This is a genomic window from Halomonas fontilapidosi (assembly GCF_014192285.1).
GTDB classification, from domain to species: domain Bacteria; phylum Pseudomonadota; class Gammaproteobacteria; order Pseudomonadales; family Halomonadaceae; genus Halomonas; species Halomonas fontilapidosi.
The window spans coordinates 1-96,584 of the sequence record NZ_JACHXQ010000012.1 but is presented as its reverse complement, the minus strand read 5'-3'; the positions used below and the strand labels follow the sequence as shown (position 1 = coordinate 96,584).

At 64.7% G+C, this 96,584-nt stretch carries 96 protein-coding genes, 5 tRNA genes and 1 rRNA gene; 22 read left to right on the top strand and 80 right to left on the bottom strand.

Features of this window, described 5'->3' with window-relative positions; all coding sequences use genetic code 11:
- Window positions 1-538: 538 nt before the first annotated feature.
- Together pssA and ilvC are read right to left on the bottom strand one after the other, a co-directional pair.
- Window positions 539-1,363 carry a CDP-diacylglycerol--serine O-phosphatidyltransferase gene (gene pssA / locus FHR95_RS15195; protein ID WP_183315035.1) on the bottom strand — a complete coding sequence of 275 codons (825 nt, stop codon included), beginning with the start codon at window positions 1,361-1,363 and terminating at the stop codon, window positions 539-541.
- A 142-nt stretch (window positions 1,364-1,505) separates the two neighbouring features.
- Window positions 1,506-2,522 (bottom strand): ketol-acid reductoisomerase, encoded by a 1,017-nt coding sequence (gene ilvC / locus FHR95_RS15190; protein WP_183315034.1) that lies wholly within the window; start codon window positions 2,520-2,522, stop codon window positions 1,506-1,508.
- A gap of 177 nt (window positions 2,523-2,699) precedes the next feature.
- Between ilvC and ilvY the strand changes: the two genes are divergently transcribed.
- On the top strand, window positions 2,700-3,587 hold the full coding sequence (gene ilvY, locus FHR95_RS15185; RefSeq protein ID WP_183315040.1) for an HTH-type transcriptional activator IlvY: 888 nt from the start codon (window positions 2,700-2,702) through the stop codon (window positions 3,585-3,587).
- A 105-nt stretch (window positions 3,588-3,692) separates the two neighbouring features.
- On the opposite strand, the gene ilvN is transcribed toward ilvY, so the two are convergent.
- The 5 genes from ilvN to rluD all read right to left on the bottom strand — a co-directional run bounded on the left by ilvN (window position 3,693) and on the right by rluD (window position 11,078).
- Window positions 3,693-4,184: an acetolactate synthase small subunit gene (gene ilvN, locus FHR95_RS15180; protein ID WP_040183026.1), complete on the bottom strand. Its 492-nt coding sequence runs from the start codon at window positions 4,182-4,184 to the stop codon at window positions 3,693-3,695.
- Window positions 4,184-5,908 carry an acetolactate synthase 3 large subunit gene (locus FHR95_RS15175; protein ID WP_040183027.1) on the bottom strand — a complete coding sequence of 575 codons (1,725 nt, stop codon included), beginning with the start codon at window positions 5,906-5,908 and terminating at the stop codon, window positions 4,184-4,186. The genes ilvN and FHR95_RS15175 overlap by 1 nt, the downstream gene beginning before the upstream one ends.
- Before the next feature lie 549 nt (window positions 5,909-6,457).
- Window positions 6,458-9,055: an ATP-dependent chaperone ClpB gene (clpB, locus tag FHR95_RS15170; RefSeq protein WP_040183028.1), complete on the bottom strand. Its 2,598-nt coding sequence runs from the start codon at window positions 9,053-9,055 to the stop codon at window positions 6,458-6,460.
- A 283-nt stretch (window positions 9,056-9,338) separates the two neighbouring features.
- A complete protein-coding gene (pgeF, locus tag FHR95_RS15165) occupies window positions 9,339-10,094 on the bottom strand; it encodes a peptidoglycan editing factor PgeF (RefSeq protein WP_183315033.1) in 756 nt (251 codons plus the stop codon).
- 24 nt (window positions 10,095-10,118) lie between these two features.
- Window positions 10,119-11,078, bottom strand: a complete 960-nt coding sequence (rluD, locus tag FHR95_RS15160; RefSeq protein WP_183315032.1) for a 23S rRNA pseudouridine(1911/1915/1917) synthase RluD — start codon at window positions 11,076-11,078, stop codon at window positions 10,119-10,121.
- 124 nt (window positions 11,079-11,202) lie between these two features.
- Between rluD and FHR95_RS15155 the strand changes: the two genes are divergently transcribed.
- Both FHR95_RS15155 and FHR95_RS15150 read left to right on the top strand, forming a co-directional pair.
- The gene (locus FHR95_RS15155; protein WP_183315031.1) at window positions 11,203-12,018 is read left to right on the top strand and encodes an outer membrane protein assembly factor BamD; all 816 of its coding nucleotides are present in this window, start codon (window positions 11,203-11,205) and stop codon (window positions 12,016-12,018) included.
- Window positions 12,019-12,087: 69 nt separating this feature from the next.
- A complete protein-coding gene (locus FHR95_RS15150) occupies window positions 12,088-13,926 on the top strand; it encodes a sensor domain-containing diguanylate cyclase (RefSeq protein WP_183315030.1) in 1,839 nt (612 codons plus the stop codon).
- A 104-nt stretch (window positions 13,927-14,030) separates the two neighbouring features.
- Here the strand turns inward: FHR95_RS15150 and FHR95_RS15145 are convergent, their stop codons facing one another.
- A complete protein-coding gene (locus FHR95_RS15145) occupies window positions 14,031-15,662 on the bottom strand; it encodes an NAD+ synthase (protein ID WP_183315029.1) in 1,632 nt (543 codons plus the stop codon).
- 101 nt (window positions 15,663-15,763) lie between these two features.
- Here FHR95_RS15145 and FHR95_RS15140 point away from each other — a divergent pair, with 101 nt between their 5' ends.
- Together FHR95_RS15140 and FHR95_RS15135 are read left to right on the top strand one after the other, a co-directional pair.
- Window positions 15,764-16,066: a PP0621 family protein gene (locus FHR95_RS15140; protein ID WP_183315028.1), complete on the top strand. Its 303-nt coding sequence runs from the start codon at window positions 15,764-15,766 to the stop codon at window positions 16,064-16,066.
- Between the two features lie 186 nt (window positions 16,067-16,252).
- Complete coding sequence (locus FHR95_RS15135; RefSeq protein WP_183315039.1) at window positions 16,253-16,795, top strand: GspH/FimT family pseudopilin; 543 nt, start codon at window positions 16,253-16,255, stop codon at window positions 16,793-16,795.
- 70 nt (window positions 16,796-16,865) lie between these two features.
- Here FHR95_RS15135 and FHR95_RS15130 read toward each other — a convergent pair whose 3' ends face one another.
- The 16 genes from FHR95_RS15130 to rplU all read right to left on the bottom strand — a co-directional run bounded on the left by FHR95_RS15130 (window position 16,866) and on the right by rplU (window position 32,652).
- Complete coding sequence (locus tag FHR95_RS15130) at window positions 16,866-18,194, bottom strand: pilus assembly PilX family protein (protein WP_183315027.1); 1,329 nt, start codon at window positions 18,192-18,194, stop codon at window positions 16,866-16,868.
- A 110-nt stretch (window positions 18,195-18,304) separates the two neighbouring features.
- On the bottom strand, window positions 18,305-18,874 hold the full coding sequence (locus tag FHR95_RS15125; protein ID WP_183315026.1) for a PilW family protein: 570 nt from the start codon (window positions 18,872-18,874) through the stop codon (window positions 18,305-18,307).
- Between the two features lie 24 nt (window positions 18,875-18,898).
- The gene (pilV, locus tag FHR95_RS15120) at window positions 18,899-19,375 is read right to left on the bottom strand and encodes a type IV pilus modification protein PilV (protein WP_183315025.1); all 477 of its coding nucleotides are present in this window, start codon (window positions 19,373-19,375) and stop codon (window positions 18,899-18,901) included.
- A gap of 1 nt (window position 19,376) precedes the next feature.
- Window positions 19,377-19,847, bottom strand: a complete 471-nt coding sequence (locus FHR95_RS15115; RefSeq protein WP_246378630.1) for a GspH/FimT family pseudopilin — start codon at window positions 19,845-19,847, stop codon at window positions 19,377-19,379.
- Window positions 19,847-20,332, bottom strand: a complete 486-nt coding sequence (locus tag FHR95_RS17315) for a type IV pilin protein (RefSeq protein WP_343065235.1) — start codon at window positions 20,330-20,332, stop codon at window positions 19,847-19,849. The genes FHR95_RS15115 and FHR95_RS17315 overlap by 1 nt, the downstream gene beginning before the upstream one ends.
- A 506-nt stretch (window positions 20,333-20,838) precedes the next feature.
- Window positions 20,839-21,807, bottom strand: coding sequence for a 4-hydroxy-3-methylbut-2-enyl diphosphate reductase (gene ispH / locus FHR95_RS15105; RefSeq protein WP_082042465.1), 969 nt, complete (start codon window positions 21,805-21,807; stop codon window positions 20,839-20,841).
- Window positions 21,808-22,006: 199 nt separating this feature from the next.
- Window positions 22,007-22,468: an FKBP-type peptidyl-prolyl cis-trans isomerase gene (gene fkpB, locus FHR95_RS15100; RefSeq protein WP_183315023.1), complete on the bottom strand. Its 462-nt coding sequence runs from the start codon at window positions 22,466-22,468 to the stop codon at window positions 22,007-22,009.
- 124 nt (window positions 22,469-22,592) lie between these two features.
- Window positions 22,593-23,141, bottom strand: coding sequence for a signal peptidase II (lspA, locus tag FHR95_RS15095; RefSeq protein ID WP_246378620.1), 549 nt, complete (start codon window positions 23,139-23,141; stop codon window positions 22,593-22,595).
- 22 nt (window positions 23,142-23,163) lie between these two features.
- Window positions 23,164-25,998 carry an isoleucine--tRNA ligase gene (gene ileS / locus FHR95_RS15090; protein WP_183315021.1) on the bottom strand — a complete coding sequence of 945 codons (2,835 nt, stop codon included), beginning with the start codon at window positions 25,996-25,998 and terminating at the stop codon, window positions 23,164-23,166.
- A 10-nt stretch (window positions 25,999-26,008) separates the two neighbouring features.
- Entirely contained in the window at window positions 26,009-27,055 is a 1,047-nt protein-coding gene (gene ribF / locus FHR95_RS15085) for a bifunctional riboflavin kinase/FAD synthetase (RefSeq protein ID WP_183315020.1), read from the bottom strand.
- A gap of 308 nt (window positions 27,056-27,363) precedes the next feature.
- Window positions 27,364-28,887, bottom strand: coding sequence for a murein biosynthesis integral membrane protein MurJ (gene murJ, locus FHR95_RS15080; protein ID WP_183315037.1), 1,524 nt, complete (start codon window positions 28,885-28,887; stop codon window positions 27,364-27,366).
- 220 nt (window positions 28,888-29,107) lie between these two features.
- Window positions 29,108-29,374 (bottom strand): 30S ribosomal protein S20, encoded by a 267-nt coding sequence (gene rpsT, locus FHR95_RS17180; protein WP_040183046.1) that lies wholly within the window; start codon window positions 29,372-29,374, stop codon window positions 29,108-29,110.
- A 205-nt stretch (window positions 29,375-29,579) separates the two neighbouring features.
- Window positions 29,580-30,719, bottom strand: coding sequence for a glutamate 5-kinase (gene proB / locus FHR95_RS15070; RefSeq protein WP_183315019.1), 1,140 nt, complete (start codon window positions 30,717-30,719; stop codon window positions 29,580-29,582).
- A 53-nt stretch (window positions 30,720-30,772) separates the two neighbouring features.
- On the bottom strand, window positions 30,773-31,963 hold the full coding sequence (cgtA, locus tag FHR95_RS15065) for an Obg family GTPase CgtA (protein WP_183315018.1): 1,191 nt from the start codon (window positions 31,961-31,963) through the stop codon (window positions 30,773-30,775).
- Window positions 31,964-32,048: 85 nt separating this feature from the next.
- Window positions 32,049-32,306 (bottom strand): 50S ribosomal protein L27, encoded by a 258-nt coding sequence (gene rpmA, locus FHR95_RS15060; RefSeq protein ID WP_040183062.1) that lies wholly within the window; start codon window positions 32,304-32,306, stop codon window positions 32,049-32,051.
- 34 nt (window positions 32,307-32,340) lie between these two features.
- Entirely contained in the window at window positions 32,341-32,652 is a 312-nt protein-coding gene (rplU, locus tag FHR95_RS15055) for a 50S ribosomal protein L21 (RefSeq protein ID WP_040183063.1), read from the bottom strand.
- A gap of 292 nt (window positions 32,653-32,944) precedes the next feature.
- On the opposite strand from rplU, the gene ispB reads away from it, so the two are divergent.
- From ispB to FHR95_RS15040, 3 genes are all read left to right on the top strand, one after another.
- Complete coding sequence (gene ispB / locus FHR95_RS15050; protein ID WP_040183065.1) at window positions 32,945-33,952, top strand: octaprenyl diphosphate synthase; 1,008 nt, start codon at window positions 32,945-32,947, stop codon at window positions 33,950-33,952.
- Between the two features lie 90 nt (window positions 33,953-34,042).
- Window positions 34,043-34,119, top strand: a tRNA-Pro gene (locus tag FHR95_RS15045).
- A gap of 223 nt (window positions 34,120-34,342) precedes the next feature.
- A complete protein-coding gene (locus FHR95_RS15040) occupies window positions 34,343-35,926 on the top strand; it encodes a BCCT family transporter (protein WP_183315017.1) in 1,584 nt (527 codons plus the stop codon).
- 69 nt (window positions 35,927-35,995) lie between these two features.
- On the opposite strand, the gene FHR95_RS15035 is transcribed toward FHR95_RS15040, so the two are convergent.
- Genes FHR95_RS15035 through FHR95_RS15025 form a run of 3 tightly spaced genes read right to left on the bottom strand, consistent with a single transcriptional unit; the run spans window position 35,996 to window position 38,339 of the window.
- The gene (locus FHR95_RS15035; protein ID WP_246378618.1) at window positions 35,996-36,532 is read right to left on the bottom strand and encodes a universal stress protein; all 537 of its coding nucleotides are present in this window, start codon (window positions 36,530-36,532) and stop codon (window positions 35,996-35,998) included.
- A 9-nt stretch (window positions 36,533-36,541) separates the two neighbouring features.
- The gene (locus FHR95_RS15030; protein ID WP_183315016.1) at window positions 36,542-38,038 is read right to left on the bottom strand and encodes an SLC13 family permease; all 1,497 of its coding nucleotides are present in this window, start codon (window positions 38,036-38,038) and stop codon (window positions 36,542-36,544) included.
- Between the two features lie 58 nt (window positions 38,039-38,096).
- Window positions 38,097-38,339 carry a hypothetical protein gene (locus FHR95_RS15025; RefSeq protein WP_040183070.1) on the bottom strand — a complete coding sequence of 81 codons (243 nt, stop codon included), beginning with the start codon at window positions 38,337-38,339 and terminating at the stop codon, window positions 38,097-38,099.
- 115 nt (window positions 38,340-38,454) lie between these two features.
- Here FHR95_RS15025 and FHR95_RS15020 point away from each other — a divergent pair, with 115 nt between their 5' ends.
- Together FHR95_RS15020 and rapA are read left to right on the top strand one after the other, a co-directional pair.
- The gene (locus tag FHR95_RS15020; RefSeq protein WP_183315015.1) at window positions 38,455-39,255 is read left to right on the top strand and encodes a TlpA disulfide reductase family protein; all 801 of its coding nucleotides are present in this window, start codon (window positions 38,455-38,457) and stop codon (window positions 39,253-39,255) included.
- A 114-nt stretch (window positions 39,256-39,369) separates the two neighbouring features.
- Entirely contained in the window at window positions 39,370-42,318 is a 2,949-nt protein-coding gene (rapA, locus tag FHR95_RS15015) for an RNA polymerase-associated protein RapA (protein ID WP_183315014.1), read from the top strand.
- Between the two features lie 132 nt (window positions 42,319-42,450).
- Here rapA and FHR95_RS15010 read toward each other — a convergent pair whose 3' ends face one another.
- Entirely contained in the window at window positions 42,451-43,356 is a 906-nt protein-coding gene (locus FHR95_RS15010; RefSeq protein ID WP_040183074.1) for a TIGR01777 family oxidoreductase, read from the bottom strand.
- 105 nt (window positions 43,357-43,461) lie between these two features.
- Here FHR95_RS15010 and FHR95_RS15005 point away from each other — a divergent pair, with 105 nt between their 5' ends.
- The 9 genes from FHR95_RS15005 (at window position 43,462) to FHR95_RS14965 (ending at window position 52,218) form a co-directional block, all read left to right on the top strand.
- Complete coding sequence (locus FHR95_RS15005) at window positions 43,462-44,520, top strand: NAD(P)/FAD-dependent oxidoreductase (RefSeq protein WP_183315013.1); 1,059 nt, start codon at window positions 43,462-43,464, stop codon at window positions 44,518-44,520.
- Window positions 44,521-44,644: 124 nt separating this feature from the next.
- Window positions 44,645-45,559, top strand: coding sequence for a MerR family transcriptional regulator (locus tag FHR95_RS15000; RefSeq protein WP_040183076.1), 915 nt, complete (start codon window positions 44,645-44,647; stop codon window positions 45,557-45,559).
- Between the two features lie 13 nt (window positions 45,560-45,572).
- A complete protein-coding gene (phrB, locus tag FHR95_RS14995) occupies window positions 45,573-46,991 on the top strand; it encodes a deoxyribodipyrimidine photo-lyase (protein ID WP_183315012.1) in 1,419 nt (472 codons plus the stop codon).
- Window positions 46,992-47,018: 27 nt separating this feature from the next.
- Window positions 47,019-47,453, top strand: coding sequence for a nuclear transport factor 2 family protein (locus FHR95_RS14990; protein WP_183315011.1), 435 nt, complete (start codon window positions 47,019-47,021; stop codon window positions 47,451-47,453).
- A gap of 26 nt (window positions 47,454-47,479) precedes the next feature.
- The gene (locus FHR95_RS14985; RefSeq protein ID WP_183315010.1) at window positions 47,480-48,274 is read left to right on the top strand and encodes an SDR family NAD(P)-dependent oxidoreductase; all 795 of its coding nucleotides are present in this window, start codon (window positions 47,480-47,482) and stop codon (window positions 48,272-48,274) included.
- A complete protein-coding gene (locus FHR95_RS14980; RefSeq protein ID WP_183315009.1) occupies window positions 48,271-49,644 on the top strand; it encodes an NAD(P)/FAD-dependent oxidoreductase in 1,374 nt (457 codons plus the stop codon). Before FHR95_RS14985 ends, FHR95_RS14980 begins: the two co-directional genes overlap by 4 nt.
- Window positions 49,641-50,420, top strand: a complete 780-nt coding sequence (locus FHR95_RS14975; RefSeq protein WP_183315008.1) for a DUF1365 domain-containing protein — start codon at window positions 49,641-49,643, stop codon at window positions 50,418-50,420. The genes FHR95_RS14980 and FHR95_RS14975 overlap by 4 nt, the downstream gene beginning before the upstream one ends.
- A complete protein-coding gene (locus FHR95_RS14970) occupies window positions 50,417-51,685 on the top strand; it encodes a class I SAM-dependent methyltransferase (protein ID WP_052448495.1) in 1,269 nt (422 codons plus the stop codon). The genes FHR95_RS14975 and FHR95_RS14970 overlap by 4 nt, the downstream gene beginning before the upstream one ends.
- Window positions 51,686-51,690: 5 nt before the next feature.
- Window positions 51,691-52,218, top strand: coding sequence for a DUF2878 domain-containing protein (locus FHR95_RS14965; protein WP_183315007.1), 528 nt, complete (start codon window positions 51,691-51,693; stop codon window positions 52,216-52,218).
- Here the strand turns inward: FHR95_RS14965 and FHR95_RS14960 are convergent.
- A complete protein-coding gene (locus tag FHR95_RS14960; RefSeq protein WP_183315006.1) occupies window positions 52,168-54,036 on the bottom strand; it encodes a putative bifunctional diguanylate cyclase/phosphodiesterase in 1,869 nt (622 codons plus the stop codon). The genes FHR95_RS14965 and FHR95_RS14960 overlap by 51 nt on opposite strands.
- 307 nt (window positions 54,037-54,343) lie before the next feature.
- On the opposite strand from FHR95_RS14960, the gene fabA reads away from it, so the two are divergent.
- Both fabA and fabB read left to right on the top strand, forming a co-directional pair.
- Window positions 54,344-54,859 carry a 3-hydroxyacyl-[acyl-carrier-protein] dehydratase FabA gene (gene fabA / locus FHR95_RS14955; RefSeq protein WP_040183089.1) on the top strand — a complete coding sequence of 172 codons (516 nt, stop codon included), beginning with the start codon at window positions 54,344-54,346 and terminating at the stop codon, window positions 54,857-54,859.
- Window positions 54,860-54,872: 13 nt separating this feature from the next.
- Window positions 54,873-56,090, top strand: coding sequence for a beta-ketoacyl-ACP synthase I (fabB, locus tag FHR95_RS14950; RefSeq protein WP_040183090.1), 1,218 nt, complete (start codon window positions 54,873-54,875; stop codon window positions 56,088-56,090).
- Between the two features lie 74 nt (window positions 56,091-56,164).
- Here fabB and FHR95_RS14945 read toward each other — a convergent pair whose 3' ends face one another.
- From FHR95_RS14945 to FHR95_RS14930, 4 genes are read right to left on the bottom strand one after another with little or no spacing between them, the layout of a single operon-like run.
- Window positions 56,165-56,929, bottom strand: a complete 765-nt coding sequence (locus FHR95_RS14945) for a lysophospholipid acyltransferase family protein (RefSeq protein ID WP_183315005.1) — start codon at window positions 56,927-56,929, stop codon at window positions 56,165-56,167.
- Window positions 56,926-57,816 (bottom strand): sugar nucleotide-binding protein, encoded by an 891-nt coding sequence (locus FHR95_RS14940; RefSeq protein WP_183315004.1) that lies wholly within the window; start codon window positions 57,814-57,816, stop codon window positions 56,926-56,928. Before FHR95_RS14940 ends, FHR95_RS14945 begins: the two co-directional genes overlap by 4 nt.
- 24 nt (window positions 57,817-57,840) lie before the next feature.
- Window positions 57,841-58,419: a single-stranded DNA-binding protein gene (ssb, locus tag FHR95_RS14935; protein ID WP_040183095.1), complete on the bottom strand. Its 579-nt coding sequence runs from the start codon at window positions 58,417-58,419 to the stop codon at window positions 57,841-57,843.
- 47 nt (window positions 58,420-58,466) lie between these two features.
- Window positions 58,467-59,861: an MFS transporter gene (locus FHR95_RS14930; RefSeq protein WP_183315003.1), complete on the bottom strand. Its 1,395-nt coding sequence runs from the start codon at window positions 59,859-59,861 to the stop codon at window positions 58,467-58,469.
- Between the two features lie 160 nt (window positions 59,862-60,021).
- Between FHR95_RS14930 and uvrA the strand changes: the two genes are divergently transcribed.
- Window positions 60,022-62,883 carry an excinuclease ABC subunit UvrA gene (gene uvrA, locus FHR95_RS14925; RefSeq protein ID WP_183315002.1) on the top strand — a complete coding sequence of 954 codons (2,862 nt, stop codon included), beginning with the start codon at window positions 60,022-60,024 and terminating at the stop codon, window positions 62,881-62,883.
- Between the two features lie 190 nt (window positions 62,884-63,073).
- Here the strand turns inward: uvrA and rplQ are convergent, their stop codons facing one another.
- The 47 genes from rplQ to rrf form a co-directional block, all read right to left on the bottom strand.
- Window positions 63,074-63,460: a 50S ribosomal protein L17 gene (gene rplQ / locus FHR95_RS14920; RefSeq protein WP_106232389.1), complete on the bottom strand. Its 387-nt coding sequence runs from the start codon at window positions 63,458-63,460 to the stop codon at window positions 63,074-63,076.
- Between the two features lie 39 nt (window positions 63,461-63,499).
- On the bottom strand, window positions 63,500-64,498 hold the full coding sequence (locus FHR95_RS14915) for a DNA-directed RNA polymerase subunit alpha (protein ID WP_040183102.1): 999 nt from the start codon (window positions 64,496-64,498) through the stop codon (window positions 63,500-63,502).
- Between the two features lie 86 nt (window positions 64,499-64,584).
- Window positions 64,585-65,205, bottom strand: a complete 621-nt coding sequence (gene rpsD / locus FHR95_RS14910; RefSeq protein ID WP_040183104.1) for a 30S ribosomal protein S4 — start codon at window positions 65,203-65,205, stop codon at window positions 64,585-64,587.
- A 12-nt stretch (window positions 65,206-65,217) separates the two neighbouring features.
- Window positions 65,218-65,604 carry a 30S ribosomal protein S11 gene (gene rpsK / locus FHR95_RS14905; RefSeq protein WP_040183105.1) on the bottom strand — a complete coding sequence of 129 codons (387 nt, stop codon included), beginning with the start codon at window positions 65,602-65,604 and terminating at the stop codon, window positions 65,218-65,220.
- A 39-nt stretch (window positions 65,605-65,643) separates the two neighbouring features.
- A complete protein-coding gene (gene rpsM / locus FHR95_RS14900; protein WP_040183107.1) occupies window positions 65,644-66,000 on the bottom strand; it encodes a 30S ribosomal protein S13 in 357 nt (118 codons plus the stop codon).
- A 123-nt stretch (window positions 66,001-66,123) separates the two neighbouring features.
- Window positions 66,124-66,237: a 50S ribosomal protein L36 gene (gene rpmJ, locus FHR95_RS14895; RefSeq protein ID WP_009099023.1), complete on the bottom strand. Its 114-nt coding sequence runs from the start codon at window positions 66,235-66,237 to the stop codon at window positions 66,124-66,126.
- Between the two features lie 74 nt (window positions 66,238-66,311).
- Window positions 66,312-67,643, bottom strand: a complete 1,332-nt coding sequence (gene secY, locus FHR95_RS14890; protein ID WP_040183112.1) for a preprotein translocase subunit SecY — start codon at window positions 67,641-67,643, stop codon at window positions 66,312-66,314.
- On the bottom strand, window positions 67,644-68,078 hold the full coding sequence (rplO, locus tag FHR95_RS14885; protein ID WP_040183114.1) for a 50S ribosomal protein L15: 435 nt from the start codon (window positions 68,076-68,078) through the stop codon (window positions 67,644-67,646).
- Between the two features lie 3 nt (window positions 68,079-68,081).
- A complete protein-coding gene (rpmD, locus tag FHR95_RS14880; RefSeq protein WP_040183116.1) occupies window positions 68,082-68,264 on the bottom strand; it encodes a 50S ribosomal protein L30 in 183 nt (60 codons plus the stop codon).
- Between the two features lie 5 nt (window positions 68,265-68,269).
- Window positions 68,270-68,770, bottom strand: a complete 501-nt coding sequence (rpsE, locus tag FHR95_RS14875; protein ID WP_040183118.1) for a 30S ribosomal protein S5 — start codon at window positions 68,768-68,770, stop codon at window positions 68,270-68,272.
- Window positions 68,771-68,781: 11 nt separating this feature from the next.
- On the bottom strand, window positions 68,782-69,132 hold the full coding sequence (rplR, locus tag FHR95_RS14870; protein ID WP_040183119.1) for a 50S ribosomal protein L18: 351 nt from the start codon (window positions 69,130-69,132) through the stop codon (window positions 68,782-68,784).
- 9 nt (window positions 69,133-69,141) lie between these two features.
- On the bottom strand, window positions 69,142-69,672 hold the full coding sequence (gene rplF / locus FHR95_RS14865) for a 50S ribosomal protein L6 (RefSeq protein WP_040183120.1): 531 nt from the start codon (window positions 69,670-69,672) through the stop codon (window positions 69,142-69,144).
- A gap of 9 nt (window positions 69,673-69,681) precedes the next feature.
- Window positions 69,682-70,074, bottom strand: a complete 393-nt coding sequence (gene rpsH / locus FHR95_RS14860; protein WP_040183121.1) for a 30S ribosomal protein S8 — start codon at window positions 70,072-70,074, stop codon at window positions 69,682-69,684.
- A gap of 32 nt (window positions 70,075-70,106) precedes the next feature.
- Window positions 70,107-70,412, bottom strand: coding sequence for a 30S ribosomal protein S14 (gene rpsN / locus FHR95_RS14855; RefSeq protein WP_040183123.1), 306 nt, complete (start codon window positions 70,410-70,412; stop codon window positions 70,107-70,109).
- Window positions 70,413-70,422: 10 nt separating this feature from the next.
- The gene (rplE, locus tag FHR95_RS14850; protein ID WP_040183124.1) at window positions 70,423-70,962 is read right to left on the bottom strand and encodes a 50S ribosomal protein L5; all 540 of its coding nucleotides are present in this window, start codon (window positions 70,960-70,962) and stop codon (window positions 70,423-70,425) included.
- A gap of 18 nt (window positions 70,963-70,980) precedes the next feature.
- A complete protein-coding gene (gene rplX / locus FHR95_RS14845; protein WP_040183125.1) occupies window positions 70,981-71,295 on the bottom strand; it encodes a 50S ribosomal protein L24 in 315 nt (104 codons plus the stop codon).
- Between the two features lie 14 nt (window positions 71,296-71,309).
- Window positions 71,310-71,681, bottom strand: a complete 372-nt coding sequence (rplN, locus tag FHR95_RS14840) for a 50S ribosomal protein L14 (RefSeq protein ID WP_040183127.1) — start codon at window positions 71,679-71,681, stop codon at window positions 71,310-71,312.
- 52 nt (window positions 71,682-71,733) lie between these two features.
- A complete protein-coding gene (rpsQ, locus tag FHR95_RS14835; protein ID WP_040183128.1) occupies window positions 71,734-71,994 on the bottom strand; it encodes a 30S ribosomal protein S17 in 261 nt (86 codons plus the stop codon).
- 1 nt (window position 71,995) lies between these two features.
- Window positions 71,996-72,187 carry a 50S ribosomal protein L29 gene (gene rpmC / locus FHR95_RS14830; RefSeq protein WP_040183129.1) on the bottom strand — a complete coding sequence of 64 codons (192 nt, stop codon included), beginning with the start codon at window positions 72,185-72,187 and terminating at the stop codon, window positions 71,996-71,998.
- Window positions 72,187-72,600: a 50S ribosomal protein L16 gene (gene rplP / locus FHR95_RS14825; protein ID WP_040183130.1), complete on the bottom strand. Its 414-nt coding sequence runs from the start codon at window positions 72,598-72,600 to the stop codon at window positions 72,187-72,189. The genes rpmC and rplP overlap by 1 nt, the downstream gene beginning before the upstream one ends.
- 15 nt (window positions 72,601-72,615) lie before the next feature.
- Complete coding sequence (gene rpsC / locus FHR95_RS14820) at window positions 72,616-73,314, bottom strand: 30S ribosomal protein S3 (protein WP_040183131.1); 699 nt, start codon at window positions 73,312-73,314, stop codon at window positions 72,616-72,618.
- An 11-nt stretch (window positions 73,315-73,325) separates the two neighbouring features.
- Window positions 73,326-73,658 (bottom strand): 50S ribosomal protein L22, encoded by a 333-nt coding sequence (rplV, locus tag FHR95_RS14815; protein ID WP_040183132.1) that lies wholly within the window; start codon window positions 73,656-73,658, stop codon window positions 73,326-73,328.
- Between the two features lie 18 nt (window positions 73,659-73,676).
- Complete coding sequence (gene rpsS / locus FHR95_RS14810) at window positions 73,677-73,952, bottom strand: 30S ribosomal protein S19 (protein WP_040183133.1); 276 nt, start codon at window positions 73,950-73,952, stop codon at window positions 73,677-73,679.
- Between the two features lie 33 nt (window positions 73,953-73,985).
- On the bottom strand, window positions 73,986-74,816 hold the full coding sequence (gene rplB / locus FHR95_RS14805; protein ID WP_040183134.1) for a 50S ribosomal protein L2: 831 nt from the start codon (window positions 74,814-74,816) through the stop codon (window positions 73,986-73,988).
- Between the two features lie 17 nt (window positions 74,817-74,833).
- A complete protein-coding gene (gene rplW, locus FHR95_RS14800) occupies window positions 74,834-75,130 on the bottom strand; it encodes a 50S ribosomal protein L23 (protein WP_040183135.1) in 297 nt (98 codons plus the stop codon).
- Window positions 75,127-75,735 carry a 50S ribosomal protein L4 gene (gene rplD, locus FHR95_RS14795; protein ID WP_106232376.1) on the bottom strand — a complete coding sequence of 203 codons (609 nt, stop codon included), beginning with the start codon at window positions 75,733-75,735 and terminating at the stop codon, window positions 75,127-75,129. The genes rplW and rplD overlap by 4 nt, the downstream gene beginning before the upstream one ends.
- 14 nt (window positions 75,736-75,749) lie before the next feature.
- Window positions 75,750-76,388, bottom strand: coding sequence for a 50S ribosomal protein L3 (gene rplC / locus FHR95_RS14790; RefSeq protein ID WP_040183137.1), 639 nt, complete (start codon window positions 76,386-76,388; stop codon window positions 75,750-75,752).
- Window positions 76,389-76,545: 157 nt separating this feature from the next.
- The gene (gene rpsJ / locus FHR95_RS14785; RefSeq protein WP_010626466.1) at window positions 76,546-76,857 is read right to left on the bottom strand and encodes a 30S ribosomal protein S10; all 312 of its coding nucleotides are present in this window, start codon (window positions 76,855-76,857) and stop codon (window positions 76,546-76,548) included.
- Window positions 76,858-77,020: 163 nt separating this feature from the next.
- A complete protein-coding gene (gene tuf / locus FHR95_RS14780; protein ID WP_040183140.1) occupies window positions 77,021-78,214 on the bottom strand; it encodes an elongation factor Tu in 1,194 nt (397 codons plus the stop codon).
- Between the two features lie 29 nt (window positions 78,215-78,243).
- Window positions 78,244-80,364 (bottom strand): elongation factor G, encoded by a 2,121-nt coding sequence (gene fusA, locus FHR95_RS14775; RefSeq protein WP_040183142.1) that lies wholly within the window; start codon window positions 80,362-80,364, stop codon window positions 78,244-78,246.
- Between the two features lie 60 nt (window positions 80,365-80,424).
- Window positions 80,425-80,895, bottom strand: coding sequence for a 30S ribosomal protein S7 (gene rpsG / locus FHR95_RS14770; RefSeq protein WP_040183143.1), 471 nt, complete (start codon window positions 80,893-80,895; stop codon window positions 80,425-80,427).
- 119 nt (window positions 80,896-81,014) lie between these two features.
- Window positions 81,015-81,389, bottom strand: coding sequence for a 30S ribosomal protein S12 (gene rpsL, locus FHR95_RS14765; RefSeq protein ID WP_040183144.1), 375 nt, complete (start codon window positions 81,387-81,389; stop codon window positions 81,015-81,017).
- A 152-nt stretch (window positions 81,390-81,541) separates the two neighbouring features.
- A complete protein-coding gene (gene rpoC, locus FHR95_RS14760; protein ID WP_183315001.1) occupies window positions 81,542-85,759 on the bottom strand; it encodes a DNA-directed RNA polymerase subunit beta' in 4,218 nt (1,405 codons plus the stop codon).
- A gap of 87 nt (window positions 85,760-85,846) precedes the next feature.
- Complete coding sequence (gene rpoB / locus FHR95_RS14755) at window positions 85,847-89,926, bottom strand: DNA-directed RNA polymerase subunit beta (RefSeq protein ID WP_183315000.1); 4,080 nt, start codon at window positions 89,924-89,926, stop codon at window positions 85,847-85,849.
- 232 nt (window positions 89,927-90,158) lie between these two features.
- Window positions 90,159-90,530: a 50S ribosomal protein L7/L12 gene (gene rplL / locus FHR95_RS14750; RefSeq protein WP_040183148.1), complete on the bottom strand. Its 372-nt coding sequence runs from the start codon at window positions 90,528-90,530 to the stop codon at window positions 90,159-90,161.
- 89 nt (window positions 90,531-90,619) lie between these two features.
- Window positions 90,620-91,123, bottom strand: a complete 504-nt coding sequence (gene rplJ, locus FHR95_RS14745) for a 50S ribosomal protein L10 (protein WP_040183149.1) — start codon at window positions 91,121-91,123, stop codon at window positions 90,620-90,622.
- A gap of 259 nt (window positions 91,124-91,382) precedes the next feature.
- Window positions 91,383-92,075 (bottom strand): 50S ribosomal protein L1, encoded by a 693-nt coding sequence (rplA, locus tag FHR95_RS14740; protein WP_040183150.1) that lies wholly within the window; start codon window positions 92,073-92,075, stop codon window positions 91,383-91,385.
- Window positions 92,076-92,077: 2 nt separating this feature from the next.
- Window positions 92,078-92,509, bottom strand: a complete 432-nt coding sequence (rplK, locus tag FHR95_RS14735; RefSeq protein ID WP_040183152.1) for a 50S ribosomal protein L11 — start codon at window positions 92,507-92,509, stop codon at window positions 92,078-92,080.
- 92 nt (window positions 92,510-92,601) lie between these two features.
- The gene (gene nusG, locus FHR95_RS14730; RefSeq protein ID WP_040183153.1) at window positions 92,602-93,135 is read right to left on the bottom strand and encodes a transcription termination/antitermination protein NusG; all 534 of its coding nucleotides are present in this window, start codon (window positions 93,133-93,135) and stop codon (window positions 92,602-92,604) included.
- A gap of 8 nt (window positions 93,136-93,143) precedes the next feature.
- The gene (gene secE, locus FHR95_RS14725) at window positions 93,144-93,512 is read right to left on the bottom strand and encodes a preprotein translocase subunit SecE (RefSeq protein WP_040183154.1); all 369 of its coding nucleotides are present in this window, start codon (window positions 93,510-93,512) and stop codon (window positions 93,144-93,146) included.
- Window positions 93,513-93,584: 72 nt separating this feature from the next.
- Window positions 93,585-93,660, bottom strand: a tRNA-Trp gene (locus tag FHR95_RS14720).
- Between the two features lie 149 nt (window positions 93,661-93,809).
- Window positions 93,810-93,884 (bottom strand) — tRNA-Thr (locus FHR95_RS14715).
- Window positions 93,885-93,914: 30 nt separating this feature from the next.
- Window positions 93,915-93,988, bottom strand: a tRNA-Gly gene (locus FHR95_RS14710).
- Window positions 93,989-94,037: 49 nt separating this feature from the next.
- Window positions 94,038-94,121, bottom strand: a tRNA-Tyr gene (locus tag FHR95_RS14705).
- Window positions 94,122-94,237: 116 nt separating this feature from the next.
- Window positions 94,238-95,077, bottom strand: coding sequence for a type III pantothenate kinase (locus FHR95_RS14700; protein WP_040183155.1), 840 nt, complete (start codon window positions 95,075-95,077; stop codon window positions 94,238-94,240).
- On the bottom strand, window positions 95,074-96,057 hold the full coding sequence (locus FHR95_RS14695) for a biotin--[acetyl-CoA-carboxylase] ligase (RefSeq protein WP_040183157.1): 984 nt from the start codon (window positions 96,055-96,057) through the stop codon (window positions 95,074-95,076). The genes FHR95_RS14700 and FHR95_RS14695 overlap by 4 nt, the downstream gene beginning before the upstream one ends.
- Before the next feature lie 438 nt (window positions 96,058-96,495).
- A 5S ribosomal RNA gene (gene rrf, locus FHR95_RS14690) occupies window positions 96,496-96,584 on the bottom strand; the annotation flags it as partial.

The following is a 96,584-nucleotide window of genomic DNA, read 5'->3' as shown; positions in this document are numbered from 1 at the left end:
CCTGCGAGGAAGGCGTATTCTACGTGATCGGCGCTCGATGTCAACCCTGTGTGGCGCTTTGAAGAAGCGAAGCGGGTGACCGAACTCTCAACTCGACGAAGCGATTTGAGTGCCGATTCAGAGCCCTCAGCTGATCCAGAAAAAGCCGTCAGCGGGTCTCTGTCACGAGTGGCGAGCATTCTACCGAATGCGGCGAGTTCGTCAAGCGAGAATTTTCAAAGCGTTTCAAAAAACCCAAATGGAAACAAGCACTTCTGCCACTATTACCGCCTGCAACGTTTGCCCGTCGCCGGCAGCGGATGCGTACTTTACGGATTCTCCCGGCAGGGCGCAAGCCCCTCCGCAGAGAAAATGTCACGCCGGTGATCACGGCGTGACGATCCCGTGACAGTTGGGCCGCGGGAGCCGGCCCGTCTCGACTTCCGTCCACACCCCTTAGCCGCCACCGCCTGTGGATGAATTGATGCTCGGGCAGAAACAACGACGCCCGCGCGAGGCGGGCGGCGTCGAGCATGGCCGATCAGGCTCAGTCCTTCGTCTATGAATGCTTAAGCTTGCGCATCAGCGCCATCGCCGGCCCGGAGATCACATAGGTACCGAACAGCAGCAGCAGCATCACCGAAGGCTCGATGGAGATCACCACGAAGCCCAGCACGATGGCCAGCAGAAAGACGAAGGGCACCGGCCCCTTAAGGTCCACGTCCTTGAAGCTGTAGTAGCGGATGTTGCTGACCATCAGAATGCCTGCGGCGCCCACCACGAAGAGCATCAGCAGCTTGAAGCCGAAGGCATCGGCATCGAAGCTGTGAAAGGTCCAGACACTGGCCGCGACCAGGGCCGCCGCCGAGGGGCTGGGCAGACCGATGAACCACTTCTTGTCGACGCTGCCAATCTGCACGTTGAAGCGCGCCAGCCGCAGCGCAGCGCAGGCCACGTAGAGAAATGCCACCACCCAGCCGGTCTTGCCGATGTCCTGCAGGATCCAGATGAAGGCCACCAGACCGGGCGCCACACCGAAGGAGAGCATGTCGGAAAGGCTGTCGTACTCGGCACCGAAGTCGCTCTGGGTGTTGGTCAGGCGCGCCACTCGGCCGTCCAGGCCATCCAGCACCATGGCAATGAAGATGGCGATGGATGCCGTGGTGAAATCGCCATTCACGGCAGCCACCATGGCGAAGAAACCGGAGAAGAGAGCGGAAGTGGTGAAGAGGTTCGGCAGCAGGTAGACGCCCTTGCGCCGCACCTTCCTGCCGCCCTCCTCGGCCTCCTCGATGACCTCTGATTCGCGCATGAAGGTGCTCGCCAGGTCCTCGTCGCTTGGTTGATCCGGCTCTTGCTCGCTGTGGTGCGAATCCCGATTCATCTGTCTCTTCCATCGGCTGGGTGTCGGCCCATTCTACACACAGAGCAGCCGAGGACTCACGGCGGCTAACATCAGGAAAGCCCCAGACGCAGCGAGGGCGCGGAAACCCGCGCCCTCGCGTCAGCCGGAACGGATCGGCAGATCAGTTCTTGGACTTGTCGACCAGCTGGTTGGCCGCGATCCACGGCATCATGCCGCGCAGCTTCTCGCCGACCTGCTCGATCGGATGCTCGGCGTTCAGGCGGCGACGCGCGGTCATCGAGGGATAGTTGCTGTTGCCCTCGTTGATGAACATCTTGGCGTACTCACCGGTCTGGATGCGCTTGAGCGCATTGCGCATGGCCGCGCGGGACTGCTCGTTGATCACCTCGGTGCCGGTCACGTACTCGCCATACTCCGCGTTGTTGGAGATGGAGTAGTTCATGTTGGCGATGCCGCCCTCGTACATCAGGTCGACGATCAGCTTGAGCTCGTGGAGGCACTCGAAGTAGGCCATCTCCGGCTCGTAGCCTGCCTCGGTGAGGGTCTCGAAGCCGGCCTTGACCAGTTCCACGGCGCCGCCGCACAGCACGGCCTGCTCGCCGAACAGGTCGGTTTCGGTCTCGTCCTTGAAGGTGGTCTCGATGATGCCGCTGCGACCGCCGCCGATGGCCGCCGCGTAGGAGAGCGAGAGCTCCTTGGCGTTGCCGGAGGCGTCCTGGTGGATGGCGATCAGGTCCGGGATGCCGCCGCCGCGCACGAACTCGGAGCGCACGGTGTGGCCCGGGGCCTTGGGCGCGATCATCACCACGTCCAGGTCCTGGCGCGGCTCGATCTGGTTGTAGTGGATGTTGAAGCCGTGGGCGAAGGCCAGGGTGGCACCCTGCGCCAGGTGGGGTGCCACCTGGGTCTCGTAGATCGCCTTCTGGTTCTCGTCCGGGGCCAGTATCATCACCACGTCGGCGTTCTTGCTGGCGTCCTCGACGGAGGCGACCTTGAGGCCGGCGGCCTCGGCCTTGGCCGCGGAGGAGGAGCCTTCGCGCAGGGCGACGGTGACGTCGACACCGGACTCCTTGAGGTTGTTGGCGTGGGCATGGCCCTGTGAACCGTAGCCCACGATGGCGACCTTCTTGCCCTGGATGAGGGAGAGATCGCAGTCCTTGTCGTAGTAGACGCGCATAAGGGGTGCTCCTGAACGTAGTCGCGTGGAATCGAGGTCAGCGTTGATGGCCACCCGCGCCGTCTATCGCGGCGCTGGGATGCGTTGCAGCCGATGGCGTCACCTTACGCCAGCCCTCGCGTTGCGTAAAACGCGATATTTGCAATGTCACATCCCGAAATATGCAATACTGCCGACATGGACATGCGCCCCCTCAAGCACTTCCTCGCCCTGGCCGAGACCCTGCACTTCGGCCGCGCCAGCGAGGCCTGCCACGTCAGCCCCTCAACACTCTCGCGCACCATCCGCCAGCTCGAGGAGAGCCTAGGCGTGCGCCTCTTCGAGCGTGACAACCGCCATGTGGTGCTGACCCGCCAGGGGCGCAGTTTCCAGGCCTATGCACGGGACACCCTGGAGGAGTGGGAACGGCTGCGCCAGTCGCTGATGCGCGAGGCGCGCACCCTCACCGGCGAGATCAGCATCTACTGCTCGGTGACCGCCAGCTACAGCTTCCTCTACGAACTGCTCAGCGAGTTCCGCACCCACCATCCCGGCATCGAGCTCAAGCTGCATACCGGGGATCCGGCCCAGTCCCTGCCGCGGGTGCTGGCCGGCAACGAGGACATGGCGATCACCCCGCGGCCCCGCCAGGCGCCCGATGCGCTGGCCTTCAAGTCGCTGACCCGCTCGCCGCTGGTGTTCATCGCGCCCCACGAGGCCCACGACTGGATTCCTGCCACTCCCGAGTCGCCCTCTGCCGAGCAGTGGCGTGAGGTACCGATGATCCTCTCCGAGGCCGGCCTGTCACGCCAGTTCAGCGACACCTGGTTTCGCGCGCTGGGGGTGGCGCCGCGGATCTACGCCCAGGTAGCGGGCCATGAGGCCATTGTCAGCATGGTGGGCCTGGGGTTCGGCGTCGGCGTGGTGCCACGCATCGTGCTCGACGCCAGCCCCCTGGCGGAGCGGGTCAGGGTCCTGCCGGTCAAGCCGGAGCTACCCCACTACGACGTCGGGCTCTGCGTGCTCGAGCGACGCCTGAAGAGCCCGCTGATCGCCGCCCTCTGGGACGAGGTCGCGGAGCGCTGAACCAGCATCTCAGAAGACACGAAGGCCGCCCCGAGGGGCGGCCTTAAGAGTGCAGCGTATACGGTTGGGGCGGTGATTTACGTCTCGAGCGAGCGCAGTCGTCAATCAGAGGGACAGCACCTTGTCGCCGCGTGCTATTCCCGACACCCCGGTGCGCGCCACCTCAAGAATGCCGACTGGCGCCATGGCCTGCAGGAAGGCGTCGAGCTTGCCGGCATCACCGGTGATCTGCACCGTGTAGAGGCTCGGCGTCACATCGACGATCTGCGCACGGAAGATATCCACGGTGCGCTTGACCTCGTCGCGGGCCGCGCCCAGCGCCTTGACCTTGACCAGCATCAGCTCACGCTCGATGTGGTTGCCCTCGGTGAGATCCACCAGCTTGACCACGTCTATCAGCTTGTTGAGATGCTTGGTGATCTGTTCGATTACTCGGTCGTCGCCCACGGTGGTCACGGTCAGCCGCGACAGGCTCGGATCCTCGGTAGGCGCCACGTTGAGCGTCTCGATGTTGAAGTTGCGCTGCGAGAACAGCCCCACCACGCGTGACAGGGCGCCCGGCTCGTTTTCCATCAGAATCGAAATGATATGGCGCATCAGGTCCGCTCCGTCTTGGAAAGCAGCATGTCACGCATGGAGCCAAGGGGCACCTGCATCGGATAGACGTGCTCGTTCGGGTCGACGAGAACATCGAGGAACACCAGCTCGTGCGTGTCGGCAAAGGCGCGCTCCAGTGCCGGCTCGAGATCTGCCAGTGTCTCCACCCGCAGCGCGGTGAAGCCATATGCTTCGATCAACTGCTGGAAGTCGGGCAGCGACTCCATGTAGGAGTGCGCATGGCGAGACTTGTAGTTGAGGTCCTGCCACTGACGCACCATGCCCAGCGAGGCGTTGTTGAGGTTGACGATCTTTACCCCGCCACCAAACTGCTTACAGGTCGACAGCTCCTGCATCATCATCTGGAAGCTGCCCTCGCCGGTGACGCAGATCACCTGCTCCTCCGGGAAGTTGTGCTTGATACCCATGGCGGCCGGGAAGCCGAAACCCATGGTGCCAAGCCCGCCCGAGGTGATGAAGCGATTGGGCTTGTCGAACTTGTAATACTGGGCCGCGAACATCTGGTGCTGACCCACGTCGGTGGTCACGTAGGCCTCGCCACGCGTCGTCCGGCACAGCGCCTCGATGACTTCCTGGGGCTTGATCGCCTCGCCGGGCTTCGAGGGCTCATAGAGCTTGTCGCGGCGCTCATCGCGCCAGCCATCGATCTGCTTCCACCAGTCGCCCAGCGCCTCGGGATTGGCGATCTCCTTGCCCTGCACCAGGCTGATCATCTCGTTGATCACGCTGCCGGCCGGACCGACGATGGGCACGTCGGCGCGCACCGTCTTGGAGACCGAGCTCGGATCGATATCCACATGGACAATCTTGGCGGTCGGGCAGAACTTCGAGGTGTTGTTGGTGACGCGGTCGTCGAAGCGCGCCCCGATGGCGATGATCAGGTCGGCATGGTGCATGGCCATGTTCGACTCATAGGAGCCGTGCATGCCCAGCCAGCCCAGGCACTGAGGGTCGCTCTGCGGATAGGAGCCGATGCCCATCAGGGTGGTGGTGATGGGAAAGCCCAGCCGCTTGACCAGATCGGTCAGCCCCTCGCTGGCGTTGCCGGTGACCACGCCCCCGCCGGTGTAGAAGACCGGGCGCCGGGCCTTGAGCATCAGTTCCACGGCCTTCTTGATCTGGCCGGTATGGCCGCGGGTCACCGGGTTGTACGAGCGCATCTTGACCTTCTTCGGGTAGACGTACTCGTAGCGTTCGGTGGGCGCGGTCATGTCCTTGGGAATATCCACCACCACCGGCCCCGGCCGGCCGGTCGCGGCCAGGTAGTAGGCCTTCTTGAGGACTTCCGGAATCTCGGTCGGGTGGCGGATCGAGAAGCTGTGCTTCACGATTGGCCGGGTCACGCCGACGATGTCGGTCTCCTGGAAGGCATCGTCGCCGATCAGATGACTCATCACCTGGCCACACAGCACCACCATGGGAATCGAGTCCATGTAGGCGGTGGCGATGCCGGTGACCGCGTTGGTTGCCCCGGGACCAGAGGTCACCAGCACCGTGCCCGGCTTGCCGGAAGCCCGCGCGTAGCCGTCAGCCGCGTGGGTGGCCGCCTGTTCGTGGCGCACCAGGATGTGCTTGACCTTGTCCTGACGGAACAGCGCGTCATAAATATGCAGCGCCGCCCCCCCGGGATACCCATAGATATATTCGACGCCCTCATCCTGGAGGAAGCGGGCAATCATGTCTGCGCCGGAAAGCAGTTCCACTGACGTATCTCCCCTGGAGGTCTCGAGTGCGATCCGTGTCCACCGCGTGGACACGTGGTCGAGTGCGGCGGTATGCCGCTGCCGGCCGTGCCGGCACCTGATGCCAAACCCTGGCAAATAGCCCTGTTGGGGCCTGCACTCTCATTCGGGAACGGTGGTGCACTGCAACGTGAACCAGCCGTTCCCTTCACGGCGGTTCACCGCGTCGGGGGCGTTGGCCGACCCGGGCGGTTGGCCCGGATTCGGAAGTCCTTCGGCGGGTAGAGGCGCTCGGCCCACCCTTCGCGCGGTAATGGGGGATTGCCCGCTGTCGTCCGCGCCCGTATCAGGAAGGGTCAAGATTCCATTAGCACTGTGGAAGTGTCAACCGCGGAAACAGCATGGGTAGCCCATGAAGGGCCATCCGGCAAGGCCGAAGGCGTTATCTGGGTCGCGAAAAAAAACCGTCCACTCGCAAGGAGGGACGGGCTATGGGGTTACGACAGGGCGCAACCTGAAACCAGTAGTATAGACCCTTGCCGCCCGGCAACCGGGCGGCAAGGGTCGTGCTCAGCTCTGGAACACCAGCTGGTCGCCTTCCGCCTCCACCTGGATGACGTCGCCCGGCGAGAATTTGCCGGCCAGCAGATCCTGAGCCAGCGGGTTCTCGATGCGGCTCTGGATCGCCCGCTTGAGCGGCCGAGCGCCATAGACCGGGTCGAAGCCCGCCTCGGCCAGCAGCGCCATGGCGGCCTCGCTGACCTCGAGGCGCAGGTCGTGCTCGGCGAGACGCCCGCGCAGGCGGTCGAGCTGGATTTCGGCAATGGCCTGGATCTGCGTCTGGCCGAGGGCATGGAAGACCACCACCTCATCGATGCGGTTGATCAGCTCGGGACGGAAGTGGTCGCCAACCACCGCCATCACCATCTCCTTCATCTGCGCATAGTCCTGGTCCACATCGCCACTGTCGCTACCGCCCATGCGCTGGATGATGTCCGAGCCCATGTTGGAGGTCATCACGATCACGGTGTTGCGGAAGTCCACGGTGCGACCCTGGCCGTCGGTCAGGCGGCCGTCCTCCAGCACCTGCAGCAGGATGTTGAAGACATCGGCATGGGCCTTCTCCACCTCGTCGAGCAGCAGCACCGAGTAGGGCTTGCGGCGCACCGCCTCGGTCAGGTAGCCGCCCTCCTCGTAGCCGACGTAGCCGGGAGGCGCGCCGATCAGTCGCGCCACGGAGTGCTTCTCCATGAACTCCGACATGTCGATGCGCACCATGGCCTCCTCGGTGTCGAAGAGGAAGCTGGCCAGCGACTTGCACAGCTCGGTCTTGCCCACACCGGTCGGGCCGAGGAACAGGAAGGAGCCGTTGGGCCGATGGGGATCGGCAAGACCGGCACGCGAGCGGCGCACGGCGTTGGCCACCGCGGTCACTGCCTCGTCCTGGCCGATCACCCGCTCATGCAGCGCTTCCTCCATGCGCAGCAGCTTGTCGCGCTCGCCCTCGAGCATCTTGGCCACCGGGATGCCGGTCCAGCGCGAAACCACCTCGGCGATCTCCTCCTCGGTGACGTTGGAGCGCAGCAGCTGGTGCTGGGAGGTATCGGCCTCGGCCTCGCTGGCCTCGGCAATCTTCTTCTCCAGATCGGGAATCACCCCGTACTGGATCTCGGACATGCGCGCCAGATCGCCCTGACGACGCGCCTGCTCCAGGTCGATGCGCGCCTTGTCGAGGGCATCCTTGAACTGCGCGGCGCCCTGGATGCTCGCCTTCTCGGCTTTCCAGATCTCGTCGAGGTCGGCGTACTCACGCTCCAGATCATCGATCTGTTCCTGCAAGCCCTCGAGCCGCTTCTTCGAGGCCTCGTCAGTCTCCTTCTTGAGGTGCTCGCGCTCCATCTTCAGCTGGATCAGCCGGCGGTCGAGGCGATCCATCTCCTCGGGCTTGGAGTCGAGCTCCATGCGGATGCGCGAGGAGGCCTCATCGATCAGGTCGATCGCCTTGTCGGGCAACTGGCGGTCGGTGATATAGCGGGTCGAGAGCTTGGCCGCGGCGATGATCGCGCCGTCGGTGATGTCGACGCCGTGGTGCACCTCGTAGCGCTCCTTGAGGCCCCGCAGGATCGCCACGGTATCCTCCTCGCTGGGCTCGTCGACCTGCACCTTCTGGAAGCGACGCTCCAGGGCAGCATCCTTCTCGATGTACTTGCGGTACTCGTCGAGGGTCGTGGCGCCCACGCAGTGCAGCTCGCCGCGGGCCAGCGCCGGCTTGAGCATGTTGCCGGCATCCATGGAGCCTTCGGCCTTGCCGGCGCCGACCATGGTATGCAGCTCATCGATGAACAGGATCACTCGGCCCTCTTCCTGGGCCAGCTCCTTGAGCACCGACTTGAGGCGTTCCTCGAACTCGCCGCGGAACTTGGCGCCGGCCAGCAGCGCGCCCATGTCCAGCGACAGCACGCGTTTTTCCTTGAGCCCTTCCGGTACCTCGCCGTCGACGATGCGCTGGGCCAGCCCCTCGACGATGGCGGTCTTGCCCACGCCCGGCTCGCCGATCAGCACCGGATTGTTCTTGGTGCGCCGCTGCAGCACCTGGATGGTACGGCGGATCTCGTCGTCGCGGCCGATCACCGGGTCGATCTTGCCGCTGGCGGCGCGCTCATTGAGATCCAGCGTGTACTTCTCCAGCGCCTCGCGCTGGTCCTCGGCATTGGGGTCGTCGACCTTCTCGCCGCCGCGCACGCTGTCGACGGCGGTTTCCAGCGCCTTGCGGGTCACACCGGCCTGAGTGAGAAGCTTGGTCACCGCATGGCCCATCTCCAGCGCGGCCAGCAGCACCAGTTCGCTGGCGATGTACTGATCATCGCGCTTCTGGGCCTCGCGGTCGGTAAGGTTGAACAGCTTGATCAGATCGCGGGAGGGCTGCACTTCGCCATCGAAGTTGGCGACCTTGGGCAGCTCGTCGAGGTGGCCCACCAGGCCATCGCGCAGGCGGGCAGCGTCGCCGCCCGCCTTCTGGATCAGCGCCTTGACGCCGGTATCGGTGGCATCCAGCAACGCCAGCAGCAGGTGGCCCGGCTCCAGCTGGTTATGGCCGCGGCCCACCGCCAGCGACTGGGCATCGGCCACGGCGTTCTGCAACTTGGCAGTAAACTTGTCGAATCGCATTTCTTTCCTCCATCGGGGTGACGGCGCGTTCGGACGCACCGTTTGGCCCTGTCAATGTGTCTTGACGATATCAATGGAGTCAGCGTGGCTGGCTTTCAAGTCGGCGGCCAGGGAAAGGGCGCGGGGAGTTGACGCTGATCAAGCAGGTAAGGGGCAAGGGGCAAGGGGCAAGGGGCAAGGGGCAAGGGGCAAGGGGCAAGGGGCACATCAGCAGGGTGCCCCGGGAGCCGGGACCAGAGAAAGGGTTTCCTTGTCACTTGCTCCTTGAACCTTGTAGCTCGCTTTAGCGCAACCAGATCACGCTGGCCATGCGCCCGGTGACGCCGTCATCGCGGCGGTAGGAGTAGAAGCGGGGTTCGCAGGCGGTACAGAAGTGGCCGCCACTGATATGCGAGACGCCCAGGCGCTCGAGGCGCAGGCGAGCCAGCTTGTAGAGGTCACCCATGTAGTGGCCAAGCCGGTAGGGGCTGGGGTCGAAGGCCGCCCCGGCCTCCGGGTGTACGCCGACGAAGGCCTGCTGCACCTCGGGACCGACCTCGAACTGGGCGTTGGAGATCGCCGGCCCCAGCCAGGCCATCAGCTCCTCCGGCGGCAGGCTCATCGCCCCCACGGTGGCCTCGATCACTCCGCCGGCCAGCCCGCGCCAGCCGGCATGGGCCACCGCGACCCGCTCGCCGCGCCGGTCGCAGAGAAACACCGGCAGGCAGTCGGCGGTGAGCACCACACAGGCATAGTCACGATTCATGGCCACGGCGGCGTCGGCCTTGGGGCGGTTGCGAGCGTACTCCTGCTGCACCCGGGCACCGTGCTCCTGGTCGAGCCACAGCAACGGGCGGCCGTCGCCGACCTCCTTCTCGAGCTGACGACGACACAGCGCCACATGGTCCGGGTTATCGCCCAGGCCATCGGCGGGGTTGAAGGCGGCGAAGGGCCCCTGACTGGGGCCGCTTTCGCGCGTGGTGACGAAGGCGCCCACGCTCTCCGGCGCCGGCCAGTCGGGCAGGATCGGAGTCGGGCGCAGGTCGAAGGTATCGCTCATCACAGGGTCCTTAGCACGGAGGCCTTAGCGCATGGTCTCGCGGTCTTCGCGCAGGAAGTCGAGCAGCATCAGCAGGTCATCCGGCAGCGGCGCGCGGAAGGTCATCCGTTCGCCGCCGGCAGGGTGCACGAAGGCTAGCTTGCGAGCATGCAGCGCCTGGCGCGGGAACTCGCGCAGGATCTCCTTGAGGGTCTCGCCGGCGCCGGCCGGCAGCTTCAGGCGCCCGCCGTAGACCGGGTCGCCGATCAGTGGATAGCGCGCATGGGCCATGTGCACGCGGATCTGGTGGGTGCGGCCCGTCTCGAGCCGGCAGCGCACATGGGTATGGGCACGGAAGCGCTCCACGACCCGGTAGTGGGTCACCGCCGGCTTGCCGGAGGCGTTCACCGCCTGGCGCTTGCGGTCGCGCGGATGGCGGCCGATGGGGGCATCCACGGTGCCGCCGGCGGTCATCACGCCGACCACCACGGCATCGTATTCGCGCGATACCGTGCGCGCCTGGAGCTGCTCGACCAGGGCCGTCTGGGCGGCGAGGGTCCGCGCCACCACCATCAGCCCGCTGGTATCCTTGTCCAGACGGTGCACGATGCCCGCCCGGGGAATAGCGGCCAGCTGCGGATCATGATGCAGCAGGGCATTGAGCAGGGTGCCGTCGGGGTTGCCGGCGGCAGGATGCACCACCAGGCCCGGCGGCTTGTCGATCACCAGCACCTCGTCGTCCTCGTACACCACCGTCAGCGGGATGTCCTCGGGCTCGAAGCGGGTGTCGTCCTCGATCTCGGCGGCCAGCGCCAGCGCCTCGCCACCGTAGACCTTGTCCTTGGGCTTGGCCGGCTGGCCATCGAGGGTCAGGGCGCCGCTCTTGATCCAGGCCTTGAGCCGCTCCCGGGAAAAATCGGCGAAGAGTTCGGCGGCGGCCTGGTCGAGACGCGCCCCCGCCATGCGCTCGGGAACGCGATGATGTGCTTCGAGGGTCTGGGACATGAGTCGGAGAGGGCTCCCTGCGCACCGAGCGCGATGACTGCGTTTCGCTGCAAGGTGCTTTATAGTGGGCGGATATCGGCCGATTCTACCACGGCCATCCGGGTTGTTAGACACGAGGATCACGATGCGCGTTATCAGCTCCCCCGCCCGCCTGGCGTCCCTGCTGCTGGCCGGCGTCCTGCTGGCCGGCTGCGCCAGCACCGATTCCCAGGAAGACGAGCTCGACGGCGTTGCCGAGCGCCAGCTCTACCAGGAAGGGCGTGAGGCCCTGGAGGATGGCCGCTACACAACCGCGGTCAACCGACTCGAGGCCATCGATACGCGCTTTCCCTTTGGCGAGCATGCCGAGCAGGCACAGCTCGAGCTGATCTACGCCTACTACCAGACCGACGACTGGGAAAACGCCCGGGCCGCCGCCAGCCGCTTCATCCGCCTGCACCCGGATCACCCCCAGGTCGACTACGCCTACTACATGCGCGGCCTGGCCGCCTGGCAGGCCGGACGCTTCAGCCTGGAACGGCTGCGGCTGATCGACATCTCCAAGCGCGACCTAGGGGCCACCCGCGATGCCTACTCCGACTTCCGCGAGCTGATCCAGCGCTTCCCGAACAGCCAGTACGCCCCGGACGCCCAGCAGCGCATCGTCTACCTGCGCAACGTGCTGGCGCGCCACGAGCTGCATGCCGCCGACTTCTACCTGCGCAAGGGCGCCTATGTGGCGGCCGTGGAGCGCGGCCGCTGGGTGATCGAGCACTACCCCCAGTCCGCGGCCACCCATGATGCCCTGGCGATGATGGTGGAAGGCTACCTGGGCCTCGGGATGCGCGACCGCGCCCGCGAGACCCTTCAGGTGTTGATCGACAACGCCCCGAACCACGAGCGCCTGCGCGGCCGCACCTTCCGCCCGCAGCACGTCGAGGCCGAGTCGCTCTCGGTCTGAGGCCCCGCGCCAACGCCGCCAACGCCGCCGCCGCGCCCGTCAAGCAGGGCGCGGGGCGGCCCGAACGCCATGACGACAGCCTCTTCCTCGACACGCTACATCCGTCGCCTGCACCTGCGCATCCGCTCCCTGGCCGCGCTGGGCATCCTGACCACCGCCCTGCTGGCCGGGCTGGTCACCGCGCTGCCCTTCTATCATGCCGCGCGCAGCAGCATCGAGCACATCAGCCAGCTCGGCGCCAACGCCCAGGCGGAGGCCCTCCACCATCAGCTCAAGCGCTATCAGGATATCACCCGACAGCTCACCGGCCGCACGGAGATCCGCCGCCGCCTCGCCGCCTATGCCCGCGGAGAGGTCTCGCGGGACGCGCTATCGGCGTTCACCACGCCGCGCCTGGCCGATGCCATGGCCCAGGCACCGGACATGGCCGGCCTGATCCGACAGGGCCCCGACGGCGAGCTGATCTCGCGAATCGGCAAGGTCCCGGACGACGTGACGCCCTCACACACCCCGCAAGATGGCTACCCGTGTCGGCTCTACCTGCTCGCGCAGGGCGATGTGCTGGTGCAGAGCTGCTCATCGATTGTGTCGCCGGAAGGAGAGCGCCTCGGCCGGGATATCGTCTTCTTCCAGGCCGAGCCACTGCTGGCCCTGCTGGCCGATACCCAGCGCTTCGGTGAAGATGCCAGGATGCGGCTGCGCACCGCCAGCGGCCAGCAGGAACTCACCCTGGGGCCGCAGGGGCGAGTCGTCGAACGCGTCGACTCCCCGCAACGCCGCGAGGAGACGCTTCACGTCACCCTCAACGCCCCGCTGGGAGAGCAGGACTGGCAACTGCTGGTCACGATACCCTCGCAACGCTTTCGCAACGAAGCCCTGCAACTGCTGCTGTGGCCGGCGCTGGCCATTCTGCTGCTGGCCCTGACAGGCTCCTGGATCGTCAGCCGCGCCCTCCAGCCCCTGCTGGCCCGGGTAGACCGGCAGGCCCATGAACTGGAGAGCTCACAACAGAAGCTTCGCCTGGCCGCCAGCGTCTTTCGCAGCGCTCACGAGGCGATTGCCATCACCAGCCCGAGCCATACCATCATCGATGCCAACCCAGCCTTTGCCAGCCATCTGGGCTACTCCGCTCAGGCGCTGATCGGGCGGCCGATGAAGGCCCTGCTGGCCTGGAACACCGACAGCTTGGCGCGGCTGAAACATGGCCTGCAGCAGCTTGAGCAGAACGGGTCCTGGCAGGGTGAGGTCCGCTACCGCTGCGCCAACGGGGATACCCTGGTGGCGCTGCAGACCGTCAGTGCCGTGCGCAACGGCAACGGCGAAACGCTGCGCTATATCCATATCTTCAACGATGTCACCGAGCAGAGAGCCGCCGAAGAGATGGTGCGCCACCAGGCACTTCACGATGAACTCACCGGCTTGCCCAACCGCGCCCAGCTCGAGCATCACCTGGACAGGGCCATTCGCCAGTCGAGCCTCACCAACAGACTGTTGGCGGTATTCTTCATGGACCTGGACCACTTCAAGGCGGTCAATGATACGCTCGGCCACCAGGCAGGCGACACGCTCCTGCAGGCCGTCAGCGCACGCCTGCTGGCGAACCTGCGCGCCGAGGACATGCTGGCCCGCCTGGGCGGTGACGAGTTCGTGATCGTGGTGGACTCCCTTCACGCCGCCGATAACGCCACCAGGGTGGCCGCCAATGTCGTCGAGGCGCTGACAACCCCCTTCACCATCAACGGCACCCCGGTGACCATCGGCGTCTCGGTCGGCATCGCCCTCTACCCGAACGACGGCAACACCAGCGAAACCTTGCTCCAGGCGGCGGATGCAGCGATGTACCGCGCCAAGGCTGCCGGACGCAACACCTGGTGCTTGTACTCACCGCCGGCCTTGCCGAAAACCTGAGAAATAGCCCTGAGGGTCAATCCTGGTGCGATGATCCAGCGAAAAACCGGCACTGCTTGTGGCAGCACCGGTTTTCTTCAGGCTTACAGCGTCAAGCTTCCCGCTTATTCCCCCGGCTGCCAGCCGTTGACGATGGGGTAGCGGCGATCGCGGCCGAAGCCGCGGCGGGTCACGCGCACGCCCACCGGCGCCTGACGCCGCTTGTACTCGCAGCGGTCCACCAGCTTGACCACCTTGTAGACGTCCTCGTGGTCGAAGCCCGCCTCGATGATCGCCTCGGCGCTCATGTCGCCCTCGATGTAGCGCACCAGGATGGCGTCGAGCACGTCATAGCCTGGCAGGCTGTCGCTGTCCTGCTGATCCGGGGCGAGCTCGGCGGAGGGCGGGCGCTCGATGACCCGCTCGGGGATCGCCGGCGACTGGCTGTTGCGCCAGTGTGCCAGGCGATAGACCCAGGTCTTGTAGACATCCTTGATGGCGTTATAGCCGCCTACCATGTCGCCGTAGAGGGTCGCATAGCCCACCGCCATCTCGCTCTTGTTACCGGTGGAGAGCACCATCAGGCCCTTCTTGTTGGAGATTGCCATCAGCAGCACACCGCGGCAGCGCGACTGCAGGTTCTCCTCGGTGGTGTCGCGCTCGGTCCCGGCGAAGCTCTCGGCCAGGGTGGTCATAAAGGCCTCGACCATCGGCTCGATGGGCAGTACCTCGTAGCTGACACCCAGCAATTCAGCCTGCTCGGCGGCGTCCTGCTTGGAGATATCCGCCGTGTAGTGGTAGGGCATCATCACCGCATGGACCCGCTGCGGGCCGAGGGCATCCACGGCGATGGCCAGCGACAGCGCCGAATCGATCCCGCCGGAGAGTCCCAGCACCACGCCCTGGAAACCGCTCTTGTTGACGTAGTCGCGAAGGCCGGTGACCAGTGCGCAGTAGAGGTTATCCTCGGGCTCGACGTCTTGCTCGGTCTCACCCGGCTGGGGCACCCAGTGGTGGGCGTCGCGCACGAACTGCACCGGCATCAACCCCACCGCCCAGTGGGGCGCCTGCACCATCAACTCGCCCTTGGCATCGACGCAGGCCGAGCCGCCGTCGAAGACCAGTTCGTCCTGGCCGCCGATCTGGTTGACGTAGACGATCGGCAGCGCAACCTCGCGGGCCCGCGCCTCGAGCAGCGCGAGGCGCTCGGCGGGCTTGTCCTGGTGAAAGGGCGAGGCATTCAGGGTGACCAGCACCTGGGCCCCGGCATCGCGGGCCTGGCGGACCGGCGTCTCGCTCCAGATATCCTCGCAGATCAGGATGCCGAGCTTTACGCCCTTGTGCTCCACCACCAGCGGCTGGCTGCCTTTGGCAAAGTAGCGCTGCTCATCGAACACTTCATAGTTGGGCAGCGCCTGCTTGGCGTACTCGTCGAGCCACTCGCCGTTATGGAGCACCCCCGCCAGGTTCCAGTTCTCGCCTTCGCGGCGCCCCGGATAGCCGACAATGACCATGACGTCGCGGGCCATCTTCTCGGCCATGTGAGCCCGGGCGTGGCGCAGGCGGGTTTCCATGGAGGGGCGCAGCAGCAGGTCCTCCGGCGGATAGCCGGTCAGGAAGAGCTCGGGCAGCACCACGACATCGGCGCCATGCTCGATGCGTGCCTCACGCACGGTCTCAATGGCGAGGTCGGCGTTGCCGGGAATGTCGCCGACTAAGGGGTCGAGCTGAGCCATCACCAGGGTCAGGTCTTGCATGGGCTTGGAAATCTCTCGAGAATCGATGGATATTCGCCATTGTCCCGCAAGGGCGACCGAGTGGCAAAGCCGGCCACCCTCATCTGGGAGTCCCCAAAGGAATGAACCTGTTGCTGATTCGCCTGATCATCTTCGCCGTGCTGTTCTTCGCCGGCCTGAAGCTCTACCGCATGTACCGCGAGTGGAAACTGGACCGCGAGGGCCCGCAGCAGGCGGGCGACGCCGAGGGCAACCGCATGGTGCGCTGCAGCTGGTGCCAGGTTCACCTGCCCGAGGACGACGCCCTGCGCGAGCGCGGCGACTGGTTCTGCTCCAGCGACCACCGCGACAAGTACCTGGCAGAAAGGAAAGACGAGAAGAAGGACGCGCAGCAGGAAGAGAAAAAGCAGGAAAAGGACGACTGACGAACGACAAAGGGCCGGAGTGAATCCCGGCCCTTTCTTCCCCCTCCCCCTCGACCGAGGGAAATTTCGTCGCTGTTACACGTCGATAACCTACAGCCCTTGTCGGCAATCGCCTACAGCGCAGGATCCACGCCCGGCTAGCCTGAAGAAAAGACCCACCTAACAGGCCACCGCCGGGAGGGCATCATGCACCCTGCTGCCCGCTTTGCTTCTCGTCGCACCTCTCCCTCCCGCCAGCATGGCCTGACGCTGATCGAGCTGCTCGTCACCATTGCAGTGATCGCCATCATGGCCACGGTCGGCTTGCCCAACTTCCAGCAGTTCACAGCCCGTAATGAGGTCGCCGCCGAGGTGATGCGGATCAGGACGGCGCTGGCACTGGCGAGGAATACGGCGGTGACGCGGCGAACGACGATTTCCGTCTGCTCAAGCCCCGGGCCCGATCACGACAGCTGCACTTTTGATGACTGGTCGAATCCGTGGGTGATTGTGGAGGGTGAAGCATCAGGAGGTGACCTGACCGGAGACAGCTTATTGAGGGTTCTTGACGACCCAACAAGGACCGTCAGCTTCAATCGGGATGATCGCCCCGTGCGCTTCTCACCGCTAGGCCGATCCAGCGGTTACAACGGCACCTTCAGCATATGCCATGTCTATAACGAAACTGCTGCTGTCATCCTCAGTAACATGGGAAGGGTCAGGACTGAGGCCGAAAGCACTGATTGCTGAGAAGAGGAACGCCAGCCAAGTGAAAAATTTGGTTGGCACACATGCATCCCATTGCGACTCAAGCACCTTATTAAGCCTCGCCCGCTGTAAGATTATCCTCGTCACTGGGGCTCTCAAGCTCCATCCATCCCTCAAGGCGCCCAGAAACAGCAACTGGAATCCGCCCTGTTTCTCTTGCTTCAAAAATAATACCGCCTTTGATGTCAATTTCTAGCCCAGCAACAACAGCCCCATAGATATGCGAGCCACCATTTTGCGTAAAACTGCCTTCCGACCAGAATGAAGCATAGGTAGGCCGATAGTCTTCTGGCCCTTTGGGATCAGTTGAACCATTCAATACGATATTTCCACCGGAAATCAAAAACGCATCATCGCCGCTTTCATCTAGAATAGAAAGCTGGCCATTATGGATAATATCGCTAACGGCCATAACGGTAACCCCGCTAAAATCATTATTCGCCGTCAAAACTCCGGGGCAGAAAAAAACGTGGTCGCTATCAGGACTCCCGAATTCATTGTCAGGCGGCACAAGTTCAGCACCCGATGTTGTGCAATCACCATTATTATCATGAGGCAGGATTGTTACATCAGACTCGCTATCCGCTACCACCTGCCATAAGGAACCACTAGCTTCATAGTCGCTAGCCAGCAGGTAATCGCTTTTGAACGTATTGATTGCGTCTAGCGCCGAAGGCACTTCCTGTTTCGGTGCTTTAGATGCAGCACAAACCACATTTTCACACTCCCCTGAATCGGCGTAGCTAACGCCGCTAGCAGTAACAGTACCGTTTGCAGTCACAGAACCTTCTGATACCAGCCTATCCTCTTTTTTCCCAGTAGCTTTGATGCTAATATCAACATCTGCATTAGAATGAATATTCCCAATGATCTGAGAATTCCCTGTGATGTTAATGTTTTGATTGGAAAGCATGCTGTGTATATAATCAAATCCGGGAGGAACAATTTCAACTCGTAACCGCCTCGCTGAAACTTCCACTCCATCAGAGTCAAAAACAACACCTCGACTGAAGCCGAGCACATGCCCATTGGAGCTATCACAAGTCATCAATGCCTTGTATCGCAAATTCAGATCACCGCCCGTGACGGCCTGGGAGTAAGAGTAGCCTCCGCCCTCAGAAGTAGAGAAATCAGTGCCGGATAAAGAAGCAGAGATGTCGTCGCAGAAAGGTGACCCTGGTGAATAAGAATATGCCAGAACCGAACTCAACATATTGTTAACACCAGCCTCGGCTGCCTGAAGCGCACTAACTGAGAAGCGGTGATTCCCTGCCATCCGCTCTTCCATCTGTGATGACTGATAGCTAGAAATCCCGAGAAGTGCAGCCACGACTAAAACTGCAAGGCTCATAACAAGAGCTAATCCATTCTGCCTTTTCATATATCGCCCTTCCATTTATCTAAACTATACCTTGTCACTTCCACTACTTTCACTGCTGGTCTCTCCCCCCGTTTCACTTCCGGTCGTTTCCCGGACTCACCAGCGCCTGCTTACTCACCCCATAGCTCTAAGGCTTTACCTACGGAAGAACGATTGGCAACCTGAAAGCTGAAAGTTTCGGGGGGAAGTCGATTCCTGTCATCGACCATTTCTACTTCAACCCTTATCCCCAAACTTGAGGGAAGATAAAAAAAGCGTATTGAACCTACTCCAAGGACTATCGGTTCAGCAATTCCATCATCAGGAAATGCGGTGGCTCCACATGCCTGATTCATCTTGATCGACCCATCGGAGGCAAAATACTTAACTTTATACTCCACATCGGAGGAGCAAATAGAATTATCTTTATCAAAAGACAGAACCAACTGCTCATTAGTACTCAATATTGTCCCAGCACCGTCAACAAACTCAGTGTAGGATGCACTCCTGATATCATAGGAAATGGTATCAACCAGAAACCTGAGAGAAGATTGGCGTTCAGCAAGTGCTAGTTCATGATCAAATGATTTTTTCCCTGCTAGAAATAGTTGAAAGGCACCTAGAGTAACCAGAAGCCCTATAACTAGCGCTATCATCAACTCGACGAGGGAAAAGCCTTGCTGGCTTAATTTTTTACACATTACACACACCCCTCATCAGAACGATCAAGCGTCAACTCCAATCAAGCTTGCGACATAGACCAGTTCGGACACATCCTCATCGCCAAACCTCTCATCTTCCCACTGAACGGTTATGGTGTACTTGCATGCTACCGAACCATCTTTCACTACGGTCTGTGTCCCGGATGAGCCATCACTATCCATCACCAGGCTAGGAATGGATTTTTCCCATTCTTTATGCCACTGAAAAAGGATAGTCTCTGAGGTAGGTGGAACTGTAGCTGTGGCCTCTGGACAGACAATAGAAGCCGGAGCACCGCGCCCAAGCTCTACCCAGAGCCTTTCCACCATGTCTTGAGCTGCAATAGTTGCAATTGACCTTTGGTAAGCCACATGGGCGCTTTTCATGGCTTTCACCTGCATCATGGCGAGCCCAAGCAAACCAATAGAAAGCACCAACAAGGCAACCAAGGCTTCTATCAATGTAAACCCACGCGTCTTGAAGGACTGTCGTCTGAGCATTTCAATCTGCCTTGTCTATGTTGCCTGCCGCATTAACTTTCAACTTTGAGCCACCAACCAAAAACTGACAGGGGGAGACGAGGCTATCCGTATTTTTACATTCCGCCAACCGGCCCAACGGGCTAAAAACCACCGTAATACTATCAACAGCAACTTTCCCATCCTTTGACTCAATATTCCGGATCACAACATCGCCGACATCAAGAGTCTTATCTTCATTGACATCTTGCGCAACTGTCACCACCCACTTACCCGAAGAGCTTTCCACATCAACCAGAATGCTTTCTCGCCTCTTAACAGCTTCACTTCTCGCATAATGAAATCCTGACAGCACTTTATTGAACTCGGCAGCCTGGCGGTTACTAGCGATAAAACTCTGAAAGCTTGGCACAGCAATCGTTGCCATAATGACAATTACTGCTATGGTGACCAGAAGTTCTATTAGGGTAAAACCATGGCTATTTTTTTTCATCACCAGCACTCACCTGGGTCTCCAGATAGGTTGCCATCAGTATCTGTGCCATCTCCAGACCCTTTTACACCATCGCTTTTCACCCACAGAAAATCACACCCATCGGTTACAGGTTTTGTTGGGGAACTCGCCCTCAACACAAAAGACGATTTTTCCGAAACAGTCCATGCACTCCCATCGGAATTGACTAGCTGAATTTGTGAATACGCTTCATCTGGAGACTTTGTTGTAACGAGGCATGATGCTAAATATGCACTATTCACCGTATAACAGCGCTCCATTTCCTGAGCAGCCTGCATCAATCCGGATTGACCATCCGAGACCCGAGCTCGCTCCACGTAACCCTGATAACTTGGTATGGCAATCGACGCCAGAATCCCGATCACGGCTACCGCAATCATCAGTTCGATGAGCGTGAAACCGGCGGAGCGCCGGGTGCTGCCTGAAGGGGCCTGGGGCCTGGAACGGGGGCTTATGTGGGCCACGCGGTGCGTCTCCCTGCGAGTCAAGGTATTTGTTTCAGTATGTATCAAGATGTGGCGTTCCGATAGGGTGGGGGCTCAAAAATGCCATGCTCCGCGAATGAGGGCTGCTCAGGGGCCGGCCTTGACGGGCGCTGTTGGCGTGAAGGGGCCTGAGTCCGTGGACATTCCAAGGGGAGCACGAACTGCCGCCTGGCGGCGGCACCATCGCTGCGCGCGAGAGCGCTAGGCAAGCTGGGACGCGCGCTCCTGCAGGGAGCACGCAATCTGCCCTCGCTGCGCGATGGATCGCGCTGCAAGCAGTGCTCCCATCATGGCTCCCCGCACCGCACCATCATTTCTCGATGATTGGTGCTGCTCGCCAGTGGACTGGACAAGGCGCGCCCACGGTCCGCTGCCCTCTTGCGCCCGGTGCGCTGGCGCTTACCGGGCCTACGGCCTCTTTAGCAACACGCCGCCGACAGGTCCCTGCCGGCGGCGTTTTAGGTTTCTGCGCGTCGGAGGAGACGCTACTCGCTGGCGATGACGCGCTCGCGCAGTTCGCGGGGCATCGAGAAGGTGATGGTCTCTTCGCGGCCGGCGAGCTCTTCAGGGGCCGTGGCGCCAAGCGCCTGCAGCCGCTCGATCACGCCCTTGACCAGCACCTCAGGAGCGCTGGCGCCGGCGGTGATGCCGATGACGTTGACCCCTTCCAGCCACGCCGGGTCAAGCTGTTCAGCGCTGTCGACCAGGTAGGCCGGCGTGCCGACCCGCTCGGAGAGCTCACGCAGGCGGTTGGAGTTGGAGCTGTTGCGGCTGCCCACCACCAGCACCAGGTCGGCGCCGTCGGCCAGTTCGCGCACCGCGTCCTGGCGGTTCTGGGTGGCGTAGCAGATATCGTCCTTGCGCGGACCCTGGATCTCGGGAAACTTGCTACGCAGGGCGTCGATCACCCGGGCGGTGTCATCCATCGAGAGCGTCGTCTGGGTGACAAAGGCCAGCTGGCTCGGGTCCTTCACCTCGAGCCGAGCCACATCCTGCTCATCCTCGACAAGGTAGATCTGGCCGCCATGGGACGTGTCGTAGCGCCCCATGGTGCCCTCCACCTCGGGGTGACCCTCGTGGCCGATCAGGATGCACTCCTGGCCACGGCGAGCGTAGCGCAGTACCTCCAGGTGCACCTTAGTCACCAGCGGGCAGGTGGCGTCGAACACCTTGAGGCCGCGACGCTCGGCTTCGGCCTGCACGGCACGCGAGACGCCGTGGGCCGAGAAGATCACGATGACGTCGTCGGGCACTTCCTCGAGCTCCTCGACGAACACCGCCCCGCGCTCACGCAGGCTGTCGACCACGTAACGGTTGTGCACCACCTCGTGGCGCACGTAGATCGGCGGGCCGAACGCATCCAGCGCGCCATTGACGATATCGATGGCGCGGTCGACGCCGGCGCAGAAGCCGCGCGGGTTGGCGAGCCTGATCTGCATGGAGTTAGCTTGCATGATTGCCTTGCCTTGATGCTCTTGCATCGATAACAAATTAGGGCGCCGTGGTGGACCGGCCCCTTGGGGTCAGACCCCGGCCAAGCCACCTGGCCCGGTATGGTGCACTACTCCAGCGATGATACCTTCCGCCGGGGTCTGACCCCAAAGGGGCCGCTGCAAGCCGAGGCGCCGGACCGAGCGCTCCCACGCACGCAGGTCAGTGGGTGGTGGCGGGCTTCACGTCCAGCACGTCCACCTCGAAGGTCAGGGTACGCCCCGCCAGCGGGTGGTTGAAGTCCACTTCCACCTGCTCCCCCTCGATGCTCTTGATCACCCCGGGCAGCTCGCCACCGGCGGCATCGGCGAAGGACATCACCATGCCAACTTCCGGCTCCTCACCCTCGAAGTCATCGCGCTTGAGCAGTTGGATGTTCTGCGGGTTGTGCTGGCCGAAGGCGTGCTCGGGAGAGATCTCGAAGCGGCCCGTCTCGCCGCTGGCCAGGCCCTTGAGGGGATGCTCGAAGCCCGGCGGCAGGTTGCCGTCGCCCACCTGGAAGGTGGCCGGCGCCTTGTCGCGGGTGGAATCCACCACGGTGCCGTCTTCCAGGCTGAGGGTGAAGTGCAGGGTCACTTCCATGCCCTCGTCGATGCGGTGTTGGGGACTGTTCTGGTCGGTCATGACAATCTCGGACTCGGTAAGGGTGGTAAGGTTCGATGGCCGTATCGGCCGCCTGAAGGCGCCATTCGTCGAGGCATTGAACCGGCAATGAATTGGGTTCCCACAGGAGCGATTTACAGGTTCTTCAACCACTTCGGCGTGCGCGACGCTTCTCGCCGAACAGCGACTCCCAGATCAGGCCAATGGCCCCCAGAGTGATGCCGATATCCGCCACGTTGAAGGCCGGGTAGTACCAGCCGGCCACGTGGAAGGAGAGGAAATCGACCACATAGCCGTGCACCAGCCGGTCGTAGAGGTTGCCCAGCGCCCCGCCGATGATCAGCGCCAGCGACACCGCCAGCAGCGTCTCGTCGCGCTTGAGGCGGTGCATCCAGATCGTCAGGCCGATGCTCGCCCCCACCGCAATGGTAGCGAAGAACCAGCGCTGCCAGCCGGGATGACCCGCCAGGAAGCTGAAGGCCGCGCCAGTATTGTGCAGCAGCGTGAGATCGAAGAACGGCAGCACTTCCACCGGCCGGGCGTAGTCGAGCAGCCCGCTGGCCAAATACTTGGTGGCGAGGTCCAGCACCACCACCGCCAGCGCCAGCCACAGCCAGCGCAGGGGGCGGTGCATGGGGGCGACCTCGGGCCGGCCGCTCTTGTCGCTCATGCTCGCCTCGCTTCCCTCGGTCATCGCCATTGCCTCCTAAGGCCCATCAGGCAAACTGACGGGTCTCGCCGGGGCCATCCGGCAGGTTGCTGATGCAGCGCCCGCAGAGGTCGGGGTGCTCGGGATGCGTCCCCACGTCCTCGCGGTGGTGCCAGCAGCGCTCGCACTTGGTGTTGGGGCTTTCGGCTACGGCCACCTTGAGCCCCTCGAGCTCGGTGGCCTCGGCGTCTTTGGCCTCGTCGAGCGGCGCCAGGCGCACCTCGCTGGTCAGCATCACGAAGCGCAACTCGTCGCCCAGCTTGGCGAGCGTGGCCTGCAGGGCATCGTCCACGTAGAGGGTGACCTCGGCGGCCAGGCTGCCCTTGATCGCCTTGGCGTTGCGGGCGTCTTCCAGGCGCTTGTTGACCGCCTGCTTGACCTCGAGCACCTGCTCCCAGAAGTCGCGGCCCATGGCCGCGTCATCGGCGAGCGTCCCTAGGCCGGTGTAGTACTCGGCGAGCAGCACGCTCTCGCCGCGCTCGCCCGGGATGTTCTCGAAGATCTCCTCGGCGGTGAACGAGAGGATCGGCGCCACCCAGCGCACCAGCGCTTCGACCACCTGATAGAGGGCGGTCTGGGCGCTGCGACGGGCCACCGAGTCGGCCTGGGTGGTGTATTGGCGATCCTTGATCACGTCCAGGTAGAAGCCGCCGAGCTCGCGGGCGCAGAAACCGTGCACCTGCTGGTAGACGTCGAGGAAGCGGTACTCCGCATAGGCGGTCTCGATGCGCGCCTGCAGCTGGGCGGCGCGATCCACCACCCACTGGTCGAGGGCCAGCATCTCGTCGAAGGGCAGCGCATCGCGCGCCGGCTCGAAGCCATTGAGGTTGGCCAGCAGGAAGCGCGCGGTATTGCGGATGCGCCGATAGACGTCGGCGGTGCGTTTGAGGATCTCGTCGGAGACCGCCATCTCGCCGGAGTAGTCGGTGGAGGCCGCCCACAGACGCAGGATGTCGGCGCCGAGCTTGTCCATCACCTCCTGGGGCGCCACCACGTTGCCGACCGACTTGGACATCTTGCGGCCCTGGGCATCCACGGTGAAGCCGTGGGTCAGCAAGCCGCGATACGGCGGGTGGCCGTCGATGGCGCAGCCGGTCAGCAGCGAGGAGTGGAACCAGCCGCGGTGCTGGTCGGAGCCTTCCAGGTAGAGATCGGCGATCGGCCCCTGCTCGTGGCCGTGGGGATGTGAGCCGCGCAGCACGTGGCGATGGGTGGTCCCGGAGTCGAACCAGACATCCAGGGTGTCGGTGACCTTGTCATAATCGGCGGCTTCCTCGCCCAGCAGCTCGGCGGGGTCGAGGCGAAACCAGGCGTCGATGCCCTCGGCCTCCACCCGCTGGGCAGCCTCTTCCATCAGTGCCACGGTGCGCGGATGCAACTCGCCGGTGGCCTTGTGCAGGAAGAAGGGGATCGGCACGCCCCAGTTGCGCTGGCGGGAGATGCACCAGTCCGGACGGTTGGCGATCATGCTGTGCAGGCGCGCCTTGCCCCAGGCCGGGGTGAAGGTGGTCGCCTCGATGCCCTCCAGGGCGCGCTCGCGCAGGGTCCGGCCATCCTTGCCCTGCACGTCCATGCCCACGAACCACTGGGCGGTGGCGCGGTAGATCACCGGGCTCTTGTGGCGCCAGCAGTGCATGTAGCTGTGAGTGATGGTCTGGTGGGCCATCAGCGCACTTACTTCGTCGAGCTTGGCGACGATCTGCAGATTGGCCTTCCAGATCATCTGGCCGCCGAAGAACGGCAGGTCATCGACGTAGACGCCGTTGCCCTGCACCGGGCTCTCGATCTCGTCGAAGGTCATGCCGTGGGCGCGGCAGGTGACGAAGTCGTCGACGCCGTAGGCCGGGGCCGAGTGAACGATGCCGGTGCTGCCGACGTCGACCTCGACGTAGTCGGCCAGGTAGACCGGCGACAGGCGATCGTAGAAGGGGTGGCGGAAACGAACGCCATCCAGTCGCTGGCCGGTGGCGGTGGCGATGATCTCACCTTGCAGCTCGAAGCGCTCCAGGCACGACCCCACCAGTTCCTCGGCCAGCACCAGCAACCGCTCGCCGGTATCCACCAGGGCATAGGTGAACTCGGGATGCACATTGAGCGCCTGGTTGGCGGGAATGGTCCAGGGCGTGGTGGTCCAGATGACCACGGCGGCGGCCTTGGGCAGCCGGTCGAGGCCGAAGGCGGCGGCCAGCTTGTCGGCGTCCTCCACCGGGAAGGCCACGTCGATGGCATCGGACTTCTTGTCCTGGTACTCCACCTCGGCCTCGGCCAGCGCCGAGCCGCAGTCGAAACACCAGTTGACGGGCTTAAGCCCCTTGAAGACATAGCCGGCCTCGACCATGTCGGCTAGGGCGCGGATCTCGCCAGCTTCGTTGGCGAAGTCCATGGAGCGATAGGGATTGTCCCAGTCACCGATGACGCCCAGGCGCACGAAGTCGCTGAGCTGGCCCTGGATCTGCTCGGCGGCATACTCGCGGCACAGCTCGCGGGCGCTCGCCGGCTCGAGATGCTTGCCGTGGGTGGTCTCCACCTTGTGTTCGATGGGCAGGCCATGGCAGTCCCAGCCGGGCACGTAGGGAGCATCGAAGCCGGCCAGGTTCTTCGACTTGACGATGATGTCCTTGAGGATCTTGTTGACGGCATGACCGATGTGGATGCTGCCGTTGGCGTAGGGAGGGCCGTCGTGAAGGACGAACAGCTCCCTGCCCCGGCGCTCCTCGCGAAGGCGATGGTAGAGGTCCATCGCCTTCCACTGCGACACCCGCGCGGGCTCCTTTTTCGGCAACATGCCGCGCATGGGGAAGTCGGTTTCTGGCAGGTTCAGAGTGTGCTTGTAGTCGCTCATATCCTGGGGGTCAGCCGTCGTCGTGGTCGGCGGGCGTACCCGCCGAGGATTCGGAAGTCACGGCCTCGCGCGCCAGCGGCGCCGATGCCAGAGGAAGATCATCACCGTCGCCGGCCTGTCGGTCGGCGGCGTGGTTCGTTAAGTAGGCGCGGGCTCGCTTGAGGTCGAGACCAATCTGGTGTTTCAGGGCCGCGAAGTCGTCGAACTTCACCTCGCCGCGCAGCTTGGCGCAGGGGAACACCGCCAGGCGCTCTCCGTAGAGGTCGCCGTCGAAATCGAAGAGGTGCACCTCGAGCACGGGGCGCTCGCTGCCCACGGTGGGACGCCAGCCGATGTTGGCCACGCCGGGCAGACGACGCCCACCGGGGAGCTCGGTCAGCACCGCATAAACGCCCTGCAGGGCCAGCGACAGGGCCGGCTGCGGCAGATTGGCGGTGGGCACGCCGATGGTGCGGCCGAGTTGCCGGTCGGGTACCACTCGGCCACCCAGCCGGTAGGGGCGACCCAGCAGGCGTGCCGCGGCAGCGAAGTTGCCGCTGGCCAGCAGCGTGCGTATCCGGCTGCTGGAGACCCGCTCGTCGTCGACGGTGAAGGTGCGGGTGTGCTCGACGCCGAAGCCGCGCGTCTCGCCCACCTCGGTGAGCAGATGGAAGTCGCCGCGACGGTCGCAGCCGAAGCGGAAATCGTCGCCCACCACCAGGTGGCGCACGCCCAGGCCCACCACCAGCACCTGCTCGATGAACTCGAGGGCGGTCAGGCTGCGCAGGGCATCGTTGAAGGGCAGGCAGAGGACGCGGTCGACCCCGCACTCGCCGAGCAACGCCACCTTGTCGCGCAACCGGGTCAGCCGCGGCGGCGCCTGCGCGCCGGCGAAGAACTCCCGCGGCTGAGGTTCGAAGACCACCACCGTGACCGGCAGGCCGAGTCGGGCGGCCTGCTCGCGACACTGATCGAGGATCGCGCGGTGCCCGCGGTGCACGCCATCGAAGTTGCCGATGGTCGCCACGCAGCCGCGGTCCTCGTCACGCAGGTTGTGCAGTCCTCGAATCACTCGCATGGGCGTCATCACGCTGGAAATAAAGGCCACGATTATAACGGACCGGGGGCCCCTTGACAGCCGGCGTGGCTTGGTCTTTCCCCGCCGTCTCTTGTAGAGCCCGGTGATCAGCTGCTTCTTGTGGGAGCTGACGGCTCGACGCTTCGACTCGCACGGCGACTGGCTGCTCATGGCCACTGACAGAGCTCTCCGCCTTTCGCGGTGCAAGCACCGCTCCCATATGCCCCCTAGCCACCGGCCATGACATGAATTGTGGGAGCAACGCTTGCGTCGCGATCCGCCGCGGAGCGGCGTTTGGTTGGCATCCTTCAGCCCTTCATCCGGAAATGGCGCAGGCGCACCCCGAAGGCCGCCAGCCAGGCGAAGTAGACCGCCGCCCCAGCCACGACCAGCACTGCCAGCCAGCCGGCGCGGGTCCAGACGCTCCACGCGAGCCAGGCCTGCCACTCGGGCGCCAGCCAGGCCAGCCCCAGGCCCATCACCGCGCAGCCGCCGAGCAGTTGAATGGCGTAGCGGCCCCAGCCGGGCTGGAAGACCAGCACGCCCTGCTTTTTCAGCAGCCAGCCCAGCAGGCCGGCGTTGAGAAAGGCCGAGAGCGCCGTGGCCAGCGCCAGGCCGGCATGCGCCAGCGGCCAGATCAGGATCAGGTTGAAGACCATGTTGGCGACCATGGCGATGATGCCGACCTTCACCGGGGTGGCGGTATCCTGGCGGGCGAAGAAGCCCGGCGCCAGCACCTTGATCAGCATGAAGGCCACCAGCCCGAAGGCATAAGCCCGCAGGCTCATCGCCGCCATGGCGATATCGCGATCGGTCATGGCGCCGTAGTGGAACAGCGCGATCAGCAGCGGCTCGGCGAGCACCGCCAGGGCCAGCGCGGCGGGCAGGCCGAGCAGCAGCACGGTGCGAATCGCCCAGTCGAGCATGGCGGCAAAATGCTCGCCGGACTGCTCGGCATGGCGCCGCGAGAGCGCCGGCAGGATCACCGTGCCGATGGCGATGCCGAACACCCCCAGTGGCAGCTCCACCAGCCGGTCCGAGTAGTAGAGCCAGGAGACGCTGCCCGCCGCCAATAGTGAGGCCAGCACGGTGTCGAGCAGCAGGTTGATCTGAGAGACCGAGACGCCGAACAGCCCCGGCAGCATCAGCCGCAGGATGCGTCGCACGCCGCTGTGGGCAAAATTGGGCCAGGGCCGCGGCAGCAGCCCCAGCCGCGCCAGGAAGGGCACCTGAAAGGCCAGCTGGGCGCCGCCGGCGATCAGCACCCCCCAGGCCAGCGCCATGGCCGGCTCCTCGAACAGCGGCGTGAGCAGCACCGCCGCGCCGATCAGCGAGAGATTGAGCAGTACCGGGGTGAAGGCCGGCACGGCGAAGCGGTTCCAGGTATTGAGCGTGCTGCCGGCGAACGCCGTGAGCGAGATCAGCAGCAGGTAGGGGAAGGTAAGCCGCAGCATGTCGGCAGTCAGCGCCAGCTTCGCCGGGTCGCGACCGAAGCCGGGCGCAAAGGCCCACACCAGCCAGGGCGAGGCCAGCATCGCCAGCGCGGTGATCAGCGCCAGCACCGCCGCGAGGCTGCCGGCCACCGCATCGAGCAGTTCCTTTACTTCACGCTTGCTGCCGCGGGTAGCGTACTCCGAGAGCACCGGCACAAAGGCCTGGTTGAAGGCCCCCTCGGCGAACAGGCGACGCAGGAAGTTGGGAATCTTGAAGGCGACGAAGAAGGCGTCCGCGCCGTTGCCGGCGCCGAACAGGGTGGCGATCACCACGTCGCGCGCCAGCCCCATCACGCGCGAGAGCATCGTCATCACGCTGACCACCAGGCCCGAGCGCATCAGGCCACCCGCCTTGGGCGCCACCGCACGGTCGTGGTCGTCGACGACCGGGGGGCGCGGATCGCCCTCAGGCGTCCGGCGTTCGTCGTCCCGGGGCTCGGGGGGCTGGTCGTGATCCGTCACCGTCTGTTCCTCGTTCGGCGCCTCTGCGGGTGCTCGGCAAGAATCGCGGACACAAAAAAACCGGCCGCAGCCGGTTTTTTTTGCGGGCGCTCGGCGGTTACGCCGCGAGTGCCTTGATGCGCTTGTTGAGGCGGCTCTTCAGGCGCGCGGCCTTCTTCTTGGAGAGCACGTCCTTGTCGGCGATGCGGTCGATGACCGGCTGCGCCTGCTTGAAGGCGTCCATGGCCGTGGCGTGGTCACCGCCGTGGATGGCCTTGACGACGCGCTTGATGTAGGTGCGGACCATGCTGCGCTGGCTCGCCTTCAGGACACGACGGCCTTCTGCCTGACGGGCACGCTTGCGGGCTTGCTTGCTGTTCGCCACTGACTGTCTCCTTGGAGAAAGTTGCGGTCGCCATCTATCGGCGACGCTTGATAACTGTTTGATCCAACAGGGAAATGAAAAAATCCCCGTCGGCCTGGCCATGTTCCGGCTGCGCCATCGAGCGCAGTCGCTTAGGGGCCGTGTCTGAGAGGATGGCGTATCCTATCACGCCAGCCCCGGGCTTGCCATAGTTCCTGCGAGAGTGCTAGAGCACCACCAGGTTGTCGCGATGGATCAGCTCGGGCGACTCCATGTAACCGAGGATGGCCTCGATCTGGTGGCTGGGCTTGCCGACCAGTAGGTGCGCCTCGTCGGCACCGTAGTTGACCAACCCCTTGGCCACGCGATGCCCCTGCTCGTCGACGCAGAGCACCATGTCGCCGCGGCGGAACTGGCCGCTCACGCCGGTCACCCCCACCGCCAGCAGGCTCGAGCCACTGCTCTTGAGCACCTTCACCGCGCCAGCATCCAGCGTCAGGCTGCCGCGCACCTGCAGCTGCCCTGCCAGCCAGCGCTTGCGGGCCGCCATGGGTGCCTGCTCTGGCATCAGCAGGGTGCCCAGCCGTTCGCCTTCGACCAGCCGGCCGAGCACCGACGGCTGACGGCCGCTGGCGATCACCGTGACCGCGCCGGAACGCGCCGCCAGCTGGGCCGCGCGCACCTTGGTGGCCATGCCGCCACGCCCAAGCGCCCCGCCACCGCCGGCGACCGCCGCCAGGCGCGGGTCGTCGGCGCGCCCCTCGGCGATCAGTCGCGCCTCGGGATTGCCGCGCGGGTCGGCATCGAACAGCCCCTCCTGGTCGGTGAGGATCACCAGAGCGTCGGCCTCCAGCAGGTTGGCCACCAGGGCCCCCAGGGTGTCGTTGTCGCCGAAGCGGATCTCGTCGGTGACCACGGTGTCGTTCTCGTTAACCACCGGCACCACGCGCAGCGACACCAGCGTGCGCAGCGCCGAGCGCGCATTGAGGTAGCGCTTGCGGTTGGAGAGGTCATCGTGAGTGAGCAACACCTGGGCGGTGAGCAGGCCGTGGCGGGCGAAGTGGCCCTCGTAGCACTCGGTGAGGCCGTTCTGACCCACCGCTGCCGCGGCCTGGAGCTCGTGGACCGCCGAGGGCCGGACCTGCCAGCCCAGGCGCACCATGCCGGCGGCCACCGCCCCGGAGGAGACCAGTACCACCTCGATGCCCCGGCGGTGCAGCGCGGCGATCTGGTCCACCCAGCCGCCGATGGCCGCCTCGTCGAGGCCGCGACCGTCATTGGTCAGCAGCGCACTGCCGATCTTCACCACGACTCGGCGGGCGTTTTTCAGCGCCCCTCGGCCGACTATCTGCTCGTTGCTTTCCATCCTTTCCTCGGTTCACCCGTCAAGCGGCACCCAGCTTACGGGACAACTCCCCTTCAGGGGGCGTACTCGACCTCGACGTCGTAGTCATCGTCATCGAAGTCGTCGTCATCGACCTCGTCATCACGCTTGCGCTTGCGACCCAGCCGGGCCTCAGTGCGAGCCACCGCCTCGTCTTCCATCCGCGCGCGCATTTCACGCGCCCGCTCGGCGGCCTCTTCGTCCTCGTTCTCGAGGCGACGCTGCTCGGTGATCCACCGGTAGGCGGCCTGCACCAGGGCATCGGTGCCGTCGCTGGAGATCGCCGAAATGCGAAATACCGGGCCTTCCCAGCCGAGCCGGCGGATGATCTCGTCGGCAACCGCCTCGCGCTCTTCGGCGGGCAGCAGGTCGAGCTTGTTGAGCACCAGCCAGCGCGGCAGTTCGGCCAGCGCCGGAGAGAACTCGCCCAACTCGTGGATGATCGCCTCGGCGGCCTCCACCGGGTCGGATTCGTCGAAGGGCGCCACGTCGACCACATGGAACAGCAGCCGGGTGCGCGTCAGGTGCTTGAGGAAGCGCAGCCCCAGGCCGGCGCCGTCGGAGGCGCCCTCGATCAGGCCGGGCACGTCGGCCATCACGAAGTGCTCGTGCTGACCGAGCTTCACCACGCCGAGGTTGGGCACCAGGGTGGTGAAGGGATAGTTGGCGACCTTGGGCTTGGCCGCGGAGACGGCGCGAATCAGCGTCGACTTGCCGGCATTGGGCATCCCCAGCAGGCCCACATCGGCCATCACCTTCATTTCGAAGCGCAGATTGCGTCGCTCACCCTCGGTGCCCGGCGTGGTGCGTCGCGGCGCCCGATTGGTGGACGACTTGAAGTGGATGTTGCCCAGCCCCCGGCGACCGCCCTGGGCCACCGGCACCACCTGGCCGATCTCGGTGACGTCGGCGATCACCTCCAGGGTGTCCTCATCGATCACCGTGGTACCCACCGGCACCTTGACGTGCAGGTCTTCGCCGGCGCGCCCGCTCATCTGCCGCCCCATGCCGGGCTGACCGTTCTGCGCCTTGTAGAAGCGCTGGTACTTGAAGTCGATGAGGGTATTGAGGGCATCGTCCCCAATCAGGTAGACGGTGCCGCCATGCCCCCCATCGCCGCCGTCGGGGCCGCCCTTGGGCACGTACTTCTCACGGCGGAAGCTGAGGCAGCCATTGCCGCCCTTGCCGGCTTCCACGATGATCGAGGCTTCGTCGACGAACTGCATCTTTCACTCTCCTGACGACCCATGTCGCCATGATACAAGAAGGCCCCGCCTGGGCGGGGCCTTCTCGCTGCAAGCATCAGGGGTCTCAGGCAGAGACGACACTGACGAACTTGCGGTTCTTCGGACCCTTGGTCTCGAACTTGACCACGCCCTCGTCCAGGGCGAACAGCGTGTGGTCCTTGCCGATACCGACACCGGTGCCGGCGTGGAACTTGGTGCCACGCTGGCGAACGATGATGTTGCCCGGGTTGACGACCTGGCCGCCGAACAGCTTGACGCCAAGGCGTTTGGATTCGCTGTCGCGACCGTTACGGGTAGAACCCGCTGCCTTCTTGTGAGCCATTGCAAATACCTCGCTCGTTCAGGGGAGCAGCCGCTTACGCGGAGATCCCGGTGATCTTGACTTCAGTAAACCACTGGCGGTGGCCCTGACGCTTCATGTGGTGCTTGCGACGACGGAACTTGATGATGGTGACCTTGTCGCCACGGCCGTGGGAGACGACCTCGGCGGCCACCTTGGCACCGTCGACCAGCGGGGCGCCAACCGTGACGTCCTCATCGTTGCCCACCAGCAGGACTTCGTCGAACTCGATGGTGTCGCCGGTCGGCACTTCCAGCTTCTCGAGCTTGAGAGTCTGGCCTTCCTGAACGCGGTACTGCTTGCCACCGCTCTTAATCACTGCGTACATGCTTTTCTCTCCAGGACTCATCGGGTGTTGGCTCTTCATCGACCTGCTGCGAGTGGCGCCCCTTCCGGCAGCCATCTGACAGGGAGCATGATGAGTGGGTCGCGGATTATAACCGCGAGCGAACGACCGCACAACCCGAGATGCCAGCGCCGGGGGCCAAGCCGCCACCCGGGCCAAGGGCCCGTCAGCGCTGGCTTGACGCCCCCATGGGGGCCCCATAGCATGGCCGACAATCAGATGCCTGAAGAGGCGTCTCTCGCCCCGGCCCCATCTACTCGTCGAAACCGCCTCCATGCCAGCGAACGCCTCACCGCCTCAGTCACCTCGCCCAGCCTCCGCAGCGCCCCTGCATGCCGCGGTCGCCGATGACTTTCTCGCCGTGAACCGCACGATCATGGACCAGCTTGCCTCGCGCATCCCGCTGGTGGAGACCATCGGTCAGTACATCATCGAGAGTGGTGGCAAGCGGATGCGCCCGCTGCTGGTGCTGTTGGCAGCGCGCTCGCTGGGTTATGCGGGCGACCGGCACATCACGCTGGCCACCCTGATCGAGTTCATGCATACCTCCACGCTGCTACATGACGACGTGGTCGACGAGTCCCACATGCGGCGCGGCAAGGCCACGGCCAACGATTCATGGGGCAACGCCCCCTCGGTGCTGGTGGGCGACTTTCTCTACTCACGCTCCTTTCAGATGATGGTGGAAGTGGGCTCCATGCGGATCATGGACGTGCTCTCGCGGGCCACCTGCACCATCGCCGAGGGCGAGGTACAGCAGCTGACCAATGTGGGCAATCCCGACACCGATGAAACGGCCTACTTCGAGACCATCCAGGGCAAGACCGCCATGCTCTTCGAGGCGGCCTCGCATAGCGGCGCCATTCTCGCCGATGCCAGCCCCGAGCAGGAGGCCGCGCTGCAGTATTACGGCCGCTACCTGGGCCTGGCCTTCCAGCTGGTCGATGACCTGCTCGACTACCAGGGCGACGCCGAGGCGATGGGCAAGAATGTCGGCGACGACCTGGCCGAGGGCAAGCCAACCCTGCCGCTGATCCAGGCCATTGCCGCCGGCACCCCCGCACAGCGCGACCTGGTACGCCGGGCCATTCGCCAGGGCGGCCTCGATCACCTGGACGAGGTATTGGCCATCGTGCGCGACACCGGCGCCCTGGACTACACCCGGGCCCGTGCCGAGGAGATGGCCGACAGGGCCCTGGCGCAACTCGACGCCCTGCCCGAAAGTCCCTTCCGCGACAGCATGGCGCAACTCGCCCGCCTGGCCGTCGACCGGCAGAACTGAGCGGCGCCACACCGCTCAGGGCTTGCATGCCGGCAAGGCTTGGGTATAATGCGCTCCGTCGGTCACCACAGGCCCGACACGAGAAAGATTCGGAGTATAGCTCAGCTTGGTAGAGCGCTGCCTTCGGGAGGCAGAGGTCGTAGGTTCGAATCCTGCTACTCCGACCAAGAACATCAGTAAAAACGGCCACTTAGCTCATCGGAGCGGTGGCCGTTTTTCATTGAATTGCATTCAGGTGGCGTATAGGCGGCATGCGGCAGGATGCCGATCGTGCGCCAGCGTTTACTCCCCATCCCTCTTGAGTACAGCAGAGACCTCGACGTGACGAGCGTTATCGCGCCTGCGTGCCCTACACTAATTAAGACAACCAACGGCTTAGGAGGTAGCGCGATGCGCGACTACCTACGCAAACATACCAACCTGCCCGTTTTTCTGTTCTCAGCGATCCTGGCGCTGGCCTTCGTCAGCTGGGGGGTCATGGCGCCCTCTCATCTCGGCACCATCGCCTCCGACATCAACAACTGGATCACCCAGGTCTTCGGCTGGTGGTACATGCTGTGCGCCAGCGGCTTTCTGGTCCTGGTGCTGATTCTGATGTGCAGTCGCTGGGGGCGAATCCGCCTCGGACCCGATGACAGTCGCCCCGAATGGTCGACCCTGTCATGGTTTTCGATGCTGTTCACCGCCGGCATGGGCATCGGCCTGGTGTTCTTCGGCGTCGCCGAGCCTGTCTTCCACCTCAACAATCCCCCCGTTGGCGAGGGCGGCACCAGTCAGGCTGCCCTGAAGTCCATGGAAATCACCGTCTTCCATTGGGGCCTGCATCCCTGGGCCATCTACATCGTCGTCGGCCTGTCACTGGGTTACTTCTGCTTCCGCAAGGGCCTGCCCATGCGTCCAGCCGCGGCGCTTTACCCCTTGATCGGCAAGCATATCTACGGCCCTGTGGGACACCTCATCGATATCCTGGCCGTCTTCGGCACCCTCTTCGGGCTCGCGACCTCACTGGGGCTCGGAGCCACGCAAATCAATGCCGGCCTCAACGACGTCTTCGGGATGGAGATCGGGGCGACCTCTCAGGTCATCATCATCGGCTTGATCACCGCGGTCGCGGTCACCTCAGTCATGCTGGGTCTCGATGCCGGCATCCGCCGGCTATCGGTGCTCAACATGTACCTGGCGAGCCTGCTGGCCGTCTTCGTGTTCGTGGTCGGGCCGACGATCTTCATCCTCGAGTTGATGGTCAACAGCACGGGCAACTATCTCCAGCACCTACCCGAGAACAGCTTCCAGATGTACTCCTTCTCACCGGCAGGGTCGGAATGGCTGGGTAACTGGACGCTCTTCTACTGGGGCTGGTGGATCTCCTGGTCGCCCTTTGTCGGCATCTTCATCGCACGCGTCTCACGAGGACGCACCATCCGCTCCTTCATCGGCGGCACCCTGATGGCACCGGTCGGCGCTTCCATCGTCTGGTTCGCCATTTTCGGGGGTAGCGCCCTGGAGCGAATCCTGAGTGACCCGGACAACCCCCTGATGGATGCCGGCACCAACAACGCCATGTTCATCCTGCTCAGCCAGCTGCCCGTCTGGCCCGTGCTGGGCACCTTGGCATCCCTGCTGGCGATCCTGGTGGTCTCGCTGTTCTTTGCCACCTCATCGGACTCTGGCTCGCTGGTGGTGGACATGCTGACCAATGGCGGTGACCCGCATCCCAGGAAGGCACAGCGCCTGTTCTGGGCGGTGCTGGAGGGCGTGATCGCCGCGGTGCTGCTGGCCGCTGGCTGGGCCGTCGCCGGCGACGCCACAGCGGCACTCAACCCCCTTCAGACCGCCGCCGTGGCCATGGGGCTACCCTTCTCGTTGGCCTTGGTCCTGATGAGTTGGGGGTTGATCAGGGGCTTGAGCCAGGAGCACGCGCACAGCCCCGGGCGGCGCGACCGCTATGTTTACCCCTCACCGCCACGGGAGTAAGGCATCACGCCCGGTCGCTGCACGAGAGCGGCACGGGCGTGAGCAACAAACCAGGCGGAGGCCGCGCGGTCACGTCACGGTAATGACCGAGCAGTCGGCGGTATGGCTGACCTTGTGGGAAACGCTGCCGAACACCATGCCGCGCACGTCGCTGATGCCGCGGCTGCCCATGATGATGACATCGGCTCCAAGCTTCTCGGCCTCCTTGGTGATCAGCTCCGCCGGCCGGCCCTGGCGGACCACCTCATCAACATCGACGCCCGAAAAATCGACAGCGGCGCGTGCCGCATCAATCGCCTTGTGGGCTTCCTCCTTCATTCCGGCCGCCAGCTTCTCGCGCTCCTCTTCGGAAAAGGGTTCGGGTGTGCCGCCGGTGAACAGGCCGATATTGTCCGGCGGGAATTCAGCCACGGTCATCAGGTGAAGGGTGGCGGATGTCCCCTTTGCCAGCTGTACGGCAACCTTGAGCGCCTTTTCGGCATGACTGGAGCCGTCGACGGGAACGAGGATTGACTGGTACATGATATCGGTCCTTTCAGTGACATATCGGGATACCGCGGGGCACCCCTCCTGCACCAAGCCTAGACGTTGCAGGCTATCCGGCAATGTCCTGGATCAAACGCTCCAGCCGAAGCCCAGCACCGGCATGGCGAGCACAAACACCACCAGGGTGATGACCAGGATCGCCGCCAGGCCCACCAGGGCGCCAGCGCGCATCATCTCCATAACGCTCAAGCGGCCGCTGCCGAAGACCACGGCATTGGGCGGAGTCGCCACCGGCAGCATGAAGGCGCAGCTCGCTGCCATGGCGACCGGCACCGAGAGCAGCAGCGGGCTGGCGCCCAGGCTCACGGTCAGCGAGGCGGTCAGCGGCAGTATCGCCGCCGCGGTAGCGGTGTTGCTGGTCACGTGGCTCATCAGCATCACTACCACCACGACCATCGCCACCAGGCCCCAGGTGGGCCAGGCACCGAAGGCTCCCAGCCCTTCGGCGACCGCCGCGGCCAGGCCGCTGCCTTCGATCGCCGTGCCCAGGCTGAGTCCGCCGCCGACCAGTACCAGCACCCCCCAGGGCAGTTGACGGGCGCTGTCCCAGTCCATCAGGAACTGGCGCTGATGCCAGCGAGCCGGCACCACGAACAGCAGCAGGGCCCCGATCACGGCAATGCCGGCATCGCTGAGCGGCAGCTGCAGCCAGGCCTCCAGCAGCGGCCGGGTGACCCAGGCCACGGCGACGAGGGCGAAGAGCGCCGCCACGCGTTGCTCGGGGGGACTCATGCGCCCCAGATCCTGGGCCTGCTCGTGGAGCATCTGCGCCACTCCCGGCAGTTCGTCGTGGCTCACCGGGTAGACCCAGCGGGTCAGCAGCCACCAGGCCAGCGCCAGCAGCAACAGGGCGGGGGGAACGGCCACCAGCATCCACTGGGCGAAGCCGATCTCGATGTCGTAGTTGTCGGCCATGAAACCGGCCAGCAGCGCATTGGGCGGCGTACCGATCAGGGTACCCATGCCGCCGATGTTGGCGGCCAGAGCGATCCCCAGCAGCAGCGTCAGGGCCATATGGTGACTGGCGCCTTCACCGCCCTCTCGCTCCAGCATGGTCAGCACCGAGATGCCGATGGGAACCATCAGTGCCGCCGTGGCGGTATTGCTGACCCACATGCTCAGCGCCGCCGTGGCCACCATGAAGCCACCCACCAGCCGGTCGGGGCGCAGCCCGGAGACCCGCAACACCAGCATGGCGATGCGCCGATGCAGGTTCCAGCGCTGAATGGCCTCGGCCAGCAGGAAGCCGCCGAGAAAGAGAAAGATCAGCGGATTGGCGTAGGGAGCGGCTACCTGGTCGATGGGCGCGACGCTCATGACCGGCAACACGGCCACCGGCAACAGCGCGGTAACCGCGATGGGCACCGGCTCCAGCACCCACCAGGCCGCCATCCAGGCAACCAGTGCCACTACCTGCCAGGCCGCCGGCGGCATCTCGGCCGGGGCATCCATGAGCGTCAGCAACAGAAAGGCCAGTGGCCCCAGCAGCAACCCCACCAAGACCTTGAGGCGCGCCGGGCGCGACGGCGATCCCGGCGCGGGGTCCACGGACGTCGAATCGGACATGGTGCCTCCCTGTTGTCGGCGTTTCCCGGCGGGGTGTCAGATAAATCGTGCTGCCGGGTCAGGCCGCATCGTCTTCGTCGTCGGCCAGGCGCCTGGCCATGGCCTTGCGGGCCTTGTTGCGGCGATAGAGTCGCACCAGGGCAATCCACAGCGCGGCGGCCACCATCGCGGCCAGGGTCCAGCCCTGCCAGGGGCGCGCGGCATCCCCCATCAGGGTCTCCAGGGTCAGGATCAGGATGAAGCCCGTCGCCTGGCTGGCGATCGCCAGGGCGCGCAGGGTATCGAAGGCCGGTCGTGACATGAGTGCTCCCGCTGGATGACAGCCCTGCCCGCCGGCAGTAGGCTTGGCGAAACGAATTCGCCCAGTGTACCCGCTGCGGCGCCCGTCGCCGACCTCCCGGAGTCACCGCCACGACATGGATGCCATCGCCCTGGGGCCCGTCCTGATCGCGCTGCCGCGCCTCTATGCCTTCGTTGCCGCGCTGGTCCTGCTGGCCGCCAGCGCCTTCCTGCTCGGCCTGCCCCGGAAACGCCATGCGCGCTGGTTCAACGGCCTGCTGCTGGCCTGGCTGGTCGGCGCCCGCCTGGGGCATGGGTTGATGAACCTGGACACCTACGCCGAGGCGCCGCTGGATATCCTCAAGTTCTGGCAGCCCGGCTACCAGGGCCTCTGGGGCCTGCTGGCGGCGCTGGGCTGGACCGCCTGGTCGTTGCGCGACCGGCTGGGGGCGATGCTGGGCGGCATGGGGCTGGCACTGGGTGCCTCGTTGCTATGGCTGACGCTGGTCACCCTGGCGCCGCTCGGCGGCGGCATGGCCCTGCGCGAGATGCCCGACCTCACCCTGGAGAACCTCGACGGCGAGGAGGTTAACCTGACCTCGCTGTCCGGTGAGCGGATCGTCGTCAACCTGTGGGCCACCTGGTGCCCACCCTGCCGTCGCGAGATGCCACTATTAGCCGAGGCGGACGCCCGGGAAGGGGTCACGGTGGTGATCGTCAACCAGGGCGAGGAACTGCTGCAGGTGGTGCGCTACCTCGACGACCAGGGCCTGGATATCGACCAGGCGCTGCTCGACCCGCGTCAGCGGCTGATGGTATTGACGGAATCGCCGGGCCTGCCCACCACACTGCTGTTCGACGGCGAGGGGCGCGCCCTCGATCAGCATGTCGGTGAGCTCACCCGTGCCCAGCTGTCGACCTGGCTGGAGGAGCGCTGATCGTCACCGGTGCTTAAGCCGCGCCGGGCTTTGCTGTAAGATACCGCGCCCTGTCGCCGCCGGGCCGGGTGTGGCCTGCGGCACCGAACCGATCCCAAGCATCCCCGAGGCACCATGAGCGACTTCTCTCCCGGCCAGCGCTGGATCAGCGACGGCGAGGCCGAACTCGGCCTGGGCACCATCCTCAACGTCGACGCTCGCAGCGTCACCGTGCTCTTCGGCGCCAGCCAGGAAACCCGCACCTACAGCAGCCGCAACGCGCCTCTGACCCGGGTGGCCTTCGGCAGCGGCGACCGCATCCAGTCCACCGAGGGCTGGCAGATGACCGTTGACGACAGCAAGGAGGTCGGCGGCCTGATCGTCTACATCGGCGAGGACGACGCCGGCGAGCTGTGCGAACTGCCCGAGGCGCGGCTCGCCGATACCATGCAGTTCGACCAGGCCCGCGACCGCCTGCTCACCGGCCAGGTCGACCGCAACGATTGGTTCGACCTGCGCTTTCGCACCCTGCACCACTTCCACCGCATCGAGCAGAACCCGGCGCTCGGCCTGGCCGGTCCGCGCATCGACCTGATTCCTCACCAGCTCTATATCGCCGACGAGGTAGCCCGCCGCCACGCGCCGCGCGTATTGCTGGCCGACGAGGTGGGGCTGGGCAAGACCATCGAGGCGGGGCTGATCCTGCATCGCCTGCTGCTCACCGGCCGCGCCGAACGGGCGCTGATCCTGGTGCCGGCAAGCCTGAGCCACCAGTGGCTGGTGGAGCTGCTGCGCCGCTTCGCCCTCGAGGTCACCCTGCTTGACGAGCAGCAGAGCCAGGCCCAAGGCGAGGCGAACCCCTTCGAGGCCGGCCAGCTGGTGCTGGCCAGCCAGGACTGGCTGTTCGCCAACCCCCATCGCCAGCAGCAGGCGCTGGCCTGCGAGTGGGACCTGCTGATCGTCGACGAGGCCCACCATCTGGACTGGAGCCCGGAACAGAGCGGCCCCGGCTACGCCTGTGTGGGCCGCCTGGCGGCGCAGGTGCCAGGCATGCTGCTGCTCACCGCCACTCCGGAGCAGATGGGCCTCGAGAGCCACTTCGCCCGGCTGCGCCTGCTCGACCCCGACCGCTACCACAGTCTCGAGGCCTTCCGCGAGGAGGAGCAGCACTACGTGGAGGTGGCCGAGGCGATCGATGCCCTGGAGCGCCTGCCGGGCGAAGACACCGACCGCGGGCGGGTCGCCGCGGTGATCGCCGAGCCCGACAGCCTGGCGCTGCTCGACACCCTGGCCGACCCCGAGCGCGGCGACGACCAGCACGCCGCCGCCCGTGACCAGCTGCGCGACCAGCTGCTGGATCGCCATGGCACCGGCCGGGTGATGTTTCGCAACAGTCGCCGCCATGTGGGAGGCTTCCCGGCGCGCCGCCTGCATATCGAGGAGCTCGAGGCGCCCTCCTCCTACCGCCGGGTGTTGCGCCGCCTGGCGCGCGACGAGGACTATCTGGACGAGTTGCTGATCGAGACCGGCCTCGACCATCCCGAGGTGCTGATCTACCCGGATGCCACGTACCGGGCGCTGACCGACGATCCGCTCAACACCGAGCCCTGGTGGCAGTTCGACCCGCGCGTGACCTGGCTGCTGGAGCGCCTCGCCGATGACGGCGAGGGCGGCTTCGCCGATGACAAGGTGCTGGTGATCGCCCATGACCGTGAGACCGCCATGGGCCTGGCCGAGGGGCTGCGCGTGCTCGGCGGCTACCAGGCCCCGGTGTTCCACGAGGGGCTCTCGCTGGTGGAGCGCGACCGCGCCGCGGCGGCCTTCGCCGACCAGGAGGAAGGCTGCCAGCTGCTGGTCTGCTCGGAGATCGGCTCCGAGGGGCGCAACTTCCAGTTCTGCCGCCACCTGGTAATGTTCGACCTGCCGCTGCACCCCGACCAGCTGGAACAACGCATTGGCCGTCTCGACCGTATCGGCCAGCGCCATGCCATCGAGCTGCATGTGCCGGTGTTTGCCGGCAGTCCCGGCGAAAAGCTGCTGCGCTGGTACCACCAGGGCATGGACGCCTTCAGTGCGCCCCATGGCCTGGGCAGCGAGATCCATGCCGCCTTCGGCGACACCCTGGCCGACAGCCTGCTCGACGACGAGGCGCTCGAGGAGGTGATCGCGGAGACCCGGGCGCTGTTCGAGGCACGCCTGGCCGAGCGCGATGCCGGACGCAACCGCCTGTTGGAGCTCAACGCCTGCCGACACGAGCGCGCCGATGCGGTCATCGCGGCGATCCGCGAGCTCGATGCCGACAAGGCCCTGACCCGCTACCTGGACCAGGCGCTGGACATCTTCGGCGTCGACAGCCAGGAGCTGGGCGGCGGCATCCAGCACCTGCAGCCGAGCCCGCAGATGCTCGACGGCCTGCCGGGTCTGGCGAAGGGCGAAGAGGGCTTCTCGGCCACCTTCTCGCGCTCGCGGGCCCTGGCCCGGGACGACGTCCAGCGTCTCTCCTGGGAGCACCCGCTGCTGCGCGAGATGATGGGTCGGATCCTCGACGGCCCCATGGGCAATACGGCCCTGGCTCTGCTCAAGCACCCGGCGATTCCCGCCGGCCGGCTGATGGTCGAGCTGGTCTTCCGCACCCACTGCCCCGCACCCAAGCGTCTGCACCTCAACCGCTTCCTGCCGCCCACCGCGGTGCGCGTGCTGCTCGACGAGTCCGGCGCCAACCTCACCGACAAGATCTCCTTTACCGGCCTCTCAAAGGCCGTGAAGAAGGTCAAGAAGGCGGTGGCCCGTGACCTGATCAAGAGCCGCCACGACCGGCTGCGCGAGCTGCTCGACGGTGCCGAGGCGGAGGCCGAGCGGGAACTGCCGAGCATCGTCGAGGCCGCCCAGGTGCGCATGCGCGCCGAGCTCGATGCAGAGCTCAGTCGCCTCGAGGCGCTATCACGACTCAACCCGGCGGTGCGTGCCGACGAGCTGGAGGCGCTGCGCAACGAACGCACCGCCCTGGACCAGGCCATCGAAGGCACCCGGCTGCGCCTCGACGCGGTGAGGGTGATCGTCACCGTGGGTGACGAAACGCGCTGAGCTCGCGAGCCAGGCCTACGTCGGCTGCCCTTGGGCAAGCGCCCGTTGCTCTGGCGCTTACCTGGCGGGTTGGCGGCTTGGCGGCTTGGCGGCTTGGCGGCTTGGCGGCTTGGCGGCTTGGCGGCTTGGCGGTTAGCCCAGAATATCGGCCAGGGCGGCGTCCAGAGTCTCGAACTGAAACTCGAAGCCCGCCTCAAGCAGTCGGGCCGGGCGCATGTCGGCGCCGGTCAGCAGCAGCCGCGACATCTCGCCAAAGGCGGTCTCCAGCACGATCGCCGGCACCGGGAAGATCGCCGGACGCCCCAGCTGCTTGGCCAGGGTGCGGGTGAACTCGGCGTTGGTCACGGGGTGGGGGGCACTGCCGTTGAAGGGGCCTTCCAGATCGTCGCGCTCGAGGAGAAAGAGGATGGCGCGGACCAGGTCCTCGCGATGGATCCAGGGCATGAACTGCTTGCCATCGCCAAAGCGGCCGCCCAGCCCCAGTTTGAAGGGCGGCAGCATCTTCTCCAGGCTACCGCCGCCCAGGTCGAGCACCAGGCCGATGCGCAGCAGGGCTACCCGGACGTCGAAGTCCCTGGCCGGCAGGGCAGCCTCCTCCCAGCGCTTGCAGAGCCGGTGGGCGAACTCGTCGTGGGGCGGGGTCTCTTCGGTGACCTCGCGGTCGCCTTGATCGCCGTAGTAGCCCATCGCCGAGGCCGAAACCATCACGCGGGGCGTCCGGCCCTGGCTGGAGTGAAGCTGCTCGCAGAGCGTCACCAGATCCCGGGTGATATTGACCCGGGAGTCGATCAGGCGCTCTTTCTGATCATCGCTCCAGCGCCGGGCGGCGATCGGCTCGCCGGCCAGGTTGACGATGGCATCCGGCGGCGTGTCGACGAAATCCAGCACCGAGCGGCGGATGTCGCACTCCTCCGGCAGGCGATCGCGCACCTGATCCGGCTCCCGCGACACCACCAAGGGGCGATGCCCGGCCTCCTTAAGCCGCCGACAGAGCCGCTGTCCGACGAAACCGCTGCCGCCCGTAATCAGAACTCGCATCCGGAATCCCTCCCCCTACCAATAAGACAAGCCACCGTGAGTTATACAGCCGTTGTACACTTCTGCTAGTCTAGCGATCAATGCCGTTGACTGCACGAGATCACCATGCCACAGCCTCCCGTTTCCACCGCCATCATCGGCGCCGGCATCGCCGGTCTTGCCTGCGCGCAAGCCTTGAAAGACGCCGGCCTGCCCGTCTGCCTGTTCGACAAGGGCCGCGCCGCCGGGGGGCGAATGTCCAGCCGCCACCTGCAGGATGCCGAAGTCGACCTTGGCGCCCAGTTCTTCAGCGTGCGTGACCCGGCCTTTCACCGCCAGGTGAGCGCCTGGCAGGAGGCGGGGCATGTCGCCACCTGGCCCCATAGCTTCTGGCAGATCAGCGAGAGTGGCTGGCAGCGCCACCACGACGAGGTCGAACGCTTCATCGGCACCCCGCGCATGAGTGCCGTGCCCCGTCAGCTTGCTGAGGGGCTCGAGGTTGTCTGCGAGACACGCATCGAGCGTCTTGAAGCCCAGGAGGACCAATGGTGGCTGCTGGACGAGCGCCGGCAGCGCCATGGCCCCTTCGCCCGCGTGGTGATCGCCATTCCCACGCCGCAGGCCGCCGCCCTGCTGGCCGACCACGCCCCCGCCCTGGCCGAGGAGTGCGAGGCGGTGATCCAGCGCCCGTGCTGGGCGGCCTGGGCCCGCTTTGATACCGCCATGCCGGCCCTGCCGGGCGTCGACGATGACTGGCAGGCGGTGCGCCTCGACCCCGACCAAGAACGGGCACCGGCTGCCGACCCGCTGCGCTTCGTCAGCCGCAACGACCACAAACCCGGCCGCCGCGGTCAGGGCGAAAGCCTCAGCCTGCTGGCGCGCCTGGAATGGAGCGAGACCCATCTGACCCTCGACGCCGAGAGCGTGGCGCGGGAGTTGCTCGAGGCCTTCCGTCAGCGCCTGCCAGGCGGCGCCACCCTGCCCGAGCCCAGTGACCTGGGGGCCCACCTCTGGCGCTATGCGCAGCCGAACGTCTTCGCTGCAGGCGAGGCCGTCAACCTTGACTACCGCCGTACCGCCATGGGCCTGGCGCTGTGCGGCGATGCCTGGCGCGGGCCACGGGTCGAGGATGCCTGGCTTTCCGGACATCACCTCGGCGAGGCCCTGTCAGCCGACGCCCCCTGATCCTCTCGCGACTGGAGACTTCCATGACACACACACTGATCCTGCTCGCCCACGACTCCAGCGATCCTCACTGGCGAGCCCTCACCGAGCGCTGCGCTGAGCCGGCAGGGGAGTCGGTACGCTCATGAATGATGAGGCACGGCGTGCGGCCGACACCCCGCTCTATCCGATCCGCGAAGTCTCCCGGCTGACCGGAGTGAACTCCGTCACCCTGCGCGCCTGGGAGCGACGCTACGGCCTGATCAAGCCCCAGCGGACCCCCAAGGGTCACCGTCTCTATGCCCGCGAGGACATCGAGCGCGTCGAGCGTATCCTGCAGTGGCTGAACCGCGGGGTACCGGTCAGCCAGGTTCGCGAGTTGCTCGAGCAGCCGGACACCGCGGAGACCCCGGCGCCTGCCGCCGGCGACTGGCCCGGCCAGCGTCGCCAACTGGTCAGCGCCGTGCAGGCGCTGGACCTGACGCGACTGGAAGAGTTGTTCAACCAGTCGCTGGCGCTCTATCCGGTGCCAACCTGCCTGGCCGAGCTCTGGCAGCCGGTGGTCCGCCAGCTCGAGGAGGGCTGGGGAGAGCAACTCGGCGATGCGCTGCAGCGTCGCACACTCGAGGCGTTCCTGCGGACCCGCATCGGCACCCGACTGCTGCATGCCAATCGGCTGGGCCAGGGCCCGACGCTGCTAATCACCCCCCTTCCGGATGACCCTGCCCCGCTGTGGGTGCTGCTCACGGCCCTGGCGGCCAGCGACCGCGGCTATCGGGTGCAACTCTTCGATGCCCCCCTCCCCTGCAGCGAGCTGCCCCTGGCAGTGGAGCGCTTCCAGGCCGCGGCCCTGCTGCTGGCCAGCGGCAAGGCGGAGAAGGCCGAACTGGTGCGACGCCAGCTGCCACGCCTGGCCGAACAGCTCGAGGTCCCGCTGATGGCCTGCGGCCCCATGGCCCGCATCCGCGAAGCCGACCTGGAGGAAACTCGCGTCGAACTGCTGGGCGATGACCTCGGCGAGGCCATGCAAGGCCTTCAAGCCCGCCTTCCCGTCCGCTGAACCGGAGCCCCCAATGACCCGCCCCGTGATCGTCTGGTGGCGCAGCGACCTGCGCGTCCAGGACAACACCGCCCTGGCCGCAGCCGCCCGGCAGGGCCCCGTGGTCGCCGTCTTCCTGCGCAGCCTCCCCCACTGGCAGCGCCACGGGCATGGCGCCAACAAACTCGACTTCTGGGCCCGAGGCGTCGCCGCGCTGCGCGACGACCTCGAGGGCCTCGGCATTCCGCTGCTGCATCGCGACATCGACGACTTTAAAGAGGCCCCGGCCACCCTGCTGGCCATCGCCCGGGAGACCGGCGCCAGCGCCCTGCACTTCAACCACGAGTACCCGGTGGATGAGCGCACCCGCGATGCTGCGGTCATAGACGCCTTCGCGGACGCCGGCCTGACGGCCCACGGCCACCACGACGACGTGGCCTTTGCGCCTGGCGAGCTGCTCACCGGCAAGGGCGATTACTATGGCGTCTTCACGCCCTTTGCCAAGGCCTGGCACCGCCAGCTGACCGCGGAGCGCATTGCCTTGCACGACGCACCGCCCCCCCAGACACGCCTCGATATTGCCTCCGATCCGCTGCCCGAGCTTCCCGCCCTGGCGGATACGCCCATCGATAGTCGCCACTGGCCGGCCGGCGAGGGCCCCGCCGCCGATCGCCTGGAGCGCTTCCTGCGCTTTCGGGCACGCCACTATGCCGAGCAGCGCGATTTTCCGGCGATTCGCGGCACCAGCGAACTCTCGCCCTACCTGGCGCTGGGCATGATCTCCCATCGACAGTGTCTTCAGGCGGTGATGGCCGAAAACAATGGCGCGCTGGCCGAGGGCGATGCCGGCCTTACCGCCTGGGTCAATGAGCTGGTATGGCGCGAGTTCTACCGACACGTGGCCGTCGGCTTCCCGCGGGTATGTCGCCATCGGGCTTTCCAGCGCCACACCGAACGACTGGCCTGGCGTGACGATGAGGCGGGCTTCGCGGCCTGGTGCGAAGGACGCACCGGCTACCCCATTGTCGATGCCGCCATGCGCCAGCTCGTTGCCACCGGCTGGATGCACAATCGCCTGCGCATGGTCACGGCCATGTTCCTCGCCAAGCATCTGCTGATCGACTGGCGCCATGGCGAGGCCTTCTTCCTGCGCCACCTGGTGGACGGCGAGTTTTGCGCCAATAACGGCGGCTGGCAGTGGGCCGCCTCCACCGGCACCGATGCCGCGCCCTACTTCCGCATCTTCAATCCCACCACCCAGTCGACCCGCTTCGACCCCGATGGCCGCTTCCTCGCCGAATGGCTGCCAGCGCTGGCCGAACTGCCGGCAAAGGCCCGCCATGCTCCCCCGAAGGACCTGCTGGGAAGCATCGACTACCCGGCGCCCATCGTCGATCACCGAGCCGCCCGAGCCCGCGCCCTGGAAGCCTTCAAGGCGTTGAGCGCGGACTGACGACCAGTGGATTAGGGAGACCCCACCATGCGCCAGGCAACTGACCTGGAGGCCTTCTGCGCCTTCTTCAATAAACTAGACAAAACCTGTACAAGGAAGCTGTGCGAGGTATACACTGACGACGTTGACTTCATTGACCCGCTGCACCATATAAAGGGCCGTGAAGCGCTGGAAGGCTACTTTCGCACCCTGTACGACAACGTGACATCGTGTCATTTCACATTTCACGACACGCTACAACAGCAGGACACGGCGTTTGTCACCTGGACGATGCACCTGGTGCATCCGCGACTCGATGGGGGGCGACGAGTGGACGTCGAGGGATGTTCGCACCTCGCCTTCGCGCCAGACGGCCGAGTGGTGAGACACCGCGACTACTTTGACGCCGGTGCACTGCTCTACGAGCGACTGCCGGTGCTGGGAGGCGCCATACGCCTGGTGAAGCGACAGCTGGGCCGTTGACGGCCACTGGATAAAGGGGAGAGATCATGATCACAGCGAGCGACAGGCAGCGCATCTGGCTGACCGGCGCCACCTCGGGCATTGGCCGCGCCCTGGCCGAACGTCTGCTCGACGAGGGGCATCGGGTGGCGCTCAGCGCCCGTAGCGAGCCGGCGCTGCAGGAGCTCGCCGCCGGCCGTGACAACGCCCTGCTGCTGCCGCTGGACGTGGCAGATCGTCAGGCCGTGCGTCGCGCCGGCGAGCAACTGGACGAAGCCTTCGGCGGCCTTGACCTGGTCATTCTCAACGCCGGCACCTGCGAATACCTGGATGCCCGTGACTTCGATGTCGACCTCGTCGAGCGGGTTTTCGCTCCCAACTTCTTCGGCGCCATCTATGGCGTTGAAGCCGCCTTACCCCTGCTGCGCCGGGCCCGCGCCGAGGGTGGGCGGCCCCTGCTGGCCGCCACCTCCAGCGCTGCTGCCTATCTCCCGCTGCCCCGCTCAGAGGCCTATGGCGCCTCCAAGGCCGCGCTCAGCCACTTCCTCGAGTCATTGCGCCTCGACCTGGAGGCCGAAGGCATTGATGTGAGCCTGATCCACCCCGGTTTCGTCAAGACACCGCTGACCGACCGCAACGACTTCGCCATGCCCATGCGCGTGAGCGTCGACGAAGCCGCCACGGCGATCCTCGCGGGCCTTGCCAAGCGCCGGCTGGACATCCACTTCCCGCGCCGCTTCACGCTGCTGGTAAGGCTGGCGGGCATCCTCCCCCCGGCCTTGCGTCATCGCCTGGGGGTGCGCATGACCCGCCAGGACAGCGCATCGGAGACCCGTTCATGACCGCCTCGTTCACATCGTCACCGTCGCCTCTCGACACCCCCCGCCACGAGACCGCCCAACGCATTGCCGTGATCGGCGGCGGCATCGGCGGCATGGCCGCCGCCTGGTACCTGTCGAGCCGCCATGAGGTCACGCTGTTCGAGGCCGCCGACCGCCTGGGCGGGCATACCGCCACCGTCGACGTGGAGCTCGATGGTCGCCACTACGCCATCGACACCGGCTTTATCGTCTTCAACGACTGGACCTATCCGCACTTCCAGCGCCTCATGGCGCGGCTAGGGGTGGCCAGCCAGCCCACCGAGATGAGCTTCTCGGTGCACGAGACGGGCCGCGATTTCGAATACAACGGCCACACTCTGGCAAGCCTGTTTGCCCAGCGGCGCAACCTGCTGCGTCCCAGCTTTCACCGCCTGCTCCGCGATATCCTGCGCTTCAACCGCGAGGCGACCCGGGCGCTGGAAGACGACCGGCTCGACCCCGCCATGACGCTGGGTGCCTGGCTTCAGGCCAACGGCTTCGGCAACGACTTCCAGCATCACTACCTGTTGCCGATGGGGGCAGCCATCTGGTCGGCCAGCATCAGCGACCTTCGCGCCTTCCCGCTACTGTTCTTCGTGCGCTTCTTTCGCCACCACGGGCTGCTGTCGGTCAGCGACCGACCCCAATGGCACACCCTAGTGGGCGGCTCGCGAAGCTACATCCCGGCACTAACCGCGCCCTGCGCTGGCCGCATCCACCTGGCCACTCCGGTACGCGGCATCCGCCGACATGCCGACTGGGTCGAGGTGCGCACCGCCAGCGGCATCCAGGCCTTCGACCAGGTTGTGCTGGCCTGCCACGCCGATCAGGCGCTGGCCATGCTCGACGACCCGAGCGCCGCCGAGCGCGAGATTCTCGGTGCACTGCCCTATGCCGACAACGAGGTGGTGCTGCATACCGATACCCGGCTGCTGCCGCGCCGCCGGCGCGCCTGGGCGAGCTGGAACTATCGGCTCGATGGTCGTGGCGACGATACCCGGGTGTCGGTGACGTACGACATGAACATCCTGCAACGCCTCGATGCGCCGCACACGTTTTGCGTGACCCTCAACGACGGTGCCGCCATCGACCCTGCCAAGGTGCTGGGCCGCTTCACCTATGCCCACCCGCAGTTCACGCTCGCCGGCCAGACGGCCCAGGCCCGCCATGGCGAAATCTCCGGGCCCGAGCAACGCACCCACTACTGTGGTGCCTACTGGCGCAACGGCTTCCACGAGGACGGTGTCTGGAGTGCGCTACGCGTGGCCCAGTCCCTGGGCTGCAATGAGGACGACCGCCACGAAGCGCGCCCCTCCACGCCTGCCAAGGCCGCCAAGGAGCGCGTGGCATGATTCGCTCGCCACGCTCGCGCATCTACCGGGGGACCCTGCGCCATCGCCGCTTCCTGCCGCGCCATCACGCCTTCGCGTATGGCCTGTGGATGGCCTGGCTCGACCTCGACGAGTTGCCGGAGCTGTTCGACGGCGTGCCCGGTTTCAGCGCCCGACGCCCGGCCCTGGCGCGCTTTCGCCGTGAGGACTATCTGGCCCCCCATGACCGCCCCCTCAAGCAGGCGGTGCGCGAGGAGCTGGAGCGCCTGCTGGGCAGCGCCCCGGACGGACGAATCTGCGTGCTGACCCAGCTGCGCACCCTGGGGCTGGGCTTCAACCCGGTATCGCTCTACTACGCCTATGATGCCCGCGGCGAGCTGCGTGCGGTGCTCGGCGAGGTGAGCAACACGCCGTGGGGCGAACGCACCCGCTATGCCTGCGCCGTGTCGCCTTGGCGCCATGGCCATGTCGCCGAGTTCGACAAGGTCATGCACGTCTCGCCCTTCAACCCCATGGACATGACCTACCGCTGGCGTTTCGACACCCCGAGCGACGCCCTGTCGATGCACATGGAAAACTGGAAGAACGGCGAGCGCCACTTCGACGCCACCCTGACCCTGCAGGCCCGACCGGCGACCCGCAGTGTGCTGCTGGCCACCCTGGCCCGCCAGCCGTGGATGAGCCTGAAGACCCTCGCCGGCATCCATTTCGAGGCACTACGGCTGTGGCTCAAGGGCGTGCCCGTCCATGACCATCCCGGCCAAGACCACCCTTCGCGTGAGGAGAGCTCGTCGTGAACACCCTTCGCTCCGCCACTGCCCGCCCCCTGGCTCCCGAGGGCGACCGGCTGACCCGCTGGCTCAAGCCCCGGGTACTGGCCCAGCTCGACCGCCTGGAGGGCGGCAACATCACCCTTATCGACGGCCACAAGCGCCATCTGCTAGGCCAGGGAGGTCCGCTGCGGGTCACCCTGGTGGTGCGCCACCACCGGGCGTGGAAGCGTCTGGCGCTGGGCGGCACCGTAGGCGCCGCCGAGGCCTACATGGAGGGCGACTGGGATGCCGATGACCCGGTGGCGCTGGTGCGGCTGTTCGCGGCCAACCTGGAGCGCGTCAACGGCGAGATCGAGAATGGCCCCGCCCGTCTCGGACGCTGGCTGCTCGGCGCCCTCTATGGTCTGCAGCGCAACAGCCTGCGCGGCTCAAAGCGCAACATCGCCGCGCATTACGACATCGGCAACGCGCTGTTTGCCACCTTCCTCGACCAGGATCACCGGATGTATTCCAGCGCGGTCTTCCCCGACGCCGAGGCCAGCCTGGAGGACGCCTCGACCTACAAGCTCGACCTGATGCTCGAGAAACTCGATGTCCAGCCCCACCACCACCTGCTGGAGATCGGCACCGGCTGGGGCGGGCTGGCCATCCATGCGGCCAAGACCCGCGGCTGCCACGTGACCACCACCACCATCTCGGCGGAGCAGCACGCCTTCACGGCGAAGCGCATCGAGGAAGAGGGCCTGGGGGAGCGCATCACCCTGCTCCAGCAAGACTATCGCGAACTGTCGGGCCAGTTTGACCGGCTGATCTCGGTGGAGATGATCGAGGCGGTGGGCCACCAGTACCTGGGCACCTACCTGGCCACCCTGGACCGGCTGCTCACCGACGACGGTCAGGCCATGCTGCAGGCCATCACGATCCGCGACCAGCGCTACGAGGCCGCCAAGCGCGAGATGGACTTCATCAAGCGCTACATCTTCCCGGGGGGCTTCCTGCCATCGCATCGCGCCATCCTCGATGGCTTGACGCGCCACACCTCGCTCAACGTCATCGACCTCGACGAGATTGGCCTGCACTACGCCCGCACCCTGCGGGAGTGGCGCCATCGCTTCGAAGCCAGCCTGGAGACCGTGCGCCGACTCGGCTACGACGAGCGTTTTATTCGCATGTGGCGCTACTACCTCTGCTATTGCGAGGGCGGTTTCATGGAGCGCACCATCGGCACCTGCCACCTACTACTGGCCAAGCCCGGTGCGCGACCGGCCCCGCTCACCGGGGCGGCGTAATCCCTATGGCGACATTGCCCGATGGCCCCGTGAAGATGCTGGTCAACCTGGCCGCCTTTCAGGCGGGCTGGTTCGCTTGCGTGCTGGGCGGCTCGCGGATCGGTCTGCTGGTTGCCTCGGCGATCATCGCTCTGCACCTCGCCTGGCTGGCCCGTCCCGGCGAGTGGCGCTGGCTGGCCGGCTTCGCCGCCCTGGGGCTGGTGGTCGACGGCGGCCTGACGCTGGCCGGCGGCTTCGACTTCGCTAACGGGCTACCGCTGCTCGGGGGGATGCCGCCCTGGCTGTGGCTGCTCTGGCCGCTGTTCGCGACCCTGATTCACCACTCGCTGGCCTGGCTCTGGCAGTATCCCTGGTTGGCGGTACTGGGTGGCGCCACCAGCGGACCGCTCTCCTACTATGCCGGCGCGAGCCTCGCCGGGGTTGAGCTGGCGCCCTGGCTACTGCCCGCCGAGGCACTGACCTGGGCGCTGATCTGCCTGACGCTAAGCCGGCGCCTCGGCAACCCGCTTGCCCTGAGCCGACAGGCCCGCTGAGGCCTGTTCCCGCCACTGCGCTTCCAGCTGAGCCGCCGGCCGGGGCCGGGCATAGAAAAACCCTTGAACCTGCGCGCAGCCCTGGGCGAGCAGAAAATCACGCTGCGCCTCGGTCTCGACCCCTTCGGCGATCACCTCCAGCTCGAGCCCCCGCGCCATGGCCAGGACGGCACAAACAATGGCCGCATCGGCCCGGTCACCAGGCAAAGCGTGAATGAAGGCACGATCAAGCTTGAGCTTGTCCACCGGCAGGTGCTTGAGGTAACCCAGCGAGGAATAGCCGGTGCCGAAATCGTCGATGGCGATGCCATGCCCCTGCCGTCGCAGCTTTTCCAGTCGCGGCGCGATATCACCGGCGCGCTCGTCGAGGAGCACGGACTCCGTCAGCTCCAGGCCCAGCAGCCGAGCCGGCACACGATGACGCGCCAGGCCCGATGCCAGCGCCGTCTCCAGGTCGCCCTGAAACAGTTGCATGGCCGAAATATTGATCCACACCGTAGCCTCCGGCATCTCCATCCGCTGCCAGTGCGCCATCTGGGCCAGGGCCTGGTCGATCACCCAGTCGCCGAGCGTCGCCATCAGCCCGTGTCGCTCGGCCAAGGGGATGAAGTCGCCGGGAGAGATCATCCCATCGCGGGGGTGCCGCCAGCGCAGCAGGGCCTCCAGCCCGGCCAGGCGGTCATCTTCCAGGCGATACTGTGGCTGGTAGTACAACTCCAGCTGGCCGCCAACGGCCAGAGCATTACGGAGATCGTTGAGCAACCCGAGCTGCGGACTATCCTGGACATCGAGGGCGGGCCGGAAACGCTGAGTCAGGTTACGACCGGTGCGTTTAGCGCTATACAAGGCCGACTCCAGGCGCTGAAAGAGCACGCCGGACTGACGCCCGTCCTCCGGTGAGCGACAGCTGCCGATCGTCAGCCCCAATCGCAGGCTGTGTCGGTCGATCTCGAAGGGCTGCCCCAGATGGCTCTGCAGCCCCTTGACCCAATTGTCGTGGTCGCTGCGAGTGGTGGTACGAATCACCATGAACTCATCTCCCCCCAGCCGACCGACGACACCACCTGCCGCCTGCCCGGCCAAGCGCTGCCCGAAGTCAGCAAGCAGCCGATCACCGAGCTCAACCCCGATGCCATCGTTGATCTCCTTGAAACCATCGATATCGATCAACGCCAGGTCCAGGCTCTCGCCCGCCCGCAAGTGCCGCAGGCGGGAAGCCAGCAGGTCATGCAGTCGCCGACGGTTGGGCAGGCCGGTAATCGGGTCCTCGAAACCGATCCTCTGCAGGTCGCGCTCCCGGGCCTTGTGAACGGAGATATCAGTGAACAGGCAGACATGGTGGGTAATTTGGCCCGACTCATCGGTGACGACGCGAACTCTCAGCCACTCGGGATACTCATCCCCCTGCTTGCGGCGATTCCAGATTTCTCCTTCCCAACGGCCCGTGGTGCGCAGGGTCTGCCAGTAGTTCTCGAAGAACGTCTTGTCGTGCCGAGGCGCCACGAGCGAACTGGCATTGAGGCCGCGCACCTCGTCCAGGGGATAGCCGGTGATGCGGGTGAAGGCCGGATTGACGGCCTGGATGCGATTCGCCGCATCGGTAATGATGACCCCCTCTTCCGAGAGAGAGAGCGCCGCCTCGCCGAGGCGCGATCTTTGGTGCTCAAGTCGCACCTGGCGCCAGGCGTCGACAAGGCCGAGGGCCACCATGACCGCCGCCGCCAGGCGCAGGGGAATACTGGGCAGCCAGATACTGGCCGAGAAGGCCGACAGTGCCACCCAGAGCATGGGTCGATTGAGGGAGAACGCTGGCCACATGGGAACTGATGCTCGATGGGTGGATAGTGTCATGCCTTGGCATGGTCGGAGTCGTTAACGATCTATCGGCAGCCACCCAGGAAGCTTGACCCCCGCCCGGTCAGAGCTCCTCGACAGAAAGCACGCTCTTCGCGGATAACAAACCCGACGTGCGCGTCGCGTTTCTGCTGGAGGCAGTACCATGCATGGCGAGGCGCCGGATCTGGTTGGCGTGCATTCATTGTGTGTGGACAGTAGACTAGGCACAGCCGCCCGGCGGCCCAGGCCGCTTTCGGCACACAATAATCTCGACTCTCGGAACGACTCAGTGACCAAGCAACACTCTTTTGATCGCGAAGAACTGCTGGCCTGCTCACGCGGCGAGCTGTTCGGTCCGGGCAATGCCCAGTTGCCGGCCCCCAACATGCTGATGCTCGATCGCATCATGCACATCCACGAGGAAGGTGGGGATCACGGCAAGGGCGAGCTGATCGCCGAGCTGGATATCCATCCCGACCTGTGGTTCTTCGACTGCCACTTCCCCGGGGATCCCGTGATGCCCGGCTGCCTGGGACTGGATGCCATGTGGCAGCTGGTAGGCTTCTACCTGGGCTGGCTCGGCCACCCCGGTCGTGGCCGTGCCCTGGGCTGTGGCGAGGTCAAGTTCAGTGGCCAGATCCTGCCTGATGCCCAGAAGGTCACCTACCGCATCAACATCAAGCGCATCATCACCCGGCGTCTGATTCTGGGCATGGCCGACGGCACCGTATCCGTCGACGGCCGCGACATCTACCAGGCCAACGACCTGCGCGTCGGCCTGTTCACCTCCACCGCGAATTTCTGAACAGGAGGCTCCCATGCGACGAGTGGTAGTCACCGGCCTGGGCATCGTGTCCTGCCTGGGCAACGACGCACAACAGGTTCTGGAGGCGCTCAGGAGCGGGCGCTCGGGCATTCGCTTCAAGGAGGACTACGCCGAGCGAGGCTTCCGCAGCCAGGTAGCCGGCAGCGTCGACATCGACCTGGACGCCCTGATCGACCGCAAGCTGCGTCGCTTCATGGGCGACGCCGCCGCCTATGCCTATGTCGCCATGGCCCAGGCCATCGAGGACGCGGGCCTCGCCCCGGAGCAGGTCTCCAGCGAGCGTACCGGGCTGATCGCCGGCTCTGGCGGTGCCTCCAGTGCCAACCAGGTGGAGGCCGCCGACCTGATGCGTGAGAAGGGCCTGCGCCGCGTGGGGCCCTACCGGGTCACCCGCACCATGGGCAGCACCGTCTCGGCCTGCCTGGCGACCCCGTTCCGGATCAAGGGCGTCAACTACTCCATCTCCTCGGCCTGCGCCACCTCGGCCCACTGCATCGGCAGTGCCATGGAGCAGATCCAGATGGGCAAGCAGGACGTGGTCTTCGCTGGCGGCGGCGAGGAGGAGCACTGGACCCTCTCCTGCCTGTTCGATGCCATGGGGGCACTCTCGACCCACTACAACGACACCCCCGACAAGGCCTCCCGGCCCTATGACCAGGCCCGAGACGGCTTCGTCATCGCCGGCGGCGGCGGCATGCTGGTGCTCGAGGAGTTGGAGCACGCCCGGGCACGCGGCGCGAAGATCTATGCCGAAGTGACCGGCTATGGCGCCACCTCCGACGGCCACGACATGGTCGCGCCTTCCGGCGAGGGGGCCGTACGCTGCATGCGTCAGGCCATGGCCACCGTCGACGGCAAGATCGACTACATCAACACCCACGGCACCTCCACGCCGGTGGGTGACGTGGCCGAGCTCAAGGCGATCCGCGAGGTCTTCGGCAATGCCACGCCGGCGATGAGCTCGACCAAGTCGCTGACCGGCCACTCGCTGGGCGCCACCGGCGTGCAGGAGGCAGTCTACTCGCTGCTGATGATGGAGAACGACTTCGTGGCCGCCTCGGCCAACGTCGAGACCCTCGACGAACAGGCCGACGGCTTCGATATCGTCACTCAGCGTCGCGACGGCGTGAAGATCGATCGCATCCTCTCCAACAGCTTCGGCTTCGGCGGCACCAACGCCTGCCTGGTGCTGGAGAAGCTTCGCGACTGATGATCCATCGGACACGGCCGCAAGACAGGAGGCGCCCTACGGGGCGCCTCTTGCGTGGCGGGGGGCGGACAGCGTCAGGCCAACGGCTTGTCGGTGATCGGCGGGGCGGCGGTTGCCGGGCGCGGCACCTCGGAGATCTCGGCCAGCCGCGCCTCGATCCACGCTTCCACCTCGGCCATCACCTCCTCGGACGTGCGGCCGGCCGTCTCGATGGGCTCGCCGACCTCCAGCGACAGACGCCCCGGGCGCTTGACCCAGTGGCGTCCCGGCCAACGCTCCCCGGCGTTGTGGGCCACCGGTACCACCGGCACACCGGCGCGGCAGGCGATCACCGTGCCGCTCTTGTTGTAGCGTCGCCGGTTACCCGGCGCTACTCGGGTGCCCTCGGGGAAGATCAGCACCGAGAGCCCCTCGTCGAGGCGGGTCTTGCCCTGGGTGAGCACCTGCTTCATGGCACGAGCAGGCTTGCTGCGATCCAGCGCGATGGGGTGCAGCAATCGCAACCCCCAGCCGAAGATCGGGATATTCAGCAGCTCCCGCTTGAGCACCGTGCAGACCGGCGGATGCAGCAGCTGCAGGTAGACGGTCTCCCACTCTGACTGGTGGTTGGCAAGGATGACGCAAGGGCCCTCGGGCAACCGTTCGTGGCCACGGAAGTCATGGCGCACCCCACAGGCCAGCCGAAACCAGGCAATGATGAAGTGGTTGTAGAGGTTGAGCAGGCGATAGCGGGAACGCAGCGGCAGGAAGGGCGCCGGCGGCAGAAAGAGCACGCCACAGACCAGCATGGCCAGAAAGTAGCCGGCATAGAAGACCAGGCTGCGGATAACGTTGATCAACGTGTCATCTCCTCTCCGGCTTGCTTGTCGTCATCTCGGGCCAGGCACCAGATGTCCAGCATGCGGCCCACCTCGAGTCGCCAGGGCTTCTGGTGGACGCCAAACACCTCCAGCACCCGACGACAGTTGAGCACGCGTCGCAGGGGGTGGTCGTGATGATGATTAAGGGCCTTGGCATCGCCCAGCGCAACCCGTTCGCCCAGCCCCTCGAGCCGCGTGGCAAGCTGAGTGCGCACCATGGAGACAAAGGTATAAGCGCTCACCGGCTCGGTGCCGGCCAGGTGATAGCTGCCCCAGGCCTCGGCCCCACAGTACTGCTGCTGAAGCATGCCGATCAGCGCCATGGCCACGGCATCCGCCGAGGTCGGGCAGAGGATCACGTCGGACTCGGCGCGCAATTCGCCGCCGTCCATCAGGGTATCGAGCAGCTCGCTCAGCCAGGCCTGGCTGCCATCCAGGGCAAACAGCGGGCCCAGACGCACGATCAGATGCCGAGGATATTCGGCACGAATACGGTCGCCGGTGCGAATCAGCCGCCTCAGGCTGTCGTCGCGAGGCTCGGGGATCACGTGCTCGTCGATGGGGAGATCCAGGCCATCCTCGTAGAGCTGGTCAGAAACGCACCACACCAGCGGGATAGCCAACTCGCGACACGCCACCATGCAGCGTTCCACCGCCTCGGCATGGGCGACGACAGCCGCCGGCTCGGCGGTGATCGGCCGTGACAGCGGCGGGATCACCAGCGCATCCGGGCGCAGTTCCTCCAGCAGCGCAAGGTCGGGCGAGAGGCCCGGCTCGATGGTGAGCTCGGTGTCACTGCGCCGATTGGCCTCGCGAGCCAGTGCCAGGCTCAGGCAGTGCCCGGCCTCCAGAATCAGCAGCTTCACGGCAACTCCTCGGCGGACGCCTGCCTAGAACGGAATCTCGTCGTCGAAATCATCGAAGCTGCCCGGGTCCGGCGCGCCATAGTTGCCGCCCTGTTGCTGGCCGCCACCCTGCTGCGGGGGAGCCGGCTGCGGAGCCGGACGCTGAGGCTGCCCGCCCCCCGGATTACCACCACCATAGTTGCCGCCCTGCTGCGGCGCGTTGCCGTAACCACCCTGCTGAGGCTGACCGCCGTACTGGCCGCCCTGCTGACCGCCGAAGTCGCCGCCACGGGAATCGAGCATCTGCATGTCGTTGGCAACGATCTCGGTACTGTACTTGTCCTGGCCGTTCTGGTCCTGCCACTTGCGGGTCTGCAGACGGCCCTCGATATAGACCTTGCTGCCCTTCTTGAGGTACTGCTGGGCGATCTCGGCGGTCTTGTTAAACAGCACGATGCGGTGCCATTCGGTGCGCTCCTGGCGCTGGCCGCTCTGCCTGTCCATCCAGGTATCGGTGGTGGCCAGGTTGAGGTTGGCAACGGCGGTGCCGGAGGGCGTGAAGCGCACCTCGGGATCCTGGCCCAGGTTGCCAATGAGGATGACCTTGTTGATGCCGCGGGCCATGAGGGACTCCTTGCTGTCATGAATACGTTGTAAGGATCATACGCGGCTCAGGCGCCGCTGTGGTGATTCCCGGAACCGGTGACGCGGGCCAGCGCCTGTTCATCGAGACGCTGGCGATCCACCTTGAGATAGGCCAGGCGCTCCTCGGGGACGACCAGCACGTCTTCCACCCCGGCGACGTCGGCGAATCGCGCCATCAGGGTGTCCAGCGCATCATCCTGCTCATTGCCGTCCAGCGCCACCACTTCGCTGGTCAGGTGGCGAGGGGGCGCCATGCCGGCCATCACCGCCAGCCAGGCCAGGCCCAGCAGGCCGCAGCCAATGAAAACCGCGGGCAACCCCCACTGCTGCACCAGGGCGCCTCCCAGCACCCCGCCCAGGAAGGCCCCCAGGAACTGACTGGTAGAATAGACCCCCATGGCCGTGCCCTTGGCCCCGGCCGGCGCCAGCTTGCTGAGCATCGAGGGCAGTGTCGCCTCGAGCAGATTGAAGGCGACGAAGAACAGCAGCAGCCAGCCGAAGAGCGCCGGGAACCCGTCGCCGAGACCGGCCAGCCCGAACAGGCTCAGGGTGATCGCGGTGATCGCCGAGAGGCACATGGCCTTCATGCGCCGCCGCTTCTCCGCGATGATCACCAGCGGCACCATCACCAGAAAGGCCAGCAGCATGATGCTCAGGTAGGTAAGGCCATGACGCTCGACGGCGATACCTGCCTCGACCAGCCGGAAAGGCACGGCGACGAAGATCGCCATCAGCACCAGATGGAGGGCGAAGATCGAGGCGTCCATGCGCCACAGCTCGCTGCTCGAGAGGATGCCCCGCAGCTGGTCGCGATCCATGCCCACGTCCCGGTGGCGCACCCGCCGCGGTGCCGGCGGCACCAGCTTCCACAGCACCACCATGCCCAGCAGGGCGAGCCCCGCGGTGAACCAGAAGACGCCGGCCAGGCCGACGCCTGCGGCCAGCCAGGGGCCGAGCACCATGGCCACGGCGAACGCCACGCCGATGGAGAGCCCGATAGTGGCCATGGCGGCCGTGCGCACCTGCTCGCGGGTCTGGTCGGCGAGCAGCGCCATGATCGCCGCGGCCACGGCGCCGCTGCCTTGCAGGCAGCGTCCCAGGATCACTCCGCCGATGGTGTCGGCGCCGGCGGCCACCACGCTGCCAAGCAGGAACAGCGCCAGGCCGGCGGCGATCACCGGCTTGCGCCCCAGGCGATCGGAGAGCAGGCCGAAAGGAATCTGCAGCAGCGCCTGGGTGAGGCCGTAGACGCCCAGCGCAAGACCGACCAGCAGCGGCGTGGCGCCGGCCAGGTCATCGGCATACAGGGCCAACACCGGAAGCACCATGAACAGGCCCAGCATGCGCGTGGCATAGAGCCCCGCCAGCCCAGTGATGGCACGACGCTCGGTGGCTAACAGCAGTCCTGAGACCTTTCGCATGGCGGATCGAACTTCCGTGGACGGACCCTCGGGCCCGGAGGTGGACCGCATATTCTAGCGGCTCGCCGGGGCGCAGGGAAAGCCGATGGCAGCTCGCGCTTTGCCGGCGGCGCAGCCCGCCACGTATAATCGAGCTTTTGCCGCGTCCGGCGAGGTGGGAATGGACACAATTCTGGTCAGGGGTGCCCGCACCCACAACCTGAAGAATATCGACGTCGATCTGCCGCGCGACAAGCTGATCGTGGTCACCGGGCTTTCGGGCTCGGGCAAGTCGTCGCTGGCGTTCGACACCCTCTACGCCGAGGGCCAACGCCGCTATGTGGAATCGCTCTCCACCTACGCGCGCCAGTTCCTGTCGATGATGGAGAAGCCCGACGTCGACCATATCGAGGGGCTCTCCCCGGCGATCTCCATCGAGCAGAAGTCCACCTCTCACAACCCGCGCTCCACCGTGGGCACCATCACCGAGATCTACGACTACCTGCGCCTGCTGTTCGCCCGCGCCGGCACCCCGCGCTGCCCGGAGCACGGCGAGGACCTCGAGGCCCAGACCGTCTCGCAGATGGTCGACCAGGTGCTGACCCTGCCCGAGGGCAGCAAGCTGATGCTGCTCGCGCCGGTGGTCAAGGGGCGCAAGGGCGAGCACCTGCAGCTGCTCGCCGAGCTGCGCGCCCAGGGCTTCGTGCGCGCCATGGTCGACGGCCAGGTGCTGGAGCTCGACGACATCGCCCCGCTCGACAAGAACAGGAAGCACGACATCAGCGTGGTGGTCGACCGCCTCAAGGTGCGCGACGGGCTGCAGCAGCGCCTGGCGGAGTCCTTCGAGACGGCCCTCAACCTGGCCGACGGCGTGGCCACGATCCACTTCATGGACGGCGAGCACGAGGAGATCGCCTTCTCGGCACGCTTCGCCTGTCCGGTGTGCGGCTACTCCATCGCCGAACTCGAGCCGCGCATGTTCTCCTTCAACAACCCGGCCGGCGCCTGCCCGACCTGCGACGGCCTGGGCGTGCAGCAGTTCTTCGACCCCGACAAGCTGATCAGCCACCCCGAGCTGTCGCTGGCCGAGGGGGTGATCAAGGGCTGGGACCGGCGCAGCGTCTACTACTTCAACCAGCTGCAGGCCGTGGCCGACCATTACCGCTTCACCCTGGAGACCCCCTGGCAGGACCTGGCGCGCCACGAGCGCGAGATCGTCCTGTACGGCAGCGGCAGCGACGACATCGCCTTCAGCTACGTCAACGACCGCGGCCGCAAGGTGACCCGCGAGCACCCCTTCGAGGGCGTGCTGCCCAACATGCAGCGCCGCTATCGCGAGACCGAGTCCAGCATGGTGCGCGAGGACCTGGCACGCCACATCGCCGTGCAGCCCTGCCCCACCTGCCACGGCTCGCGGCTGCGCCGGGAGGCGCGCCACGTCTACATCGACGACCGCACCCTGCCCCAGCTCGTCCACCTGCCCATCGGCGAGGCGCTGAACTACTTCGGCGAACTCAGCCTGCCGGGACGCAAGGGCGAGATCGCCGTCAAGATCGTCAACGAGATCCACGCCCGGCTGGAGTTCCTGGTCAACGTGGGGCTCGACTACCTGAACCTGGAGCGCAGCGCCGAGACCCTCTCCGGCGGCGAGGCCCAGCGCATCCGCCTGGCCAGCCAGATCGGCGCTGGCCTGGTGGGGGTGATGTACATCCTCGACGAGCCCTCCATCGGCCTGCACCAGCGCGACAACGACCGCCTGCTGCAGACCCTGGAACGCCTGCGCGACCTCGGCAACACCGTGATCGTGGTCGAGCACGACGAGGACGCCATCCGCGCCGCCGACCACGTGCTCGATATCGGCCCTGGCGCCGGCGTACATGGCGGGCGCATCGTCGCCCAGGGCACCCCGCAGGAGATCATCGCCACCCCGGAGTCGCTCACCGGCCAGTACCTCGCCGGCACTCGGCGCATCGAGGTCCCGCCCTGGCGCATTCCCGGCAATCCGGAGAAGGTGGTTCGTCTGACCGGGGCGAGTGGCAATAATCTCCAGAACGTCACCCTCGAACTGCCGCTGGGCCTTTTCGTTTGCATCACCGGCGTCTCCGGTTCCGGCAAGTCGACGCTGATCAATGCCACCCTGATGCCCATCGCCGCGCGCGAGCTCAATCGCGCCACGTCGCTGAGCCCCGAGGCCCACGAGCGCATCGAGGGCCTCGATCATCTCGACAAGGTGATCGACATCGACCAGAGCCCCATCGGTCGCACCCCGCGCTCCAACCCGGCCACCTACACCGGCATCTTCACCCCCATCCGCGAGTTGTTCGCCGGCACCCAGGAGGCACGCTCGCGGGGCTACAAGCCGGGCCGCTTCTCCTTCAACGTCAAGGGCGGGCGCTGCGAGGCCTGCCAGGGCGAGGGCATGATCAAGGTGGAGATGCACTTCCTGCCGGACATCTATGTGCCATGTGACGTCTGCAAGGGCAAGCGCTACAACCGCGAGACCCTGGAGATCGCCTACAAGGGCAAGAGCATCCACGAGGTCCTCGAGATGACCGTGGAGGAGGCCTTGGCGTTCTTCTCGCCGGTGCCGGCGATCGCCCGCCGGCTGCAGACGCTGCTCGACGTGGGGCTCTCCTACATCCGCCTGGGGCAGAGCGCGACCACGCTCTCCGGCGGCGAGGCCCAGCGGGTCAAGCTGGCCCGGGAGCTGGCCAAGCGCGATACCGGCAAGACCCTCTACATCCTCGACGAGCCGACCACCGGCCTGCACTTCGAGGACATCCGCCAGCTGCTCAGCGTGCTGCACCGCCTGCGCGACCACGGCAATACCATCGTGGTGATCGAGCACAACCTGGACGTGATCAAGACCGCCGACTGGCTGATCGACCTGGGCCCCGAGGGCGGCTCCGGCGGCGGGCGCATTATCGCCGAGGGCACGCCCGAGCAGGTGGCACGCATGGAGGCGTCGCACACCGGCCGTTTCCTCAAGCCCCTGCTGGAGCGCGCCAAGACCAGCAAGGCGGAGCCGGAGACTACGGCATAGCGGCGAGGTGCGAGGTGCGAGTTGCAAGGTGCGAGGTGCGAGGTGCGAGGTGCGAGGCAGCGTGCACCGCAGGAGGCCCAAGCCGGCCCTTCCTTGAAACCTGAACCTCGTGCCTCGCACCTGCAATAAAAAAACCGGCTCCCCTTGAGGAGCCGGTTTGGCGTGCCACTGGCGGAAGGCCGGTCGAGGATCACTCCTCGGCGGCGGCTTCCTCGACGACCGGACGGTCGACCAGTTCGACGAAGGCCATGGGGGCGTTGTCGCCGGTGCGGTAGCCGCACTTGAGGATACGGACGTAACCGCCCGGACGCTCGGCGTAACGCGGCCCCAGCTCGTTGAAGAGCTTGCCGACCGCTTCCTTCGAGCGGGTGCGGCTGAAGGCCAGACGACGATTGGCAACGCTATCCTGCTTGGCCAGGGTGATCAGCGGCTCGATGACGCGACGCAGCTCCTTGGCCTTGGGCAGGGTTGTCTTGATCACTTCATGCTCGACCAGCGAGACAGACATGTTCTTGAACATGGCCTGGCGGTGCGAGCTGTTGCGATTCAGGTGACGACCACTCTTACGATGACGCATGGTTGTGATTCCTTACCAAACTGGGACTCGAGTCGAGGCTCACGCGGAGGCCTTGTCGTCCTTCAGGCTTGCCGGCGGCCAGTTCTCCAGCCGCATGCCCAGGGAAAGACCGCGGGCGGCCAACACGTCCTTGATCTCATTCAGGGACTTCTTGCCGAGATTGGGGGTCTTCAGCAGCTCCACCTCGGTGCGCTGGATCAGATCCCCGATGTAGTAGATGTTCTCGGCCTTCAAGCAGTTGGCGCTGCGAACGGTCAACTCGAGATCGTCTACGGGGCGCAGCAGGATAGGATCGATATGATCCTCTTCCTCCACCACTTCCTGTTCCTTGTCGGCCTCCAGGTCGACGAACGCCGCCAGCTGCTCCTGCAGAATGGTCGCGCTGCGACGGATCGCCTCTTCCGGGTCCAGGGTGCCGTCGGTTTCCAGGTTGATGATCAGCTTGTCGAGGTCGGTGCGCTGTTCGACACGCGCAGCTTCGACGCTGTAGGAAACTCGACGCACGGGGCTGAAGGTAGCATCCAGCTGCAGACGGCCGATGGCGCGCGACTCGTCGTCGGCATCGCCACGTACGTCCGCCGGCTCGTAGCCGCGACCGCGAGCCACCTTGAGCTGCATCTTCAGCTCGGCACCCTCATTGACGTGGGCGATGACATGCTCGGGATTGACGATCTCGACATCATGATCGAGAGCGATATCCCCTGCAGTCACGACGGCGGGCCCCTGCTTGTTCAGCGAGAGCACCGCCTCATCGCGGCTGTGCATCCGGAGCGCCACGTCCTTGAGGTTCAGGAGGATTTCGATGACATCTTCCTGGACGCCCTCGATCGCGCTGTACTCGTGTTCGACACCGGCGATCTCGGCTTCCACCACGGCACAGCCGGGCATGGACGAGAGCAGGATGCGACGCAGGGCATTGCCCAGCGTGTGGCCGAAGCCCCGTTCGAAGGGTTCGAGCACGATCTTGGCGTGGTGTGCGCTGATCTCTTCGACCTTGATGTCGCGAGGACGGAGAAACTCTGTCACTGAACGCTGCATATGAACACCTATCAGGCTGCCAAACGGATTGTCGGTACTCTCCGACCGCTCCCCGCGAACGGGGAGCGGAACGACGCGCGCGCCGCTTACTTGGAGTACAGCTCGACGATCAGGTTTTCGTTGATGTCGGCAGACAGGTCACCGCGTTCGGGCAGGGCCTTGAAAGTGCCTTCCATCTTCTTGGCATCGGTCTCGACCCAGACCACGTCGCCGCGGTTGGCGGCGATGGCCAGGGAAGTCTGGATGCGCGCCTGGTTCTTCGCCTTTTCACGCACGGAGACCACGTCGCCAGGCTTGACCTGGTAGGACGCCACGTTGACGGTCTTGCCGTTGACGGCGATCGCCTTGTGGCTGACCAGCTGACGCGCCTCGGAACGCGTGGAGCCGAACCCCATGCGGTAGACGACGTTATCCAGTCGGGATTCGAGAAGCTGCAGCAACAACTCGCCGGTCGCGCCCTTCAGTCGGGCCGCTTCCTTGTAGTAGTTGCGGAACTGCTTCTCGAGTACGCCGTACATGCGACGTACTTTCTGCTTCTCGCGAAGCTGCAAGCCGTAGTCGGAAAGACGCTGACGGCGCTGGCCGTGCACACCCGGGATCTGCTCGGATTTGCACTTCTTCTCGAAGGGAGTGATACCGCTCTTGAGAAAGAGGTCGGTCCCCTCACGACGAGACAGTTTGCACTTCGGTCCAATGTAACGAGCCATGAATCTGTCTCCTTAAACGCGGCGTTTCTTCGGCGGACGGCAGCCATTGTGGGGAATGGGCGTCGCGTCGGTGATGCTCTGCACGCGGAAGCCGGCGGCATTGAGCGCGCGCACGGCGGATTCACGGCCAGGACCGGGGCCCTTGACCAGCACGTCGACGTTTTTCACACCATACTCGGCTGCAGCGGTCGCTGCACGTTCGCTTGCCACTTGAGCAGCGAACGGGGTGCTCTTGCGAGAACCACGAAAACCCGAACCACCGGCAGTCGCCCAGGAAAGGGCGTTGCCCTGGCGGTCTGTGATCGTAATGATCGTGTTGTTAAAAGAGGCGTGGATATGCGCGATGGCATCCACTACCTGCTTTTTAACCTTTTTACGGTTGCTACGCGGGTTAGCCATGTTGATGTCTATTCCTGTCTTTACGCCAGAACGTGCGTGTTATTTGCGGATCGGCTTGCGCGGGCCCTTGCGGGTACGCGCATTGGTCTTGGTACGCTGACCACGCAGCGGAAGACCACGACGATGACGCAGACCACGATAGCAACCCAGGTCCATGAGACGCTTGATGTTAAGCGTGACATCACGACGCAGGTCACCTTCCACGGTGTACTTGCCGACTTCAGACCGCAGGGTATCCACTTCTTCAGAGGAGAGCTCCTGGATCTTGGTGGTCGGCGCGATGCCGGTCGCTGCACAGATGTCCTGAGCGCGAGTGCGGCCAATCCCGAAGATATAGGTCAGCGAGATCGCCGCATGCTTGTTGTCCGGGATATTGACGCCTGCAATACGGGCCATCAGCTTACTCCGAAATTTGAGCGGCTTGCTCGATTAATCATCTACAAAAGGCGCAACAGCATACCCCTTTCCTCGCTCGAGGACAAGGGGCATGCCGGCACCCGGTTCAGTGCAGCGTCAGGATCAACCCTGGCGCTGCTTGTGCCGCGGCTCGATGCAGATGACGCGCACGGCGCCATTGCGACGAATGATCTTGCAGTTGCGGCACATTTTCTTCACGGAAGCTCGAACTTTCATCGTTCTATCTCCATAGTTGGCTCGCGACGCGGGCCAACGGTTCAGCTCGCGGCGCACCATGTCGCCAGCAGGGCTCAGCGCATGATGCCGCCGCTACCGTAGCCTTTCAGGTTGGACTTCTTCATCACCGACTCGTACTGGTTCGACATCAGATGCGACTGCACCTGGGCCATGAAGTCCATGATGACCACCACCACGATCAGCAGCGAGGTGCCGCCAAAGAAGAACGGAACGTTCCAGGCGACGATCAGGAACTGGGGCATCAGGGAAACCGCAGTGATGTAGAGGGCACCGAACAGGGTCAGACGGGTCATGACCTTGTCGATATAGCGAGCGGTCTGCTCGCCCGGGCGGATGCCCGGCAGGAAGGCCCCTGACTTCTTGAGGTTGTCAGCGACATCCTTGGGATTGAAGACCAGCGCTGTGTAAAAGAAGCAGAAGAATACCACCGCCGCGCCGAAAAGCAAGATGTACAGCGGCTGACCCGGCCCCAGGGCCTGGGACGCACGCTGCAGCCACTCCATGCCATCGCCGGCACCGACCCACTGACCCAGCGACGCCGGGAACAGCAGGATGCTCGAGGCGAAGATCGCCGGAATCACGCCCGCCATGTTGACCTTCAGCGGCAGATAGCTGCTCTGGCCGGCATACATCTTGTTGCCGACCTGGCGACGCGGGTAGTTCACCGTGAGGCGGCGCTGACCGCGCTCGATGAACACCACGAAGGCCACGGTGGCCACGCCCAGTGCGGTAAGTGCCAGCAGCGGCAGGACGTTCCACGCCCCTTCGTTGCGGGCCAGCTCGAACGCCTGCCCCACGGCGCCAGGCAGGCCGGCGACGATACCCGAGAAGATCAGCAGCGAGATGCCGTTGCCGATGCCCTTCTCGGTGATCTGCTCACCCAGCCACATCAGGAACACCGCCCCGGTGACAAACGTCACGATGGCAGTGAAATAGAAGCTGAAGTCGGCCGTGTAGGCGATGCCCTGACTGGCCAGACCCACCGACATGCCGGTGGCCTGAATCAGGGCCAGCACTACGGTGCCGTAGCGCGTGTACTGGCTGATCTTGCGGCGGCCGGCCTCGCCCTCCTTCTTCAACTGCTCGAGATGCGGCGAGACCGCGGTCATCAGCTGCATGATGATCGACGCTGAAATGTAGGGCATGATGCCCAGCGCCATGATACTCATGCGCTCCAGGGCACCCCCCGAGAACATGTTGAACATGCCCAGGATGGTGCCCTGCTGCTCCCTGAACAAGGCAGCAAGCTGGTCAGGATTGATACCGGGAACGGGGATGTGGGCACCGATACGGTAGACCACGATGGCGAGGAGCACGAAGCGCAGACGCGCCCAGAGTTCACCCAGACCGCTGCCCATCGCCGGCATGTTTCCTGACTTGGCCATTTAGTCCTCTACCTTGCCGCCGGCGGCTTCGATCGCAGCACGGGCACCCTTGGTGACCTTGATGCCGCGGACCGTGACCGCCTTGTTCAGTTCGCCGGAAAGGATCACCTTGGCATGCTTGGTGGCATCCTTCAGCACGTTGGCGTCCTTGAGGGACTCGAGAGTGACTTCGTCACCCGCGACCCGGCCCAGCTCGGCCAGGCGGACCTCTTCGGAAACCAGCGACTTCGCGGAGGTGAAGCCGAACTTGGGCAGGCGCCGCTGCAGCGGCATCTGACCGCCCTCGAAACCGGGCTTCACGCTGCCGCCGCTGCGCGACTTGAGGCCCTTGTGGCCACGGCCGCCGGTCTTGCCCAGACCGGAACCGATGCCACGGCCGACGCGCTTCTCGGCGTGCTTGGAGCCCGGTGCCGGGCTCAGGCTATTGAGTTTCATGGATTACTCTCCCTCAACACGCACAAGGTAGTTAACCTTGTGGATCATGCCGCGGACGGCAGGGGTGTCTTCCAGTTCAACCGTGTGACCGATGCGACGCAGGCCGAGGCCGTTCATGGTGGCCTTGTGCTTGGCCAGTACGCCGATGGTGCTGCGGGTCTGGGTAACCTTGATCGTTGCTGACATGGTGCTTACCCCGTGATCGCTTCGACAGGCAGACCGCGCTTGGCGGCCACGTCTTCCGGCGACTGCAGGGAGGCCAGACCGTTAACGGTCGCCCGCACCACGTTCACCGGGTTGGTGGAGCCGTAGCACTTGGCCAGGACGTCATGCACGCCGGCCAGTTCGAGCACGGAGCGCATGGCACCGCCGGCGATGATCCCGGTACCCTCGGAGGCAGGCTGCATGTACACCTTGGAGGCGCCGTGACGGGCCTTGACCGGGTACTGCAGGGTGCCACCGGTGAGGTTCACCTTGACCATGTTGCGACGTGCCTGGTCCATGGCCTTCTGGATCGCGACCGGCACTTCACGCGCCTTGCCACGACCGAAACCCACACGACCGTTCCCGTCACCCACGACGGTCAAGGCGGTGAAACCGAAGATTCGGCCACCCTTGACCACCTTGGCGACACGGTTGATCTGCACCAGCTTTTCCTGCAGATCGCCGCTTTGCTGTTCGTTCTTCGCCATCGTAAAACCCTTTAGAATTCCAGGCCGCCTTCACGAGCGGCGTCGGCCAAGGCCTTCACCCGACCGTGATACTTGAAGCCGGCACGATCGAAGGCCACCTGGGTGATGCCAGCCTGCTTGGCGCGTTCGGCAATCATGGCGCCCACCTTGGCGGCGGCGTCGGAATTGCCGGTTGCACCCTCGCGCAGGGCCTTGTCCAGCGTGGAAGCGCTGGCGAGGACCTTGCCACCATCCGGCGAGATGATCTGCGCATAGATGTGGCGCGGGGTACGGTTGACGCACAGGCGATACACGCCCAGCTCGCGGATCTTGGCGCGAGCACGGCGGGCACGACGGAGACGAGATTCTTTCTTCGCGTTCATAACCCTGCCTTACTTCTTCTTGGCTTCTTTGCGACGCACCTGCTCGTCGGCGTACCGGACACCCTTGCCCTTGTAGGGCTCGGGCGGACGGAAGGCGCGGATTTCCGCAGCACACTGGCCGAGCTTCTGCTTGTCCGCGCTTTTCAGCACGATGACGGTGTTCTTGGGCGTTTCCGCCGTGACACCTTCAGGCAGCGTGTAGTCGACCGGGTGCGAGAAGCCCAGTGTAAGATTGAGCGTCTGGCCCTTGGCCTGGGCACGATAACCGACGCCGATGATTTCGAGGCTCTTGGTAAAGCCCTCGCTGACACCGGTGACCAGGTTCTGAACCAGGGCACGGGTGGTACCGACCATTGCCCAGCTCTTCGCGGACTCGCTCGGCTGGAAGGTCAGTTGCCCCTCTTCCTGGCCGATCACCACATCGGGGTGAACGGTCAGGGACAGGGTGCCCTGGCTGCCCTTGGCGGACAGCTGGTCACCGTCGAGCTTGACCTCGACGCCTGCGGGCAATTTGACCGGATATTTGGCTACGCGGGACATTCCAAACTCCTAGAATACGGTGCAGATGACTTCACCACCGACACCCGCCTGACGCGCCGCACGATCGGTCATCACCCCTTGCGAGGTGGTCACGATAGCAACGCCCAGACCTTCGGCGACCTTCGGCAGCGCGTCCTTGCCCTTGTACTGGCGCAGGGACGGCTTGGAAACTCGCTGCAGGTGCTCGATGACCGGCTTGCCCTCGAAGTACTTGAGGGTCACGGTCAGCTCGGGCTTGGCGGTCTCGCTGACGGCGAAGTCGCTGATGTAGCCCTCTTCCTTCAGCACGCGGGCCACCTCGACCTTGAGCTTGGAGGACGGCATGGAAACCGTCTCCTTGGTGGCCATCTGCGCATTGCGGACACGAGTGAACATATCCGCCAGAGTGTCTTGCATGCTCATTTACGTTGCGCTCCTGATGATTCTACGTGGCGTTACCAGCTGGACTTCTTGAGTCCGGGCACGTCGCCACGCATGGCGGCTTCACGCAGCTTGTTACGGCCGAGGCCGAACTTGTTGTAGTAGCCGTGCGGACGACCCGTGATGCGGCAGCGGTTGCGCTGACGCACCGGGCTGGAGTCGCGCGGCAACTGCTGCAGCTTGAGCTGCGCGTCGAAGCGCTCTTCGTCAGAAGCGTTGACGTCCTGGATGATCGCCTTGAGCTCGGCACGCTTGGCGGCATACTTGCTCACCAGCTTGGTGCGCTTGAGCTCGCGCTCTACCATGCTTTTCTTTGCCATGATCCCACCCTTATTTCTTGAACGGGAAGTTCAGCGCGCCGAGCAGCGCGCGACCTTCTTCATCGGTTTTGGCGGTGGTGGTGATGGTGACATCCAGACCACGGATCCGATCGATCTTATCATATTCGATCTCCGGAAAGATGATCTGCTCACGCACCCCCATCGAGTAGTTGCCACGACCGTCGAAGGACTTCGGGTTGAGACCACGGAAGTCACGAACACGGGGGATCGCGATATTCACCAGGCGATCGAGAAAGTCCCACATGCGCTCGGAGCGCAGGGTCACCTTGATCCCGATCGGCCAGCCTTCACGCACCTTGAAGCCCGCGATGGACTTGCGTGCCTTGGTCACCAGCGGCTTCTGACCGGAGAGCTTCTCCAGATCGCCGATGGCGTTATCGATCAGCTTCTTGTCGCTGGTCGCATCGCCGATACCCATGTTCAGAGTCACCTTGGTGACCCGCGGTACCTGCATCACGTTGGCGTAGCTGAACTGCTCTTGGAGTTGAGCCACCACCTCGTTCTGATAACGTTCTTTCAAGTTCGCCATTTTGCTATCCGACTCGCGTTAGGCGTCGATCTGCGACTGCGTCGACTTGTAGATACGTACCTTGGTACCGTCTTCCTGAACCTGGAAGCCGACGCGATCCGCCTTGCCGGTCTCCTGGTTGAAGATGGCCACGTTGGACGCGTGAATCGGTGCCTCGCGCTCGACGATACCGCCCTGGTTGCCCGCCATCGGGTTGGGCTTGGTGTGACGCTTGATCATGTTCACACCGGACACCACGAAGCGGTTTTCGAGAACCCGCTTGACGGTGCCGCGCTTGCCCTTGTCCTTGCCGGCGATGACGATGACTTCATCGTCACGTTTGATCTTTTGCATATCCGCCTCGCTCCTTACAGCACTTCAGGCGCCAAGGAAATGATCTTCATGAACTTCTCGTTGCGAAGCTCACGCGTCACCGGCCCGAAAATACGGGTACCGATCGGCTGATCGTTGGTGTTGTTCAACAGCACAGCCGCATTTCCATCGAAGCGGATCAGCGAACCGTCGTTACGACGGACGCCACTACGGGTGCGAACCACCACCGCCTTGAGGACCTGGCCTTTCTTGACCTTGCCACGCGGAATGGCTTCCTTCACCGTGACCTTGATGATGTCTCCGACGCGGGCGTAGCGACGGTGAGAACCGCCCAGCACCTTGATGCACTGCACCCGGCGCGCTCCGCTGTTGTCGGCGACATCCAGCATTGTCTGAGTCTGAATCATCGGTTTTCTCCAAACCTAATCTGACTGCACTGGATTGACCGGCGTGAGCCGATCAACCCTTGGCCTGTTCGACGACTTCGATCAGGGTCCAGGCCTTGTTCTTCGACAGCGGACGGCATTCCTGAATGGATACCGTGTCGCCGGACTTGGCCTGGTTCGACTCGTCATGGGCGTGCAGCTTGGTGGAGCGCTTGACGTATTTGCCGTAGATCGGGTGGCGCTCACGACGCTCGATCATCACGACGATGGACTTGTCCATCTTGTCGCTCACCACCTTGCCGGTGAGCGTACGGGCTTTTTTCTCTTCGGCCATCTCAGTCACCTGCCTTCTCGTTGAGCACAGTCTTCACGCGGGCAATGTCCCGACGAACCTGCTTGAGCAGATGAGTCTGGCTCAGCTGACCGGTGGCCTTCTGCATGCGCAGGTTGAACTGCTCACGGAGGAGTTCGAAGAGCTGCTCCTGGAGCTGCTCGGCTGACTTCTCGCGAATTTCCTGGGCTTTCATCACATCACCGTCCGTTTCACAAAGGTGGTGGAGACCGGGAACTTCTGGGCAGCCAGGGCGAATGCCTCGCGGGCCAGCTCCTCGGAAACGCCTTCGATCTCGTACAGGACCCGGCCCGGCTGGATCTGGGCGACCCAGTACTCGACGGAGCCCTTGCCCTTACCCATGCGGACTTCCAGCGGCTTCTTGGAAATCGGCTTGTCCGGGAAAACGCGGATCCAGATCTTGCCGCCACGCTTGACGTGGCGCGTGATCGCACGACGACCGGCCTCGATCTGACGGGCGGTGACGCGGCCCCGGCCGGTGGCCTTGAGGCCATACTCGCCGAAGCTGATCTTGCTGCCGCGATGCGCCAGGCCACGATTGCGGCCCTTTTGCATCTTGCGGAACTTCATACGCTTGGGTTGTAACATCGACTCGCTCTCCCCTTACCTGGAACCTTTCTTCTTGGAGGGCGCGGCCTGCGGCTGTTTCGCCTTGGCGCGGACCTCCTCGATGCCCCCGAGGATTTCACCCTTGAAGACCCAGACCTTGACACCGATGATGCCGTAGGTGGTCTTGGCCTCGTAGGTGGCGTAGTCGATGTCCGCGCGCAGGGTATGCAGCGGGACGCGACCTTCGCGGTACCACTCGGTGCGGGCGATTTCCGCGCCGCCGAGGCGACCGGAGAGCTGCACCTTGATGCCGCCGGCGCCCAGACGCATGGCGTTCTGCACGGCACGCTTCATGGCACGACGGAACATCACGCGACGCTCGAGCTGGCCGGCGATGTTCTGCGCGACGAGCTGGGCATCGAGTTCCGGCTTGCGGACTTCCTCGATGTTGACGTGCACGGGCACACCCATCATCGCGGTCACGTCACGACGCAGCCGGTCGACGTCTTCGCCCTTCTTGCCGATCACGATGCCCGGACGGGCAGTGTGAATGGTAATACGGGCGTTGTTGGCCGGGCGCTCGATGGTGATCTTGCTCACGGAGGCGTTCTTCAGACGCTCTTCCAGGAAGCGACGCACTTCGAGATCGCTGTTCAGCTTGTCGGCATAGGCGCCGCGCTCGGCATACCACACCGAGGTATGGTCTTTGACGATACCCAGGCGAATGCCTGTTGGATTGACTTTCTGACCCATCTGGTCGACTCCTACTTCTCGGCTACCTTGACGGTGATGTGGCAGGTGCGCTTCAGAATGCGATCCGCACGGCCCTTGGCGCGCGGACGGATGCGCTTGAGCGTCATGCCCTCATCGACGCAGATGGTCGAGACACGCAGCTCGTCGATATCCATGCCGTCGTTTTCTTCCGCATTCGCGATGGCGGACTGCAGCACCTTCTTGACCAGCTTCGCGGCCTTCTTCGGGGAGAAGGTCAGCAGGTCTAGCGCTTCGGCGACCGGTTTACCGCGCACCTGGTCAGCCACCAAACGGGCCTTCTGGGCGGATAAACGAGCGCCACGCAGCTTTGCTGTGACTTCCATCTCTCAATCCTCTCTGGCTTACCGTTTGGCTTTCTTGTCCGCCGCATGACCGCGATAGAGGCGGGTAGCAGCGAATTCGCCCAGCTTGTGGCCAACCATTTCCTCGGAGACATGCACCGGGACGTGTTGGCGCCCGTTATGGACTGCAATGGTGAGCCCGACCATGTTGGGCAGGATCATCGAGCGACGCGACCAGGTCTTGATCGGTTTGCGGTCGCTCTTCTCCACTGCAGTCTCAACCTTCTTCAGCAGATGAAGGTCAATAAAAGGACCTTTCTTCAGTGAACGTGGCACAGCCGTTACCTCTTAATGTCTTGGCGTTGGATCTTATTTCCGGGCCTTGCGGCGACGGATGATCAGCTTGTCGGTGCGCTTGTTCTTGCGGGTCTTGTGGCCCTTGGTGGGGATGCCCCACGGGGAGACCGGGTGGCGACCGCCACTGCTGCGGCCTTCGCCGCCGCCGTGCGGGTGGTCCACCGGGTTCATCGCCACGCCGCGAACGGTCGGGCGCACGCCTCTCCAGCGCTTCGCACCGGCCTTGCCAAGCTGACGCAGGCTGTGCTCGGAGTTGCTCACTTCACCCAGGGTCGCGCGGCACTCGGCCAGCACCTTGCGCATCTCGCCGGAGCGCAGACGCAGGGTGGCGTAGTTGCCTTCACGGGCGACCAGCTGGGCGCTGGTCCCGGCGCTGCGAGCAATCTGGGCGCCCTTGCCGGGCTTGAGCTCGATGCAGTGCACGGTGGAACCCAGCGGGATGTTGCGCAGCGGCAACGCATTGCCCTTCTTGATGGGCGCGTTGACACCGGACTCGAGACGGTCGCCGGCACTCACGCCCTTGGGCGCGATGATGTAGCGACGCTCGCCGTCGAGGTACTTGAGCAGAGCAATATGCGCGCTGCGGTTCGGGTCATGCTCCAGGCGCTCGACGGTGGCCGGGATGCCATCCTTGGTGCGCTTGAAGTCGATGACGCGGTAGTGATGACGGTGCCCACCGCCCACGTGGCGGGTGGTGATGCGACCGTAGTTGTTACGCCCACCGGACTTGGACTGCTTCTCGAGCAACGGCGCGTAGGCGCGGCCCTTGAACAGTTCTTCACCAACGATCTTGACGACGTGGCGACGACCGGCGGATGTGGGTTTAGTCTTGACGATTGCCATGATCCGTACTCCTGCCCTTATTCGGCGCCAGAGAAGTCTTCAAGCGTCTCGCCGGCGGCCAGTGTCACGTACGCCTTGCGATAACCCTTGCGCTGACCCAGACCCTGCGCGGTGCGCTTGGTCTTGCCCTTCATGTTCAGCACCTGAACACGGTCGACCTTCTTGCCGAACAGCTCCTGCACGGCAGCCTTGATCTCGGGCTTGGTCGCGTCGCTTGCCACCTTGAACACGTACTGGTTGCGCTCGGCGGCCATGGCGGCCTTCTCGGTCACGTGCGGACCGAGCAGAACCTTGAATACACGTTCCTGGTTCATGCCAGCTTCTCCTCGAATTTACGCAGAGCGGAGACGGTGACCAGCACCTTGTCGAAAGCGACCAGGCTCACCGGATCAGCGGCGGCGACGTCCACCACATCCACGTTGGGGATGTTGCGGGCGGCGAGGTACAGGTTTTCGTCGACTTCTTCGGTGACGATCAGCACCTTTTCCAGGCCCAGCTCCTCGAGCTTGGCGACCAGCTGCTTGGTCTTGGGGGCCTCGACGGCGAAGCCATCGACAGCCACCAGGCGCTCCTGGCGAACCAGCTCGGAGAGGATCGAGCGCATGGCCGCGCGGTACATCTTGCGATTGACCTTCTGGGAATGGTCCTGCGGACGCGCCGCGAAGGTCACGCCGCCGCTGCGCCAGATCGGCGAGCGGATGGTACCGGCACGGGCACGACCGGTGCCCTTCTGACGCCAGGGCTTCTTGCCGCCGCCACGCACGTCGGAACGGTTCTTCTGGGCACGGGTACCCTGGCGACCACCGGCCAGATAGGCGGTGACGACCTGGTGCACGAGGGCCTCGTTGAATTCTTTGCCAAAGGTGGCATCGGATACTTCGACAGTACCGGCGCCTGCACCTGCAAGATTCAGATTCATCGGTAAGTTCCCCTTCAGCCTGCTTTGACGGCGCTGCGCACGATGACATCACTGCCGGTGGCGCCGGGTACGGCACCCTTGATCAGCAGCAGATTGCGTTCGGCGTCGACACGGACGACTTCCAGGCTCTGCACGGTGCAACGAACATTGCCCATCTGGCCGGCCATCTTCTTGCCCTTGAATACGCGGCCCGGCGTCTGGCACATGCCGATGGAACCCGGCGCGCGGTGCGACAGGGAGTTACCGTGGCTGTTGTCCTGGGTGCGGAAATTCCAGCGCTTGACGGCGCCCTGGAATCCCTTGCCCTTTGAGGTGCCGGTCACGTCGATCATCTGACCAGCTTCGAAGAGGGATACGGTGAGCTCGCCACCCACTTCCGGAGCCTCGTCGCCTGCTGCCAGGCGGAACTCCATCAGCGAACGGCCGGCCTCGACACCTGCCTTGGCGAACTGCCCGGCTTGGGCTTTCGACAGATGCTTGGCCTTGCGGGAGCCGGTTGTCACCTGAACCGCAGCGTAACCGTCGGACTCGACGGACTTCACGCGCGTTACGCGGTTGGGTTCAACCTCGATCACGGTCACGGGCACGGATGCACCGTCTTCGGTGAAGACACGGGTCATACCGGCCTTCCTACCGACTAAACCGATAGTCATTCTCAGTCTCCTATAGTGTACGGGGCTGTCACCCGCTATGGCTGCCCTTTCCAGAGCATTCCACTAGCACGTTGTGTGGCGCCATCCCGGCGCGGCGGCTGCTGGACGCCTTCCTGTGGAGCGGGCGAACGCTGGGCCGCGAGTGTCTAGTGTGGTGTCAGTCGAGCTTGATCTGCACGTCCACGCCGGCGGCGAGGTCGAGCTTCATCAGGGCGTCAACGGTCTTTTCGGTAGGCTCGACAATGTCGAGCACCCGCTTGTGGGTACGAATCTCGTACTGGTCGCGCGCGTCCTTGTTGACGTGCGGAGAGATCAGCACGGTGTAACGCTCGCGATTGGTCGGCAGAGGAATCGGACCACGGACCTGGGCGCCGGTACGCTTGGCGGTATCTACGATCTCCGCGGCGGACTGGTCGATCAGGCGGTGGTCGAAAGCCTTCAACCGAATGCGAATCTTCTGGTTCTGCATTTGCCCTAACTCCAATGGATTCTGACGGCGCGAGCCGTCAACCCACGCATTCAAAGGATGCGCATTATAGGCACGCCGGCGACGAGAGTCAAACACTCGCTTCCGGTGCGCAGAAAGGGGGCTCCTCGCGGAGCCCCCTTCGATCGGTCAAGCAGCGTGACGCTTACTTGAGGATCTTGGCCACGACGCCGGCGCCGACGGTACGGCCACCTTCACGGATGGCGAAACGCAGGCCGTCATCCATGGCGATCGGAGCGATCAGGGTGACAACCATCTTGACGTTGTCGCCCGGCATGACCATCTCGACGCCTTCCGGCAGCTCACAGGTACCGGTGATGTCGGTGGTACGGAAGTAGAACTGCGGACGATAGCCCTTGAAGAACGGCGTGTGACGACCACCCTCGTCCTTGGACAGCACGTACACCTCGGCCTCGAACTCGGTGTGCGGGGTGATGGTGCCCGGCTTGGCCAGGACCTGACCACGCTCGACGTCGTCACGCTTGGTGCCGCGCAGCAGGGCGCCGACGTTCTCACCGGCACGACCTTCGTCGAGCAGCTTGCGGAACATCTCGACGCCGGTCACGACGGTCTTGACGGTGTCCTTGATACCGACGATCTCGACTTCCTCGCCGGCCTTGACCACGCCACGCTCGACGCGGCCAGTGACCACGGTGCCGCGGCCGGAGATGGAGAACACGTCCTCGATCGGCATCAGGAACGGCTGGTCGATGGCACGCTCCGGCTCCGGGATGTACTCGTCCAGGGCCTTGATCAGGTTGGCAACGGCGGTGGTACCCATGCCGTTGTCATCCTTGCCTTCCAGAGCCATCAGGGCGGAACCGGTGATGATCGGGGTGTCGTCACCCGGGAAGTCGTACTCGTCGAGGAGTTCGCGCACTTCCATCTCGACCAGCTCGAGCAGCTCCTCGTCATCGACCATGTCGGCCTTGTTCAGGAACACGACGATGTACGGCACGCCGACCTGACGAGACAGCAGGATGTGCTCGCGGGTCTGCGGCATGGGGCCGTCGGCAGCGGACACGACCAGGATAGCGCCGTCCATCTGGGCGGCACCGGTGATCATGTTCTTGACGTAGTCGGCGTGCCCCGGGCAGTCCACGTGCGCGTAGTGACGCGTCTCGGACTGGTACTCGACGTGAGAGGTGGCGATGGTGATACCGCGCTCACGCTCTTCCGGCGCATTATCGATGGCGTCGAACTCGCTCCAGTCGCCGCCGAACACCTCGGCGGAAACGCGAGTCAGGGCCGCAGTCAGCGTGGTCTTGCCGTGGTCGACGTGACCGATGGTCCCGACGTTGACGTGCGGTTTGGAACGTTCAAATTTTGCCTTAGCCACTGCTATAACCTCTTTACGTTAGCTAACGGTTAACCGTTCTGGTTGATGACGGCTTCAACGACGCTGGACGGCGCCTCTTCGTAGTCCGCAAACTCCATCACGTAGCTTGCGCGGCCCTGGGTCTGAGAGCGCAGATCGGTTGCATAACCGAACATCTCAGCCAGAGGTACCGTGGCACGAATGACCTTGCCCATGGAGGAGTCATCCATGCCCTGGACGAGGCCACGACGGCGGTTGAGATCGCCCATGACGTCACCCATGAAATCCTCGGGGGTCACGACCTCGACCTTCATCACCGGCTCGAGGAGCACGGCCTTGGCCTTCTTGGCACCTTCCTTGACGGCCATGGAAGAAGCAACCTTGAACGCGGTCTCGTTCGAGTCCACGTCATGGTAGGAACCGTCGAACAGCGTGACCTTGACGTCAATCATCGGGTAGCCCGCGATGACACCGTTCTGCAGCTGCTCGTAGGCCCCCTTCTCGACAGCCGGCACGTATTCCTTGGGAACCACGCCGCCGACGATCTCCGAGGCGAACTTGAAGTGCATGTCCTCGTCTTCGCCCTTGTCCTCTGCGGTGAGCGGCTCGATGCGCAGATGCACATGACCGTACTGACCGCGACCGCCGGACTGGCGAACGAACTTGCCTTCCTGCTCGACCTTGGCGCGGATGGTCTCGCGATAGGCCACCTGCGGCTTGCCGATATTGGCCTCGACCTTGAACTCGCGACGCATGCGGTCGACGAGGATGTCGAGGTGAAGCTCACCCATGCCGGAGATGATGGTCTGGCCAGTCTCCTCATCGGTACGCACCTGGAAGGAGGGGTCTTCCTGGGCCAGCTTGCCCAGCGCCACGCCCATCTTCTCCTGATCGGCCTTGGACTTCGGCTCGACGGCCACGGAGATGACCGGATCCGGGAATTCCATGCGCTCGAGAACAATCTTGTCGTTCAGGTCGCACAGGGTGTCACCGGTGGTGACGTCCTTCAGGCCGATACAGGCGGCGATGTCGCCCGCCAGCACTTCCTTGATCTCCTCGCGGGAGTTGGCGTGCATCTGGACGATACGCCCGACGCGCTCCTTCTTCTCCTTCACGGAGTTGTAGATGCTGTCGCCCGACTTCAGCACGCCCGAGTAGACGCGGATGAAGGTCAGGGTGCCGACGAAGGGGTCGGTGGCGATCTTGAACGCCAGCGCGGCGAAGGGGGCGCTGTCGTCCGCCTCGCGCGTGGCGATGGTGCCGTCCTTGTCGTCCAGCTCACCCTCGATGGCCTTGACCTCGGTGGGTGACGGCATGTACTCGATGACGCCATCCAGCACCGCCTGAACGCCCTTGTTCTTGAACGCGGAGCCGCAGGTGACCAGCACGATCTCGTTGTCCAGAGTACGACGACGCAGGCCGGCCTTGATCTCCTCGACGGAGAGCTCGCCTTCCTCGAGGTACTTGTCCATCAGCTCCTCGGACGCCTCGGCCGCGGACTCGACCATCTCCTCGCGGAACTTCTCGGCGGTTTCCTGGAGCTCGGCAGGGATGTCGACCAGATCGTAGTTCATCCCGAAATTGGCTTCATCCCAGAGGATGGCCTTCATCTGGATCAGGTCGATGACGCCCTTGAACTCTTCCTCGGTGCCCCAGTTGATCTGGATCGGCACGGCATTGGCGCCGAGACGCTCCTTGAGCTGGTCGACCACCATGAAGAAGTCGGCGCCGGTGCGGTCCATCTTGTTGACGAACACCATGCGCGGTACTTCGTACTTGTTGGCCTGGCGCCAGACGGTCTCGGTCTGCGGCTGGACGCCGGACGAGCCGCACAGCACCACGACGGCACCGTCGAGCACGCGCAGCGAACGCTCCACCTCGATGGTGAAGTCGACGTGCCCCGGGGTGTCGATGATGTTGATGCGGTGCTCATCGAACTGCTTGTTCATGCCCTGCCAGAAGCAGGTGGTCGCCGCGGAGGTGATGGTGATACCACGCTCCTGCTCCTGCTCCATCCAGTCCATGGTGGCGGCGCCCTCATGGACCTCGCCGACCTTGTGGGACAGGCCGGTGTAGAACAGGACGCGCTCGGTGGTGGTGGTCTTGCCGGCGTCTACGTGTGCAACGATACCGATGTTGCGGTAGCGCTTTAGCGGAGTCTTGCGAGCCACGTTGGAACTCCCCGTTGGTTGGCGATGCGTAGCGGAGCGCTACGCTCAGAAGCGGTGCACTTAGAACCGGTAATGAGAGAAGGCCTTGTTGGCTTCTGCCATGCGATGCACGTCTTCCCGCTTCTTGACGGCCGAGCCCTTGCCTTCGGCGGCATCGAGCATCTCGCCGGCGAGGCGCAGCACCATGGTCTTCTCGCCACGGCGACGGGCCGCATCAACCAGCCAGCGCATGGCCAGCGCATGACGGCGCGAGGGGCGAACTTCAACGGGCACCTGATAGGTCGCGCCGCCGACGCGGCGTGACTTGACCTCGACCATGGGCTGGATGGCTTCCAGCGCCTTGTCGAAAATCTCCAGCGGCTCTTCCTTGCTACGCTCGGCAACCCTGTCCAGCGCACCGTAGACGATGCGCTCAGCTACGGACTTCTTGCCGCCGATCATCAGGTGGTTCATGAACTTCGCCAGGCGCTCGCTTCCGAACTTGGGATCCGGCAGGATCTCGCGCTTGGCCGCAACTCTTCTTCTAGGCATGATAAGCCCTCATCAAAGGATCCTTCAGGTAAACCCGAGACTCCTGCCGATGGCAGCGCTCGACCTTACTCTTATCAGACCGTGGTCAAAATGGGGTGACTGCTGCGAACCGCGGCCGGTCAGGCCTTGGGACGCTTGGTGCCGTACTTGGAACGGCCCTGCTTGCGGTTCTGCACGCCGGAGGTGTCCAGGGCGCCACGCACGGTGTGATAGCGCACACCGGGAAGGTCCTTGACGCGTCCGCCACGAATCAGGACCACGGAGTGCTCCTGGAGGTTGTGGCCTTCACCACCGATGTACGAGGAGACCTCGTAGCCGTTGGTCAGGCGAACACGGCACACCTTACGCAGTGCGGAGTTCGGCTTCTTCGGGGTGGTGGTGTAGACGCGGGTGCAGACGCCGCGCTTCTGCGGGCAGGCCTGCAGCGCAGGCACGTCGCTCTTGGCGGCCTGACGCTTGCGCGGCTTGCGCACGAGCTGATTGATCGTTGCCATGGTGTGTAGCTGACTCCAATGGGTTGCCTTGCCTTACTCAGCGGGTGCGGGCGTACCCGCCCCACTGTTAAAGGCTGCGCATTCTAATGGCTGACACCTCGCGCCGTCAAGCACTGCGCCGCCGGGGGCGGCGCAGTGCCTGGACGTGGGCATCAGATGTCGTCGTCGTCCGAGTCCAGCGCGGTCAGCTGGGCGCCCAGCTCCTGCTCGACTTCGTAGGCCGACGGGTGCAGCAGACGCTCGGCGTCTTCCCGCTTGCGACGACGCTCCGCATGGTGGGTCAGACCGGTGCCGGCCGGGATCAGACGTCCCACCACCACGTTCTCCTTCAGGCCACGCAGATAGTCGCGCTTGCCGGTCACCGCGGCCTCGGTCAGCACCCGCGTGGTCTCCTGGAAGGAGGCCGCGGAGATGAACGATTCGGTGGCCAGGCTGGCCTTGGTGATCCCCAGCAGCAGCCGCTGGTACTTGGCCGGGAACTTGTCTTCCTTCTCCAGGCGTGCATTCTGCTCGAGCACGCGGACCAGTTCGGCCTGGTCGCCAGGGATGAAGTCGCTGTCGCCGGCGTCGGTGATCTCCACCTTGCGCAGCATCTGACGCACGATCACTTCGATGTGCTTGTCGTTGATGCCCACGCCCTGCAGGCGATAGACGTCCTGCACCTCGGTGGTGATGTACTTGGCCAGCTCGGCAATGCCCAGCAGCCGCAAGATATCGTGCGGGTTGCTCGGGCCATCCGAGATCACTTCGCCCTTCTCGACCGACTCGCCCTCGAAGACCGCGATCTGACGCCATTTCGGGATCAGCATCTCGAAGGGGTCGCCGTCTTCCGGGGTGATGGTCAGACGCCGTTTGCCCTTGGTCTCCTTGCCGAAGCTGATCACGCCGCTGACCTCGGCGAGGATCGCCGGCTCTTTCGGCTTGCGCGCCTCGAACAGATCGGCAACGCGTGGCAGACCGCCGGTGATGTCCTTGTTACCGGTGGCTTCCACCGGAATACGCGCCACCACCTCGCCGACGCCGATCGACGAACCGTTGTCGACGGTGATGATCGCCTTGCCGGGCAGCGGGTACTGGACCGGCGTGTCGGAGCCGGAGACGGTGACCGGACGGCCGGCGGCGTCGGTCAGCAGGATCATCGGGCGCTTGTCGCGGCCGGCCATGGGCCGCGCGGCCGACTCGATGACCTCGATGGAGGAGAGACCGGTCATCTCGTCCACGCTGCGGTGCATGGTGACGCCCTCGTCGAGGTCGCTGTACTGCACCTGGCCCTCGGCCTCGGCGATGATCGGGTGGGTGTGCGGGTCCCACTTGGCCACGGCCTGGCCGGCCTCGACGCTGTCGCCATCGCGCACGTCCAGCTCGGCGCCATAGGGCAGCTTGTAGTACTCACGCTCGCGGCCATGGTCATCGGCCACCGCCAGGGCGCTGGAACGGGAGACCACCACCAGCTTGCCGTCGCCGCGCTCGACGTGCTTGATGTTGTGCAGGCGCACCTTGCCACCGTGCTTGACCTGAACGCTGTCCACGGCGGAGGCCCGGGAGGCCGCGCCACCGATGTGGAAGGTCCGCATGGTCAGCTGGGTGCCCGGCTCGCCGATCGACTGGGCGGCGATGACGCCCACCGACTCGCCGATGTTCACCTGGTGGCCGCGCGCCAGGTCACGGCCGTAACAGGCCGAGCAGACGCCGTGCGGTGTCTCGCAGGTGATGGTCGAGCGCACCACGATCTCGTCGACACCCATGGTGTCGAGCTCGGCGCACCACTTCTCGTCGAGCAGCGTGTCGCGCGGGATCAGCACTTCCTCGCTGGCCGGGTCGATGACGTCCACCGCGACCACGCGACCCAGTACACGCTGAGCCAGCGACACGATGATGTCGCCGCCCTCGATGACCGGGTGCAGTGTCAGGCCGCGCTCGGTGCCACAGTCAGGCTCGGTGATCACCATGTCCTGGGCCACGTCGACCAGGCGGCGAGTCAGGTAACCGGAGTTGGCGGTCTTGAGTGCGGTGTCCGCCAGGCCCTTCCGCGCGCCGTGGGTCGAGATGAAGTACTGCAGGACGTTCAGGCCCTCACGGAAGTTGGCGACGATCGGCGTCTCGATGATCGAGCCATCCGGCTTGGCCATCAGGCCGCGCATGCCCGCCAGCTGGCGGATCTGGGCGGCACTACCGCGGGCACCGGAGTCAGCCATGATGAAGACACTGTTGAAGGAGTCCTGCTCGACCTCCTTGCCCTCGCGGTCCACCACGGTCTCCTTGGAGATCCCGGTCATCATCGCCTTGGCCACCTGGTCGTTGGCGCGCGCCCAGATGTCGATGACCTTGTTGTACTTCTCGCCGGCGGTAACGAGACCGGAAGAGAACTGGTCCTCGATCTCCTTCACCTCGTCCTCGGCGGCCTCGACGATCTCGGCCTTGGCGTCCGGGATGACGAAGTCGTTGACGCCGATGGAAGCGCCGGACCAGGTGGCCAGGCGGAAGCCGGTATACATCAGCTGGTCGGCGAAGATCACCGTCGGCTTGAGACCGGCGCGGCGATAGACCTCGTTGATCAGCCGTGAGATCGCCTTCTTCTTCATCGGCTGGTCGACCAGCTCGAAGGGCACGCCCTCGGGCAGGATGCGGAACAGCAGCGCACGGCCCACGGTGGTGTCGTAGAGGCGACGATGGTGGCTCTTCTCGCCGGTCTCCTCGTCAATGTCCACCTCGTCGAGGCGCACCTTGACGCGAGCATGCATCGACACGCTCTGGGTGCCGAAGGCGCGCTCCACCTCGTCCAGGCCGGAGAACACCATGCCCTCGCCCTTGTCGTTGATACGCTCACGGGTCATGTAGTACAGACCCAGCACCACGTCCTGGGACGGCACGATGATCGGTTCGCCGTTGGCCGGTGACAGCACGTTGTTGGTGGCCATCATCAGCGCCCGCGCCTCGAGCTGGGCTTCCAGGGTCAGCGGCACGTGCACTGCCATCTGGTCGCCGTCGAAGTCGGCGTTGTAGGCGGCACACACCAGCGGGTGCAGCTGGATGGCCTTGCCCTCGATCAGCAGCGGCTCGAAGGCCTGAATGCCGAGACGGTGCAGGGTCGGGGCGCGGTTGAGCAGCACCGGGTGCTCGCGGATGACGTCGGCGAGGATGTCCCACACCTCCGCCGTCTCGCGCTCGACCATCTTCTTGGCGGCCTTGATGGTGGAGGCGTGGCCCAGCGACTGCAGCTTGGAGTAGATGAACGGCTTGAACAGCTCCAGCGCCATCTTCTTGGGCAGGCCGCACTGGTGCAGGCGCAGGGTCGGGCCCACGGTAATCACCGAGCGGCCGGAGTAGTCGACGCGCTTGCCCAGCAGGTTCTGGCGGAAGCGCCCCTGCTTGCCCTTGATCATGTCGGCGAGCGACTTGAGCGGGCGCTTGTTGGAACCGGTGATGGCCCGACCGCGACGTCCATTGTCGAGCAGCGCGTCCACCGACTCCTGCAGCATGCGCTTCTCGTTGCGCACGATGATGTCGGGCGCATTGAGGTCGAGCAGCCGCTTGAGGCGGTTGTTGCGGTTGATCACGCGACGGTACAGATCGTTGAGGTCGGAGGTCGCGAAGCGGCCACCGTCCAGCGGCACCAGCGGGCGCAGGTCCGGCGGCAGTACCGGCAGCACCTCCATGACCATCCACGCCGGATCGTTGCCGGAGCCCTGGAAGGCCTCCAGCAGCTTGAGGCGCTTGGAGAGTTTCTTGATCTTGGTCTCGGAGTTGGTCTGCGGGATCTCCTCGCGCAGGCGACCGATCTCCTCGTCGAGGTCGATATCCTTGAGCAGCGCCTGGACGGCCTCGGCCCCCATGCGGGCGTCGAAGTCGTCACCGAACTCCTCGAGGGCCTCGAAGTACTGCTCGTCGTTGAGCAGCTGGCCGCGCTCCAGGGTGGTCATGCCCGGATCGATGACCATGAAGCTCTCGAAGTAGAGCACGCGCTCGATGTCGCGCAGGGTCATGTCGAGGAACATGCCGATGCGCGACGGCAGCGACTTGAGGAACCAGATGTGCGCGACCGGGCTTGCCAGCTCGATGTGGCCCATGCGCTCACGGCGCACCGCCGCCTTGGTGACCTCGACGCCGCACTTCTCGCAGATGATGCCGCGGTGCTTCATGCGCTTGTACTTGCCGCACAGGCACTCGTAATCCTTCACCGGGCCGAAGATCTTGGCACAGAACAGGCCATCCCGCTCCGGCTTGAAGGTGCGGTAGTTGATGGTCTCCGGCTTCTTGACCTCGCCGTAGGACCAGGAGCGAATCATGTCCGGCGACGCCAGCGTGATCTTGATCGCGTCGAACTCGTCGGACTGAGACTGCGATTTGAGGACTTTCACCAAATCTTTCATGGGGTCGGCTCCGTTGCGGAGTTGTCATGGGCGGGGGCGTTGCCACCCCCGCGGACCGTCATTCTGTGAAGCGCAGGCGGTGCAGCCTCAGCTCTCCAGTTCGATATCGATACCCAGCGAGCGGATTTCCTTCACCAGCACGTTGAAGGACTCCGGCATGCCCGCCTGCATGGTGTGGTCGCCGTCCACGATGCTCTTGTACATCTTGGTGCGACCCTCCACGTCGTCGGACTTGACGGTGAGCATCTCCTGGAGCGTGTAGGCCGCGCCGTAGGCCTCCAGGGCCCAGACCTCCATCTCGCCGAAGCGCTGGCCACCGAACTGCGCCTTGCCGCCCAGCGGCTGCTGGGTGACCAGCGAGTAGGAGCCGGTGGAGCGCGCGTGCATCTTGTCGTCCACCAGGTGGTTAAGCTTCAGCATGTACATGTAGCCCACGGTCACCGGACGGTCGAAGGCATCGCCGGTACGGCCGTCATAGAGCGTCATCTGGCCCGAGTCCGGCAGATCCGCCAGGCGCAGCAGGTGCTTGATCTCGTGCTCCTGGGCCCCGTCGAACACCGGCGTTGACATCGGCACACCGCCCTTGAGGTTCTTCGCCAGCGCAATGACCTCGTCATCGGAGAGCGAGTCGAGATCCTCGACGCGGGTTCCCTGGGTGGTGTTGTAGACCTGACCGAGGAAATCGCGGATCTCGCCCACCTGCTGCTCGCGCGCATCGCGCAGCAGCCCCTCGATCTTGACCCCGAGGCCGCGTGCTGCCATCCCCAGGTGTGTCTCGAGGATCTGGCCCACATTCATCCGCGACGGCACGCCCAGCGGGTTGAGCACCACGTCGATCGGCTCGCCGTTGTCGTCGAAGGGCATGTCCTCGATAGGCATGATCGCCGAGATGACACCCTTGTTGCCGTGACGGCCAGCCATCTTGTCGCCCGGCTGCAGGCGGCGCTTGATCGCCAGGTAGACCTTGACGATCTTCAGCACGCCCGGCGCCAGATCGTCGCCCTGAGTGAGCTTGCGCTTCTTGTCCTCGAAGCGCTCGTCCATCTCCTTGCGACGCTGCTCGAGCTGCTCGTCGGCCTGGGCCAGAAGCTCGTTGAAGGTCTCGTCCTGCAGGCGCAGCTTGAACCACTGCTGACGCGGCAGCTCCTCGAGGTAGCTGTCGGAGAGCACGTCGCCCTTCTTCAGTTTCGGACCGCCGTTGACGACCTGGCCGGACAGGGTGCGCTTGAGACGCTCGAAGGTGGCGTCCTCGGCGATGCGGTAGGTCTCCTGCAGGTCCTTGCGCACCTCGTCGAGCTGCATCTGCTCGATGGAGAGCGCCCGCGAGTCCTTCTCCACGCCGTCGCGGGTAAACACCTGGACGTCGATCACGGTACCCTTCATGCCGGTCGGCGCGCGCAGCGAGGTGTCCTTCACGTCGGAGGCCTTCTCGCCGAAGATCGCACGCAGCAGCTTCTCTTCCGGCGTCAACTGGGTCTCGCCCTTGGGCGTCACCTTGCCGACCAGGATGTCGCCAGCGCCGACCTCGGCACCGATGTAGACCACACCGGCTTCATCCAGCTTGCCCAGCGCCGACTCGCCGACGTTGGGAATATCGGAGGTGATCTCCTCCGGCCCCAGCTTGGTGTCGCGAGAGACGCAGGTCAGCTCCTGGATATGGATGGTGGTGAAGCGATCTTCCTGGACCGCCCGCTCGGAGAGCAGGATGGAGTCCTCGAAGTTGTAGCCGTTCCAGGGCATGAAGGCGATGCGCATGTTCTGGCCCAGCGCCAGGTCACCCATGTCCACCGAGGGACCATCGGCCAGGATGTCACCGCGGCTCACTCGGTCGCCGGGGCGCACGATGGGCTGCTGGTTCATGCAGGTGTTCTGGTTGGAGCGCAGGTACTTGGTCAGGTTGTAGATATCGACGCCGGCCTCACCGCCGATGATCTCGTCCTCGCTGACCCGCACCACGATGCGCTTGGCGTCGACCGAGTCGATCACCCCGCCGCGGCGTGCCACCTCGCAGACGCCGGAATCGCGCGCCACGAAGCGCTCCATGCCGGTCCCCACCAGCGGCTTGTCGGCCCGCAGCGTAGGCACGGCCTGGCGCTGCATGTTGGCCCCCATCAGGGCTCGGTTGGCATCGTCGTGCTCGAGGAACGGGATCAGCGCCGCGGCCACGGAAACCACCTGCCGCGGCGACACATCCATCAGCGTGACCTGCTCGGGACGCATGAAGGTGGTCTCGCCACGGTGGCGGACCTGCACCAGGTCGTCGACCAGCTTGCCCGCCTCGTCCACGGTAGCGGAGGCCTGGGCGATAACGAAGTCGCCCTCCTCGATGGCCGACAGGTGGACCACGTCATCGGTCACCTGGGCATCCACGACCTTGCGATACGGTGTCTCGAGGAAACCGTAGCTGTTGGTGTGGCTGTAGGTGGCCAGGGAGTTGATCAGACCGATGTTCGGCCCTTCCGGCGTCTCGATCGGGCACAGACGCCCATAGTGGGTGGCGTGAACGTCACGCACCTCGAAGCCAGCCCGCTCGCGGGTCAGACCACCCGGGCCAAGCGCGGAGACGCGGCGCTTGTGGGTGACCTCGGAGAGCGGATTGTTCTGGTCCATGAACTGCGAGAGCTGACTGGAACCGAAGAACTCCTTGACCGCTGCCGCCACCGGCTTGGCATTGATCAGGTCCTGCGGCATCAGGCCCTCGCTCTCGGCCATCGAGAGACGCTCCTTGACGGCGCGCTCGACGCGCACCAGGCCTACGCGGAACTGGTTCTCGGCCATCTCGCCAACGCAGCGGATGCGCCGGTTGCCCAGGTGGTCGATGTCGTCGACGTCACCGAAGCCGTTGCGGATCGCGATCATCTCGCGCAGCACGTCGAGGATGTCCTGCTGGTCGAGGACACCCGAGCCGGTGTCGCTGTCGCGACGCAGACGGCGGTTGAACTTCATGCGACCCACGCCCGACAGGTCGTAGCGGTCCTCGCTGAAGAACAGGTTGTTGAACAGCGTCTCGGCGGCCTCCTTGGTGGGCGGCTCGCCGGGGCGCATCATGCGATAGATCTCGACCAGCGCCTCGAGGCGGGACCCGGTGGTGTCCAGCTTGAGGGTATCGGAGATGAAGGGCCCACAGTCGAGGTCGTTGGTGTAGAGCGTCTCGAGGGTGGTAATGCCCGCCTGGCCGATCTTCTCCAGCAGCTCGGGCGTGATCTCGGTATTGCAGGGGCAGATCAGCTCGCCCGTATTCGGGTCGACCTGATCCTTGGCCAGGGTCTTGCCGAACAGGTAGTCCATCGGCACTTCGAGGCGCTCGAGACCGGCCTTTTCCAGCTGGCGGATATGCTTCTGGGTAACCCGGCGGCCTTCCTCGACGATGACATTGCCGTCGCCGTCCTTGATGTCGAAGGTCGCGGTCTCACCGCGCAAGCGCGACGGCACCAGCTCCACCGAGAAGCCGGACTTCTCGATATGAAAGGTGCTGAACTCGAAGAACTCGTCGAGGATCTCTTCGGCGCTCATGCCCAGCGCACGCAGCAGCACCGTGGCCGGCAGCTTGCGGCGACGGTCGATGCGCACAAAGACGCTGTCCTTGGGATCGAACTCGAAGTCGAGCCAGGAGCCGCGGTAGGGAATCACGCGGGCGGAGTACAGCAGCTTGCCGGACGAGTGGCTCTTGCCCTTGTCGTGATCGAAGAACACGCCAGGTGAGCGGTGCAGCTGGGAGACGATGACGCGCTCGGTACCGTTGATGACGAAGGTACCGTTCTCGGTCATCAGGGGGATTTCCCCCATGTAGACTTCCTGCTCCTTGATGTCCTTGATCGCCTTGTTCGACGAATCCTTGTCGTAGATGATCAGGCGAACCTTGACGCGCAGGGGAGCCGAATAGGTGACGCCACGCAGCTGGCACTCCTTGACATCGAAGGCGGGAGTGCCGAAACGGTAGCTGACATACTCCAGGGCAGCGTTGCCGGAGAAGCTCGCGATCGGAAAGACCGACTTGAAAGCGGCGTGCAGGCCGATTTCCAGACGCTCTTCGGGTGAGCGATCCTGCTGGAGAAATTCGTAGTAGGAATCAAGCTGGATGGCCAGCAGGTAAGGCACATCCATCACTTGGGGCAGTTTGCCGAAATCCTTGCGGATGCGTTTTTTCTCAGTGTATGAGTAAGCCATCTGTATTCCCCAGCTTGTTCACCATGGGTGACCGATGCGTGTCGGCGTCACCCGACGGGTAAGGCTCCGTCAGGCGCTGACGGCAAGCCTCCACCAGGAGGCTCGCCGTCGGAATTCGGCTAGCGGGTGGCCCGTGGGCGACCGGCTAGTGACAACAGAAAAAGGCCGGCAGCGGGCGTCCCGCCACCAGCCATGGAAGCTTACGCAGCGCGTGAAGCCATGGGCACAAGGGTTACTTGAGCTCCACGCTCGCGCCGGCTTCTTCCAGCTTCTTCTTTGCTTCTTCGGCGTCGTCCTTGGACAGGCCTTCCTTGATGGTCGCCGGTGCACCGTCGACGGCGCCCTTGGCTTCCTTGAGGCCCAGGCCGGTGATCTCGCGAACTGCCTTGATCACGTTGACCTTCTTGTCGCCGGCGCCGGTCAGCACGACGTCAAATTCGGTCTGCTCTTCCTCGACAGCGGCTTCACCGCCACCCGGGCCAGCCACGACAGCGGCGGCGGCAGAGACACCGAACTTCTCTTCCATGGCCTCGATCAGCTCGGCCACTTCCATGACGGACATGTCGGCGACGGCGTTGATGATGTCTTCTTTGGTCAGTGCCATTGTCTAATTTCCTAACTTTGCGGGAGCCTCGGCGTCGCGATGGCTCTAGATTCAATATTCGATTCAGGCTGAGCGCAAGAGTTCGCCGTTCAGGCAGCTTCTTCCTGCTTCTGGTCACGCAGCGCCGCGAGGGTACGGACCAGCTTGCCGGCAGACGCTTCCTTCATGACGGACATCAGCTTGGCGATCGCCTCATCGTAAGTCGGCAGATTAGCCAGACGGTCAATGTCGCTTGCCGGGATCAGCTCACCTTCGTAGGCCAGCGCCTTGACCTCGAACTCCTTCTGACCCTTGGCGAACTCCTTGAACAGACGGGCGGCGGCGCCCGGATGCTCATAGGAGAAGGCCAGCATGGTCGGACCGGAGAAGGACTCGTCCAGAATCTCCCAAGGAGTTCCAGACAGGGCGCGGCGTGCCAGAGTGTTGCGGACAACACGGATCTGCACGCCATTCTCGCGGGCCTGCTTGCGCAGGTCGGTCATCGCACTGACCGCGACGCCACGAGAATCGGCAACTACGACGGAGAGCGCATCCTTGGCCGCTTCACTGACCTCGGCAACGATTGCCTTCTTGCCTTCGAGTGCTAGTGGCACAGTGATCACTCCTTCGTGCCGGAACCTCGCGAGAGGATTCCGGTGGTTACCATCTCTCCCGACCGGAGGTCGGGAGTCCTGGGTGATGGTGCTCACCAGATAGCTGGCGGCCACACCATCTGCGCAGGCCTTCCCGGAGGAAGATTAAGCCGTGCTCGCGAGAGACGCGGCGCCTGCGGTCTTTGACGATGCCCCGCCGGCACGAGTAGCCCGGCACGGGGACCGCAAAGTTCCTGCAATCGTCTCGACCGCCGCCCGATCAGACCAGGGCGGAATGGTCGATGGTCAACCCCGGCCCCATGGTAGAGGACACGGTGATCTTCTTGAGATAGATACCCTTGGAGGTGCTCGGCTTGAGCTTCTTCAGGTCGGCGACCAGCGCCTCCAGGTTTCCCTGGATGGCAGACGCATCGAAGTCGACCTTGCCCAGGGTGGTATGAATGATACCGTTCTTGTCGGTACGGAAGCGCACCTGGCCGGCCTTGGCGTTCTTGACCGCGGTGGCCACATCCGGCGTCACGGTGCCGACCTTGGGGTTCGGCATCAGACCGCGCGGGCCTAGGATCTGGCCCAGCTGGCCAACGACGCGCATGGCGTCCGGCGAGGCAATCACCACGTCGAAGTCGAGCTGGCCTTTCTTGACCTGCTCGGCCAGGTCGTCCATGCCGACGATATCGGCACCGGCTTCCTTGGCCGCCTCGACATTGGCGCCCTGGGTAAAGACCGCGACACGCACGTCCTTACCGGTGCCGTTGGGCATGACGGTGGCGCCACGCACGACCTGGTCGGATTTCCGCGGGTCGACGCCCAGATTGATGGCGACGTCCAGGGATTCCTTGAAGTTGACGGTGGACAGCTCGGAGAGCAGCGCCACGGCCTCGTCGAGGGAGTAGGTCCGGTTGGCGTCGACCTTCTCGCGAATCTGCTGTACGCGCTTGGTAAGCTTGGCCATGATCAGAGACCCTCCACGTTCAGGCCCATGCTGCGGGCACTACCGGCAATGGTACGCACCGCGGCGTCGAGATCAGCAGCCGTCAGGTCCGGCTCCTTAGTCTTGGCGATCTCCTCGAGCTGCTCGCGAGTCACGGTACCGACCTTGGTCTTGTTCGGCTCGCCGGAGCCGGACTTGATGCCGGCCGCCTTCTTCAGCAGGACCGCGGCAGGCGGGGTCTTGGTGATGAAGGTAAAGCTGCGATCGGAGTAGACGGTAATGACCACGGGGGTCGGCAGACCGACTTCGATATCCTGCGTCGCGGCGTTGAACGCCTTGCAGAACTCCATGATATTGACACCGTGCTGACCCAGCGCGGGGCCCACGGGGGGACTCGGATTCGCCTTGCCAGCTGCCACCTGCAGCTTGATGTAAGCCTGTACTTTCTTGGCCATGATGGACTCCAGTTGGGTAGTAGCGCCTTGCGGCTCCCCGGATTACACAGCCACCCGCGGGTGGCTGCCACGAAACTGATAGGGTCGGAAGGCTATTCCTTCTCGACCTGGGCAAACTCCAGCTCGACGGGCGTGGAGCGGCCGAAGATCAGCACGCTGACCTGCACACGGCTCTTGTCATAGTTGACCTCCTCGACGACCCCGTTGAAGTCGGCGAAGGGCCCGTCGATGACGCGCACCGACTGCCCTGGCTCGAAGAGCGTCTTGGGCTTCGGCTTGTCGGTGCCGTCCTTGACCCGACTAAGGATGGCATCTGCCTCCTTGCGGGTGATCGGGGCCGGCTTCTCCTTGGTACCGCCGATGAACCCCATCACGCGCGGGGTCTCATTGACCAGGTGCCAGGTCTCGTCATCCATTTCCATCTCGACCAGCACGTAGCCGGGATAGAATTTACGCTCGCTCTTGCGACGCTTGCCGTCACGAACCTCGACGACTTCCTCGGTCGGCACCAGGATCTCGCCAAAGCGATCCTCCATGCCGTGCATCTTCACGCGCTCGATCAGCGAGCGCATGACATGCTTCTCGAAGCCGGAGTAGGCGTGGACGACATACCAACGCTTGGACATGAAAACTCCTAACCGATGACGCCGGACATCGCCCAGCCAAGAAGGGTGTCGATCAACCAGAGCATCAGACCGACCACCAGCACGGCCACCAGCACGATCGCAGTGGTCTGAACGGTCTCGGGCCGGGTTGGCCAGATGACACGCTGAATCTCCTTCTTCGCGCTTCTGGCAAGCTCGACAAGATCACGGCCCTTGGCCGTGGTCAGCGCCACCAATGCCGCCGCCACACTAAGCACGACGACACCGAGTACACGATAAAGAAGCGCCTGGTCGGCAAAATAGGTATTGCCGACCACCGCAAGGACCAGCAGAGAGACGACAACTGCCCACTTGAGCCCGTCGTGGCGCGACTCCTGCACCTCGGCGTTATGCTTCATGAAAACGAGACTCCTCAGGGTGCAGCAATCGAAACATGAACGTTTATGAGATCTCGCCAGCCTGGGGAAGACTGGCAGGCCAGGAGGGAATCGAACCCCCAACCTGCGGTTTTGGAGACCGCTGCTCTGCCAATTGAGCTACTGGCCTGTATCTGCTTCCGCAACCGCCCTTTGCAGGCGGCCTGTACGACAGCGGGCGCCATTCTAGCGAAACGCTCGCCTCCTGGCAACCCCTCCCCGCATGACACATACCATGGGGAGAAAAAGAAAAGGCGGGCTGTGCCCGCCTTTTCGATATGGAGCTCATGGACGGATTTGAACCGTCGACCTCACCCTTACCAAGGGTGTGCTCTACCCCTGAGCTACATGAGCGCAATTCTGTGGTATCGCTGACGAACTACCTGGAGCGGGCAGCGGGGATCGAACCCGCATCATCAGCTTGGAAGGCTGAGGTTCTACCATTGAACTATGCCCGCCGACCCACTCTTGCTTGCCGTCACTCGACGCATCGGGTGTGGCTGAACCTGGTGGAGGGGGAAGGATTCGAACCTTCGAAGCTTTCGCGGCAGATTTACAGTCTGCTCCCTTTGGCCACTCGGGAACCCCTCCAGCTGGCGATGTATTCTACCGCCCTTGTTTCCGGTGTCAAGTAGCTGTTTTCTTTGCCTCTTGCTCGAGCGCGGCGTAACCGCCGAGCGCTTCTTTCCGGAACGCGGCGCATTGTGTCAAAGCAGCATGGAGAATGCAAGCGCCGCCCGAATCTTTTCCAGCGCCGCCGGTGAGGGCACTCTAGGGGCCCCGGACATACGCCCGGCTCGCTCGGCAGCCGTCAGCGGGAAGCAGGCCTCAAGCCCTCCGTACACCATGTCCGGCCAGACGGCATGCGGCACCTGGATACCCCGCGATATCACCCGCGCGTCACCGCCGGTCAGCATCATCGGCAGCGCCACGCCCTGCTGATCGCAGACCTCGCTATAGATCCGGTTCACGGCGCTCACCGCCGCCATGTAGATGCCGTGATTGACGGCCTCCACGGTGCGCCTGCCAGGCTCCAGCAGCTCCTCGGCCTCGCTGTCCGGGTCAATCGCCACGTTGCGCGTGCCGAGCTTGAGGCTCTCCTTCATCAGCCGCAGGCCAGGCAGGATATAGCCGCCCAGGTGACGCCCGCCGGGTAAAACGAAGTCGACGGTGATGGCACTACCGCAATCCACGGCACAGCAGCCGCCGGCCAGCTGGTAGCCCGCCAGCGCCCCCATCCAACGATCGACCCCCAGTCGGCCCGGCTCCTCGTAACCGTTGGTGACCCCCAGGGCCTCGGCCGTCGAGCGGGCGACATGAACGCTGCCGACACGCCGGCGCAGCAGGGCCACCGTCTCCTCCAGCACCGCCTTGCGCGCCACGCTGGAAATGCGCACCGACTCGACCACATCGAGGTCCGGGATATCCGCTCCCGGGCGCCACTCCTCGCGGGTCCAGACCGCGCCGCGAGAGCGAATCTCGCTGCTGTCGGCATCCTTTAGTCGCCATTTTGACAGTGTGTTACCGATATCGAGGTCGAGGATCATGGCCGTCCTCGCACGCTGATCTCGCCACCGGCCAGCCGCACCGGCCGACCGGCCTGCTGCACCCAGAGGTTGCCGGCTTCATCCACGTCGCCGGCGGTTGCCGACTCGCGAACACCGCGCTGCAAAATCTCCACCTCGCAGCCGGCAAACGCGTGACGCGCGTTCCAGTCGCGACACCAGGCGGCAAATCCCTGCTGCTCGAATGTGGCCAGCAGGGGCAGCAGCTCGTCCAGCAGCTCAATGGCCAGAGCGTTGCGGGAAAGCCCGGGCGCCTGATCATGGACTGCCGCGACGGGCTGGTCGATGCCCTCACGAAACGCCGGCGGCAGATCGATATTGATGCCCATGCCAACCACGACTTCGCAGGGGCCAGCCGCATCACCGCTGATCTCTACCAGGATACCCGCCAGCTTGCCGAGCGAACCGTCGTCGTGCTGCAGCAGCACGTCATTGGGCCATTTGAGGCGCGGCCTGAGGCCGTGGCGCTCGAGCACCCTGGCAAGGGCCACTCCCAGTGCCAGGCTCAGCCCCTCGAGGGACGCGACGCCAGCCTCGACCCGCCAGCCGAGCGAGAGCATCAGGGTACGCCCCCAAGGGGTCACCCAGGTGCGACCGCGGCGCCCGCGCCCCTCGCTCTGCTGCTCCACCAGGCAGACCTCGCCATGCCCCGCCCCCTGGGAGAAACGCTCGCGCAGGAAGGCGTTACTGGACGGCAGACTCTCCTCGACGAAGAGGCGCGCCAGGTGGGGGCGTGCCTCTCGCGAGAGGCCGGCCACGATACAGCCACCATCCAGCAGTTCCAGCCGCTCAATCAGGCGATATCCTTGGCCCTTGACCGCTTCCATGGGAATACCCAGGGACTCCAGCTTGCGCAACTGCTTCCAGACTGCCGCGCGCGATACGCCGAGCCGCTCACCCAACTGCTCGCCGGAGTGAAACTCGCCATCGCTCAACAGGCGGATCAGGTCACTGATGGTCATGCTCATGCCCCTTACGGGAAATGAGACATTCTAGCGGATGCGAGCAGCCCCCGGGAACGCCACCGACGAAAGTCCCACCGGGGGAGCAATCCGATGACCCGACATGAAAAAACCCCGTGCTCTATTGAACACGGGGTTTTCTCGGAATAGATGCCTGACGATGATCGCGCCGGGCCGCCGGGACTCTACTCGTCTCATCCTGAGACTCGCTCTCCGGGCCCGCTAAAGCGGTTCCCGTTTGTTCCCGACAAACGGGTCCATGGGGAGGCCCCTGCAACGACGAAACCCCGACCAATGGCCGGGGTTTCTGAATAAGTGCCTGACGATGATCCGGTCGGCGTCCCGATACTCTCCATGGGGAGGCCCTCGCTGTTTTTCGATCGCTGAGCATGAAAAGACCCCGTGTTCTATTGAACACGGGGTCTTCTCGGGATAAGTGCCTGACGATGACCTACTCTCGCATGGGGAGGCCCCACACTACCATCGGCGCTGAGCGGTTTCACTGCTGAGTTCGGCATGGGATCAGG

What these genes read in the sequence shown, in the direction of transcription:
- FHR95_RS14930 (WP_183315003.1), bottom strand. Translation starts at nt 59,861, where the DNA reads ATGCGAAAGGTCTCAGGACTGCTGTTAGCCACCGAGCGTCGTGCCATC.
- rplE (WP_040183124.1), bottom strand. Translation starts at nt 70,962, where the DNA reads ATGGCGAACTTGAAAGAACGTTATCAGAACGAGGTGGTGGCTCAACTC.
- rplF (WP_040183120.1), bottom strand. Translation starts at nt 69,672, where the DNA reads ATGTCCCGCGTAGCCAAATATCCGGTCAAATTGCCCGCAGGCGTCGAG.
- pilV (WP_183315025.1), bottom strand. Translation starts at nt 19,375, where the DNA reads ATGCTCAGACGACAGTCCTTCAAGACGCGTGGGTTTACATTGATAGAA.
- rpsK (WP_040183105.1), bottom strand. Translation starts at nt 65,604, where the DNA reads ATGGCTAACCCGCGTAGCAACCGTAAAAAGGTTAAAAAGCAGGTAGTG.
- rplK (WP_040183152.1), bottom strand. Translation starts at nt 92,509, where the DNA reads ATGGCCAAGAAAGTACAGGCTTACATCAAGCTGCAGGTGGCAGCTGGC.
- rplD (WP_106232376.1), bottom strand. Translation starts at nt 75,735, where the DNA reads ATGAATCTGAATCTTGCAGGTGCAGGCGCCGGTACTGTCGAAGTATCC.
- rpmA (WP_040183062.1), bottom strand. Translation starts at nt 32,306, where the DNA reads ATGGCTCACAAGAAGGCAGCGGGTTCTACCCGTAACGGTCGCGACAGC.
- rpsM (WP_040183107.1), bottom strand. Translation starts at nt 66,000, where the DNA reads ATGGCCCGTATTGCAGGCGTCAATATCCCGGACAACAAGCATGCGGCG.
- rpmJ (WP_009099023.1), bottom strand. Translation starts at nt 66,237, where the DNA reads ATGAAAGTTCGAGCTTCCGTGAAGAAAATGTGCCGCAACTGCAAGATC.
- rpsQ (WP_040183128.1), bottom strand. Translation starts at nt 71,994, where the DNA reads ATGGCCGAAGAGAAAAAAGCCCGTACGCTCACCGGCAAGGTGGTGAGC.
- rpmC (WP_040183129.1), bottom strand. Translation starts at nt 72,187, where the DNA reads ATGAAAGCCCAGGAAATTCGCGAGAAGTCAGCCGAGCAGCTCCAGGAG.
- rplO (WP_040183114.1), bottom strand. Translation starts at nt 68,078, where the DNA reads ATGAAACTCAATAGCCTGAGCCCGGCACCGGGCTCCAAGCACGCCGAG.
- rpmD (WP_040183116.1), bottom strand. Translation starts at nt 68,264, where the DNA reads ATGTCAGCAACGATCAAGGTTACCCAGACCCGCAGCACCATCGGCGTA.
- rplR (WP_040183119.1), bottom strand. Translation starts at nt 69,132, where the DNA reads ATGAACGCGAAGAAAGAATCTCGTCTCCGTCGTGCCCGCCGTGCTCGC.
- rplA (WP_040183150.1), bottom strand. Translation starts at nt 92,075, where the DNA reads ATGGCCAAGCTTACCAAGCGCGTACAGCAGATTCGCGAGAAGGTCGAC.
- FHR95_RS15030 (WP_183315016.1), bottom strand. Translation starts at nt 38,038, where the DNA reads ATGTCCGATTCGACGTCCGTGGACCCCGCGCCGGGATCGCCGTCGCGC.
- FHR95_RS15140 (WP_183315028.1), top strand. Translation starts at nt 15,764, where the DNA reads ATGAACCTGTTGCTGATTCGCCTGATCATCTTCGCCGTGCTGTTCTTC.
- rpsC (WP_040183131.1), bottom strand. Translation starts at nt 73,314, where the DNA reads ATGGGTCAGAAAGTCAATCCAACAGGCATTCGCCTGGGTATCGTCAAA.
- murJ (WP_183315037.1), bottom strand. Translation starts at nt 28,887, where the DNA reads ATGCGCTCGGGCCTGGTGGTCAGCGTGATGACGATGCTCTCGCGCGTG.
- pgeF (WP_183315033.1), bottom strand. Translation starts at nt 10,094, where the DNA reads ATGAGCGATACCTTCGACCTGCGCCCGACTCCGATCCTGCCCGACTGG.
- proB (WP_183315019.1), bottom strand. Translation starts at nt 30,719, where the DNA reads ATGGAAAGCAACGAGCAGATAGTCGGCCGAGGGGCGCTGAAAAACGCC.
- FHR95_RS15040 (WP_183315017.1), top strand. Translation starts at nt 34,343, where the DNA reads ATGCGCGACTACCTACGCAAACATACCAACCTGCCCGTTTTTCTGTTC.
- secY (WP_040183112.1), bottom strand. Translation starts at nt 67,643, where the DNA reads ATGGCCAAGTCAGGAAACATGCCGGCGATGGGCAGCGGTCTGGGTGAA.
- ilvC (WP_183315034.1), bottom strand. Translation starts at nt 2,522, where the DNA reads ATGCGCGTCTACTACGACAAGGACTGCGATCTCTCCCTCATCCAGGGC.
- FHR95_RS15155 (WP_183315031.1), top strand. Translation starts at nt 11,203, where the DNA reads ATGCGCGTTATCAGCTCCCCCGCCCGCCTGGCGTCCCTGCTGCTGGCC.
- rplX (WP_040183125.1), bottom strand. Translation starts at nt 71,295, where the DNA reads ATGCAAAAGATCAAACGTGACGATGAAGTCATCGTCATCGCCGGCAAG.
- clpB (WP_040183028.1), bottom strand. Translation starts at nt 9,055, where the DNA reads ATGCGATTCGACAAGTTTACTGCCAAGTTGCAGAACGCCGTGGCCGAT.
- FHR95_RS14975 (WP_183315008.1), top strand. Translation starts at nt 49,641, where the DNA reads ATGATTCGCTCGCCACGCTCGCGCATCTACCGGGGGACCCTGCGCCAT.
- FHR95_RS15135 (WP_183315039.1), top strand. Translation starts at nt 16,253, where the DNA reads ATGCACCCTGCTGCCCGCTTTGCTTCTCGTCGCACCTCTCCCTCCCGC.
- nusG (WP_040183153.1), bottom strand. Translation starts at nt 93,135, where the DNA reads ATGTCCAAGCGTTGGTATGTCGTCCACGCCTACTCCGGCTTCGAGAAG.
- FHR95_RS14915 (WP_040183102.1), bottom strand. Translation starts at nt 64,498, where the DNA reads ATGCAGCGTTCAGTGACAGAGTTTCTCCGTCCTCGCGACATCAAGGTC.
- rplW (WP_040183135.1), bottom strand. Translation starts at nt 75,130, where the DNA reads ATGAACCAGGAACGTGTATTCAAGGTTCTGCTCGGTCCGCACGTGACC.
- rpsD (WP_040183104.1), bottom strand. Translation starts at nt 65,205, where the DNA reads ATGGCTCGTTACATTGGACCGAAGTGCAAACTGTCTCGTCGTGAGGGG.
- rplB (WP_040183134.1), bottom strand. Translation starts at nt 74,816, where the DNA reads ATGGCAATCGTCAAGACTAAACCCACATCCGCCGGTCGTCGCCACGTC.
- rpsJ (WP_010626466.1), bottom strand. Translation starts at nt 76,857, where the DNA reads ATGCAGAACCAGAAGATTCGCATTCGGTTGAAGGCTTTCGACCACCGC.
- ilvN (WP_040183026.1), bottom strand. Translation starts at nt 4,184, where the DNA reads ATGCGCCATATCATTTCGATTCTGATGGAAAACGAGCCGGGCGCCCTG.
- pssA (WP_183315035.1), bottom strand. Translation starts at nt 1,363, where the DNA reads ATGAATCGGGATTCGCACCACAGCGAGCAAGAGCCGGATCAACCAAGC.
- rplU (WP_040183063.1), bottom strand. Translation starts at nt 32,652, where the DNA reads ATGTACGCAGTGATTAAGAGCGGTGGCAAGCAGTACCGCGTTCAGGAA.
- FHR95_RS14980 (WP_183315009.1), top strand. Translation starts at nt 48,271, where the DNA reads ATGACCGCCTCGTTCACATCGTCACCGTCGCCTCTCGACACCCCCCGC.
- ileS (WP_183315021.1), bottom strand. Translation starts at nt 25,998, where the DNA reads ATGAGCGACTACAAGCACACTCTGAACCTGCCAGAAACCGACTTCCCC.
- uvrA (WP_183315002.1), top strand. Translation starts at nt 60,022, where the DNA reads ATGGACACAATTCTGGTCAGGGGTGCCCGCACCCACAACCTGAAGAAT.
- rluD (WP_183315032.1), bottom strand. Translation starts at nt 11,078, where the DNA reads ATGTCCCAGACCCTCGAAGCACATCATCGCGTTCCCGAGCGCATGGCG.
- FHR95_RS14965 (WP_183315007.1), top strand. Translation starts at nt 51,691, where the DNA reads ATGGCGACATTGCCCGATGGCCCCGTGAAGATGCTGGTCAACCTGGCC.
- FHR95_RS14960 (WP_183315006.1), bottom strand. Translation starts at nt 54,036, where the DNA reads ATGTGGCCAGCGTTCTCCCTCAATCGACCCATGCTCTGGGTGGCACTG.
- rpoC (WP_183315001.1), bottom strand. Translation starts at nt 85,759, where the DNA reads ATGAAAGATTTGGTGAAAGTCCTCAAATCGCAGTCTCAGTCCGACGAG.
- phrB (WP_183315012.1), top strand. Translation starts at nt 45,573, where the DNA reads ATGACCCGCCCCGTGATCGTCTGGTGGCGCAGCGACCTGCGCGTCCAG.
- lspA (WP_246378620.1), bottom strand. Translation starts at nt 23,141, where the DNA reads ATGACCGAGGGAAGCGAGGCGAGCATGAGCGACAAGAGCGGCCGGCCC.
- rpsE (WP_040183118.1), bottom strand. Translation starts at nt 68,770, where the DNA reads ATGGCGAAGAACGAACAGCAAAGCGGCGATCTGCAGGAAAAGCTGGTG.
- rapA (WP_183315014.1), top strand. Translation starts at nt 39,370, where the DNA reads ATGAGCGACTTCTCTCCCGGCCAGCGCTGGATCAGCGACGGCGAGGCC.
- rplL (WP_040183148.1), bottom strand. Translation starts at nt 90,530, where the DNA reads ATGGCACTGACCAAAGAAGACATCATCAACGCCGTCGCCGACATGTCC.
- FHR95_RS15025 (WP_040183070.1), bottom strand. Translation starts at nt 38,339, where the DNA reads ATGTCACGACCGGCCTTCGATACCCTGCGCGCCCTGGCGATCGCCAGC.
- rpsG (WP_040183143.1), bottom strand. Translation starts at nt 80,895, where the DNA reads ATGCCTAGAAGAAGAGTTGCGGCCAAGCGCGAGATCCTGCCGGATCCC.
- rplP (WP_040183130.1), bottom strand. Translation starts at nt 72,600, where the DNA reads ATGTTACAACCCAAGCGTATGAAGTTCCGCAAGATGCAAAAGGGCCGC.
- rplC (WP_040183137.1), bottom strand. Translation starts at nt 76,388, where the DNA reads ATGACTATCGGTTTAGTCGGTAGGAAGGCCGGTATGACCCGTGTCTTC.
- rplQ (WP_106232389.1), bottom strand. Translation starts at nt 63,460, where the DNA reads ATGCGTCATCGTAAGAGTGGTCGTCACCTGAATCGCAACAGCTCGCAC.
- rplV (WP_040183132.1), bottom strand. Translation starts at nt 73,658, where the DNA reads ATGGAAGTCACAGCAAAGCTGCGTGGCGCTCGTTTATCCGCCCAGAAG.
- FHR95_RS14695 (WP_040183157.1), bottom strand. Translation starts at nt 96,057, where the DNA reads ATGACCATCAGTGACCTGATCCGCCTGTTGAGCGATGGCGAGTTTCAC.
- rpoB (WP_183315000.1), bottom strand. Translation starts at nt 89,926, where the DNA reads ATGGCTTACTCATACACTGAGAAAAAACGCATCCGCAAGGATTTCGGC.
- rpsH (WP_040183121.1), bottom strand. Translation starts at nt 70,074, where the DNA reads ATGAGCATGCAAGACACTCTGGCGGATATGTTCACTCGTGTCCGCAAT.
- FHR95_RS15125 (WP_183315026.1), bottom strand. Translation starts at nt 18,874, where the DNA reads ATGTGTAAAAAATTAAGCCAGCAAGGCTTTTCCCTCGTCGAGTTGATG.
- FHR95_RS15005 (WP_183315013.1), top strand. Translation starts at nt 43,462, where the DNA reads ATGCCACAGCCTCCCGTTTCCACCGCCATCATCGGCGCCGGCATCGCC.
- FHR95_RS15020 (WP_183315015.1), top strand. Translation starts at nt 38,455, where the DNA reads ATGGATGCCATCGCCCTGGGGCCCGTCCTGATCGCGCTGCCGCGCCTC.
- ispH (WP_082042465.1), bottom strand. Translation starts at nt 21,807, where the DNA reads ATGCAAGCTAACTCCATGCAGATCAGGCTCGCCAACCCGCGCGGCTTC.
- secE (WP_040183154.1), bottom strand. Translation starts at nt 93,512, where the DNA reads ATGAAGCATAACGCCGAGGTGCAGGAGTCGCGCCACGACGGGCTCAAG.
- FHR95_RS15150 (WP_183315030.1), top strand. Translation starts at nt 12,088, where the DNA reads ATGACGACAGCCTCTTCCTCGACACGCTACATCCGTCGCCTGCACCTG.
- ispB (WP_040183065.1), top strand. Translation starts at nt 32,945, where the DNA reads ATGCCAGCGAACGCCTCACCGCCTCAGTCACCTCGCCCAGCCTCCGCA.
- ribF (WP_183315020.1), bottom strand. Translation starts at nt 27,055, where the DNA reads ATGCGAGTGATTCGAGGACTGCACAACCTGCGTGACGAGGACCGCGGC.
- rpsN (WP_040183123.1), bottom strand. Translation starts at nt 70,412, where the DNA reads ATGGCAAAGAAAAGCATGGTAGAGCGCGAGCTCAAGCGCACCAAGCTG.
- cgtA (WP_183315018.1), bottom strand. Translation starts at nt 31,963, where the DNA reads ATGCAGTTCGTCGACGAAGCCTCGATCATCGTGGAAGCCGGCAAGGGC.
- rplN (WP_040183127.1), bottom strand. Translation starts at nt 71,681, where the DNA reads ATGATTCAGACTCAGACAATGCTGGATGTCGCCGACAACAGCGGAGCG.
- FHR95_RS15000 (WP_040183076.1), top strand. Translation starts at nt 44,645, where the DNA reads ATGAATGATGAGGCACGGCGTGCGGCCGACACCCCGCTCTATCCGATC.
- ssb (WP_040183095.1), bottom strand. Translation starts at nt 58,419, where the DNA reads ATGGCCCGCGGCATCAACAAGGTCATCCTCATTGGCAACCTGGGCCAG.
- FHR95_RS14700 (WP_040183155.1), bottom strand. Translation starts at nt 95,077, where the DNA reads ATGATCCTCGACCTCGATATCGGTAACACACTGTCAAAATGGCGACTA.
- FHR95_RS15115 (WP_246378630.1), bottom strand. Translation starts at nt 19,847, where the DNA reads ATGAAAAAAAATAGCCATGGTTTTACCCTAATAGAACTTCTGGTCACC.
- FHR95_RS15010 (WP_040183074.1), bottom strand. Translation starts at nt 43,356, where the DNA reads ATGCGAGTTCTGATTACGGGCGGCAGCGGTTTCGTCGGACAGCGGCTC.
- ilvY (WP_183315040.1), top strand. Translation starts at nt 2,700, where the DNA reads ATGGACATGCGCCCCCTCAAGCACTTCCTCGCCCTGGCCGAGACCCTG.
- FHR95_RS15130 (WP_183315027.1), bottom strand. Translation starts at nt 18,194, where the DNA reads ATGAAAAGGCAGAATGGATTAGCTCTTGTTATGAGCCTTGCAGTTTTA.
- FHR95_RS14990 (WP_183315011.1), top strand. Translation starts at nt 47,019, where the DNA reads ATGCGCCAGGCAACTGACCTGGAGGCCTTCTGCGCCTTCTTCAATAAA.
- fkpB (WP_183315023.1), bottom strand. Translation starts at nt 22,468, where the DNA reads ATGACCGACCAGAACAGTCCCCAACACCGCATCGACGAGGGCATGGAA.
- fabB (WP_040183090.1), top strand. Translation starts at nt 54,873, where the DNA reads ATGCGACGAGTGGTAGTCACCGGCCTGGGCATCGTGTCCTGCCTGGGC.
- rpsL (WP_040183144.1), bottom strand. Translation starts at nt 81,389, where the DNA reads ATGGCAACGATCAATCAGCTCGTGCGCAAGCCGCGCAAGCGTCAGGCC.
- FHR95_RS14985 (WP_183315010.1), top strand. Translation starts at nt 47,480, where the DNA reads ATGATCACAGCGAGCGACAGGCAGCGCATCTGGCTGACCGGCGCCACC.
- FHR95_RS15145 (WP_183315029.1), bottom strand. Translation starts at nt 15,662, where the DNA reads ATGCAAGACCTGACCCTGGTGATGGCTCAGCTCGACCCCTTAGTCGGC.